The 113,660-nt window shown below is 71.2% G+C and carries 101 protein-coding genes, 3 tRNA genes and 1 pseudogene (2 of these 105 cut by a window edge); 53 read left to right on the top strand and 52 right to left on the bottom strand.

All coding sequences use genetic code 11. The features are described from left to right. Positions 1-1,243: the 3' portion of a methionine--tRNA ligase gene (metG, locus tag ACZ6B8_RS14115; protein WP_471088715.1), read on the top strand. The gene continues 386 nt to the left of window position 1, outside the view; only the last 1,243 of its 1,629 coding nucleotides appear in the window; its start codon lies off the left edge, out of view; the stop codon is at positions 1,241-1,243. A gap of 36 nt (positions 1,244-1,279) precedes the next feature. Here the strand turns inward: metG and ACZ6B8_RS14110 are convergent, their stop codons facing one another. Both ACZ6B8_RS14110 and ACZ6B8_RS14105 read right to left on the bottom strand, forming a co-directional pair. Beyond that, positions 1,280-2,170, bottom strand: a complete 891-nt coding sequence (locus tag ACZ6B8_RS14110; RefSeq protein ID WP_471607373.1) for a hypothetical protein — start codon at positions 2,168-2,170, stop codon at positions 1,280-1,282. Between the two features lie 33 nt (positions 2,171-2,203). After that, entirely contained in the window at positions 2,204-2,602 is a 399-nt protein-coding gene (locus ACZ6B8_RS14105) for an ATP-binding protein (RefSeq protein ID WP_471088711.1), read from the bottom strand. Between the two features lie 236 nt (positions 2,603-2,838). Here ACZ6B8_RS14105 and ACZ6B8_RS14100 point away from each other — a divergent pair, with 236 nt between their 5' ends. From ACZ6B8_RS14100 to ACZ6B8_RS14075, 6 genes are all read left to right on the top strand, one after another. Beyond that, on the top strand, positions 2,839-3,690 hold the full coding sequence (locus ACZ6B8_RS14100; RefSeq protein ID WP_471607372.1) for a helix-turn-helix domain-containing protein: 852 nt from the start codon (positions 2,839-2,841) through the stop codon (positions 3,688-3,690). A 5-nt stretch (positions 3,691-3,695) separates the two neighbouring features. After that, the gene (locus tag ACZ6B8_RS14095; RefSeq protein WP_471607371.1) at positions 3,696-3,884 is read left to right on the top strand and encodes a DUF397 domain-containing protein; all 189 of its coding nucleotides are present in this window, start codon (positions 3,696-3,698) and stop codon (positions 3,882-3,884) included. Between the two features lie 209 nt (positions 3,885-4,093). Further along, positions 4,094-4,330 (top strand): acyl carrier protein, encoded by a 237-nt coding sequence (locus tag ACZ6B8_RS14090; protein WP_471088705.1) that lies wholly within the window; start codon positions 4,094-4,096, stop codon positions 4,328-4,330. After that, entirely contained in the window at positions 4,330-5,607 is a 1,278-nt protein-coding gene (locus tag ACZ6B8_RS14085) for a beta-ketoacyl-[acyl-carrier-protein] synthase family protein (RefSeq protein ID WP_471607370.1), read from the top strand. Before ACZ6B8_RS14090 ends, ACZ6B8_RS14085 begins: the two co-directional genes overlap by 1 nt. A 13-nt stretch (positions 5,608-5,620) precedes the next feature. Further along, positions 5,621-6,472 (top strand): alpha/beta fold hydrolase, encoded by an 852-nt coding sequence (locus ACZ6B8_RS14080; RefSeq protein WP_471088701.1) that lies wholly within the window; start codon positions 5,621-5,623, stop codon positions 6,470-6,472. 471 nt (positions 6,473-6,943) lie between these two features. Further along, positions 6,944-7,123, top strand: coding sequence for a hypothetical protein (locus ACZ6B8_RS14075; RefSeq protein WP_471607369.1), 180 nt, complete (start codon positions 6,944-6,946; stop codon positions 7,121-7,123). A gap of 147 nt (positions 7,124-7,270) precedes the next feature. Here the strand turns inward: ACZ6B8_RS14075 and aspS are convergent, their stop codons facing one another. Further along, positions 7,271-9,034, bottom strand: coding sequence for an aspartate--tRNA ligase (aspS, locus tag ACZ6B8_RS14070; RefSeq protein ID WP_471607368.1), 1,764 nt, complete (start codon positions 9,032-9,034; stop codon positions 7,271-7,273). Between the two features lie 219 nt (positions 9,035-9,253). Here aspS and ACZ6B8_RS14065 point away from each other — a divergent pair, with 219 nt between their 5' ends. Further along, positions 9,254-11,482, top strand: a complete 2,229-nt coding sequence (locus ACZ6B8_RS14065; protein WP_471607367.1) for an ATP-binding SpoIIE family protein phosphatase — start codon at positions 9,254-9,256, stop codon at positions 11,480-11,482. 109 nt (positions 11,483-11,591) lie between these two features. Here ACZ6B8_RS14065 and ACZ6B8_RS14060 read toward each other — a convergent pair whose 3' ends face one another. Continuing rightward, the gene (locus ACZ6B8_RS14060; protein ID WP_471607366.1) at positions 11,592-12,635 is read right to left on the bottom strand and encodes an AI-2E family transporter; all 1,044 of its coding nucleotides are present in this window, start codon (positions 12,633-12,635) and stop codon (positions 11,592-11,594) included. Between the two features lie 193 nt (positions 12,636-12,828). On the opposite strand from ACZ6B8_RS14060, the gene ACZ6B8_RS14055 reads away from it, so the two are divergent. The 5 genes from ACZ6B8_RS14055 to ACZ6B8_RS14035 all read left to right on the top strand — a co-directional run bounded on the left by ACZ6B8_RS14055 (position 12,829) and on the right by ACZ6B8_RS14035 (position 19,698). Next, complete coding sequence (locus ACZ6B8_RS14055) at positions 12,829-13,473, top strand: hypothetical protein (protein WP_471607365.1); 645 nt, start codon at positions 12,829-12,831, stop codon at positions 13,471-13,473. A gap of 2 nt (positions 13,474-13,475) precedes the next feature. Next, positions 13,476-14,567: a hypothetical protein gene (locus tag ACZ6B8_RS14050; RefSeq protein WP_471607364.1), complete on the top strand. Its 1,092-nt coding sequence runs from the start codon at positions 13,476-13,478 to the stop codon at positions 14,565-14,567. 67 nt (positions 14,568-14,634) lie between these two features. Next, positions 14,635-14,946 carry a hypothetical protein gene (locus ACZ6B8_RS14045; protein ID WP_471607363.1) on the top strand — a complete coding sequence of 104 codons (312 nt, stop codon included), beginning with the start codon at positions 14,635-14,637 and terminating at the stop codon, positions 14,944-14,946. Positions 14,947-14,953: 7 nt separating this feature from the next. After that, complete coding sequence (locus ACZ6B8_RS14040) at positions 14,954-19,405, top strand: DUF6531 domain-containing protein (RefSeq protein WP_471607362.1); 4,452 nt, start codon at positions 14,954-14,956, stop codon at positions 19,403-19,405. Then, a complete protein-coding gene (locus tag ACZ6B8_RS14035; RefSeq protein WP_471607361.1) occupies positions 19,405-19,698 on the top strand; it encodes a hypothetical protein in 294 nt (97 codons plus the stop codon). Before ACZ6B8_RS14040 ends, ACZ6B8_RS14035 begins: the two co-directional genes overlap by 1 nt. 108 nt (positions 19,699-19,806) lie before the next feature. Here the strand turns inward: ACZ6B8_RS14035 and ACZ6B8_RS14030 are convergent, their stop codons facing one another. The 3 genes from ACZ6B8_RS14030 to ACZ6B8_RS14020 form a co-directional block, all read right to left on the bottom strand. Then, a complete protein-coding gene (locus ACZ6B8_RS14030; RefSeq protein ID WP_471088689.1) occupies positions 19,807-20,763 on the bottom strand; it encodes a pirin family protein in 957 nt (318 codons plus the stop codon). 139 nt (positions 20,764-20,902) lie between these two features. Next, positions 20,903-22,564: a glycerophosphodiester phosphodiesterase family protein gene (locus tag ACZ6B8_RS14025; RefSeq protein ID WP_471607360.1), complete on the bottom strand. Its 1,662-nt coding sequence runs from the start codon at positions 22,562-22,564 to the stop codon at positions 20,903-20,905. 119 nt (positions 22,565-22,683) lie between these two features. Next, entirely contained in the window at positions 22,684-23,175 is a 492-nt protein-coding gene (locus ACZ6B8_RS14020) for an SseB family protein (RefSeq protein ID WP_055563227.1), read from the bottom strand. Between the two features lie 133 nt (positions 23,176-23,308). Here ACZ6B8_RS14020 and ACZ6B8_RS14015 point away from each other — a divergent pair, with 133 nt between their 5' ends. The 4 genes from ACZ6B8_RS14015 to ACZ6B8_RS14000 all read left to right on the top strand — a co-directional run bounded on the left by ACZ6B8_RS14015 (position 23,309) and on the right by ACZ6B8_RS14000 (position 27,535). Further along, positions 23,309-25,135 (top strand): acyl-CoA dehydrogenase, encoded by a 1,827-nt coding sequence (locus tag ACZ6B8_RS14015; protein ID WP_471088685.1) that lies wholly within the window; start codon positions 23,309-23,311, stop codon positions 25,133-25,135. Positions 25,136-25,358: 223 nt separating this feature from the next. After that, positions 25,359-26,654, top strand: coding sequence for a M18 family aminopeptidase (locus ACZ6B8_RS14010; RefSeq protein WP_471607359.1), 1,296 nt, complete (start codon positions 25,359-25,361; stop codon positions 26,652-26,654). A gap of 78 nt (positions 26,655-26,732) precedes the next feature. Beyond that, entirely contained in the window at positions 26,733-26,957 is a 225-nt protein-coding gene (locus ACZ6B8_RS14005) for a DUF6458 family protein (RefSeq protein WP_471088681.1), read from the top strand. A gap of 74 nt (positions 26,958-27,031) precedes the next feature. Further along, positions 27,032-27,535 carry an LURP-one-related/scramblase family protein gene (locus ACZ6B8_RS14000; RefSeq protein ID WP_471088679.1) on the top strand — a complete coding sequence of 168 codons (504 nt, stop codon included), beginning with the start codon at positions 27,032-27,034 and terminating at the stop codon, positions 27,533-27,535. A gap of 166 nt (positions 27,536-27,701) precedes the next feature. On the opposite strand, the gene ACZ6B8_RS13995 is transcribed toward ACZ6B8_RS14000, so the two are convergent. Next, positions 27,702-28,508, bottom strand: a complete 807-nt coding sequence (locus ACZ6B8_RS13995; RefSeq protein WP_471607358.1) for a carbon-nitrogen family hydrolase — start codon at positions 28,506-28,508, stop codon at positions 27,702-27,704. Positions 28,509-28,652: 144 nt separating this feature from the next. Between ACZ6B8_RS13995 and ACZ6B8_RS13990 the strand changes: the two genes are divergently transcribed. Then, positions 28,653-29,477, top strand: coding sequence for a maleylpyruvate isomerase family mycothiol-dependent enzyme (locus ACZ6B8_RS13990; RefSeq protein ID WP_471088675.1), 825 nt, complete (start codon positions 28,653-28,655; stop codon positions 29,475-29,477). Between the two features lie 27 nt (positions 29,478-29,504). Here ACZ6B8_RS13990 and ACZ6B8_RS13985 read toward each other — a convergent pair whose 3' ends face one another. Both ACZ6B8_RS13985 and ACZ6B8_RS13980 read right to left on the bottom strand, forming a co-directional pair. Beyond that, positions 29,505-30,815 carry an MFS transporter gene (locus tag ACZ6B8_RS13985; RefSeq protein WP_471088673.1) on the bottom strand — a complete coding sequence of 437 codons (1,311 nt, stop codon included), beginning with the start codon at positions 30,813-30,815 and terminating at the stop codon, positions 29,505-29,507. Further along, positions 30,812-31,474, bottom strand: coding sequence for a GntR family transcriptional regulator (locus ACZ6B8_RS13980; RefSeq protein ID WP_471088671.1), 663 nt, complete (start codon positions 31,472-31,474; stop codon positions 30,812-30,814). The genes ACZ6B8_RS13985 and ACZ6B8_RS13980 overlap by 4 nt, the downstream gene beginning before the upstream one ends. A gap of 227 nt (positions 31,475-31,701) precedes the next feature. Between ACZ6B8_RS13980 and ACZ6B8_RS13975 the strand changes: the two genes are divergently transcribed. Next, positions 31,702-32,535, top strand: coding sequence for a D-alanyl-D-alanine carboxypeptidase family protein (locus ACZ6B8_RS13975; RefSeq protein ID WP_471088794.1), 834 nt, complete (start codon positions 31,702-31,704; stop codon positions 32,533-32,535). Between the two features lie 62 nt (positions 32,536-32,597). On the opposite strand, the gene ACZ6B8_RS13970 is transcribed toward ACZ6B8_RS13975, so the two are convergent. The 3 genes from ACZ6B8_RS13970 to pdhA (ACZ6B8_RS13960) are packed head-to-tail and all read right to left on the bottom strand — an operon-like array spanning position 32,598 to position 36,329. Further along, on the bottom strand, positions 32,598-34,121 hold the full coding sequence (locus ACZ6B8_RS13970) for a dihydrolipoamide acetyltransferase family protein (RefSeq protein WP_471607357.1): 1,524 nt from the start codon (positions 34,119-34,121) through the stop codon (positions 32,598-32,600). A 10-nt stretch (positions 34,122-34,131) separates the two neighbouring features. Further along, a complete protein-coding gene (locus ACZ6B8_RS13965; protein WP_471607356.1) occupies positions 34,132-35,127 on the bottom strand; it encodes an alpha-ketoacid dehydrogenase subunit beta in 996 nt (331 codons plus the stop codon). Between the two features lie 2 nt (positions 35,128-35,129). Beyond that, a complete protein-coding gene (gene pdhA / locus ACZ6B8_RS13960) occupies positions 35,130-36,329 on the bottom strand; it encodes a pyruvate dehydrogenase (acetyl-transferring) E1 component subunit alpha (protein WP_471607355.1) in 1,200 nt (399 codons plus the stop codon). 421 nt (positions 36,330-36,750) lie between these two features. Here pdhA (ACZ6B8_RS13960) and ACZ6B8_RS13955 point away from each other — a divergent pair, with 421 nt between their 5' ends. Both ACZ6B8_RS13955 and ACZ6B8_RS13950 read left to right on the top strand, forming a co-directional pair. Next, a complete protein-coding gene (locus tag ACZ6B8_RS13955; protein ID WP_471607354.1) occupies positions 36,751-37,410 on the top strand; it encodes a response regulator in 660 nt (219 codons plus the stop codon). A gap of 96 nt (positions 37,411-37,506) precedes the next feature. Continuing rightward, a complete protein-coding gene (locus ACZ6B8_RS13950) occupies positions 37,507-37,938 on the top strand; it encodes a pyridoxamine 5'-phosphate oxidase family protein (protein WP_471607353.1) in 432 nt (143 codons plus the stop codon). 30 nt (positions 37,939-37,968) lie between these two features. Here ACZ6B8_RS13950 and ACZ6B8_RS13945 read toward each other — a convergent pair whose 3' ends face one another. Next, entirely contained in the window at positions 37,969-39,534 is a 1,566-nt protein-coding gene (locus ACZ6B8_RS13945) for a protein kinase domain-containing protein (RefSeq protein ID WP_471607352.1), read from the bottom strand. A gap of 308 nt (positions 39,535-39,842) precedes the next feature. Here ACZ6B8_RS13945 and ACZ6B8_RS13940 point away from each other — a divergent pair, with 308 nt between their 5' ends. Next, a complete protein-coding gene (locus ACZ6B8_RS13940) occupies positions 39,843-41,492 on the top strand; it encodes a protein kinase domain-containing protein (protein WP_471607351.1) in 1,650 nt (549 codons plus the stop codon). Between the two features lie 145 nt (positions 41,493-41,637). Here the strand turns inward: ACZ6B8_RS13940 and ACZ6B8_RS13935 are convergent, their stop codons facing one another. The 9 genes and pseudogenes from ACZ6B8_RS13935 to pdhA (ACZ6B8_RS13895) all read right to left on the bottom strand — a co-directional run bounded on the left by ACZ6B8_RS13935 (position 41,638) and on the right by pdhA (ACZ6B8_RS13895) (position 51,766). After that, positions 41,638-42,186 carry a bacterial proteasome activator family protein gene (locus tag ACZ6B8_RS13935; RefSeq protein ID WP_471088659.1) on the bottom strand — a complete coding sequence of 183 codons (549 nt, stop codon included), beginning with the start codon at positions 42,184-42,186 and terminating at the stop codon, positions 41,638-41,640. 65 nt (positions 42,187-42,251) lie between these two features. Continuing rightward, on the bottom strand, positions 42,252-42,641 hold the full coding sequence (locus ACZ6B8_RS13930; RefSeq protein ID WP_471088657.1) for a hypothetical protein: 390 nt from the start codon (positions 42,639-42,641) through the stop codon (positions 42,252-42,254). 367 nt (positions 42,642-43,008) lie between these two features. Beyond that, the gene (locus tag ACZ6B8_RS13925) at positions 43,009-43,986 is read right to left on the bottom strand and encodes an NAD(P)H-quinone oxidoreductase (RefSeq protein WP_471088655.1); all 978 of its coding nucleotides are present in this window, start codon (positions 43,984-43,986) and stop codon (positions 43,009-43,011) included. Between the two features lie 91 nt (positions 43,987-44,077). Next, entirely contained in the window at positions 44,078-45,175 is a 1,098-nt protein-coding gene (locus tag ACZ6B8_RS13920; RefSeq protein WP_471088654.1) for a potassium channel family protein, read from the bottom strand. 149 nt (positions 45,176-45,324) lie between these two features. Next, positions 45,325-46,791: pseudogene (locus ACZ6B8_RS13915) on the bottom strand (molybdopterin molybdotransferase MoeA); the annotation flags it as partial. Next, positions 46,788-47,915 carry an NTP transferase domain-containing protein gene (locus ACZ6B8_RS13910; RefSeq protein WP_471607350.1) on the bottom strand — a complete coding sequence of 376 codons (1,128 nt, stop codon included), beginning with the start codon at positions 47,913-47,915 and terminating at the stop codon, positions 46,788-46,790. The gene ACZ6B8_RS13910 and the pseudogene ACZ6B8_RS13915, both read right to left, overlap by 4 nt. Before the next feature lie 154 nt (positions 47,916-48,069). Next, positions 48,070-49,608: a dihydrolipoamide acetyltransferase family protein gene (locus tag ACZ6B8_RS13905; protein ID WP_471607349.1), complete on the bottom strand. Its 1,539-nt coding sequence runs from the start codon at positions 49,606-49,608 to the stop codon at positions 48,070-48,072. Next, a complete protein-coding gene (locus ACZ6B8_RS13900) occupies positions 49,608-50,624 on the bottom strand; it encodes an alpha-ketoacid dehydrogenase subunit beta (RefSeq protein ID WP_471088648.1) in 1,017 nt (338 codons plus the stop codon). Before ACZ6B8_RS13900 ends, ACZ6B8_RS13905 begins: the two co-directional genes overlap by 1 nt. Beyond that, positions 50,621-51,766: a pyruvate dehydrogenase (acetyl-transferring) E1 component subunit alpha gene (gene pdhA, locus ACZ6B8_RS13895; RefSeq protein WP_471088646.1), complete on the bottom strand. Its 1,146-nt coding sequence runs from the start codon at positions 51,764-51,766 to the stop codon at positions 50,621-50,623. The genes ACZ6B8_RS13900 and pdhA (ACZ6B8_RS13895) overlap by 4 nt, the downstream gene beginning before the upstream one ends. Positions 51,767-51,957: 191 nt before the next feature. Here pdhA (ACZ6B8_RS13895) and ACZ6B8_RS13890 point away from each other — a divergent pair, with 191 nt between their 5' ends. Continuing rightward, positions 51,958-52,545 carry an Lrp/AsnC family transcriptional regulator gene (locus ACZ6B8_RS13890; protein WP_471088645.1) on the top strand — a complete coding sequence of 196 codons (588 nt, stop codon included), beginning with the start codon at positions 51,958-51,960 and terminating at the stop codon, positions 52,543-52,545. Positions 52,546-52,560: 15 nt separating this feature from the next. Here the strand turns inward: ACZ6B8_RS13890 and ACZ6B8_RS13885 are convergent, their stop codons facing one another. After that, entirely contained in the window at positions 52,561-53,154 is a 594-nt protein-coding gene (locus ACZ6B8_RS13885) for a TetR/AcrR family transcriptional regulator (protein ID WP_471088643.1), read from the bottom strand. Beyond that, complete coding sequence (locus tag ACZ6B8_RS13880; protein WP_471607348.1) at positions 53,151-54,662, bottom strand: 3-hydroxyacyl-CoA dehydrogenase; 1,512 nt, start codon at positions 54,660-54,662, stop codon at positions 53,151-53,153. The genes ACZ6B8_RS13885 and ACZ6B8_RS13880 overlap by 4 nt, the downstream gene beginning before the upstream one ends. Positions 54,663-54,859: 197 nt before the next feature. Between ACZ6B8_RS13880 and paaN the strand changes: the two genes are divergently transcribed. Next, on the top strand, positions 54,860-56,551 hold the full coding sequence (gene paaN / locus ACZ6B8_RS13875; protein WP_471607347.1) for a phenylacetic acid degradation protein PaaN: 1,692 nt from the start codon (positions 54,860-54,862) through the stop codon (positions 56,549-56,551). A 12-nt stretch (positions 56,552-56,563) separates the two neighbouring features. Here the strand turns inward: paaN and ACZ6B8_RS13870 are convergent, their stop codons facing one another. From ACZ6B8_RS13870 to ACZ6B8_RS13860, 3 genes are read right to left on the bottom strand one after another with little or no spacing between them, the layout of a single operon-like run. Further along, a complete protein-coding gene (locus ACZ6B8_RS13870; protein WP_471088637.1) occupies positions 56,564-57,433 on the bottom strand; it encodes a TrmH family RNA methyltransferase in 870 nt (289 codons plus the stop codon). Beyond that, positions 57,430-58,755, bottom strand: a complete 1,326-nt coding sequence (locus tag ACZ6B8_RS13865; RefSeq protein WP_471607346.1) for an HTTM domain-containing protein — start codon at positions 58,753-58,755, stop codon at positions 57,430-57,432. The genes ACZ6B8_RS13870 and ACZ6B8_RS13865 overlap by 4 nt, the downstream gene beginning before the upstream one ends. Further along, entirely contained in the window at positions 58,752-59,417 is a 666-nt protein-coding gene (locus ACZ6B8_RS13860; protein ID WP_471607345.1) for a DUF5819 family protein, read from the bottom strand. The genes ACZ6B8_RS13865 and ACZ6B8_RS13860 overlap by 4 nt, the downstream gene beginning before the upstream one ends. Between ACZ6B8_RS13860 and ACZ6B8_RS13855 the strand changes: the two genes are divergently transcribed. From ACZ6B8_RS13855 to ACZ6B8_RS13825, 7 genes are all read left to right on the top strand, one after another. Next, positions 59,403-59,870, top strand: coding sequence for a hypothetical protein (locus tag ACZ6B8_RS13855; RefSeq protein ID WP_471607344.1), 468 nt, complete (start codon positions 59,403-59,405; stop codon positions 59,868-59,870). The two genes, ACZ6B8_RS13860 and ACZ6B8_RS13855, sit on opposite strands and share 15 nt — an antisense overlap. Before the next feature lie 103 nt (positions 59,871-59,973). Continuing rightward, the gene (gene paaA, locus ACZ6B8_RS13850; protein ID WP_471607343.1) at positions 59,974-61,071 is read left to right on the top strand and encodes a 1,2-phenylacetyl-CoA epoxidase subunit PaaA; all 1,098 of its coding nucleotides are present in this window, start codon (positions 59,974-59,976) and stop codon (positions 61,069-61,071) included. Next, positions 61,068-61,358 carry a 1,2-phenylacetyl-CoA epoxidase subunit PaaB gene (gene paaB / locus ACZ6B8_RS13845; RefSeq protein WP_471088627.1) on the top strand — a complete coding sequence of 97 codons (291 nt, stop codon included), beginning with the start codon at positions 61,068-61,070 and terminating at the stop codon, positions 61,356-61,358. Before paaA (ACZ6B8_RS13850) ends, paaB (ACZ6B8_RS13845) begins: the two co-directional genes overlap by 4 nt. Then, a complete protein-coding gene (gene paaC / locus ACZ6B8_RS13840; RefSeq protein WP_471607342.1) occupies positions 61,355-62,125 on the top strand; it encodes a 1,2-phenylacetyl-CoA epoxidase subunit PaaC in 771 nt (256 codons plus the stop codon). The genes paaB (ACZ6B8_RS13845) and paaC (ACZ6B8_RS13840) overlap by 4 nt, the downstream gene beginning before the upstream one ends. Beyond that, positions 62,119-62,619, top strand: coding sequence for a 1,2-phenylacetyl-CoA epoxidase subunit PaaD (gene paaD, locus ACZ6B8_RS13835; protein ID WP_471088624.1), 501 nt, complete (start codon positions 62,119-62,121; stop codon positions 62,617-62,619). Before paaC (ACZ6B8_RS13840) ends, paaD (ACZ6B8_RS13835) begins: the two co-directional genes overlap by 7 nt. Further along, positions 62,619-63,701, top strand: a complete 1,083-nt coding sequence (locus tag ACZ6B8_RS13830) for a 2Fe-2S iron-sulfur cluster-binding protein (RefSeq protein WP_471088622.1) — start codon at positions 62,619-62,621, stop codon at positions 63,699-63,701. The genes paaD (ACZ6B8_RS13835) and ACZ6B8_RS13830 overlap by 1 nt, the downstream gene beginning before the upstream one ends. A gap of 142 nt (positions 63,702-63,843) precedes the next feature. Continuing rightward, entirely contained in the window at positions 63,844-64,977 is a 1,134-nt protein-coding gene (locus ACZ6B8_RS13825; protein WP_471607341.1) for an acyl-CoA dehydrogenase family protein, read from the top strand. Between the two features lie 85 nt (positions 64,978-65,062). Here ACZ6B8_RS13825 and ACZ6B8_RS13820 read toward each other — a convergent pair whose 3' ends face one another. The 4 genes from ACZ6B8_RS13820 to ACZ6B8_RS13805 all read right to left on the bottom strand — a co-directional run bounded on the left by ACZ6B8_RS13820 (position 65,063) and on the right by ACZ6B8_RS13805 (position 68,226). Continuing rightward, on the bottom strand, positions 65,063-65,410 hold the full coding sequence (locus ACZ6B8_RS13820) for a rhodanese-like domain-containing protein (protein ID WP_362376480.1): 348 nt from the start codon (positions 65,408-65,410) through the stop codon (positions 65,063-65,065). Between the two features lie 51 nt (positions 65,411-65,461). Beyond that, positions 65,462-66,400, bottom strand: coding sequence for a hypothetical protein (locus tag ACZ6B8_RS13815; protein WP_471607340.1), 939 nt, complete (start codon positions 66,398-66,400; stop codon positions 65,462-65,464). A 101-nt stretch (positions 66,401-66,501) separates the two neighbouring features. Then, positions 66,502-67,953, bottom strand: a complete 1,452-nt coding sequence (locus ACZ6B8_RS13810) for a DUF2252 domain-containing protein (RefSeq protein ID WP_471088616.1) — start codon at positions 67,951-67,953, stop codon at positions 66,502-66,504. 186 nt (positions 67,954-68,139) lie between these two features. Further along, positions 68,140-68,226, bottom strand: a tRNA-Leu gene (locus ACZ6B8_RS13805). A gap of 494 nt (positions 68,227-68,720) precedes the next feature. Here ACZ6B8_RS13805 and ACZ6B8_RS13800 point away from each other — a divergent pair. The 6 genes from ACZ6B8_RS13800 to pknB all read left to right on the top strand — a co-directional run bounded on the left by ACZ6B8_RS13800 (position 68,721) and on the right by pknB (position 76,938). Continuing rightward, positions 68,721-69,620 (top strand): FhaA domain-containing protein, encoded by a 900-nt coding sequence (locus ACZ6B8_RS13800; protein WP_471607339.1) that lies wholly within the window; start codon positions 68,721-68,723, stop codon positions 69,618-69,620. 10 nt (positions 69,621-69,630) lie between these two features. Then, positions 69,631-70,146, top strand: a complete 516-nt coding sequence (locus ACZ6B8_RS13795) for an FHA domain-containing protein FhaB/FipA (RefSeq protein WP_355812284.1) — start codon at positions 69,631-69,633, stop codon at positions 70,144-70,146. Positions 70,147-70,277: 131 nt separating this feature from the next. After that, positions 70,278-71,834: a Stp1/IreP family PP2C-type Ser/Thr phosphatase gene (locus tag ACZ6B8_RS13790; protein ID WP_471088612.1), complete on the top strand. Its 1,557-nt coding sequence runs from the start codon at positions 70,278-70,280 to the stop codon at positions 71,832-71,834. A gap of 26 nt (positions 71,835-71,860) precedes the next feature. Continuing rightward, the gene (locus ACZ6B8_RS13785; protein WP_471088610.1) at positions 71,861-73,291 is read left to right on the top strand and encodes an FtsW/RodA/SpoVE family cell cycle protein; all 1,431 of its coding nucleotides are present in this window, start codon (positions 71,861-71,863) and stop codon (positions 73,289-73,291) included. Beyond that, positions 73,288-74,751, top strand: coding sequence for a peptidoglycan D,D-transpeptidase FtsI family protein (locus tag ACZ6B8_RS13780; RefSeq protein ID WP_471088608.1), 1,464 nt, complete (start codon positions 73,288-73,290; stop codon positions 74,749-74,751). The genes ACZ6B8_RS13785 and ACZ6B8_RS13780 overlap by 4 nt, the downstream gene beginning before the upstream one ends. A 168-nt stretch (positions 74,752-74,919) precedes the next feature. Continuing rightward, positions 74,920-76,938, top strand: coding sequence for a Stk1 family PASTA domain-containing Ser/Thr kinase (gene pknB / locus ACZ6B8_RS13775; RefSeq protein WP_471088606.1), 2,019 nt, complete (start codon positions 74,920-74,922; stop codon positions 76,936-76,938). A 101-nt stretch (positions 76,939-77,039) separates the two neighbouring features. Here pknB and ACZ6B8_RS13770 read toward each other — a convergent pair whose 3' ends face one another. Genes ACZ6B8_RS13770 through ACZ6B8_RS13745 form a run of 6 tightly spaced genes read right to left on the bottom strand, consistent with a single transcriptional unit; the run spans position 77,040 to position 81,593 of the window. Next, entirely contained in the window at positions 77,040-77,774 is a 735-nt protein-coding gene (locus tag ACZ6B8_RS13770) for a class E sortase (RefSeq protein ID WP_471607338.1), read from the bottom strand. Positions 77,775-77,798: 24 nt separating this feature from the next. Then, on the bottom strand, positions 77,799-79,211 hold the full coding sequence (locus ACZ6B8_RS13765; protein WP_471607337.1) for a class E sortase: 1,413 nt from the start codon (positions 79,209-79,211) through the stop codon (positions 77,799-77,801). Beyond that, positions 79,208-79,867 carry an aminodeoxychorismate/anthranilate synthase component II gene (locus ACZ6B8_RS13760; protein ID WP_471088600.1) on the bottom strand — a complete coding sequence of 220 codons (660 nt, stop codon included), beginning with the start codon at positions 79,865-79,867 and terminating at the stop codon, positions 79,208-79,210. Before ACZ6B8_RS13760 ends, ACZ6B8_RS13765 begins: the two co-directional genes overlap by 4 nt. Next, the gene (locus tag ACZ6B8_RS13755; protein ID WP_471088598.1) at positions 79,864-80,025 is read right to left on the bottom strand and encodes a hypothetical protein; all 162 of its coding nucleotides are present in this window, start codon (positions 80,023-80,025) and stop codon (positions 79,864-79,866) included. The genes ACZ6B8_RS13760 and ACZ6B8_RS13755 overlap by 4 nt, the downstream gene beginning before the upstream one ends. A 52-nt stretch (positions 80,026-80,077) precedes the next feature. Continuing rightward, a complete protein-coding gene (locus ACZ6B8_RS13750; protein WP_471607336.1) occupies positions 80,078-80,806 on the bottom strand; it encodes a class E sortase in 729 nt (242 codons plus the stop codon). 16 nt (positions 80,807-80,822) lie between these two features. Continuing rightward, positions 80,823-81,593, bottom strand: coding sequence for a DUF881 domain-containing protein (locus ACZ6B8_RS13745; RefSeq protein ID WP_471088594.1), 771 nt, complete (start codon positions 81,591-81,593; stop codon positions 80,823-80,825). A gap of 142 nt (positions 81,594-81,735) precedes the next feature. Here ACZ6B8_RS13745 and crgA point away from each other — a divergent pair, with 142 nt between their 5' ends. Further along, the gene (gene crgA / locus ACZ6B8_RS13740; RefSeq protein ID WP_055563960.1) at positions 81,736-81,993 is read left to right on the top strand and encodes a cell division protein CrgA; all 258 of its coding nucleotides are present in this window, start codon (positions 81,736-81,738) and stop codon (positions 81,991-81,993) included. A 304-nt stretch (positions 81,994-82,297) separates the two neighbouring features. On the opposite strand, the gene ACZ6B8_RS13735 is transcribed toward crgA, so the two are convergent. Together ACZ6B8_RS13735 and ACZ6B8_RS13730 are read right to left on the bottom strand one after the other, a co-directional pair. Beyond that, on the bottom strand, positions 82,298-83,194 hold the full coding sequence (locus ACZ6B8_RS13735; protein WP_471607335.1) for a rhomboid family intramembrane serine protease: 897 nt from the start codon (positions 83,192-83,194) through the stop codon (positions 82,298-82,300). Positions 83,195-83,306: 112 nt separating this feature from the next. Further along, on the bottom strand, positions 83,307-83,840 hold the full coding sequence (locus ACZ6B8_RS13730; protein WP_471088590.1) for a peptidylprolyl isomerase: 534 nt from the start codon (positions 83,838-83,840) through the stop codon (positions 83,307-83,309). Positions 83,841-84,166: 326 nt separating this feature from the next. Between ACZ6B8_RS13730 and ACZ6B8_RS13725 the strand changes: the two genes are divergently transcribed. From ACZ6B8_RS13725 to ACZ6B8_RS13715, 3 genes are all read left to right on the top strand, one after another. Beyond that, positions 84,167-84,874 (top strand): DUF5324 family protein, encoded by a 708-nt coding sequence (locus ACZ6B8_RS13725; protein WP_471088588.1) that lies wholly within the window; start codon positions 84,167-84,169, stop codon positions 84,872-84,874. Between the two features lie 213 nt (positions 84,875-85,087). Then, the gene (locus ACZ6B8_RS13720; protein ID WP_471607334.1) at positions 85,088-85,663 is read left to right on the top strand and encodes a flavin reductase family protein; all 576 of its coding nucleotides are present in this window, start codon (positions 85,088-85,090) and stop codon (positions 85,661-85,663) included. Positions 85,664-85,891: 228 nt separating this feature from the next. After that, positions 85,892-88,189 (top strand): (Fe-S)-binding protein, encoded by a 2,298-nt coding sequence (locus ACZ6B8_RS13715; protein WP_471607333.1) that lies wholly within the window; start codon positions 85,892-85,894, stop codon positions 88,187-88,189. A 78-nt stretch (positions 88,190-88,267) separates the two neighbouring features. Here the strand turns inward: ACZ6B8_RS13715 and ACZ6B8_RS13710 are convergent, their stop codons facing one another. Genes ACZ6B8_RS13710 through ACZ6B8_RS13685 form a run of 6 tightly spaced genes read right to left on the bottom strand, consistent with a single transcriptional unit; the run spans position 88,268 to position 94,374 of the window. Then, positions 88,268-89,503 carry a 2Fe-2S iron-sulfur cluster-binding protein gene (locus ACZ6B8_RS13710; RefSeq protein ID WP_471607332.1) on the bottom strand — a complete coding sequence of 412 codons (1,236 nt, stop codon included), beginning with the start codon at positions 89,501-89,503 and terminating at the stop codon, positions 88,268-88,270. Continuing rightward, a complete protein-coding gene (gene paaD / locus ACZ6B8_RS13705) occupies positions 89,500-90,027 on the bottom strand; it encodes a 1,2-phenylacetyl-CoA epoxidase subunit PaaD (protein ID WP_471607331.1) in 528 nt (175 codons plus the stop codon). Before paaD (ACZ6B8_RS13705) ends, ACZ6B8_RS13710 begins: the two co-directional genes overlap by 4 nt. After that, the gene (paaC, locus tag ACZ6B8_RS13700; RefSeq protein WP_471088578.1) at positions 90,024-90,854 is read right to left on the bottom strand and encodes a 1,2-phenylacetyl-CoA epoxidase subunit PaaC; all 831 of its coding nucleotides are present in this window, start codon (positions 90,852-90,854) and stop codon (positions 90,024-90,026) included. Before paaC (ACZ6B8_RS13700) ends, paaD (ACZ6B8_RS13705) begins: the two co-directional genes overlap by 4 nt. Further along, positions 90,844-91,149 (bottom strand): 1,2-phenylacetyl-CoA epoxidase subunit PaaB, encoded by a 306-nt coding sequence (gene paaB / locus ACZ6B8_RS13695; protein WP_355812227.1) that lies wholly within the window; start codon positions 91,147-91,149, stop codon positions 90,844-90,846. Before paaB (ACZ6B8_RS13695) ends, paaC (ACZ6B8_RS13700) begins: the two co-directional genes overlap by 11 nt. After that, positions 91,146-92,150: a 1,2-phenylacetyl-CoA epoxidase subunit PaaA gene (paaA, locus tag ACZ6B8_RS13690; RefSeq protein ID WP_471088576.1), complete on the bottom strand. Its 1,005-nt coding sequence runs from the start codon at positions 92,148-92,150 to the stop codon at positions 91,146-91,148. The genes paaB (ACZ6B8_RS13695) and paaA (ACZ6B8_RS13690) overlap by 4 nt, the downstream gene beginning before the upstream one ends. A 1-nt stretch (position 92,151) precedes the next feature. After that, positions 92,152-94,374: an MMPL family transporter gene (locus tag ACZ6B8_RS13685; RefSeq protein ID WP_471607330.1), complete on the bottom strand. Its 2,223-nt coding sequence runs from the start codon at positions 94,372-94,374 to the stop codon at positions 92,152-92,154. Positions 94,375-94,728: 354 nt separating this feature from the next. On the opposite strand from ACZ6B8_RS13685, the gene ACZ6B8_RS13680 reads away from it, so the two are divergent. The 8 genes from ACZ6B8_RS13680 to ACZ6B8_RS13645 all read left to right on the top strand — a co-directional run bounded on the left by ACZ6B8_RS13680 (position 94,729) and on the right by ACZ6B8_RS13645 (position 105,430). Continuing rightward, positions 94,729-95,793, top strand: coding sequence for a hypothetical protein (locus ACZ6B8_RS13680; RefSeq protein WP_471607329.1), 1,065 nt, complete (start codon positions 94,729-94,731; stop codon positions 95,791-95,793). Further along, complete coding sequence (locus ACZ6B8_RS13675) at positions 95,790-96,032, top strand: acyl carrier protein (protein WP_471088570.1); 243 nt, start codon at positions 95,790-95,792, stop codon at positions 96,030-96,032. Before ACZ6B8_RS13680 ends, ACZ6B8_RS13675 begins: the two co-directional genes overlap by 4 nt. Continuing rightward, positions 96,032-97,606: a class I adenylate-forming enzyme family protein gene (locus ACZ6B8_RS13670; protein WP_471607328.1), complete on the top strand. Its 1,575-nt coding sequence runs from the start codon at positions 96,032-96,034 to the stop codon at positions 97,604-97,606. The genes ACZ6B8_RS13675 and ACZ6B8_RS13670 overlap by 1 nt, the downstream gene beginning before the upstream one ends. A gap of 16 nt (positions 97,607-97,622) precedes the next feature. Continuing rightward, positions 97,623-98,864, top strand: coding sequence for an alpha/beta fold hydrolase (locus tag ACZ6B8_RS13665; RefSeq protein ID WP_471607327.1), 1,242 nt, complete (start codon positions 97,623-97,625; stop codon positions 98,862-98,864). Beyond that, complete coding sequence (locus ACZ6B8_RS13660) at positions 98,861-100,063, top strand: SDR family oxidoreductase (RefSeq protein ID WP_471088564.1); 1,203 nt, start codon at positions 98,861-98,863, stop codon at positions 100,061-100,063. Before ACZ6B8_RS13665 ends, ACZ6B8_RS13660 begins: the two co-directional genes overlap by 4 nt. Before the next feature lie 149 nt (positions 100,064-100,212). Then, on the top strand, positions 100,213-101,805 hold the full coding sequence (locus ACZ6B8_RS13655; RefSeq protein WP_471088562.1) for an AMP-binding protein: 1,593 nt from the start codon (positions 100,213-100,215) through the stop codon (positions 101,803-101,805). Position 101,806: 1 nt separating this feature from the next. Further along, the gene (locus ACZ6B8_RS13650; RefSeq protein WP_471607326.1) at positions 101,807-104,173 is read left to right on the top strand and encodes an anthranilate synthase component I; all 2,367 of its coding nucleotides are present in this window, start codon (positions 101,807-101,809) and stop codon (positions 104,171-104,173) included. Positions 104,174-104,218: 45 nt separating this feature from the next. Next, complete coding sequence (locus ACZ6B8_RS13645; RefSeq protein ID WP_471088558.1) at positions 104,219-105,430, top strand: class-II aminoacyl-tRNA synthetase family protein; 1,212 nt, start codon at positions 104,219-104,221, stop codon at positions 105,428-105,430. Positions 105,431-105,530: 100 nt separating this feature from the next. Here ACZ6B8_RS13645 and ACZ6B8_RS13640 read toward each other — a convergent pair whose 3' ends face one another. Then, positions 105,531-106,040: an RNA polymerase sigma factor gene (locus ACZ6B8_RS13640; protein WP_471088557.1), complete on the bottom strand. Its 510-nt coding sequence runs from the start codon at positions 106,038-106,040 to the stop codon at positions 105,531-105,533. A 447-nt stretch (positions 106,041-106,487) separates the two neighbouring features. On the opposite strand from ACZ6B8_RS13640, the gene ACZ6B8_RS13635 reads away from it, so the two are divergent. Beyond that, positions 106,488-107,540 carry a LuxR C-terminal-related transcriptional regulator gene (locus ACZ6B8_RS13635; RefSeq protein ID WP_471088555.1) on the top strand — a complete coding sequence of 351 codons (1,053 nt, stop codon included), beginning with the start codon at positions 106,488-106,490 and terminating at the stop codon, positions 107,538-107,540. Positions 107,541-107,617: 77 nt separating this feature from the next. Here the strand turns inward: ACZ6B8_RS13635 and ACZ6B8_RS13630 are convergent. After that, a tRNA-Ala gene (locus ACZ6B8_RS13630) sits at positions 107,618-107,690 on the bottom strand. A 180-nt stretch (positions 107,691-107,870) separates the two neighbouring features. Here ACZ6B8_RS13630 and ACZ6B8_RS13625 point away from each other — a divergent pair. Then, entirely contained in the window at positions 107,871-108,419 is a 549-nt protein-coding gene (locus ACZ6B8_RS13625) for a helix-turn-helix domain-containing protein (protein ID WP_268772332.1), read from the top strand. Positions 108,420-108,468: 49 nt separating this feature from the next. After that, positions 108,469-110,109 carry a serine/threonine-protein kinase gene (locus tag ACZ6B8_RS13620; RefSeq protein ID WP_471607325.1) on the top strand — a complete coding sequence of 547 codons (1,641 nt, stop codon included), beginning with the start codon at positions 108,469-108,471 and terminating at the stop codon, positions 110,107-110,109. A gap of 81 nt (positions 110,110-110,190) precedes the next feature. Here the strand turns inward: ACZ6B8_RS13620 and ACZ6B8_RS13615 are convergent, their stop codons facing one another. Both ACZ6B8_RS13615 and ACZ6B8_RS13610 read right to left on the bottom strand, forming a co-directional pair. Further along, positions 110,191-111,594 carry a hypothetical protein gene (locus ACZ6B8_RS13615; RefSeq protein WP_471607324.1) on the bottom strand — a complete coding sequence of 468 codons (1,404 nt, stop codon included), beginning with the start codon at positions 111,592-111,594 and terminating at the stop codon, positions 110,191-110,193. 484 nt (positions 111,595-112,078) lie between these two features. After that, entirely contained in the window at positions 112,079-112,207 is a 129-nt protein-coding gene (locus ACZ6B8_RS13610; RefSeq protein ID WP_003999697.1) for a DLW-39 family protein, read from the bottom strand. Between the two features lie 315 nt (positions 112,208-112,522). On the opposite strand from ACZ6B8_RS13610, the gene ACZ6B8_RS13605 reads away from it, so the two are divergent. After that, entirely contained in the window at positions 112,523-112,855 is a 333-nt protein-coding gene (locus tag ACZ6B8_RS13605) for a DUF6344 domain-containing protein (RefSeq protein WP_471088548.1), read from the top strand. Positions 112,856-113,163: 308 nt separating this feature from the next. Here ACZ6B8_RS13605 and ACZ6B8_RS13600 read toward each other — a convergent pair. Both ACZ6B8_RS13600 and ACZ6B8_RS13595 read right to left on the bottom strand, forming a co-directional pair. Next, positions 113,164-113,240 (bottom strand) — tRNA-Ile (locus ACZ6B8_RS13600). A 95-nt stretch (positions 113,241-113,335) separates the two neighbouring features. Beyond that, positions 113,336-113,660 carry the final stretch of a DUF3566 domain-containing protein gene (locus ACZ6B8_RS13595; RefSeq protein ID WP_471088524.1) on the bottom strand. 383 nt of this gene lie beyond the right edge of the window, so the window shows 325 of its 708 coding nt (coding positions 384-708); the start codon falls outside the window, past its right edge; its stop codon occupies positions 113,336-113,338.

The raw sequence follows: 113,660 nt of genomic DNA, 5'->3' as shown, positions 1-113,660 counted from the left end.
CGAGATCTACAAGGGCGGCTACGAGGGCCCGTACTGCGTGGGCTGCGAGGAGTACAAGCTCCCCGGCGACCTGATCGACGGCGAGGGCGAGTTCGACGGGCAGAAGCTCTGCCCCATCCACAAGAAGCCGGTGGAACTCCTCAAGGAGGAGAACTACTTCTTCAAGCTGAGCGAGTACGGCGACAAGCTCCTCGCCCTCTACGAGGCGAACCCGGGCTTCATCCAGCCCGAGTCGGCGCGCAACGAGGTAGTGAACTTCGTCCGCCAAGGCCTCCAGGACCTCTCCATCTCTCGGTCGACGTTCGACTGGGGCGTGAAGGTCCCCTGGGACGACAAGCACGTGATCTATGTGTGGGTCGACGCCCTCCTGAACTACGCGACGGCCGTCGGCTACGGCGCGAACCAGGAGAAGTTCGACGCGACCTTCCCCGCGAACGTGCACCTCGTCGGCAAGGACATCCTCCGCTTCCACGCGGTGATCTGGCCCGCGATGCTGCTGGCGCAGGGCCTGCCCGTGCCCGGCAGGATCGCGGCCAACGGCTGGCTGATGGTCGGCGGCGAGAAGATGTCGAAGTCGAACCTGACGGGTATCAAGCCGCAGGACCTGACGTCGCACTTCGGCGTGGACGCGTACCGCTGGTACTTCCTGCGCGCCATCGCGTTCGGCAGCGACGGCTCGTTCTCGTGGGAGGACTTCACCGCCCGCTACACGAGCGAGCTGGCGAACGACTACGGCAACCTCGCCTCGCGCCTCGCGGCCATGGTCGGCAAGTACTTCGGCGGCGCGCTGCCCGAGGCGACGGCGTCCGGCGACGCGGAGAAGGCGGTCCAGGACGGCCTGGCGAAGGCGGTCGCCGAGGCCGACCGGAAGATCGGCGAGGAGCTGGACTTCCAGGGCGGCATCCTGGCGATCTTCGACTTCGTGAAGCAGGTCAACGGCTACATCACGGAGCAGGAGCCGTGGAAGGTGGCCAAGGACGACTCCCCGGAGGGCAAGGCCCGCCTGGCGACGATCCTCTACACGGCGGCGGAGTCGCTGCGCGCGGTGGCGGTCCTGCTCAACCCAGTCATGCCGGAGACCTCCCAGAAGCTGTGGGAGTCCCTCGGCGCGGAGCCGGCGCTCGGCGCGCTCGCGGACCAGAAGCTCACGACCGCGGCCACGTGGGGCACGCTCCCCGCGGGCGCGACGGTGACGAAGGGCGCGGTGCTGTTCCCCCGCCTGGAGGAGAAGCCGACGGCGTAGCGGTACGCGCCGCACACCGGGACTTTTCGCGACCGGTCAGCCTTCGTCCCCGTCGAACAACTCATCCGCCGCAGCCGCGTGAACGGCCCGCTCCGCCCAGACCGCCAGCTGGTCCAGGTCGGTGCACGCGGTGACCCGCGCGCGGACGGCGGGAGGCACGTCGATGCCCCGCCAGGAGAGAATGTTCAGGACCATCTCGGCACGATCCTGGGCCCGGCCCTCCTCCCGGCCCTCCTCCCGCTCCTTCACCGCGAACGGGTGGTCGAAGAAGTACTTGGTCGCCGTCATCAGTTCCTCCCAGATCTCCTTCGCCCGGGGGTCCACCAGACCGGACCGGGTGAGCTGTGCGAACATTCCCGCGGCTTCGCGGTCGATGGTCTCCAGGGCCGAGGCCAGTGCCCCCAGTATGGCGGCGGCACCCGGGCCTCTTCCATGTGTAATCGCCGAGAACACCGCAAGGGGGACATCCTGCGCGGCCTGGACCTCGTCCGTGATCACCGGTACGTTGTCCGGCCCCAGGACCATCGGACGCACGGTGAGCGAGGACCAGCCCGGCAGCCCGAACTGGATGGGCTTGGCAGCCCAACGGGCCGTCGCCGCGCTCTGCGTCACGACGATCAGCACGGGCTCGCAGTGGTACTTCTCGTAGAGGTACGAGAGGTAGTACGGCCAACTGCCCCGCTTGGCCTCGTCCTTCTTGCCCTGCGACTCGATGACGAACAGGTAGTTGCCGTCGTCGGTGTCCACCCGTAACAGGGTGTCGCAGCGGCGCTCGACGGGTTCGATCTCCGTGAGATCCACGTCGAGCGTCATGATGTCCCGGGGTTCCGGAAACGGGACGTGGAGCAGACGCTGGAGGGAGCGGATCAGCAGGGCCGTGTCCTTCTGGAAGATCCGGTGCATCGCCTCATGTGACGAGCTGACCATCGGGTCTCCTTTCTGTACGACGTGATCAACGAGCTATGCGGCCATTAGTTCGCACCACACGTGTTTGCCGGGAGCGGGCGCGTCCGGATGCCAGCCCCAGCCGTCGGCGCAGGCCCGCACGAGGTCGAGGCCCCGGCCGCGTTCGGCGCCGGGGGCGGCCACGCGTGGGGGCGGCGCCGGGGGCGTCGGGTCCGCGTCCCACGCGCCGATCCGCAGGACCCCGTCGGCGTACCGGACGCGGAGGGCGGCCGGCCCCTTGGTGTGGCGCACAGCATTGGACACGAGCTCCGTGGCCAACAGCTCGGCCATGTCGGTGACTTGCGGCAGACAGTGCAGGGTGAGCATGAGCCGCAGGGCGTGCCGGCAGAGCGTGACGGCACGGAGGTCGTGGGGGATGTACAGGGTGTACTCCCAGGGTTCGCTTCCAGGCATGCGTGAACTCCTTGTGTGGTGAGGGGAGTTGCCGGGTGCGGCGAATCCTGGGCGGTGGCAGTGTCACGTCCGCCATGGCATGACGGGGTGGTGCGCTTCCGGGTCCCCGGGGGTTTCGCAGCGTGTGCGACGCGTCACCGACGGTAGACCTCAATATTTAGGTGCCGCAAGCCGTTGCCGTACTCTGGCACCCGAACGAGGCACTCCAGCAAGTCAGTTGCCCAGAGGAGCTGCGCATGGCGTTGCGGTCCCACCCCACGGCTCGGCAGGTGCGTCTGGGCGTCGAGCTACGCAAAATGCGCGAGGCGGCAGGCTTGACCGCGCGGGACACCGCGGCGCTGCTCGGCGTTAATCCGGCGCAGATGACGCACATCGAGTCCGGTCTGTCGGGTGTCAGCACCGTTCGGCTCCGCCGCCTGGCATCTCATTACGCCTGCACCGACGAGGCGTTGGTGGACGCGCTGGTCGCGATGGCCACGGACCGGAGCAGCGGGTGGTGGGCAGCGTACCGAGGAGTCCTGCCCCAAGCCTTCTGGGACCTGGCCGAGCTGGAACATCACGCTACGTTTCTGCGCGAGGTCGTCATGACCCACGTCCCGGGCCTCTTTCAGACGCCCGAGTACGCCCGTGCGGTGTTCTCGTACGTCAATCCCGGCATGCCGGCCAGCGAACTGGAGCCACGGGTAGAGCACCGCATGCGGCGACGCTGCGTCATCGAGGGCGCCGACCCCACCCCGTACGAAGTCATCGTTCACGAATTCGCGCTGCGTATCCGCGTCTGCGACCGTCAGGTGGCCCGCGCCCAGTTGCGCAACATCTTGGATCTGACGGGGCAGAACCGCGTATCTGTGCGAGTCATCCCCGTCGACCAGGATGACTTCGCGGGTGCGGGGGTCTCCATGATGTACGTCGGTGGTCCGGTCCCCCGGCTGGACACCGGTCTCCGGGACGCCCCGGTCAACAAGGGCCCCATCCACAACGAGGCGCAGCTGCAACGGCTTCGGGCATTGCTCACCCAGGTGGAGAAGGCAGCGCTCAGCCCCGCACGATCGCACAACTTCATCCACCGCTTGTCGAAGGAACTGTGATCCCCATGACCGAGAAGTCGAGTTGGCAGAAGTCCACCTTCTCCGACGGCAGTGATGGCGACACCTGCATAGAAGTCGCAGCCACCGGCCCCCACCTCCATCTCCGCGAAGGCGACACCCCCGCCGAGGAACTGCACCCCACCCCCACCGCCCTCACCCACCTCCTACGGGCGCTCAAGCGCGGGGGCCGCTGACCCCGTACCGTCCCCGCGCACACCCGAGCGCACGCCCCCGTAGGGGCGGCGCGGAGGGGGCTCCCGGGCACGACCGAGGGCACCCCCACCGCCCCCGCGCCGCCGCAACACCCGCGCCGCCGCAACCTGCGTGACCTCGCGGCCCCCAACGCCGTTGGGCAGGGCTCCGGGCGTCAGGCCGGGTCGTCGGGTCGAGCGAGGAGCAGTTGGTGGATGCCGCAGAACACGTAACCGCCCTGGTGTCACGGATGTTCAGGCTTCCGCCGGAGTCCCTGGACCCCGACGTCCCGCTGCACCGGATGCACATCGACTCCCTCGCCCTGGAGGAGCTGCGGCTCGTCCTGGAGGACGAGTTGCGGGTGGATCTGGACGACGTGAACCTGACGTCCCGGGACACCTTCAGCCGTCTCCTGACGGTCGTGTGCGAGAAGGCGGCGACGGTCTGATGGCGGGGCTGCCGTCACCGCGGCCGGCACCCGCGACGGCCCCGGCACCCGCCGCCCAGGGGCCCGTCGCCGTGACCGGAATCGGTCTCGTCACCGCCGCCGGCGTCGGCGCCAAGCGGGCCTGGAGCGAGATCACCACCGCCACCGCCCCCCGCTCCCTGCGCCGCCCGGACACCCTGCAGGGACTGCCCTGCGACTTCATGTACACGGTCGAGGGCATCGACTTCGAGGCGGAACTCGGCCGCGACACCCTGCTGATGGACCGTTTCGCCCGGTTCGCCGTGATCGCCGCCCGCGAGGCCGTGGCGAACGCGGGCCTGGACCCGGCGCGTTGGGACGGCACCCGCGTCGCCGTCGTCATCGGTTCGGCGCACGGCGGGCTCACGTTCTACGACGAGCAGCAGGCCGTCCTCACCGACCGCGGCCCCCGCAGGGTCACCCCGAAGGTCGCCCCCCTGAGCGTGCCGAACGGCGCCGCAAGCAGCGTCTGCCGGGACCTCGGGGCGCGCGGGCCGAGCCTCGCGGTCAGCACCGCCTGCGCGTCCGGCACCGACGCGATCGGCACCGCCCTCGGCTGGCTGCGGGCAGGCCGCTGCGACATCGCCGTCGCCGGCGGGGCGGAGTCCCTGAGCTCACGGCTGGTCTTCGCCAGCACCTGCCAGATGCGGGCGCTCTCCACCCGCGTGGACGCCCCGGCCGCCGCCTGCCGCCCCTTCGACGCCGACCGCGACGGCTTCGTCGTGGGCGAGGGCGCCGGGCTGCTCGTCCTGGAGCGCCCCGAGCACGCGCGGGCCCGCGGCGCCGCGGTCCGCGCCCACGTCGCCGGGTACGGGGCCTCCAACGACGCCTTCTCGCCGGTCGCCCCGGACGAGAGCGGGGCCGGCATCGAGGCGGCCCTGCGCTCCGCCCTCGCCGACGCCGACGTCGCCCCGGCCGACGTCGGCCACGTCAACGCGCACGGCACCTCGACCGTCATCAACGACCTCGTCGAGAGCGCCGCCCTGCACCGCGTCCTCGGCGACCACCCGCTGATCACCTCCACCAAGGCCATGACGGGGCACGCCCTGGGCGCCGCGGGCGGCATCGAGGCCGTCCTGACCGTCCTCGCCCTCGAAGAGCAGCTGATCCCGCCAACGGTGAACCTCGACCGGCAGGACCCCGCCGTCCCCCTCGAAGTGGTGGCCGGGGCCGCCCGCCCCGCCCGGCTGCGCTGCGCGGCGTCGACCTCACTCGGCTTCGGCGGCCACAACGCCGCCCTCGTCCTCACCCGTGACTGAACCGAGGAGTTCCATGCCCCAGGAGACCGTCCGCACCCTGACGGTGGAGGGTCTGTCCTTCCCGTACCGCATGCTGCGGCAGAACGCGTCGCGCACCGAGCCCCTGGTCGCGCTGGGCGGGGTGTTCCAGGGGATGTACGACTGGCCGCAGATGGAGGACGCGCTGAACGGCGTGACGAGCCTGGTCACCGCCAATCTGCCCGACTCCGGCCAGGCCGACCCGCTGCCCGCCGGGCGCGGCATCGACACCCTGTGCGCGGCCCTCGAAGCCGTCATCGACGGCCTCCGGACGCCCCAGGTCAACCTCTACGGCTACTCCTACGGCGCGTCCATCGCCTTCCGGTACGCCCAGCGGCACCCCGAGCGCTGCGCCCGCCTCCTGCTCGGCGGGGTCCCCTCGCACATCACGGACGCGCAGTTCGCCCGGAGCCGCGCGTCGCACCGGCTGCTCAGCGCCGGCGACGTGGACGGCTTCGTGCACACGATGGCCGCGGAGTTCTTCTGCCTCGACGAGAACCGGTACGTGCACCGCAGGGAGCTGGCCCTCAGCTACTTCCGGCGCACCCTGCTGCGGGCCACCGACCGGCGCGACATCGACGACGCCCTGACCCGCGCCTTCGGCACCCGCACCGAACTCACGGGCGGGCTCACCGGCGTACCGACCCTGGTCTTCTGCGGCGAACACGACACCGTCACCACGCCGGAACAGCAGCGCGTCTTCGCCTCGACCATCGAGGGAAGCCGGTTCGTCACGATCCCCGACGCCGACCACATGCTGCTCATGGAGCGGCCGGAAACCGTCACCTCGCTGGTCACCTCGTTCATCACGGACAGCCGGCTGGAGGCCGCGGCGCCCTGCGGCTGAGCCCGGCGGCGCGTCACCGCACGCGGTGCCCGCCGCCCGCGAACGGCGATTCTGCGCCACCCCTGGTCCGCGTGCCGCGCCCGGCCGGTACCGGGCCGCCGGATGCGGCACGGAGGCAACCCAACTGGCCCGCAACACCGTCCTCTTCCGTGTCACCCGTGTCGCCCGTGTCACGGGGACGGCGACGAGTGCGTCCGCGCGCCTCGGTGCGCGCGTCCGAAGTCGCTGGTCGGGGCGGGAGTTGGCGGGGGCCGCCGAGAAGGGGACGAGCGGGGCGCGGGGGCGCGATCCGGCGCGGGAGCGCGGAGAGACCTTCGGCCGCGGGCTCCGGCGCGGGCCCGGCGCACCGCGGCTCCGGCTCGGTCACGCTGCCCACCGGGCCGAGTGGCACACCTCACGGTGAGCTAAGTCATGCGGAGAGAAGGCTTGAATTGACGCCGCCTTCACACCTGCCTACGTAAGCTTCACGACATGGCCACGACTCCCTCCCCCGCCCGGCGACGCACCGCCGACGAGGTCAACGAGGAAATCCGTGCGCTGTGGCTGCGCGCGGGCGGACGTCTCCGTCCCGACGAGCGCCTCGTCTACGAACGGCTCGTGACGGAGTGGGCAGAAGCAGAAGCCAACTCCTCCCCGACGCACGCCGCCTGAGAGGGGGCGGAGCCCTCCTCTCAGGGGCGCGGGGAACTGCGCGACCAGCCACAACGCGCCCGCAGCAGGACGGCGAACCCGAAAGGCCCCGGAACCAAAGGTTCCGGGGCCTTCATAGCGACGTCACCCTGTCGCCGGGGGAAACCGCTACTGCGCCGCAGGCTTACGCAGCGAGATGTTCAGCTCACGCAGCCGCGACTCGTCCAGCTCGGTCGGCGCACCCATCATCAGGTCCTGCGCGTTGCCGTTCAGCGGGAACGAGATCGTCTCGCGGATGTTCGGCTCGTCGGCGAGGAGCATCACCATGCGGTCCACGCCCGGGGCGATGCCGCCGTGCGGCGGGGCGCCGAGGCGGAACGCGCGCAGCATGCCCGCGAACTCGTGCTCGACGGTCTCCGCGTCGTACCCGGCGATCTCGAAGGCCTTCAGCATGACCTCGGGCTCGTGGTTCCGGATGGCGCCGGAGGAGAGCTCGATGCCGTTGCAGACGATGTCGTACTGCCAGGCGAGGATGTCCAGCGGGTCCTTCTCCTCCAGGTCCTTCATGCCGCCCTGCGGCATCGAGAAGGGGTTGTGGGAGAAGTCGACCTTGCCGGTGTCCTCGTCCTTCTCGTACATCGGGAAGTCGACGATCCAGCAGAAGCGGAAGACGCCCTCCTCGAAGTGCCCGGCGCGCTTGGCGGCCTCGACCCGCACCGCGCTCATGATCTTCGAGACCTCGTCGAACTCGCCCGCGCCGAAGAAGACGGCGTGGCCGGCCTCCAGGCCGAGACGCTTGGTCAGCTCCGCCACGTTCTCCTCGGTGAGGAACTTGGCGATCGGGCCGGTCAGCGAGCCGTCCTCGGCGACGCGCACCCAAGCGAGGCCCTTCGCGCCCTGCTCGACGGCGTAGTCACCGAGGCCGTCGAAGAACTTGCGGGACTGCGACGCGGTGTCCGGCACGGGCAGCGCGCGCACGTGCTTGCCCGCGAAGGCCTTGAACTCGGAGCCCTCGAACACGTCGGTGATGTCGTGCAGTTCGAGCTTGGCGCGCAGGTCCGGCTTGTCGTTGCCGTACTTCAGCATCGACTCGCGGAACGGGATGCGCGGGAACGGCGAGGTGACCTCGCGGCCGTTGCCGAACTCCGTGAAGATCTCCGTCATGAGCTTCTCGATGGGGCGGAAGACGTCTTCCTGCTCCACGAAGCTCATCTCGACGTCGAGCTGGTAGAACTCGCCCGGCGAACGGTCCGCGCGGGCGTCCTCGTCGCGGAAGCACGGCGCGATCTGGAAGTACCGGTCGAAGCCCGAGATCATCAGCAGCTGCTTGAACTGCTGCGGGGCCTGCGGCAGCGCGTAGAACTTGCCGGGGTTCAGACGGGAGGGGACGACGAAGTCACGGGCGCCCTCGGGGGAGGTCGCGGTGAGGATCGGCGTCGCCATCTCGTTGAAGCCGAGGGCCACCATCTTCGAGCGGATCGAGGCGATCACGGCGCTGCGCAGCATGATGTTGCGGTGCATGCGCTCACGGCGCAGGTCGAGGAAGCGGTACTCCAGGCGGCGCTCCTCGTTCACCCCGTCCTCGGCGTTGATCGTGAAGGGCAGCGGGCCGGCCTCGCCGAGCACCTCGACCTCGGAGGCCTCGATCTCGATCTCGCCGGTGGGCAGCTCCGGGTTGACGTTGTCCGTGCCGCGCGAGACGACCTTGCCGTCCACCCGGACGACGGTCTCCTTGGACAGCTTGTCCAGGACCTCGGCGGCCGCTGTGCCCGGGCGGGCCACCAGCTGTGTGATGCCGTAGTGATCGCGGAGATCGATGAAGAGAATGCCGCCCAGGTCTCGGCGATTGTGCAGCCAGCCGCTCAGCCGGACGTCGGTGCCGACGTCAGAGGCGCGGAGCTCGCCGCAGGTGTGGGACCTGTACCGATGCATCGTCGTTCATCCAGTCTTCGCGAATAGGGGAGAGAGCAGACCCCCCAAGGCTACCGTCCGGGCGAAGATCGCTTTCCGGATATCCGGCGCCACCACCCTCCGGGTGCCGTCCCGCCCCGCCCTCCCGGCGTCGCGGGCGCCGTCCCGCCCCTCCGCCCGGACCCCGGAACCGGTCGCGCACGGTGGCGGTGTCCCTGTACATCTTCCTAAAGTGGGTCAATGCGCACCGACGATCCCGTACCGCAGGTGGGGGACGACCCCCTGCCTCCCGTACGGGACGTCCTGACGGCCATCGCGACCGGGCTGTGGCGCTGGGACAACGCCTCGGGCACCGTCACGCTGGACGCGGAGGCGGCCCGGCTCCTCGGCCTGCCCGCGCGCCCCCAGACGCTCTCCGAGGCCGGTGTGCGCTCCCGTTTCCACCCGGTGGACTGGAACGAGATCTACGGCACCGTCCAGCTCGCCGTCGCCGAGGGCACCCTCGCCGAGGCCCGGCTGCGGATCATGGACGAGACGGGGCGGCGCGTCCTGCGGATCGTGCGCAGCCGCTCCAAGCCGGTGCTGCACGGCGCCACCGAGGCGTACGAGCTGATCGGCACCCTCCAGGAGGTCACCGAGCCCGCGCCGGGCTCGGCCGCCCGCACCCCGGTCACCGGCGACTGGCGCCGCTCCCGCGAGGCGTTCCTGCTCGACGCGGGCCGGGCGCTCGCCGAGGCGCGCTCCACGGAGGAGGTACTGCGGGTCGCCGCCGGGCTCTCCATGCCGGGGTTCTCGCCGGACGGCCTCGCGGTGTTCGGGGTGGAGGGCGAGCGGCTGACGATCATCGGGCACCACGGGCACCAGCCGGGCGACGACGGGCCCTTCTCGGCGATGCCCCTGGACACGGACTACCCGGCCGCCGAGGTGGTGCGCACGGGCCGCGCCGTCTACCTCTCCACGCCCGAGGACTACCGCAGGCGCTATCCCGCCGCCTGGCCGCTGGCCAGCCGCTTCGAGCGGCAGTCGTGGGCGTTCCTGCCGCTGACGGTCGCGGGCCGCACCATGGGCACGTGGATGGCCGCCTTCACGTATCCGGTCTCCTTCACGCCCGACGAGCGCTCCGTCCTGACGACGGTGGCGCGGATGCTGGCGCAGGCCCTCTCCCGGGCCGGGGTCGCGGAGTCCGAGCGGGAGCTCACCGAGGGGCTCCAGCGCTCGATGCTGCCGATGCTCGGGCCGCGGATCCCCGGGATGTCGGTGGCCGCCCGGTACGTGCCCACCGGGGGCGGCCTCCAGGTCGGCGGCGACTGGTACGACATGATCCCGCTGCCCAGCGGCCGGATCGCCTTCGTCATCGGCGACGTGCAGGGGCACGACGTGCGGGCGGCGGGCCTGATGGGGCAGCTGCGGATCGCGCTGCGCGCGTACGCCTCCGAGGGGCACCGCCCGGACGCGGTCCTCTCCCGCGCCACCCGCTTCCTGTCCGGGATCACGGAGTCCATCTCCTACGGGTCGACCGGATCAGGGGCGTCCGGTTCGGGCGCCGACGAGGCCACCGAGTACGACCCGCGCTTCGCGACCTGCCTGTACGTGGAGGCGGACCCGGCGACCGGCGTCCTGGAGATCGCCCGCGCGGGCCACCCCGAGCCGGCGATACGGATGGCTGACGGAACGGTTCTGCAGCGGCCCACCGCGGGCGGTCTGCCGCTCGGCATCGACCCGGACGCGGACTACCCCACCACCCGGCTCGTCCTGGAGGCCGGCGAGACCATGCTGATCTGCACCGACGGCCTCATCGAGACCGGCGGCCACGACCTGGAGAGCGGCTGGTCGCGGATCAGGGCGACGCTGGAGGACTACACGGGCGAGGAGGAAGAGGGCGGCCTGGAGGACGGCCTGGAACTGCTCGCCGACCGCCTCGTCCAGGCGGTCCACGGGCCCTCCTCGCACCACACCACGGGCCCGCTGGCGGACCGCCGCGAGGACGACATAGCGGTGCTGCTGCTGAGCCGGACGGGCCGCCCCGAGCACCGCACGGACGCCCGCCGCACCGTCCTGACGGTCGCCCAGGCCGAGCCGGAGCGGGTCGCGGGGGCACGCCGCCACCTGCGGGACCTGCTGCACGACTGGGCCGACGACGACCAGGTCGACTCGGCGGTCCTGATGGTCTCCGAGATGCTCACCAACGTGCTGGTGCACACGGACGGCGACGCGATGCTGGTCGCCGAGGTCACCGGCGTACCCGGCGCGCGCCGGCTGCGGGCCGAGGTGGCGGACGGCAGCGACGACCTGCCGCACCGCCGCCATCCCGGAGAGCTGGCGTCGTCGGGCCGCGGCCTGGTCCTGATGGAGCTGCTGGCGGGGGCGTGGGGCGTGGATCCGCGGGGGGACGGGAAGAGCATCTGGTTCGAGCTGTACGAGGACGCGGGGGGCTCCGGCGGGGAGGCGGGGGTGGACGCGCCGGGGTAGGGGATTGCGGGTAGGCGCGTCGCCGGGTGCGGGTCGTTGGCGGCTGGTCGCGCAGTTCCCCGCGCCCCTGATGGTTGCCCGGCGTACCCCGCGCCCACATCGGGTCCCCCTACGAGGTCGTCGATACGGCGTACCGGTCCCGCAGCTCCGAGACGATGCCGAACGCCGCCGCCGTCAGCGGCACCGCGAGGAGCATTCCGAGGATCCCGGCGACGGAGGCGCCCGCCGTGATCGCGAGCATCACCACCGCGGGGTGCATCTGCACGGTGCGGCTCTGGATCATCGGCTGGAGGATGTGGCCTTCGAGGACCTGCACGGCGAGGACGACCCCGAGCGTCCACAGCGCGATGGCGAACCCGCGGTCGGCGAGGGCGACGAGGACGGCGACCGCACCGGACAGGAACGCGCCGAGATACGGAATGTAGGCCCCGACGAAGACCAGCGCGCCGAGGCCCCAGGCGCCGGGGACACCCAGGATCAGCAGCCCCACGGTGATGCACAGGGCGTCGATGAACGCGATGATCGTGGTGCCGCGCATGAACCCCTCGATGGCCTCGAAGGCGCGGCGGGCCATGGCCTCGATGGAGTCGGCGTTGTCGCCGGGCGCGAGCGAGCGGAGCGTGCCCATCGCCCGCTCCGAGTCGCGCAGGAAGAAGAAGACGAGGAGCAGGGCGAGGACGGCCATGGCCATCATCTCGCCGACGGTGCTGAGGCCGCTGATGACCCCGGACGCGGCGGTCCCGCCGAACTTCCCGAAGAGCTCCTTGGCGTTGGAGGCCATGTCGTCGAGCGAGGTCCCGGCGGCCCCGAAGTACTTCGACAGATCGGTCGCGGCCTGCTTGAGCGAGGAGATGATCTGGTCGCCGCTGTCGATGAGCGCCTTGACCACGATGTACGTGGCACCGCCGACGACGGCGACGACCGCGGCACAGGTCAGCCCGGCGGCGAGCGAACGCTGCACCTTCATCTTGAGCAGCCGCCGGTAGAGCGGCCCGAGAAGCGCGGTCCCGAGGAGCGCGAGCAGGACGGGCGTGACGGCGGTCTTGAACGTGACACAGAGCCAGACGCCGACGGCGGCCACGCCGGTGACGAGAAGAAGGACGACACACCAGGCGGCGAGGCGGCGCGCGGCTTCGGGCAGAAGGGTACTCACCTCTCCCACCCGACCATGGGGCGCCGGGGGGCGCACGTTTTGTACGGCTGCGTGCCGTGTCGGGCGGGGGCGGACACGGCACCGAGCGGCCCACACCCGGCTCGGCTGGATTCCTACCCTCCGTCATGGTCACGGTGCGCTCACGGATAGCTTTGCTTCGCTGGCGCTAACCCTCACCTCACCGGAGACAACTGTGAACCGCTCGACCCGGCGCGTGGCGGCCGCGCTCACGACTTCTGCCGCCCTGCTGTTGACCGCCTGCGGCGGCAGCTCGGACGGCGGCAAGGACAACGAGAAGATCGCCGGGGCGGACACACGGTCAAGTGCCGACCCGTCGGCCTCCGCCAAACCCTCCGACACGGCAGCAGACCGTCCAAAGGTCACACTCCCCAAGAGCTTCCGGGCCGACTTCCGGGGCTGGACGAACTCGGACCCCAAGAAGCAGGCCATCTTGGATGACGGCAGGCAGGAATTGCTGGCCGAATACGCCGCGGTCATCGAGGGAAACCCGGAGTCCAAGGCGCTGGACTTCTACACCGACGAAGCCGCCGGCCAGTCGGCCCGCAAATGGATCAAGGGTTTCGTCGACGACGACCAGGTCCTGATCGGCCGCGCCACCGTGTCGAAGCCGCAGGTGAGCATCGCCGATGACGGCAGTGGCGTGTTGTTCTACTGCGTCGACGAGAGCAAGGGCTCCACCAAGAACACCAAGACCGGCAAGGTCGAGCACACGCCCCAGGACTCCAAGGCCCGCGTCCAGTACCGCAACCGGCTCGACAAGACGCCGGAGGGAGTATGGAAGACGCGCTACTCGGAGACCGAACGGGGAGGCTGCTGACCATGTCGCACCACTGCAGGGCGGCGGTCCTGCTGATGACCTCAGCGCTCGTCGTCGCCGCACTGCCCGGCATGGCCCACGCCTTCGGAGAGGACGACGAGTCCAAACAGCCCAGTAGGCCATCGGGCCCGACCGGTGACGCCTCGGGCAAGGACCTGATGGCATCGGTCTCCAACTCGAAGATCCAGCTCACATACCCCGGCGGCCGGACGGCGAAGGCGTCGGTGGGCGAGCTGAAGTCCATCGATCCGACCTGGGAGCCGCCGGCCTGCTGGTACGAGCCCGTCTTCTCCCCGAAGCAGCTCAAGGACGCGGTTGCCACCGGGGAGGGCGGGCTGGTCAACGCGCACGTGTGGTGGAGCAACGGCCTCTGGGTGGACCACTACGAGAAGGGGAAGGCCGACAGCAACTTCGACCTCACGCTTCCCGAGGACACCAGCGCCGACGGCTACAAGAACTACAACCTCGGCAAGAAGGGCATGTTCTGGCGCAGCACCGTCCGCAAGGGCATGTACCAGGACTCCAAGGCATGGGACTGCGGCCGCATCATGTTCTGGCAGGACGCCGGGACGATCCCCAAGGACAAGCACGCCCCTACGCCGGAAACCTTGGCCGCGTTTGCGTACGACAAGATCCGCGTCCCGGACACCGAGGTCGAGCTGAAGCCGAACGCCAAGTCGACGGTGAATCTGCCCACTTGGACGTGGCTGGACAAGGCCACCTTCAAGGACGTCACCGTCCGCGCCGAGCTGCCCGGCACCGGCCTGTGGGCGGTGACCACGGCCAAGCCCGTCGCCCTCCACCTGGAGCCGGGCACCCCTGATGCGAAGACCTTCCCCGCTTCCGGCGACTGCCCGGTCAACGAGGACGGCTCCATCGGAGCCCCGTACAAAAGGGGCGACGCCGGACAGGAGCCGCCGTGCGGGATCCAGTACCTCCGCGCCACAAACGGTGAGCCCTACGAGCTGAAGGCGTCGGTCACCTGGGAGATCTCCTGGGAAGGCACCGGCGGCGCGAAGGGCGAGCTGCCGAACGGCACCTTCGAGACGACCCAGGACATGGACGTCCAGGAAGTTCAGTCCGTCAACCGCTGACCCGGACCGCCGATGCTGTCGGCCGCACCACGCGCACATCCATCTCGACCCACGGGGGCAAGAAAGCATGTCGGACCTGAAGAAGGATGCGGAGTCGCTGCACAAGGCGGCCTCCGCACTGGGCAAGGTCGATGACCACACCCGCAAGCCGCTGCACGACTTCAAGGCGGCTTCGCACGACCTGTCCGCCTTCGGGGTGCTGGGCTCGCTGATGAGTGCCAAGGACGACATTCAGGAGGGCATGGACACCATCGCCAAGCTCACGGAGAGCCTGCACAAGGAGTGGGGGGCCGAGGCCAGGTTCATGGGCCATGTCTCCGACACCTTCGACCTGTTGGACGTCTTGCTGGGTGCCGCGGCTCGGGCGAAGAAGGGCTGAGCCGGACATGGGCTTCGACATCCCGGGCATAGACGCCGACGATCTCAACCCGCTGAAATGGATCAACAAGGCCAACCACGCCTTCGGTGACACTCTCGCCAGTGGTCTGGAGTTCCTCGGCATCACCGACCCCGCCGTCGACCCCGACGGCATCCGCGCGATAGCCAAGCAGTGGCGGGCCCTGGCCAAGGGCCTGGACGCCGCTGCTCACGACGCCGAGACGGCGCTGAAGGATCTGGAGTGGGAGGGTGAGGCGGCCAAGGCCCTCCACAGGCGGGCGAAGACCACCCGCACACAGGCCACCGACATGGCCGACTCGCTGCGCAAGGGCGCCAAGGCGCTGGACGACTTCGCCGACGAGGCCCACGAGCTCTTGTCGGAGATCGGCATCATCCTCGCCGAGATCGCCGAGTTCGAGATCGCGAGCCTGGGTCTGTCGGTGCTCACCGGCGGTCTGTCCGTGATCGCGGGGAACCTCGCGGCGGGCGCGCGGGCCGCGAAGGTCGTGGCGCTGATCGCCCGGATCGAGAAGTCCGGCAGTCGCATGGCCAAGGTCATCCGCACCGTGATGGAGGCCATCCGCGGCCTGGAGCGTGCGCTGAAGGCGCTCGGTGAGATCAAGACGATCGCGAAGGCCGGCAGGCTCGCGGCCGAGGGCATGGAATTCACCGCCTTCGACGCCCTGTTGCGGGACCCGGCCACGTTCAAGGACCCCGACAAGCTGGCGGAGACCCTGGCGGCCGGCGCCGCGTTCGGGGTGGGCCTCGGCGCTCTGGGCAAGGTCCTCGGCAAGGGGCTGGGCAAGCTCAAGCCCAGCGAACTCGCCAAGCTCGGAAAGACATTGAAGCTGGACGGCTCGGGCCTGTCCCGGCTGAAACTCCGCCCCTCGGAGTGGGAGAAGCTGCCCGCCTCGATCCGGTCCATGTTCAAGAAGTGCGACCTGGACCCGATCGACGTGGCCACCGGCGACATGCTGCTGCCGCAGGTCGACGTGCAGCTGCCGGGCACCCTGCCCCTGGTGCTGGAGCGGACACACCTGTCGTCCTATCGGTGGGGCGGCTGGTTCGGCCCGTCCTGGGCATCCACCCTCGACCAACGTCTCCAAGCTGATGACGAGGGTTTCGTCTACGCGGCCTCCGATGGCGCCCGTATCGTCTTCCCTCCTCTCGCATTCGACTCCAGCGGCTCGGTCTGTCCGGAGAATGGCTCACGACTTTCACTCACGTGGGACACCGAGATCGACGGGGCACTGCGCATCACCGATCCGGACACCGGGCTTGTCCATGTCTTTCACAGCCCGCGCCCCACCGAGGACGAGGGGGTGGTGGACCTCCCGCTACAAGCCGTCGTGGACCGCAATGACGAGCGCATTGACATCCACTACGCCGATAACGGGACGCCCGTTGAGGTCAGCCACAGCGGCGGGTATCGCATCGCACTCGTCAGCCACCGCGTCCTGCCCCGTATCACGGCCCTGCGGCTCCTCGACGACGAACATCCCGGTGCCTGCACGACGCTCGCCTCCTACGGCTACAGCGACGAAGGGCATCTCACCGAAGTCACGGGCTCATCTGGTCAAGCCACGCAGTTCACCTACGACGAGGCCGGCCGGATCACCTCCTGGGCCGACCGAAACGGCACCACGTACGCGTACGACTACGATGAAAAAGGCAGGGTCGTCCGCACTGAGGGCAGTGACGGCTTTCTTTCCGGCGGACTGGTCTATGACGAAGAGTCACGCATAACCGAGGTCACCAACTCCCTTGGTCACACCACTCGTTACGTACACAACGAATTCTGGCGCCTGGTAGCGAAGACCGACGCGCTCGGGAACACCACCCGTCAGGAATGGGACCTGGCCAACCAACTTACCGCGAGCACCGACGAGCTCGGCCATATCACCCGCTATCGGTATGACGAACACGGGCGAATGACCGAGGCCATACGCCCAGATGGCAGTGGGAACCGTGTCGAATACAACAGCCAGGGCCTTGCGGCGACAGTACATGGCCCGTCCGGGGTCATCTGGCGTTACACGTACGACGACTGCGGAAACCGGACCGGTGTCACCGACGCCGCCGATGAGACGACACGCTTCGCTTACGACCACTCCGGCCACCTGACATCCATCACCGACCCGCTCGGACACCGCACGAAGGTCCGCTGCAACCGCGCGGGGCTACCTTTGTCAATCACTGACCCACTCGGCAAGGAGACTCGCTACGAGCGCGACGCCTTCGGGCGCCTTGTCACCGTTACTGACCCTCTGGGTAACGTGACCCGCTTCGACTGGACGGCGAATGGCAAACCTGCCCGTCGTACTGCCCCTGACGGCAGCAGCGAATCCTGGACCTATGACGCCGAGGGCAACTGCACGAGCCACACCGACGCGATGGGCGTGACCGAACGGTTCGAGTACACGCACTTCGACCTCTTGAGCGCACGCATCGAGCCGGACGGCACACGTCACACGTTCACGCACGACACTGAGCTGCGTTTGGCCGAGGTAACCAACGCACAGGGCCTTTCCTGGAGTTATGAGTACGACGCGGCCGGCCGTCTCATCGTTGAGTCCGACTTCGACGATCGCGTCCAGCAGTATGCGTATGACCAGGCCGGACAGCTCACAGCTCGCACCAACGCCATGGGCCAAACCATTCGATTCGAGCGGGATGCTCTCGGGCGGGTCCTCCGCCAGAGCCACGACGGCAGAGCCACCTCCTTTGCGTATACGGCTGACGGGGAACTTGCCTCCGCCACCACCCCTGACGCCACGCTGTCCCGGGAGTACGACTCCGCCGGCCGCCTCCAGGCCGAGACCGTCAATGGGCACGTGATCACCTATGCCTATGACCCCATGGGGCGTCGTACAGAGCGCACGACCCCCTCCGGTGTGACCAGCACCTGGCGTTACGACGCGACCGGCAACTGCGTCGAGCGAACCAGCGCCGACCACGTGATCAGCTATGAGTACGACTCCGTCGACCGGGAGGTGAAGCGGCACATCGACTCCAGTCTCACTTTCTCAAACACCTTCGACACTCTCGGTCGACTCACGCTTCAGTCACTGACGGATCTCTCGACCGATCGCAGCCTCATCCAACGCGGCTTCACCTACCGTGCCGACGGCAAACTCACCACCACAGGACACGGGGACGGCATGGCGCGCCGGTACGGCTTTGATGCCGCGGGCCGCGTGACCGAGGTAGCCGCGGCTGACTGGACCGAGCAGTACGCCTACGACGACGCGGGCAACCAGACATACGCCGCCTGGCCTGCCGAAAACCTCGGTGTCGACGCCGCCGGCTCCCGCGCCTACACCGGTACCGATCTCGTCCGAGCAGGCAATGTCCGCTTCGAGTACGACGCGGCCGGCCGCGTCGTACTCCGGCAGAGGATTCGTTTGTCGCGCAAGCCTGACACGTGGCGATACACGTGGGACGCGGAAGACCGCCTCACTACGGTGGTGACACCCGACGGCACCCGCTGGGTCTACCTCTACGACGCCCTCGGCCGCCGCATCGCCAAGCAGCGTGTGGGCGACACCGGAACGGTCGCCGAACAAACCTCGTTCACCTGGGATGGAAGCACACTCTGCGAACAGATCACCGCCCCCTCCGGGGAGTCGAACGCCACCGTAATCACCTGGGACCATGATGGTTTGCGTCCGATCGCCCAGACCGAGCGCCGCTTGGCGACAGAGGCCCTCAAGGTGTCTCAGGAGGAGATCGATTCACGGTTCTTCGCGATCGTCACCGACCTGGTCGGCACGCCCTCGGAACTCGTCGACGAATCCGGGAACATAGCCTGGCAAGCGCGGCCAACACTCTGGGGCATCACTGCGCAAGAGGCCATCGACTCGGTACGCACCCCCCTTCGCTTCCCGGGCCAGTATTACGACCCCGAAACCGAGCTTCACTACAACTACTTCCGGCATTACGACCCCACAACAGGTCGCTACCTCACGCAAGATCCCCTCGGTCTCGCACCAGCGCCCAACCCAGTCACTTACGTGACGGACCCCCGTTCCTGGGCCGACCCTCTAGGCCTGGCCCCGTGCGAGCCCAGCACACCGGATCCATACGCCGGCACGAAGGAAGCCTCGCAGCTGCTCCGTGACGCCGGCGTTCCACGCCCATTTCGGGTGCAGGTTATGCAATCCTTCGAAAACGGAACGCATTCAGTTCGGCGGGCCGGCAACAACGACTACGGAATGCGTTTCTATGACAACGAGAACGCATGGGCACGCGGCCGCTACCTGACAACTCAATGGCCGGCCACCCGTGAAGAAATCGCAGTCAAGGCAGCGTGGAACCAGTTCACTTACCTCAAGCAGTGGCAGATTCGCCCTGGGGCCCCCATCATCGAGGGCAGAGTCGGGCCACAAGGCGTCGGATACGCTGGTGGCGGAAAACAGACCTACGTACTCAATCCCGACAAGGACTTGCTGGAGCCATAGTGTCCGAGTCAGCCACCCAAAAGGCGCTCGCCGCGACCGAGCGGGCCCTCTCCGGAATCGACCAGGAGCTGGAGCACCACGCCGCGGGCCGAGGGGGCGTCGGTGACCCTCGCCAACTGTCCCGTTTTCGCGGACAGTTGGCGGAGATGGCACGAGAGCTCTCCGCGCCCCCGCTCCCACCCAGGGAGCAGCGCACACGCGGCATCGGCCGCGTCATCGCCGACTCCTGGCCGTACGACAGCCCGCTCGGCGGCGTGATCATGGAGGCCGAGCGGCTCTACCTCAAGGCGTGATCAGGGGCACGCGTCCCTGGTGAATCCGTGCGGCACCGCGGAGGGCGGAGGTTCCGCCTCCACGGTGCCGCGAGCCTCACCGCGTTCCGCGCCCCGCGAGGGACCCGCTCACATGCCGTGCACCGCCGGCACCGTGCCCAGCAAACCCTTCTGGAAGTCCTCGAAGGCCTGCTGGAGTTCGGCGCGGCTGTTCATCACGAACGGGCCGTAGTGCGCCATCGGCTCGCGGATCGGCCGGCCGCCGAGGAGGACGACCTCCAGGTCGGGCGCGTGGGCGTCCTGGCGTTCGTCCGCGCGGACCGTCAGGGACGAACCCGTGCCGAAGACCGCCGTCTGGCCCATCTGGACCGGGCGGCGCTCGGCGCCCACCGTGCCGCGGCCCGCGAGCACGTACGCCAGGCCGTTGAAGTCCGCCCGCCAGGGCAGCGTCACCTCCGCGCCGGGCCGTACCGTCGCGTGGATCATCGTGATCGGCGTGTGCGTGATGCCGGGGCCCTCGTGGCCGTCCAGCTCGCCGGCGATGACGCGGAGCAGCGCGCCGCCGTCGGGGGTGGACAGGAGCTGGACCTGGCCGCCGCGGATGTCCTGGTAGCGGGGGTCCATCATCTTGTCCTTGGCGGGCAGGTTCACCCACAGCTGGAGGCCGTGGAAGAGGCCGCCGGACTGGACGAGGGACTCCGGCGGCGCCTCGATGTGCAGCAGGCCCGAGCCCGCCGTCATCCACTGGGTGTCGCCGTTGCGGATCGTGCCGCCGCCCCCGTTGGAGTCCTGGTGGACGAAGGTTCCGTCGATCAGGTACGTGACCGTCTCGAAGCCCCGGTGCGGGTGCCACGGGGTGCCCTTCGGCTCGCCCGCCTCGTACTCCACCTCGCCCATCTGGTCCATCATGATGAACGGGTCGAGGTACTTGTAGTTGATCCCCGCGAAGGCCCGGCGCACCGGGAAGCCCTCGCCCTCGAAGCCGCTCGGCGCCGTGGTCACGGCGAGCACGGGGCGCGGCTCGGCGTCGGCCGGCGTCACCACCCGGGGCAGGGTCAGCGGGTTCTCGACAGTCACTGCAGGCATGGTCGGTACCTCCTCGTGCGTCCACTTTAGTTGAACGTAGAACTTTCTGCCACTTGAACGAACGAGGCCCGGCGGGCATTCCCGCCGGGCCGCACGAGGAGGACGAGGTGGCTGGATCTTGCGCGTGGGGTGCCGCCGGTCAACCGCGCACCGGCTCCAGCTGCAGGTAGTCCAGGTTCCAGTTCTGCGGGACTCCGGTGTCCAGGGACAGCCGTACGGTGTGGCGGCCACGGGTCAGCTGCCGCGGATCACGGCTGTCCTGAAGCGCGTACGCGTGGTGGCTCGTCGTGGTGGCCACCCGCACCGCCCTGCCGGGCCCGCCGCGGTCGTAGGCGACGCGGTAGGTCCCGGCGGGCGCGTACGGGGAGGACGCCCGGATCCTGAGGGTGTAGCGCCCGGCCTTCGGCACGTCCACGCCGTAGGTCAGCCACTCCCCGCCGCGCATCCAGCACACCACCACCGCGCCGTCGTGGTCGCAGACGTCCACGTTGTCGCCCCGCCGCCCGGGGCCGTCGCCCCGGTTGCCCTTGTCCAGGTCGTGGTAGGCCCTGCCCTCGCCGCCGGGCGCGTAGTTCTCGCCCTGCACGCGCATCGCGCCCGGCGGCACCGGGTCCCCGGCGCCCCTGGTCAGGTACGACCGCAGCGTCTCGACGTTGTCCGTCAGGAGCACGGTCGCCTTGGAGTCGGCGAGCAGCTTGCCCCAGCCGCGCGCCGGGGAGATCAGCGAGGCCTCGTCGGTGTACCGGGCGGCCAGGCCGTCCCACATCGTGTCGAACCACACCCGGCCGGTCGTCCGCAGCCCCCGTACGAAGGCCGGCGCGGCCACCTTGTCGCGGACGTCGTCGAAGACCACCTCGAAGGCGGGCGGCCTGCCCTTGCCGAACTCCGCCACGGAGGCGGCGTTGGCGTCGTCCACCAGGTGCATGTACAGCGCGCCCGGGTGCCGCGCGAGGAACGCCCGGACCTCGGGGACCGGGGCGCGGGACTTGAAGAGGCCGGTGCGCACGGTGCCGGTCTGTTCGAGGACGCGCCAGACGGCCTCGCGGTCCCGCCAGGCCTGGTCGAGATTGACCAGGCCGAGGGTGCGGGCGGCCGTCATGGCCTCGGCGAGGGTGGGCACGCGCTCGGCGGTGAGCGGGGCCTGGCGGCCGCCGAGGCCCGCCCGGAGCCGCAGGCCGCGCAGCTGGGCCAGGGTGAGGTCGGCGACGCGGCCCCTGCCGTCGGTGGTGCGGTCCACGGTCGCGTCGTGCATCAGGACCGGCACCTTGTCCTTGGTCAGCCGGACGTCCGCCTCGACGATCTGCGCACCGTCCGCGAACCCCGCCCGGATCCCGGCGACGCTGTTCTCGGGCGCCTTGCGCCACTGGCCGCGGTGGGCCGCGATCATCACCCCGGCCTTGGGGCCGTGGTCGAGGAAGGCGCGGCGGGCCTGCTCGGCGGGGGTTTCGGTGGGGGCTTCGGTGGGGGGTGCCCCGGCGGACCCTTCAGCGGCGAGGCCCGGCGGGGGGCCCGGCTGGGGCGGCTCGGCCGGTCGCGCGGGCTGGACGGAAGGCGGAGGCCCCGGCTCCACGGGAGCCGCCAGTTCGGGAAACCCCGGCCCACCCAACGGCCCGGGAGCCGGCGGGCCGGGAGCCTGCGGCTCCGGTTCCTGGCCCGCCGGGCGCGCCCACGGCACCGGCATCGCCCGCGTAGGCGGAGCGGCGCCGAGCAGCGACGCGCAGACGAGCGCGGCCACGGTCGACGACACGTACACGGATACGGACAGGGCGGGACGGCGACGCGCGATCACGGACGACGGCATAGGTCAGAGCATCGGCGCCGGGCCCCCGCCCGTCCACGACCACTCACGGCCCAAGGGGCCCGGTCACCCGTTCACCTGACGGGACGCCACCTACGGGCCCCGCAGCCGCCCGAGGCACCTCACCCGTACATGCGCCGCATCGCGAAGTCGACCATCTGCTCGACCGCCTTCGCGTCGAAGACCATGCGGTGCTCGCCCTCCATGTCGAGGACGAAGCCGTACCCCGTCGGGAGCAGGTCGATGACCTCCGCCCCCGTGATCACGAAGTACTTGGAGTCCTTGCCCGCGTACCGGCGCAGCTCCTTGAGGGAGGTGAACATCGGGATCACGGGCTGCTGGGTGTTGTGCAGGGCGAGGAAGCCGGGGTTGTCGCCGCGCGGGCAGTAGACCTTCGAGGTGGCGAAGGCCTGCTGGAAGTCCTCGGCGGACATCGACCCCGTGGTGAAGGCGCGCACCGCGTCCGCGAGGGAGGGCGGCGAGGGCTCGGGGTAGAGCGGAGGCTGCTGGCCGTAGCCACCGCCGGGCATGCCCTGCATCTGCTGCGGTGGCGGCTGCGCGCCCGGCGGGGCGTACTGCTGCTGGGCCCCGGGGTTCTGGTCGTAGCCGTACATGCGCGCAAGCGTACTGAGTCACAGATGGAGGCTCGGGGGTTGCGTCTTATTACCGACGGGTAGCATCATCGTAGCTACTTGCTGGTATGCACGTGCTGGTATTCATCCCTTTCCTGCTTACGGAGCCTTCGCCATGGGCCACTACAAGTCGAATCTCCGCGACATCGAGTTCAACCTCTTCGAGGTGCTCGGCCGCGACAAGCTGTACGGCACCGGCCCGTTCGCGGAGATGGACGTCGACACCGCCAAGAGCATCCTCGACGAGCTGCGCCGCCTCGCGGAGAACGAGCTGGCCGAGTCCTTCGAGGACGCCGACCGCAACCCGCCGGTCTTCGACCCCAAGACCAACACCGCCCCGGTCCCCGCGTCCTTCAAGAAGAGCTACCAGGCCTTCATGGACTCCGAGTACTGGCGCCTCGGCCTGCCCGAGGAGATCGGCGGCACCACCGCGCCCCGCTCCCTGATCTGGGGCTACGCGGAGCTGCTGCTCGGCGCCAACCCGGCCGTGTGGATGTACTCCTCGGGCCCCGCGTTCGCCGGCATCCTCTTCGAGGAGGGCAACGAGGCGCAGAAGAAGGTCGCCGAGATCGCCGTCGAGAAGCAGTGGGGCTCGACGATGGTGCTGACCGAGCCGGACGCCGGTTCGGACGTGGGCGCGGGCCGCACGAAGGCCGTGGAGCAGGCGGACGGCACCTGGCACATCGAGGGCGTGAAGCGCTTCATCACGTCCGGCGAGCACGACATGTCGGAGAACATCCTCCACTACGTCCTCGCCCGCCCCGAGGGCCACGGCCCCGGCACCAAGGGCCTCTCGCTCTTCCTCGTGCCGAAGTACGAGTTCGACTGGGAGACCGGCGAGCTGGGCGAGCGCAACGGCGTGTACGCGACGAACGTCGAGCACAAGATGGGCCTGAAGGCGTCCAACACCTGCGAGATGACCTTCGGCGACCAGCACCCCGCCAAGGGCTGGCTGATCGGCGACAAGCACGACGGCATCCGCCAGATGTTCCGCATCATCGAGTTCGCCCGCATGATGGTCGGCACGAAGGCCATCGCGACGCTCTCCACGGGCTACCTCAACGCCCTGGAGTACGCCAAGGAGCGCGTGCAGGGCCCGGACCTCGCCCAGTTCATGGACAAGACCGCGCCCAAGGTGACGATCACCCACCACCCGGACGTGCGCCGCGCCCTGATGACGCAGAAGGCGTACGCGGAGGGCATGCGCGCGCTCGTGCTGCACACCGCGGCCGTCCAGGACGACATCCAGGTCAAGGAGGCGGCGGGCGAGGACGCGTCCCAGCTGCACGCCCTGAACGACCTGCTGCTGCCCATCGTGAAGGGCTACGGCTCGGAGAAGTCCTACGAGCAGCTGGCGCAGTCGCTCCAGACGTTCGGCGGCTCGGGATACCTCCAGGAGTACCCGATCGAGCAGTACATCCGGGACGCCAAGATCGACACCCTCTACGAGGGCACCACGGCGATCCAGGGCCAGGACTACTTCTTCCGGAAGATCGTCCGCAACCAGGGCGCCGCGCTGAACGGCCTCGCCGAGGAGATCAAGAAGTTCCTCGCGGTCGGCACGGGCGGCGAGGCGCTGGCCGGCGCCCGCGAGCAGCTGGCCAAGGCCGCGGTCGACCTGGAGGCCATCGTCGGCGTCATGCTGACCGACCTCGCGGCGACCGAGCAGGACGTGAAGTCCATCTACAAGGTGGGCCTGAACACGACCCGTCTGCTGATGGCCTCGGGCGACGTCGTCGTCGGCTACCTGCTGCTGCGCGGTGCCGCGGTCGCCGCCGAGAAGCTGGAGACGGCCTCGGCCAAGGACAAGGCCTTCTACGAGGGCAAGATCGCGGCGGCCAAGTTCTTCGCCACGACCATCCTGCCGGGCGTCACGGCCGAGCGGAAGCTCGCCGAGGGCGTGGAGCTGGACCTCATGGAGCTGGACGAGTCGGCGTTCTAGTCCGTCGGCCCGCACGGGTTTCCTTCGCACGTCAGCGCGATGCCGCCACCTGCTTCTCTCGGGTGGCGGCATCGTCGTATGCCCTGGGAACGCCTGAGTGAACGGCCGGGAATCCCGTCCCTGGACGGCCTCACGGCAGACGACTTCGTCACCCTCGACCTCCCGCGGCACGCACGGCTGATCGCCGAGTCGCCCGGCCGACGCCCCCATTAGGCTGGCAGCCATGAGCACCCCGTCCCGCTTCGACCGCGGCCACACCGAAGACCTCATGGCGTTCCTGGAGGCCAGCCCCACGCCCTACCACGCCGTCGCGAACGCCGCCGAGCGGCTGGAGAAGGCCGGGTTCCGGCAGCTCGACGAGACCGAGTCCTGGGACGGCACGGCCGGCGGGAAGTACGTGCTGCGGGGCGGCGCCATCGTCGCCTGGTACGTGCCGGAGAACGCCTCCGCGCACACCCCCTTCCGCATCGTCGGCGCCCACACCGACTCCCCCAACCTGCGCGTGAAGCCGCAGCCCGACGCGGGCGGCCACGGCTGGCGCCAGGTGGCCGTCGAGATCTACGGCGGCCCGCTGCTCAACTCCTGGCTCGACCGGGACCTCGGCCTCGCCGGGCGGCTCTCGCTGCGCGACGGCACCTCGCGGCTCGTGGACATCGACCGGCCGCTGCTGCGCGTGCCCCAACTGGCCATCCACATGGACCGGTCCGTGCACACCGAGGGGCTCAAGCTCGACAAGCAGAAGCACATGCAGCCCATCTGGGGGCTCGGCGACGACGTGCACGAGGGCGACCTCATCCGGTTCCTGGAGGAGGAGAGCGGCCTCGGCGAGGGCGACGTCACCGGGTGGGACCTGATGACGTACGCGATCGAGGCCCCGGCCTACCTCGGCCGCGACCGCGAACTGGTCGCCGGGCCCCGCATGGACAACCTCCTGTCCGTGCACTCCGCGACGGCCGCCCTCGCCTCCGTCGCCGCCCAGGAGAACATCCCGTACATCCCCGTGCTCGCCGCCTTCGACCACGAGGAGAACGGGTCGCAGTCCGACACCGGTGCCGACGGCCCGCTGCTCGGCTCGGTGCTCGAACGTTCCGTCTTCGCGCGCGGCGGCGGCTACGAGGACCGGGCGCGGGCCTTCGCCGGCACCGTCTGCCTCTCCTCCGACACCGGCCACGCCGTGCACCCCAACTACGCCGAGCGGCACGACCCGACGCACCACCCGCGCGCCAACGGCGGCCCGATCCTCAAGGTCAACGTCAACAACCGCTACGCCACGGACGGTTCGGGCCGCGCGGTGTTCGCCGCCGCGTGCGAGCGGGCGGGCGTGCCGTTCCAGTCGTTCGTCTCCCACAACGCGATGCCGTGCGGCACCACGATCGGGCCGATCACCGCGGCCCGGCACGGCATCAAGACGGTCGACATCGGCGTCGCGATCCTCTCCATGCACAGCGTGCGCGAGCTGTGCGGCGCGGACGACCCGCACATGCTGGCCAACGCGCTGGTGGCGTTCCTGGAAGGCTGACGTCCGAATGTCTGTGTGGCCTCAACGGACCCGGGTACTCGGGGACTTCGTAGCCACTACAGCAGGGAGGCGGTCCACATGGGCCTCGGCGGATGCATTCTTCTCATCGCCGCGGGTGCCATCCTCGCGTTCGCGACGGACTGGGACATGGAGGGCGTCAACCTCACGGTCGCCGGGGTCATCATGATGGCCGTGGGCCTGATCGGGGTCGCCGTCTTCACCAGCATCGGACGGCGCAGGCGGGCGGTCCAGCCGGTCGCGCAGACGACCGTCGTCGAGCCGGAGCAGCGCCGCGGCATCTGAGAGCCTGTCCTCGAGCGGTGGCCGACGCCGGAGCTTGCCACGGTTCGTGACGGATTCGGGGTAGTCATGACGTCATGAGACTTCTCGTACGCGACCGCATGCTCGGCATCGGCGACGACTACTGGATCGAGGACGACCAGGGCCGCAAGGTCTTCCTCGTGGACGGCAAGGCGATGCGCCTGCGCGAGACCTTCGAGCTGAAGGACATGCAGGGGCGGGTCCTCGTCGACATCCACGCCAAGATGCTCTCCCTGCGCGACACGATGATCATCGAGCGGGAGGGCGAGCCGCTCGCCAAGGTGCGGCGCAAGCGGCTCTCGCTGCTGCGCAACCACTACCGCGTCGAGCTGGTCGACGGCACCGAACTGGACGTCAGCGGCAAGATCCTCGACCGCGAGTTCGCCATCGAGTACGACGGCGAACTGCTCGCCGACATCTCGCGCCGCTGGTTCAGCGTGCGCGAGACGTACGGCCTGCAGATCGTGCGGGACGACGCCGACCCCGCGCTGCTGCTCGCCGTCGCGGTCTGCGTGATCCGGCTCGCGGAGAAGGAGCGCGAGGGGGACGGGGACGACTGAGAGCCGCGGCGCAGCCGCGCTCGAGAGGGGGAGGCGCAGCCGCGCTCGAGGGGCGCGGGGAACCGCGCGACCAGCCACACCCGACCCGCACCCGCGCACCGGAAGACGCGGCACCCCGCTGGGCGCCGACCGCCCCAGCCCGGCGCAGCCCGCCGCACCCGTCCGCTCAGGGACGAGGCGGCACCGCCGTGCCCAGCCGGCGGTCCTTGAGCGCCGGGAACTGCTCCCGCGTCGTCGCGACCCGCCCGGGATCGAGGTCGACCGTGAGGACCTCCTCGCCGTCGCCCGCCTCCGCGAGCACCTCGCCCCACGGGTCCACGACGACGCTGTGCCCGGCCTGCGGGACCCCCGCGTGCGTCCCGCCGGTGCCGCAGGCCAGCACGTACACCTGGTCCTCGACCGCCCGCGCCCGCGCGAACAGCAGCCAGTGCTCCCGGCGCCGCGCGGGCCACCCGGCGGGCACCACGAACATCTCCGCGCCCGCGTCGACGAGCCCGCGGAAGAGCTCGGGGAAGCGCAGGTCGTAACAGGTCGCGAGGCCGAGCGTGGCGTCCGGGGTGCGCACCGTGGCCAGCTCGGAGCCCGCCGCCATCAGCACCGCCTCGCCCTTGTCGAAGCCGAAACGGTGGATCTTGCGGTAGGAGACCGCGAGTTCACCGGCGGGGGAGAAGACCAGCGAGGTGTTGTAGAGGCCGCCGTCGGCGCCCCGCTCGGGGATCGACCCGGCGTGCAGCCAGACGCCCGCGTCGCTCGCGGCCTTGGCCATCGCCTCGTACGTGGGACCCTGGAGCGGCTCCGCCTCGGCGGCGAACGCCTCGTAGGCGAAGGCGCCCGTCGTCCACAGCTCGGGCAGGACGACCAGATCCGATCCGTCCCGCGCGCTCACCTCGCGTACGAGCGAAGCGACCCGCCGCCGACGGGAATTGACCGGTTCGTCCTCGTCTACGGCGATCTGGATCAGAGAGCCGCGCACACTATCACCGTCCTGGCATTCGATCCGTCGACACCATCAAGTACAGCCTACGATCGTCACACGAAAGCACTGCCGGGGTGCCTGCGGGCAGCGTAACTTAACGTCTCAGACACCCACCGCCCGCGTACAACCGCAAGGGGTCCCGTGAGTCTCCATCCCAGCCTGCAAACCTACGCCGATGCCTGGACGCATTCCGTGGAAGCGATATCCGAGCTGGTGTCGCCGCTCGCCGAGGGGGAGTGGAACTGGGCCACCCCCTGCCCCGGCTGGTCGGTGCGCGACATCGTCTCCCATGTCATAGGCCTCGACTGCGAGATGCTGGGCGACCCCCGGCCGATCCACACCCTGCCCCGCGACCTGTACCACGTGCAGACCGAGGGCCAGCGGTACATGGAGATGCAGGTCGACGTGCGCCGCCACCACACCGCGCCGGAGATGACCTCCGAGCTGGAGTACACGATCATCCGCCGCACCCGTCAGCTGCGGAACGAGTCGCGCGACCCCGACACGAAGATCCGCGGCCCGCTGGGCAGCGAGCAGACCCTCGAACTGGCCATGCGGCTGCGGGCGTTCGACGTGTGGGCGCACGAACAGGACCTCCGTACGACGCTGCGCAAGCCCGGCAACCTCGACTCCCCCGGGGCCTACGTCGCCCGGGACCTGCTGCTTCAGGGGCTCGCCAAGGTCGTCGCGGTGAACGCGGGCGCCCCCGCGAACTCGGCGGTCGTCGTCGACGTCAGCGGGCCCGTCGAGTTCCTGCGCACGGTCCGCGTGGACGCCGACGGCAAGGGCACCGTCGACAACGCCCCCTCCCTCGGCCCGCTCGCCACCATCGGCCTCGACTGGGAGACCTACTTCAGGCTCGCCTGCGGCCGGGTGACGTACGCGGCCGTCGCCGACCGGATCAAGGTCGAGGGCGACCACGACCTCGCGGAGGCGATCCTGCGGGACTTCGCGGTCACCCCGTGAACCGGGAGCGCCCCGCGCGGCGGAGTCTCACGCCGGGACGTGCACGGCCTCGACCCGGCTGGCGACCAGCTGCTCCCGCTCCCTGCGCACCGCCCGCGACTTGAGCCGCAGGATCTGGCAGACCCCGAGCGCCTCCAGGACGAAGACGGCGGAGAACGCCACCCGGTAGTTGTCGCCGGTCGCGTCGAGCAGCACGCCGATCGCGAGCAGCGTCGTCATGGAGGCGACGAAGCCGCCCATGTTGGTGATGCCGGACGCCGTGCCCTGCCGCTCCGGCGGGTTGGCGGGCCGCGCGAAGTCGAAGCCGATCATGGAGGCGGGCCCGCAGGCGCCGAGCACCGCGCAGAGCACGATCAGCAGCCACAGCGGGGCGTGGTCGCCGGGGTGCGCGAGCGTGGCCGCCCAGGCCGTCGCCGTCGCCCCGATGGTGCCGAGCGCCAGCGGGAGGCGGGCGGCGTGGTGCCGGGCCACGATCTGCCCGTAGACGAGGCCGATCACCATGTTGGACAGCACGACGAGCGTGAGCAGTTCGCCGGCCGCCGCGCGGGTCAGGCCCTGCGCCTCGACGAGGAACGGCAGGCCCCACAGGAGCAGGAAGACCATCGCGGGGAACTGCGTGGTGAAGTGCACCCACAGGCCGAGCCGGGTGCCGGGCTCCCGCCAGGACAGGGCGATCTGCTTGCGGACGTAGGCGGCGCCGCTGTGCGCGGCCGGCTCGGGCTCGTGGCCCTCGGGGTGGTCCTTCAGGAAGAGCGTCATCAGGACGAGGACGACGACGCCGCACAGCGCGCTGCCCGCGAACGCCGCGGTCCAGCCGACGGAGTGCAGCAGCCGGGCCAGGACGAGGGTCGAGACGAGGTTGCCCGCCATGCCGACGAGACCGGCGAGCTGGGCGACCATCGGGCCGCGCCGGGCCGGGAACCAGCGGGTGCCGAGCCGCAGCACGCTGATGAAGGTCAGCGCGTCGCCGCAGCCGAGCAGGGCGCGGGAGAGCAGCGCCATCGCGTACGTGGGCGAGAAGGCGAAGCCGAGCTGGCCGACGGTGAAGAGGACGACACCGATGGTCAGCACCTTCTTGGTGCCGAGCCGGTCGACCATCAGGCCGACGGGTATCTGCATGCCCGCGTAGACGAGCAGCTGGAGGATGGAGAAGGTCGACAGGGCGGAGGCGTTGACGTGGAAGCGGTCGGCGGCGTCCAGCCCCGCGACGCCGAGGGACGTGCGGAAGATGACGGCGACGAAGTAGACGGCGACGCCGATGGACCAGACGAGGACGGCCTTCCTGCCGCCGGGCGGGTCTCCGGGCAGGGAGACGGGGGCGGTGCCGGCGGAGCTCATCGGACGTCACCCCGGGCCAGGTTCTGGAACCAGCCGACGTGCCGGGTGACCACGGCGACGGCCGCCTCCGCGTCGCCGAGCCGCAGCGCGTCGAGAATCTCCTCGTGCTCGCTGAGCGTCTTGGCGATCCGGTCGGGGTGGGAGTGCATCACGGCCACGCCCATCCGCAGCTGCCGGTCGCGCAGCTGGTCGTAGAGGCGGGAGAGGATCTCGTTGCCGCCGCTGCGGACGATCTCCGCGTGGAAGCAGCGGTCGGTGACGGCGGCCGCGGCGAGGTCCCCGGCGGCGGCCTGTTCGCGCTGCCGGCCGAGGAGTTCGGCGAGCCGGGCGAGCAGCGCCGCGGGCGCCGGGACCGCCTTGCGCACCGCGTGCGTCTCGACGAGCAGCCGGGTCTCGACGACGTCCGCGATCTCCTGGGCGGAGACGGGCAGGACGAGGGCGCCCTTCTTCGGGTAGAGCCGCAGCAGCCCCTCGACCTCCAGCTTGAGCAGCGCCTCGCGCACCGGGGTGCGGGAGACCCCCACGGCCTCGGCGAGCTCGCCCTCGGTGAGGAGCGTGCCGCCCTCGTAGCGGCGCTCCAGGACGGCCTGCTTGACGTGGGCGTAGACGCGCTCGGCGGCGGGGGGCCGCTTGGCGGCGGCAAGGGCGGTGGCTGGCATGCGCACAGCATAGATACAACACGTATACGCCGGAATCCCTGTCCACATGGCGGGCACCCCGCAGAATTCATGGGCTTTCCGGCACATCCATCGCCCCCTCTCACTCGTCTACTGAGTGAGCGGCATCCTCATGCAGCCGCAGCCCAGGGGCATTTGGAGTATTGAACTTGATTACCGGCATTCAGGGCGTACGACGCACATCAGCCGTTCTCGTCACCGCGAGCGCGATGCTGGCCGGCGGCGCCCTCACCACTACGGCCCACGCGGCCGCCCCGCCGAAGCCGTCCATCGTCGCCAAGGGCGGCTACGCGATGAACAACGCGACGGGAAAGAGCCTGTACACCAAGGCTGCCGACACCCGTCGCTCCACCGGCTCCACGACGAAGATAATGACGGCGCGCGTCGTGCTCGGCCAGCGGAACCTGAACCTGAACTCCAAGGTCACGGTCCAGAAGGCCTACAGCGACTACATCGTCAGGAACAGCGCCTCCTCGGCGCGGCTGATCGTCGGTGACAAGGTCACCGTCCGCCAGCTCCTCTACGGTCTGATGCTGCCGTCCGGCTGCGACGCCGCGTACGCGCTCGCGGACAAGTTCGGCAAGGGCTCGACCCGCGCCAAGCGCGTGAAGAGCTTCATCGGCCAGATGAACTCGACGGCGAAGAACCTGAACCTGAAGAACACCCACTTCGACTCGTTCGACGGCATCGGGAACGGCAGCAACTACTCGACGCCGCGCGACCTGACGAAGCTCGCGAGCAACGCGCTGAAGTACTCCACGTTCCGCTCCGTCGTGAAGACCAAGTCGACGAAGCAGAAGGTCACGACGAAGAGCGGCGGCTACCGCTACATGTCGTGGTCCAACACGAACAACCTGCTCAGCTCCTACCGCGGCGCCATCGGCGTGAAGACGGGCTCCGGCCCGGAGGCGAAGTACTGCCTCGTCTTCGCGGCGACCCGCAGCGGCAAGACCGTCGTCGGTACGGTGCTCACCTCGTCGTCCGTGAACAACCGCACGGCGGACGCGAAGAAGCTGCTCGACTACGGCTTCAAGGTCGCCTGACGAACGGACCGTTGCACGCAGAAGGGGCCCGCCGCGATCGTCGCGGCGGGCCCCTTCGGGTACTACGCCCAGGTCAGCAGCCGCTTGGGCCGCTCCAGGATCGCCGCCACGTCGGCCAGCACCTTCGAGCCGAGCTCCCCGTCCACCAGGCGGTGGTCGAAGGAGAGCGCAAGGGTGGTCACCTGACGGGGCTTCACCTTGCCCTTGTGCACCCACGGCTGGAGCTTGATCGCGCCGACCGCGAGGATCGCGGACTCACCGGGGTTGAGGATCGGGGTGCCCGTGTCGACGCCGAAGACGCCGACGTTCGTGATCGTCACCGTGCCGCCCTGCATGTCGCCGGGCGAGGTCTTGCCCGCCCGCGCGGTCGACACCAACTCGCCCAGGGACGCGGCCAGTTCCGGCAGGGTCTTGGCGTGCGCGTCCTTGATGTTCGGCACGATCAGACCGCGCGGGGTGGCCGCGGCGATGCCCAGGTTCACGTAGTGCTTCTGGACGATCTCCTGGTTCGGCTCGTCCCAGGCGGCGTTGACGTCGGGGTTCCGCTTGATCGCCACGAGCAGGGCCTTGGAGATCAGCAGCAGCGGGTTGACCCGCAGCCCCTCGAACGCCTTGTCCTGCTTGAGCTCCTCGACCAGCTTCATCGTGCGCGTCACGTCGATCGTCACGAACTCCGTGACGTGCGGCGCCGTGAACGCCGAGCCGACCATCGCCTGCGCGGTGGCCTTGCGGACGCCCTTGACCGGGATGCGGGTCTCGCGGGCGTCCGTGCCCGCCGCGGGGGCGGGGGCGGCCGTCGCCGGGACGGGTGCCTGCGCGGTCCGCGCGGGCTGCGGGGCGGATACGGGCTCGGCGGCCGGGGCCACCGCCGCGTGCACGTCCTCGCGGGTGATGATCCCGTCGGGGCCGGACGGGACGACCGTCGCCAGGTCGACCCCGAGGTCCTTGGCGAGCTTGCGGACGGGCGGCTTGGCCAGCGGGCGCGCGCCGTTGGTGCCGGTGCCGCCGGTGCCGGTGCCGGTGCCGGTGCCGTTCACGGTCGCGGGCGGGGCCTGCGGAACCTGCGGTTCCACCACCACGGGGGCGCCGGCCGGAGTGACGGCGGCCGGGGCCGCCCCCGCCGCGGGCTTGCGCGCCCGGCGCTTGGTGGAGGACGCGGCCACGCCGTAGCCGACGAGGACCGGCTGGCGGCCCTCCGGAGCGACGTCCTCGGCCGCAGCCGGAGCGGTCGCCTCCGCCGGGGCCGCCGACGCGGGCGCCTCGACCGGAGCCTGCGCCTGGGCCGGGGCCTCGGCGGCCTCCGGAGCCGCGCCACCCGACGCACCGCCGGACACGTCGACCGCGATGATCACCTGGCCGACGTCGACCGTGGTGCCCTCGGGGAAGCGCAGCTCCCGTACGACGCCGTTGAACGGGATCGGCAGCTCGACCGCGGCCTTGGCCGTCTCGACCTCGCACACGACCTGGCCGTCGGTGACCTCGTCACCGGGCTGCACGTACCACTTGAGGATCTCGGCCTCGGTGAGTCCCTCGCCCACGTCGGGCATCTTGAACTCGGCAAGAGCGGTCTCAGTCATCGTCGTCACGCCCCTCTCCTCAGTACGCAAGCGAGCGGTCGACGGTGTCGAGCACCCGGTCAAGGCCCGGCAGGTACTCCTCCTCCAGGCGCGCCGGCGGGTACGGCGCGTGATAGCCGCCGACCCGCAGCACGGGCGCCTCCAGGTGGTAGAAGCACCGCTCGGTGATGCGGGCGGCGATCTCCGCGCCCGTACCGAGGAAGACCGGCGCCTCGTGGACCACGACCAGGCGGCGGGTCTTCTCGACCGAGGACTGCACGGTGTCGAAGTCGACCGGCGACATCGAGCGCAGGTCCACGACCTCCAGGGACTTGCCCTCCTCTGCGGCGGCCGCGGCCGCCTCCAGGCAGACCTTCACCATCGGGCCGTACGCGACGAGCGTGAGGTCACTGCCCTCGCGGGCGACGACGGCCTTGTGCAGCGGCCCGGGGATGGCGTCCTTGTCGACCTCGCCCTTGTCCCAGTAGCGCCGCTTCGGCTCGAAGAAGATCACCGGGTCGTCGCTCTGGATCGCCTGCTGCATCATCCAGTAGGCGTCCGCGGCGTTCGAGGGCGAGACCACCTTGAGGCCCGCGACGTGCGCGAACAGCGTCTCGGGGGACTCGCTGTGGTGCTCGACGGCGCCGATGCCGCCGCCGTACGGAATGCGGATGACGACCGGCATCTTGATCTTGCCGAGCGCCCGCGCGTGCATCTTCGCGAGCTGCGTGACGATCTGGTCGTACGCGGGGAAGACGAAGCCGTCGAACTGGATCTCCACCACCGGGCGGTAGCCCCGCAGGGCGAGGCCGATGGCGGTGCCGACGATGCCCGACTCGGCGAGCGGGGTGTCGATGATCCGCTCTTCGCCGAAGTCCTTCTGCAGCCCGTCCGTCACGCGGAAGACGCCGCCGAGCTTGCCGACGTCCTCACCCATGACGAGGACCTTGGGGTCGTTCTCCAGCGCGGTGCGCAGCGACTCGTTGATCGCCTTGGCGATGGGCATGCTTTTGGGTGTCGCGGTCTGGGCAGCCATGGTCACTTGCCCTCCCCGCCCGCGGGGGCGTCCGCGAACGACGCCTGGTAGGCGACGAACTGGGCGCGCTCCTCGTCGACCAGCGCGTGGCCGTCGGCGTAGACGTTCTCGAAAATGGCCATCAGGTCCGGATCCGGCATCGCCCGCACCACCTCTCGCACTCGCTTGCCCAACGCTTCGCTCTCGTCGTCGAGTTCCGCGAAGAATCCCTCATCCGCGTGACCTTCGGACTCCAGGTACGCCCGCAGCCGCAGGATCGGGTCCTTGGCCTCCCAGGCCTCCCGCTCCTCGTCCCTGCGGTACTTGGTCGGGTCGTCGGAGGTGGTGTGCGCGCCCATGCGGTAGGTGAACGCCTCGATCAGCGCGGGGCCCTCGCCGGAGCGGGCCCGCTCCAGGGCCCACTTGGTGACGGCGAGCATGGCGAGCACGTCGTTGCCGTCGACCCGCACACCGGGGAAGCCGAAGCCCTGAGCGCGCTGGTAGAGCGGCACCCGGGTCTGCTTCTCGGTGGGCTCGGAGATCGCCCACTGGTTGTTCTGGCAGATGAACACGACCGGGGAGTTGTAGACCGCGGAGAACGTGAACGCCTCCGCCACGTCGCCCTGGCTGGACGCGCCGTCACCGAAGTACGCGAGCACGGCCGAGTCGGCACCGTCCTTGGCGACGCCCATGGCGTAACCGGTGGCGTGCAGCGTCTGCGAGCCGATGACGATCGTGTACAGGTGGAAGTTGTTGGTGTTCGGGTCCCAGCCGCCGTGGTTCACGCCCCGGAACATGCCGAGCAGGTTGGTCGGGTCGACCCCGCGGCACCAGGCCACGCCGTGCTCGCGATAGGTCGGGAAGACGTAGTCGTCCTCGCGGGTGGCGCGGCCCGAACCGATCTGGGCGGCCTCCTGGCCGAGCAGCGACGCCCACAGTCCCAGCTCGCCCTGGCGCTGCAGGGAGGTGGCCTCGGCGTCGAAGCGGCGGGTGAGGACCATGTCGCGGTACAGGCCGCGCAGCTCCTCGGCGGTGATGTCGGCGACGTACGCGTCGTACACCGCGTTCTGCGGGCTCTTGACCCGCTTGCCCTCGGGGGTCAGCAGCTGAACGAGTGCGGGCTCCGTGCTCTTCTGCGGCGCGGCCTTCTTCGTCCCGGCGCGCTTGCCGCCGCCCGTACTGCTGCGGCGCGGTTTGCGCGCGGCGGTGCTCTCCACGGTCACGTGTGCTCCTCCGTCGGTCCGGCCCCCGGGGTTACCGGGTGACTGGGGTTCCCCGTGCTCGTTGGGAGCTCGGGGAAGCGGCTCACCTGTCCGTGCCCGCGCACGGGGTGGGTGCGACTCGGCCGGGAACAGGCGTGACAGGTGCCCCGGCGAACGCCCTGCACAAAACACGTTACCCAGTGCTTCCCATTTCTGTGAAACCCCATCTGACCTGCGAATTTGCTTGGATTTCCAAGTAAACGGCCACGGGCGTGACTGCTCGGATTTCCGAGTAAATCGAGAAAATCGGGAACACTTCCTGGTCACAGCACTGATCACAGCCTGGCAGGGGGCCGGAACACCGGCACGTTATCCCGGCCACCCCGGCGACGGGAAGGGTTCCGCTCAGGCACGGAAAGAGATCGTGTGTGAGACTGGCTCCGTGCGCGAAGACGGAAAAATTACGGTATTTCTCCTCGACGATCATGAAGTGGTCCGACGGGGAGTCCATGAGCTGCTGTCCGTGGAGTCCGACATCGAGGTCGTCGGCGAAGCCGGCACCGCGGCGGACGCCCTGGTCAGGATCCCCGCGACCCGGCCCGACGTGGCCGTGCTCGACGTGCGCCTGCCGGACGGCAGCGGTGTCGAGGTGTGCCGCGAGATCCGCTCGCAGAACGAGGACATCAAATGCCTGATGCTCACCTCGTTCGCCGACGACGAGGCGCTCTTCGACGCGATCATGGCCGGTGCCTCCGGTTATGTCCTCAAGGCCATCCGCGGCAACGAGCTGCTGACCGCCGTGCGGGACGTGGCGGCCGGCAAGTCCCTGCTCGACCCCGTGGCCACCGCCCGGGTCCTGGAGCGGCTGCGCGACGGGAACAACGCCAAGGGCGACGACCGCCTGACCAATCTCACCGAGCAGGAGCGGAAGATCCTCGACCTGATCGGCGAGGGTCTGACCAACCGCGTCATCGGCGAGCGGCTGCACCTCGCGGAGAAGACCATCAAGAACTACGTCTCCAGCCTGCTCTCCAAGCTGGGCATGGAGCGGCGCTCGCAGGCGGCGGCGTACGTGGCACGGATGCAGGCGGAGAAGCACTGACGCCCCGGTCCTGCTGACGGTTGCGGGACTTACGTCCTCCGCCGACGGGGCGGGATCCCCTTTCCCGACACCCCGTCCATCGACCAGGGTGGGGGCATGCCCACCACGCCCACCGACGAACAGCTCGCCTTCGACCTGCTCAGCCGCACCGACTACGGCAGGGTCGCGACCAGCATGCGCGCGCTGCCCTTCCTCGCGGCGGCCCGGCACGTCGTGGTGGGCGGCACGATCCTGCTGCGCATGCACAAGGGGTACGGCTACCACCGGGCCTGCGTCGGCAGCGTCGTCGCGTACGGCGCGGACAACCTCGACGCGGCGGACGCCCCCGAGGGCCGGTGGACCGTGCAGTGCGTCGGCTACTGCGAGCGCGTCGAGCCGACCAACGCGGAGCTCGAACTCTTCGGCCCGGGGCCGCACTTCGTGGACGGCGTCCTCTTCGACCCCGTCTACCTGCGGATAGAGCCGCAGTTCAGCACGGTGCACTCGGTGCGGGCCGGCCGGGACCGGCTGCTGCAGCGCACGCGGTAGCGGCCCGGCGACACGAGTGCGGACAGGCCCTCAGGCCCCGTCGCCGCCCCCGTCGCCCACCGGGTCCCCGTCACCGCCGTCGCCCGTCGGCTCGGTGGGGTCCGGGGGGTCGTCCGTCGGGTCGCTCGTGGGGTCGCTCGTCGGCTCCTGCGTGCTCGGCTGCGAGGTCGGCGTGCTCGGGTCGCCGGACGGCGTCGTCGGGCGTGTGGACGGGTTCGTCGGGTTGGTCGGGTCGGTCGCCGGCGGGTCGTAGTCCGTCTCGCCGCCGGTCTCCGTGCCCGGGTCCGTGGCGTCGTCCGTCGGGTCCTCGGACGCGCTCTTGCTCGGCTCCTTCGACTGCGAGTGCTTCGTCGCGGGAGTCTTCGGCCCCGGGTCCTTGTGGTCCTTGTCGTCGGTCGCGCTCAGCGCGAACGCGACGCCCACCGCGATCGCGATGATCGCGAGCACGGCGAAGAGCCACATCTTGCCGCGGCCGCCCTGGCCGCCGCGCGGCCCGCCGTCGAAGCCGCCGTCGTCGCCCGGCGGACGCAGCATCGGGCTCGGGATCTGCGCGGTCCCGGAGTCCGGGTGCGCCATCGCCGCGGTGCCGGACACGCCCATGGCCGGGGTGCTGCCGCCCTCGTGCATGGCGACGGGGCCGGTGTTCCAGGTCCCCGTGTGGCTGCCCTGCTCGTGCAGCATCTGCAGCCCGTACTGGACGAGTCCGCGCATCTCCTCGGCCGTCTGGAACCGGTCGTCCGGGTCCTTGGCGAGGGAGCGCATGACGAGTCCGTCCAGCTCCGGCGGCGACGCGTCGGAGACCTCGGACGGCGGCACGGCCTGGTCCTGGACGTGCTGGTAGACCACGGAGAGCGGGGTCTCACCGGTGAACGGGGGCCGCAGCGCGAGGAGTTCGTAGAGCAGACAGCCGGTCGCGTACAGGTCGGAGCGGTGGTCGACGGCCTTGCCGAGCGCCTGCTCGGGCGAGAGGTACTGCGGGGTGCCCATGACCATGCCGGTCTGGGTCATCGTCGACTGCGCGCCGTGCAGGGCGCGCGCGATGCCGAAGTCCATCACCTTCACCGCGCCGGTGTCGGTGATGATCACGTTGGCGGGCTTGATGTCGCGGTGCACGATGCCGTGCTGGTGCGAATAGGCCAGCGCCTCCAGGACGCCGGAGACGATGATGAGCGCCTGCTCGGGGCCCGGGGCCTCCGCGTTGATCAGCAGATCGCGGATCGTCCGGCCCTCGACGATCTCCATGACGATGTACGGGACGACGTTCGGTCCGACGACGTCTTCACCGGAGTCGTACACCGCGACCACAGCGTGATGGTTCAGACCCGCGACGGACTGTGCCTCACGCGTGAAACGGGCCTTGGAGACCGGGTCCTCGGCGAGGTCGGAGCGGAGCAGCTTGACCGCGACGGTGCGCCCGAGACGTACGTCCTCGGCCGCGAACACCTCGGCCATGCCGCCCCGGCCGAGTCTGCGGGTCAGCCGGTATCGGCCATCGCCGACGAGCCCGCCGTTCCCCCACAATTCGGGCGCGTCTGACATACCGCCGCCAGTCGCCTCGGGGTCGGACGGGCCCTGAGCGCGCTGCGTCTGTGCCATCAGTCCTCGCCGTCGTTTCTGGTCGTGGTACTTGGTACTGAGTACGTCGCGGTACGGGGTACTCCGTCGGGCCACGCTACAGCCTTCGGGGCACCCCCCGGTTCGAGGTGGACCGGACATCAAAGCCGCCGCACGGTCCCGTGCGCAAACTTGTAACGCTTCCGAGACGCTTCTTGCGCGTACGGTCACGGAACGGGCACCGAGCTTGACGCGTCATCGTCCTCGGGCAGACTTGGCCTGGAATAGGCGGTAAATCGATCACCAGCCGCGGAGCCGTCCGGCAGCCGCGCCGATGGGGGACGCACGAGATGAGCAGCCAGGACGGCGCACAGGGGCGGTACGCGGGGCGTTCGCTGGCCGGTGGCCGCTACCAACTGCGTGATCTGCTCGGCGAGGGCGGCATGGCATCGGTCCATCTCGCCTACGACACCGTGCTCGACCGCCAGGTCGCCGTCAAGACGCTCCACACCGAGCTGGGCCGCGAACAGTCCTTCCGCGAGCGCTTCCGCCGCGAGGCGCAGTCGGTGGCGAAGCTCACGCACACCAACATCGTGTCGGTCTTCGACACCGGCGAGGACGAACTGGACGGCGCGACGATGCCGTACATCGTCATGGAGTACGTGGAGGGCAAGCCGCTCGGCTCCGTGCTCGACGCGTCCGTCACGCAGTTCGGCGCGATGTCGACCGACCAGGCGCTGAAGATCACCGCGGATGTGCTGGCCGCGCTGGAGATCAGCCACGAGATGGGCCTGGTCCACCGCGACATCAAGCCCGGCAACGTCATGATGACCAAGCGCAACGTCGTGAAGGTCATGGACTTCGGCATCGCCCGCGCCATGCAGTCCGGGGTCACCTCCATGACCCAGACCGGCATGGTCGTCGGCACCCCGCAGTACCTCTCGCCCGAGCAGGCCCTGGGCCGCGGCGTCGACGCCCGCTCGGACCTCTACTCGGTCGGCATCATGCTCTTCCAGCTGGTGACGGGCCGGCTGCCGTTCGAGGCGGACTCGCCGCTGGCCATCGCGTACGCGCACGTCCAGGAGGAGCCGGTCGCCCCCTCCTCGATCAACCGTTCGCTGCCGCCCGCGGTCGACGCGATCGTCGCCCGCGCGCTCAAGAAGAACCCGAACGAGCGCTTCCCCACCGCGGAGGCCATGCGCGACGAGTGCCTGCGCGTCGCGCAGTCCTTCCAGGCGGCGGCCCCCAGCATCGTGCCGGGCGCGCAGACCGCGAGCGGCGCGGGCGTGGGCGCGGCGGTCTTCCCGCCGGTCGACACGTCGCTGCCGCAGAGCGGCCAGGTCCAGACCCCGTACCAGACGGGCCCCGGCCAGTACGGCCCGTCCACCCCGGCCCCCGCGCCGACACCCGGCTACGGCTACCCGCAGCAGCACGGCTACCAGACCCCGCCGCCGGTCAACGCGTACGCGCCGCAGCAGGGGGCACCGCAGGGGCTGCACACCCCGCCGCCGTACAACCTCTCGCCGCAGCCCACGACGACGTCGCCCGCGAACGGCTCGGGCGGCGGCAAGCGGAACATGCCGGTGATCGTCGGCTCGATCGTCGTGGCCCTGCTCGCCATCGGCGGCCTGATCGCCGCGGTCTCCCTCAGCGGTGACGACGACGGCGACAAGGAGGCCGGCGGCGACAAGTCGAAGCAGCCGGTCGCGGGGCACAAGGGGCCCGATCACAACGCGACGATCGAGACCGAGAAGTGCACGGACCCCGAAAAGGGCTACAACGACGAGAACAAGATCAAGGTCCCTGACTTCACGTTCAAGGACTGGCGGTCGGTCCTCTCCTGCCTGCAGGCGGCGGGCTGGAGCTACGACAAGCGCAAGGTCGACGAGAACGCCTACGGGCAGGACACCATCATGCGGCAGTCCCCCAAGGAGGGCACGGAGGTCGACCCGAAGGACCTCGACATCCAGTTCGACATCTCCACGGGCAATCCGGCCTGACGGGCACGGCTCCCGCTGTCGCCGTACGGAGTCGGCAGGCTTTCGCCGTACGTAGTCGGCAGTAGGGCAGTAGGGCAGTGTGGAGTGGGGCTCGGTACGCATTACGCGTACCGAGCCCCTCTCCGTGCGAAGTGTCCCGTCAGTCCTAGAGGTACGGGCCCCCCGAGCGGCCGGCGAGGCCGCCGCCCGGCTCGTCCTCCTCGTCGCCGCCGCCCACGCCGGGCGGCAGGGCCCGCCGCATCGACTCCAGCTGCGCCCGCGCCGCCATCTGCTGCGCGAACAGCGTCGTCTGGATCCCGTGGAAGAGGCCTTCGAGCCAGCCGACCAACTGGGCCTGCGCGATACGCAGTTCCGCGTCGCTGGGCGTCGACTCGTCCGTGAAGGGCAGGGAGAGCCGCTCCAGCTCCTCGACGAGCTCGGGGGCGAGGCCGTCCTCCAGCTCCTTGACCGAGCTGGCGTGGATCTCCTTGAGCCGCACCCGGCTCGCCTCGTCGAGAGGAGCCGCCCGCACTTCTTCCAGCAGCTGCTTGATCATGCTGCCGATGCGCATGACCTTGGCCGGCTGTTCGACCATCTCCGTCACCGGAACCTCGCGGGATTCGTCGTCTCCGCCGCCACCGAGAGCCATTCCGTCCTGGCCCACGACCAGGACCTGGGGGCTCTCCGGCGACCGTTCGTTCCTCGGCATCTCCATGCCGCCATTCTCTCGTACCCGTCCATCACACATCGGTGGTGCCCCCATACGCGACTGATCCACCCTCAGCCACGCCGCAGCCGCAGTCCGAGGAAGCCGAGGCCGAGGCCGATGAGGAGCAGGCCGCCGCCGAGGGGCAGGACACGCAGGTTGGGCAGCACGGGCCCCACGGGCGGCCGCTCGGCCGGCTGGGAGGCGGTGTCCCGGAGCGTGACGGGGACCGGCTCGGGCCGCGCGGGGCGCGGCGGCGTGTAGGGCACCCGCGGCACCTGGGGCAGGTCCGTGAGCGGTGGCCTGGCCCGGCCGGGCCGCTCGCGTCCTTCGCCCGGTCTGCTGCCCGCACGGGAGGTCTCGTCGACGGTGGTGACCGGACGCCTCGGCGGGGGGTGTGCCGCCGCGTACGAGACGAGACCGGGCACGACCGCCGTGAGGACGGCGAGCAACACGCCCACCACCGGGACCGCGCACCGTCCAGCCCATGAAGCCTTCACCGCGGGACCCCCTCCCGTCACCGGGCCGCCAGAACCAACAGCGTGCGCCACACTGTGCGCGGGTCCGCTGCGCTGTGCGCGGGTCCGCTGCGCTGTGCGCGGGTCCGCTGCGCTGTGCGCTATGCGCTGCACGCTGGTGACAAGCCTCACATGTCGCCGCATATCCGGCATCTCGGCCAGGTCAGCTTTCTGGGTGACGGTGGGAGGACCACCCAGGGGCGCGGGGAACCGCGCGACCAGCCCCCACACCCCCGCAGCCGAAAGACCACCTCGAAGGGCAAGCCCCCTCGTCACCGCGCGCAAAGGACCACCCCCAAGGGCAGCCCTCACGTCACCGGGTCAACAGCACCTTGCCGATGTGTCCGCTCTCCTCCAGGACCCGGTGCGCCGCACCGGCGTCACTCATCGGCACCGTCCGGTCCACGACGGGCCGCACATGCCCGCCGCCGATCAACGGCCACACATGCTCCCGTACGGCCGCGACGATGGCCGCCTTCTCCGCCGCCGGGCGCCCCCGCAGCGACGTCGCGGTGACGGCGCCCCGCTTGGTGAGCAGCGCGCCGATGTTGAGCTCGCCCTTGGCGCCGCCCTGCATGCCGATGATGGCGAGGCGCCCGTTGACCGCGAGCGCCTTGATGTTCCGGTCCAGGTACTTCGCGCCCATGTTGTCGAGGATGACGTCCGCGCCCGCCCCGTCCGTGGCCCGCTCGATCTCCTCGACGAAGTCCTGCTCGCGGTAGTTGATGAGGACGTCCGCCCCCAACTCCCCGCAGAACGCCAGCTTCTCCTTGCTGCCCGCCGTGACGGCGACCTTCGCGCCGACGGCCTTGGCGAGCTGGATCGCCATGGTGCCGATGCCGCTGGAGCCGCCGTGCGCGAGGAGCGTCTCGCCGGGCCGCAGGTGGGAAATCATGAACACGTTGGACCACACCGTCGAGGTGACCTCGGGCAGCGCGGCCGCCGTGACGAGGTCGACGCCGTCCGGCACGGGCAGCAGCTGACCGGCCGGCACGGCGACCTGCTCGGCGTATCCGCCGCCGGAGAGCAGCGCGCACACCTCGTCGCCGACCGCCCAGCCGGAGACCCCGGGGCCGAGGGCGGTGATCCGGCCCGAGCACTCCAGGCCGGGGTAGGGGGAGGCGCCGGGCGGCGGGTTGTAGAAGCCCTGCCGCTGCAGCAGGTCGGCACGGTTCACGGCGCTTGCCGCCACCTCGACGAGCACCTCGCCCTCGCCGGGCACGGGATCGGGGACCTCGGCCCATACGAGCGCTTCGGGGCCGCCGGGTTCGGGGATCGTGATCGCATACATGCTGGCGAGGCTACTCGCGTCCCCCGCTCCCCACAGGGCGGCGGCCCGCGGCGCCCCGCGCGCTCCCGCTCCGGTCGGCCGGACCTCCGGCTCAGCTCGGCGGCATCGGCTTCAGGTCCGGTGCGACCACCGTCCCCGGCGAGGCCCGCACGATCGTGATCAGGCGGTCCGTCAACTCCAGCTTGCCCACGGCCGGATCGTCGTAGCCGAGCACCCGGTGCCCCCGTACGACACTCACCACCAGGTCGTCCGTCTCCCGCACGTTCAGCCCCACCTCGGCCTTTATCACCGGGCGTTCGACCAGGTCGAGACCGCTGCCCTGCTGGATCAGGTCCTCCATGACCATGCCCGCGCTCGGGCTCAGCACGGAGAGACCGAGCAGCCGGCCTGCGGCGCTGGCGCTGGTGATGACGGCGTCGGCGCCGGACTGCCGGAGCAGCGGCGCGTTCTCCTCCTCGCGCACCGCCGCCACGATCTTCGCCCCGCGGTTCAACTGCCGTGCGGTGAGGGCGACCAGGACCGCCGTGTCGTCCCGCTGCGTCGCGATGATGATCTGGCGGGCCCGCTGCACCTCGGCGCGGAGCAGCACGTCGCTGCGCGTCGCGTCGCCGATGACGCCCGCGAACCCCTCCGCCGTGGCCGCGTCGATGACCTTCGCGCTGGGGTCGACCACCACGATCTGCTCCGGCTTCAGGCCGGTCGCGCAGACGGTCTGGATCGCCGACCGGCCCTTCGTGCCGAAGCCGACGACGACAGTGTGTTCACGCAAGTTGGACCTCCAGCGGGACAGACGCCATTCCTCGCGGGTCCGTTCCGTGAGCACTTCGAGTGTGGTGCCGACCAGGATGATCAGAAAGAGCACGCGCAACGGCGTGATCAGCAGAATGTTGGTGAGCCGGGCGCTGTCGCTGTACGGGACGATGTCGCCGTACCCCGTGGTGGAGAGCGTGACGGTCGCGTAGTACGCGGCGTCGAGGAAGTCGACGCGGCTGTCCGAGTTGTCGTGATAGCCGACACGGTCGACCCAGACTATGAACGTCGTCAGAGCGAGCACCAGCAGCGCCATCGCGAGACGGCGGGTGACCTGGCGCAGTGGACGCTCGACCCGGCGCCGGGGAAGTTTGATCCGGTACGTGGTGTGCTGCTCTTCGGGGTGACGCGCGATCGCGTCATGCCCGGGAAGTTTCACGTGAAACGCTCCTCGCCGTCTGCGGCTGCGTGTGCGTGTGCGGCTTCGCCGGTTCCAACTCCGGGGGTTCCGGGGGCTCCGGCTCCGGGTGCTCCGGCTCGCGCTTGTGCCGGGCCCGGGCCCGGCACACCGTACGTGCCCGTCCCGGTCCCCACATCCGGCACCGCCCACGGCAGGTCGAGGATCTCCAGTTCCTGCCCCTCCCGCGCCCCGCCGGGCGGCACGACCGCCAGCCCGTCGGCCGCCGCGATGCCGCGCAGCATCGCCGGACCGTTGAAGTGCAGCGGCACGGCCTGCTCGCCGCGCAGGGTGACCGGGACGAGACGGGTGTCGTGCGGGTGTCCGTGGACCGCGTCGCGCAGGGGAGCGGTGTACGTCGAGGGCCCGCCGCAGCCGGGCGCGCGCCCCGAGAGCATCCGCAGCAGGGGCTCGGCCAGCGTCAGCAGCCCGGAGACCGCGGCGAGCGGGTTGCCGGGCAGCCCGACGAGGTGCTGTCCGGGCCGCACCCGGGCCAGCAGCATGGGGTGCCCGGGACGCACCGCGACCCCGTCGACGAGCAGGTCGGCGCCGACCCGGGACAGGATCGGGTGGACGTGGTCGACGGGCCCGGACGCGGTGCCACCCGTCGTGACGATCAGGTCGGCGGTGGACGAGGCGATCGCCTCGCGGAGCGCCTCGGCGTCGTCCCCGAGCCGCCGTACCCCGGTCACGTCGGCGCCCAGCGCGTGCAGCCACGGCGGCAGCATCGGGCCGAGCGCGTCCCGGATGAGGCCCTCGTGGGGGAGGCCGGACGCCAGCAACTCATCGCCCAGGACGAGGACTTCGGCGCGGGGCCTGCGGACCACCGCCAGTGTGTCGTACCCGGCGGCCGCGGCCAGACCGAGCACGGCGGGGGTGACCAGCGCACCGGCGGGCAGCAGATGGTCGCCGGACCGGCATTCCTGACCGCGCGGGCGGATGTCCTGCCCGGTGACCACCTCGCGCCGGGCGTGCAGGCGCCCCTTGTCGTCGAGGGTGCCGTGTTCGCTGCGCAGGACCGCGGTGGCGTCCGGCGGGATGCGGGCGCCCGTCGCGATGCGCACCGCCTGCCCGCAGCCGAGCGCGTCCGGGCGGCCGTGCCCGGCGAGGATGCCGTCGGCCCGTACGTCCCAGGGGCCGGGGCCCGCGAGGACCCAGCCGTCCATCGCGGACGTGTCGAAGGACGGCAGATCGGTGAGGGCGCTGAGCGGCGCGGCCAGGATCAGGCCGAGGGCACGGTCCAGGGGGACGGGGGCGGGCTCGGCCACCGGGCGCGGCGCGGCTCGCTCCGCCCGGGCGCGGGCGGCGGGCCAGGGGGTGATGTCACGGTGCTCACCGGTTGCGGGGCCCGGGGACGGGCGCGGGGCGGTGGGGGTCGCGGTGGGGGTGGCGGGTGAGGGGGAGGCGGGTGAGGTGGCTGGGGTGGTTCCTGGTGCGCCTGGTGTTGTCGGAGAGGCTGATGGGGCCGAGGGGGCTGATGGGGGCGGCGGGGTCGGGGCCGACCGGGGTGCGGCGCCCTGGGCGTCACGGTCACGATCACCGTTCACCAGGGCGAGGGCCTCGTCGAGTTCGGCGTCCGGCACCGGTTGCCCGGTCATCGGGCGTCCGGTCGTGCACCGGGGGCGGCGTCGGGGTCGGTGCCGGGGGCGGCGTCGGGGTCGGTGCCGGGGTTGGCGCCGCCGGACGAGGACTCGGGGCCCGCGCCGGACTTCTCGTCCTGCTGGTCCTCGTCCACCCAGCGGGCCGCCAGCGCGACGGCCTTGCGCGTCGCCTCGGCCACCGCCTCGGCGCCGTCGGCCGCTCCGCCCCGCGCGGCGGCCTGCGCCGCCGCGTATCCGACGAGGAACGTGGTCAGCGGTGCCGCCGGCCTGGCCACGCCGTGCGCGGCGTCGCGGGCGAGGTCGAGGAGGGCGCCGGTGTCCACATCGAGATCGATGCCCAGCTCGTCCTTGACTGCGGAAATCCATTCATCCAACACGTTGCCATGCTCCCTGATGCGGGCCCGCGCGGTGGCGATGTCGTCCCAGGTGTCGCAGTCGAAAGCGGCGAGAGAGTCAGCGACCCTGACCAACCGAAGCCGCCCGGTAAGCCGCCGCAGGGGCAGTCCGGTGAGGGCGGCGGGGGCCGTGGGGGCGGCGGGGGCCGTGGGGGCGACGGCGGGGGCCGTGGCAGGGGTCGCGGTGGGGGCGGACCTGGTGGGCCCACCGGCCCCGGCGCGAGCGCCGCCCCCGTCGACCCCCGCGCCGGCAGCGATCGCGTCCATCTCGCGGCGCAGCGCCTCCCGCCGGTACGCGGCGACCAGCGGCTGGTCGCGCCCGTCGGGATCCGTCAGGACCGCGCCATCCGCACCGCTCTCCCGCAGCGCGGTCAGCAGCCGGCGCACGGTCCGCTCCTCCAGGAACGGCAGGTCGGCCGAGAGCACCACCACCCACTCCGCCGAGGTGTGCCGCAGGCCCGCGTCCAGTGCGGCCAGCGGCCCGCCGCCCGCGGGCTCCTCGCGGGCCCACACCACAGGGCGCGCGGTCGGTCGCGGCGCCGCCACGACGACGGTGGTGCCGGCGTCGGAACAGGCCGCCAGCACCCGGTCGATCAGCGCCCGCCCGCCGACCCGCACCCCCGGCTTGTCCGCGCCGCCGAGCCGCGCGGCACCGCCCCCGGCGAGCACGACGGCGTCGTACGGCGTGGCGGGCCCGAGCGGCGGACCGCCCTCGTTCGTGGTCACCCACTGAGTATGGCCGTACGAAGGATCAATGCCACCCCCGCGAAAGGCCCGACGGGCAGGGGACTTACGTCACGCTCCCCCTCGCCCCGCACATCCCGGGCACGCGCGCCCCAAGGCCCGCCACCCTCCTGCTCCCCCTATCCCCCTGCCTCCCTCACAGCGACCGCAACAGCACCGAAGGCTGCTCGACGCAGTCGGCCACATGGCGCAGGAAACCGCCCGCCGTGCCGCCGTCGCACACCCGGTGGTCGAAGGTGAGCGAGAGCTGGACCACGTGCCGCACCGCCAACTCCCCTTCGTGTACCCACGGCTTGGGCACGATCCGGCCCACTCCGAGCATCGCCGCCTCGGGGTGGTTGATGATCGGCGTGGAGCCGTCGACCCCGAACACCCCGTAGTTGTTGAGGGTGAAGGTCCCTCCGGTGAGCTCCGCAGGGGTGAGCGTGCCCGCACGGGCGGACTCGGTGAGGCGGATCAGCTCCGCGTTGATCGAGTCGGTCGAGCGGGTCTGGCAGTGCCGCACCACCGGGACGACTAGGCCGCGGTCGGTCTGCGCAGCGAAGCCCACGTGGATGTCGGCGTACTGCCGCACCTCGCGCGCGTCCATGTCGACGGAGGAGTTGAGCAGCGGGTAGCGGGTCAGCGCGGCCACGCTGATGCGGGCCAGCAGCGCGAGCAGCGACACCTTCTGCGCGCCCGGCTCGCCGTCGCGCCCGGTCACCGCCGCGTTCATGGCCTTGCGGGCCGCGAGCAGTTCGGTCGCGTCGGCGTCCACCCAGCAGGTGGCCTCCGGTATCTCGCGCCGGCTGCGGGACATCTTGTCGGCGACCAGGCCGCGGATGCCGGTCAGCGCGTGCCGGGTCACGGGCCCCGCGTGGTGGGACTCCTGCGCCGCGCTCACCTGCCGGCGCACCTCGGCGGCGGCCGCGCGACCGCGGGTCTCGGGGTCGGCCGACGGTGCGGTCGACGAGCCGCCCGGCGCGTACGGCGCCTCGCGCGCGACCGTGCCGGCGCCCGCCCCCACGGCGGACTCCACAGCGGACTCGACGTCGGCCCGCGTGATCAGCCCCTCCGGACCGGAACCCACCAGGGCCCGCAGATCCACGCCGTTCTCCCGGGCCAGCTTCCGTACGAGCGGAGAGATGACCGGAATCGGCCCGTCCGCGCGCGTGGCCGGAGCGGCCGGAGCAGATGAAATGACTGAGGCGGCTGAGGCAGCTGAAGCGACTGGCGAGGCCGACGGTGGCGCAGTCGTGGGCCGCGCGGGCCGGACCCTGCGCCGGCGCGCGGGGGCCGCCCCCGTGCCGTATCCGACGAGGACGTTGCCGGAGGACTCCTCGGCCGCCGTCTGCAGCGCGCGCTCGGCGGGCTCCTCCGGCACTCGGGACGGGAGCGTCCCCGGTCCGTCCCCGGCGTCCGCCCCCGGCATCGCGCCCGCCCCGGCCGCCGCCCCCACGGCGACCGTCAACAGCGGTGCTCCGACGGGCAGTTCCGTGCCCTCCTCACCGAAGCGGGCCGTCACCACGCCCCCGTAGGGACACGGCACCTCGACCATCGCCTTGGCCGTCTCGACCTCGACGACCGGCTGGTCGACGGCCACGACGTCGCCCACCTCGACCAGCCAGCGGACGACCTCCGCCTCGGTCAGCCCCTCTCCGAGGTCGGGCAGCTTGAACTCAAGGACCTGGGCCATCAGCTCTCCGCCTCCCACTGCAGCCGCGCGACCGCGTCCAGGATCCGGTCCACGCCCGGAAGGTGGTGCTTCTCCAGCATGGGCGGCGGATACGGGATGTCGAAGCCCGCGACGCGCAGCACCGGCGCCTCCAGGTGGTGGAAACACCGCTCGGTGACCCGCGCGGCGATCTCTCCGCCGGGCCCGCCGAAGCCGTTCGACTCGTGCACGACCACCGCGCGGCCGGTGCGCCGCACCGACGCGGCGACCGTCTCGTCGTCGAAGGGCACCAGCGAGCGCAGGTCGACCACTTCCAGGTCCCAGCCCTCCGCGCGCGCGGCCTCGGCCGCCTCCAGGCAGACGGGCACGGACGGCCCGTACGTGATGAGCGTGGCGCTGCGTCCGGTGCGCCGCACGACCGCGCGGCCTATCGGCTCCACGGGGCGCGGGGCGTCCGGGTTCCAGTCGGCCTTCGACCAGTACAGGCGCTTCGGCTCCAGGAAGACCACCGGGTCGTCGGAGGCGATGGCGGCGCGCAACAGCCCGTAGGCGTCGTCCACCGTGGCGGGCGTGACCACGTGCAGCCCGGGCGTCGCCATGTAGTACGCCTCGGAGGAGTCGCTGTGGTGCTCGACGCCGCCGATGCCGCCGCCGTAGGGCACGCGCACCGTGATGGGCAGCGGCATGGCGCCCCGCGTGCGGTTGCGCATCCGCGCCACGTGCGAGATCAGCTGCTCGAAGGCGGGATAGGCGAACGCGTCGAACTGCATCTCGACGACGGGCCGCAGCCCGTACATCGCCATGCCGACGGCCGTCCCGAGGATGCCCGCCTCGGCCAGCGGCGTGTCCGTGCAGCGGTCCTCGCCGAACTCCTCGGCCAGGCCGTCGGTGACCCGGAAGACCCCGCCGAGCGCCCCGACGTCCTCACCGAGGACGTGCACCGAGGAATCCTCGGCCATGGAGTCCCGCAGCGCGCGTCCGAGCGCCTGCGCCATGGTGGCCGGTTTGGTGGCGGGCTGCGCCGCGACCGTGGTCATCGCGTTTCCTCCTCGGCCGCTTCCGAGGCCGCTTCCAGCTCCGCGCGCAACTGGTCCGCCTGCTCCCGGAGTTGGGAGGTCTGCTCGGCGTACACGTGCGTGAAGAGGTCCATCGGGTCGAGGACGGCTTCCTGGTTCATGCGCTCGCGCAGGCCGGCCGCCATGGCCTCCGCGTCGTCGGCCGTCCGCCGCTTGATGTCGTCGTCCAGGAGTCCGCGCTCCGTGAGCTCCCGCTCCAGGAGCAGGATCGGGTCGTGGTCACGCCAGGCCTCGACATCGGCGTCCTCGCGGTACCGCGTGGCGTCGTCGGCGTTGGTGTGCGCCTCCATGCGGTACGTGACGGCCTCGACGAGCGTCGGCCCGCCGCCCGCCCGCGCGCGGGAGACCGCTTCGCTCAGCACGTCGTGCATCGCCACCGCGTCGTTGCCGTCCACCAGGCGCCCCGGCATGCCGTACCCGACGGCCTTGTGGGCGAGGGAGGGGGCCGCGGTCTGCTTGGCGAGCGGCACGGAGATCGCGAAGCCGTTGTTCTGCACGAGGAAGACCACGGGGGCCCGCCACACCGCGGCGAAGTTCAGCGCCTCGTGGAAGTCGCCCTCGCTGGTGCCGCCGTCACCGACCATGGCGAGCGCGACCACGTCGTCGCCCTTGAGCCGGGCGGCGTGCGCGAGACCCACCGCGTGCGGCAGCTGGGTCGCGAGCGGGGTGCTCAGGGGCGCCGTGCGGTGCTCGCGCGGGTCGTATCCGGTGTGCCAGTCGCCGCGCAGCAGCGTCAGCGCGCGCGCCGGGTCGAGGCCGCGGGCGACCACGGCGAGCGTGTCCCGGTAGCTGGGAAAGAGCCAGTCCCGCTCCTCCAGGGCCAGCGCGGCCGCTATCTCGCACGCCTCCTGCCCGGTGCTCGACGGGTAGACCGCGAGCCTGCCCTGCTTCGTGAGAGCCGTCGCCTGCGTGTTGTAACGGCGCCCGCGCACCAGCTCCGCGTACAGCCGGCGCAGCAGCCCCGGATCGGCCTTCTCGGCGGCCGGCGTACCGAGGACGCGGTACGGCTCCGCGTCCGGCAGCAGCGGCGCGGGGTCGGTCCTGGGCTGCCAAGCGGGGGGCGGGGTGGGCCGGTGGGCGCCCCGCTTCTCCATGACCGTCATGACGGCACCTCCTGGGGAAGGCGGTCTCCTCGTGGGAGCGGTAAAAGAGGCGCGGTCGGTGTGATGCGCCTCACCTACCGATTGTTCGGTCGTCGGCACATTTTGGCTACAGGCACCGCCAGGCTGTGGACAAACGGTTCTGCACAGCCTGGGATGGATGCAGTACGTCCATGGTAGGGAGGCGGGGGGACATGGCATCTGAACGAATGGCCGACGGGCAGGACGGCGACCGTCCGGAGCTCAGGACCTCCGCGCCCCGCCCCCCGGACGCCCGGCTCCCCGAGCCCCGGCTGCCCGAACCGCGCACGACGTCGGAGCAGCCGGTTCCCGAGCCCCGACCGCTGGACGACATCGACCGCGCCATCCTGCAGATCCTCCACACGGACGGTCGCGCGTCGATACGCTCCGTGGCCGAGCGCGTCCATGTCTCGCGCGCCAACGCCTACGCCCGCATCAACCGCCTCATCGACGACGGCGTCATCCGGGGGTTCGGGGCGCGGATCAATCACGAGCGCGCCGGGCAGGGCGCGTCCGCGTACATCACGCTCAAGATCGTCCAGAACACCTGGCGTACGGTGCGCGAGCATCTGCGCGCACTCCCCGGTGCGTCCCACATCGCGTTGGTCAGTGGTGACTTCGACGTACTGCTCCTGGTGCACACGCCGGACAACCGCGCCCTGCGGGAGCTGGTGCTCACCCGGCTCCAGTCCATCCCCGAAGTGCTCAGCACGCGGACGCTGCTGGTCTTCGAGGAGGACGACATGGAGCCGGAGCGCTGACCCCGCCGGCGGACGTCAGCGGTCGGTGCGCAGCCCCGCGAAGGCCAACTGCACGACCGCGTCGGCGATCTGCTCGCCGTTGGCGGCACCCCGGCTCTCCGGCCGGTACCACTCCACGATGGAGTTGATCATTCCGAAGAGCAGCCGGGTGGCCAGGCGCAGGTCGACGTCGGACCGGAGATCGCCGTCGGCGACGGCTTCCTTGAAGAGCTCGGCCACCTGCTGGTCGAACTCCCTGCGCCGCTCCAGGGCCCAGCGCTCGGTGTCCGTGTTGCCGCGCACACGCAACAGCAGGGTCACGTACGGAACTTCGGCGACCAGGACCTCGACGGTGCGCCGCGTCACGTACTCCAGACGCTCCACCGCACGCCCCACGCGCGCGTGCTCCTCGTCGAGGATCCCGAAGAGTCCGTCCAGGGCCCGGCTCACCGCCCGCCGGAGCAGCTCCTCCTTGCCCGCCACGTGGTGGTAGATCGAGGACTTGGAGATGCCGGCCGCCTTGGAGAGGTGCTCCATGGAGGTGCCGTCGTAGCCCCGCTCGTTGAAGACCCGGACGGCCACGCTCAGCAGCGTCTCCGGGGTGTAGGTGTCCCGCCGGGCGGTGGTCATGAGTACTCCTCTCGCACGGCCTGGCGCCGCAGTGCCTGGGAGGGCGCGTAACGCCCGGTGGGGTACTCGTCGTGCAGCACGTCGAGCGCCTCGGCCACCCGGTACGCGGTGAGCCCGCGGCCCCATTCCAGCGGCCCGAGCGGGTAGTTGACGCCGAGCCGCATGGCGGTGTCGACGTCCTCGGCGACGGCCGCCTCGCGACCCACGGCGTCGAGGGCGAAGTCGACCAGCATCCACACCGTGCGGGCCACGATCATCCCTGGAGCGTGCCCGATGACGCTGACCTTCTTGCCGAGCGCCTGGAAGAGGCCGATCGCCTCCTTCAGGGCCTGCTCGCTCACCCTGCCGGACGGCGAGAGCGCGATCCGGGTGGCGGCGCGATAGTCCAGCGCGAGGTCGAAGTGGATCGTGGGCTCCGCGGCGGCGTCGGGGGCCGTGCCGTCGGCCAGGGCCAGGTGGGAGCCGTCGGACAGCTCGAGGTGGCCGGGGCCGCTGGGGACGCCCTTGCCGCGGCCGACCCGGATCCCCGCCTCGGCGATCAGGCCGGGGAGCGCGTCGGCCGGGAAGAGGTCGCCGTGGACGGTGACGGAGGCCGGGGCCTTCTCGGCGGGCGCGGTGTGCGGCTCCGCGCGCGGGACGTCGTCCCCGTACGCGTACCAGCCCTGCCCCGACTTCCGGCCCAGGCGGCGGGACTCCACGAGGCGGCGCTGCGCCAGCGACGGCGTGAACTTGGGGTCCTGGAAGAAGGACTCCCACACGGAGCGCGTGACGGCCTCGTTGACGTCCTGCCCGATCAGGTCGGTGAGCTCGAAGGGGCCCATCTTGAAGCCGCCGCACTCGCGCAGCACGGCGTCGATCGTGGCGGGGTCGGCGACCCGCTCCTCGTACAGGCGCAGCGCCTCGGCGTAGAAGGGCCGGGCGACGCGGTTGACGATGAAGCCGGGGGTGTCCGCGCAGCGCACCGAGGTCTTGCCCCAGGCCTTCGCCGTCTCGTACGCGCGCGTGGCAGCCGCCGTATCCGTCGCGAAGCCGCTGACGACCTCGACGAGGGGGAGCAGCGGCGCCGGGTTGAAGAAGTGCAGGCCCACGAAGCGGCCGGGCACGCGCAGCGGGCCGGCGATGGCGGTCACCGAGAGGGACGAGGTGTTGGTGGCGAGCAGACAGTCCTCGGCGACGACGTCCTCGAGGTCCTGGAACAGGCCCTGCTTGACGTCCAATTGTTCCAGGATCGCCTCGACGACGAGGCCGCAGCCGGCGAGCTCCGCGAGGCTCTGGGCGGGGGTCAGCCGAGCGCCCGCAGCGGCGCGGTCATCGGCCGTGAGGCGCCCTTTCTCGACGAGCCGGTCCAGGCGCGCACCGATCGCGTCGGCGGCCGCCTTCGCGCGGCCGGGCGCGGCGTCGTACAGCAGCACGGGGTGGCCCGCGACCAGGGCGACCTGGGCGATGCCCTGCCCCATGGTCCCGGTACCGACCACGGCAACGGCGCTGCTGAGCTCGAGTGCTGTCATGTTCGCGATCCTCCCGCACGGCCCGTCGGCCGCGGGGTCCGGGGGTGGCCGTGAAGAAGTTGTCCACAGGTTCGGCAGACCCTCTTGTCCCGACCGATCGTTCGGTTACTCTAGCCCTGTCAGAGCGTTCCTGCCCACCGTCCCTGCCCAGCTCGCCGGCTCGAGGTAGAGCCGCCCGAGGAGGAGTTGGTCCCGTCATGGCCGCCGAACCCACCGCGCACCAGCTGATCGCCAAGCACCGGCCCACCCTCGACCAGGCGCTGGAGACCATCCGCTCGCGCGCGTACTGGTCCCCCCACCCCGAGCACCCCAAGGCCTACGGGGAGAACGGCAGCCTGAGCCTGCCCGAGGGCAAGGCCGCCTTCGACACCCTCCAGGGCACCCGCTTCGACCTCGACCAGCCCGGCACGGACGACTGGGTGGGCGGCGAAGTCTCGCCGTACGGCCCCGAGTTGGGTATCACGTACCCGCACCCGGACATCGACACCCTCCTGCCTGCGATGCGTGCCGGGATGCGCGCCTGGCGCGAGGCGGGCGCGGAGACGCGCGCGATCGTCTGTCTGGAGATCCTGTCCCGGATCAGCGCCCGGACGCACGAGTTCGCGCACGCGGTCATGCACACCAGCGGCCAGGCCTTCATGATGGCCTTCCAGGCCGGCGGGCCGCACGCCCAGGACCGCGGCCTGGAAGCCGTCGCGTACGCGTACGAGGAGCAGTCCCGCACGCCCGACGCCGCGGAGTGGACCAAGCCCCAGGGCAAGCGCGACCCGCTGGCGCTCACCAAGCGCTTCACGCCCGTCGCGCGCGGCATCTCGCTCCTGATCGGCTGCAACACCTTCCCGACGTGGAACGGCTACCCGGGCCTGTTCGCCTCCCTGGCGACCGGCAACCCCGTCCTGGTCAAGCCCCACCCGCGCGCGGTCCTGCCGCTGGCGCTGACAGTGCGCGTCGCCCGTGAGGTCCTCGCGGAGAACGGCTTCGACCCGAACCTGGTGTGCCTCGCCGCCGAGCGGCCGGGCGAGGGCATCGCCAAGGCCCTCGCCGTCCGCCCCGAGATCAAGATCATCGACTACACGGGATCGACGGCGTTCGGCGACTGGCTGGAGGCCAACGCCCGCCAGGCGCAGGTCTACACCGAGAAGGCCGGCGTCAACACCGTCGTCGTGGAGTCGACGGACGACTACAAGGGGATGCTGGCCAACCTCGCCTTCTCCCTGTCGCTGTACAGCGGCCAGATGTGCACCACGCCGCAGAACCTGCTGATCCCCCGCGACGGCATCGAGACGGACGCGGGCACCAAGTCCTACGACGACGTGGTGGCCGATCTCGCCGCCTCGGTGAGCGGCCTGCTCGGCGACGACGCGCGGGCGAACGGCATCCTCGGCGCCCTGGTCAACCCAGACGTGAAGTCCCGCCTGGAAGCGGCCGCAGGGCTCGGCGAAGTCGCCCTGCCCTCCCGGGAGATCGCCAACCCGGAGTTCCCGGACGCCGTGGTCCGCACCCCCGTGATCGTCAAGCTGGACGGCGCCAAGCCGGACGCCGAGGCGGCCTACCTCAGCGAGTGCTTCGGCCCGGTCTCCTTCGCGGTCGCCGTCGACTCGGCGGCCGACGCCGTGGAGCTGCTGCGCCGCACGGTGCGCGACAAGGGAGCGATGACCGTCGGGGCCTACACGACGTCGCAAGAGCTCTCCGCCGCCGTGGAGGAGACCTGCCTCGAGGAGTGCGCCCAGCTGTCCCTCAACCTCACGGGCGGGGTCTATGTGAACCAGACGGCGGCGTTCTCCGACTTCCACGGCTCGGGCGGCAACCCCGCGGCGAACGCCGCGCTGTGCGACGGCGCGTTCGTGGCCAACCGCTTCCGCGTGGTGGAGATCCGCAAGGACGCGTGACCGGCGGCGGGCTCAAGCCTCCGGACCCGGGGGCCTGCCCGCCGACCAGTGGAAGAGCGTCATGCCGACGCTCGTCGCGAGGTTGTAGCTGGAGACCTGCGGGCGCATCGGCAGGGACACCAAGTGGTCCGCGCGGCGCCGCAGTTCGGCCGAGAGCCCGCTGCGCTCGGAGCCGAAGGCGAGGACGGCGTCGTCCGGGAGCTTCAGCCCTCGGATGTCCTCGCCCTCCGCGTCCAGCGCGAACACCGGGCCCGGCGGCAGCGCGGTCACGTCCATGCGCTCCACGGCCGTCGCGAAGTGCAGGCCGGCGCCGCCGCGTACGACCGTGGGATGCCAGGGATCGAGCGTGCCGGTCGTGACCACCCCGGTCGCGCCGAACCCCGCCGCGAGCCGGATCACCGCCCCCGCGTTGCCGAGATTGCGGGGGTCGTCGAGCACGACGACAGGGGCCGGCCTGGGCATCCGCCCCAGCGCCCGGAGGTTGTCCGCGCGGGAGGGGCGCTCCGCGAGCGCGGCCACCGCCGTGGGGTGCAGCCGCGGCACCAAGGCACGCAGCCGCTCGTCCGGTACGTCGATGAGGAGCGCGCCGAGGGCGTCCCGCACATCCGGCGCGAGGTCGTCCGCGAGGGCGAGGACACCGGGCCGGTCACTGGTCAGCGCGACCGGCACCCGAGCGCCGAAGCGCAGGGCGTGCTTGATCGCGTGGAATCCGTCGAGCAGCACGGAGGCGTCGGCGAGACCGCGCCAGAGGCGTACGGCGTCCTCGGGGCGCGCGGCGCCCGCGCCGGTCGCGCTGCCGTTACGGTCCGTACCGCCCGCGACTCCCGTACCGCCCGTATCGCCCTCGCCGTGCGCACCCCCCGCGGCATCCGTGCTGTTCATGGGGAGAAGCCTACGTGCGCGCTTTCGGTGGGCTCCTCGTCCGGCTTTCCGCCGGAACCCCCGGCCGGCACTCCGGGCAAGTGCCCTTCCGACCGCCCGCCCAGGACGCGTTGCCCCGGCATGCCGCCGGTGCCACCCTCACCGTCGGCACCCTCCGGGCGACGGAGCCGAGAAAGCGGAAGCCGAGCAACAGCCCCCTCACGCGCGCGTGCCGCCCATCCGCCCACCCGGAGCAGGAACGCCGTCGGCAGGAACACCGAGTCCGCCGCGATCATCGCGAGGGAGAAGAACGGCAGCCCCAGGACGACCGCGATCACCGAATGCTCGACGATCATCGCCGCCAGCAGCACGTTCTTGACCCGGCGATTGAAGAGCGTGAACGGGAAGGCCACCTGCACGGCGACCGTTCCGTACGTCACCAGCAGCACCATGATGCCGTGGGACGAGAGCAGTTCTGAGAGCGCGGGCCACGGGGAGAAGTAGTCGAGGTTCAGCGGGTAGTAGACGGCCGTGCCGTCCTGCCAGCGACTCCCCTGGATCTTGTACCAGCCGGCCGTCGCATAGATCAGACAGGCCTCGACCATGATCACCAGGAGGCCCGCGTTGTGGGCGATGTCGGCCACGACGTCGAGCAGCTTGCGGAACTCGCCGAGCGAGGCGCTCCGGCGCGCACGCCACCCCACGGCCCACCACAGGCCGTGCACCAGCAGCAGGCCCCAGAGGAACAGCAGCCAGCCGTGGCTGAGCTCGCCCATGAACGTCACGGCGGAGAGCCCGAGCCCGCACACCCACCACAGGGCGGGCCCCACCCGGTCGGCCCGGTCGGCGTCCACGCCCCCGGCACGCGCGCGTGCCGCCCGCCGCGCGTCCAGCGACCAGACCTGGCCACACCGGATGAAGACCAGGTAGGTGGCCATCAGATGGATGACGTTGTCGCCGCCGTCCCCCATGAAGATGCTGCGGTTCTGCAGTGACAACACGCCGATCATGAAGAGCACCGACATCACGCGGGTGTGCCAGCCGAGCAGCAGCAACGCGCTGCTGAGGATCGCGAGCGCGTACACGACCTCGAACCAGAGGTTGCCGTCCGACCACATGAGGGCGGTGAAGGCGCCGTTGTTCGCGATGAGCTGCTGCGCCATGTCCCAGTTCCAGGGGCCGTCGGGCCCGTACATCTCCTGGCGGTGGGGGAGCTCGCGCAGCAGGAAGAACAGCCACGTGCCGGCGAAACCGATCCGGATCATCGCGGTTTGGTACGGACCGAGGGCGTACCCGGTGGCCTTGGTGATGGCCCCTGCAAACGGCCGTTCGAACCGGGTCACCGAGCATTCCCCTTCGTCTGTGCGACCGTCCCGACCGGGCCCTGCGAACCGTTCTTGCCCTCCGACCCCTTCGCCTCCGCCCCCTTGGCCTCCGGCCCCTTCCTCGCCCGGCCGTTGCCGAGCGGCAGGTCCTCGGGCTGCACCGGCCACCAGGGGAGCTGCCGGTACGACGGCTTGGTGGAGACCTTCTCCTCGCTCCACTTCGGCGGGCGCACGTTCGTGGTCTCCGAGCGCAGCTGCACGTTCGCGATCTCGTCGCCCTTGCCGCCGGGCGCCTCGCGGTCGAGCCGCAGGTACGCGATCCGGCGGATGTACTGCTCGGAGAGCTGGCCGCGCAGGCCGACGGGACGATTCTTCGCGTCGTGCGAGCCCACGTAGAAGTCCCAGGCCCGGCGGAGTTCGTTCTGCTGAGTGTGGCTGGGCAGCAGGCTGCCGTCGATGGCGGCGCCGTCCTCGGCGGAGAGCTCGTACCAGTCCGTGGTCCGCATCTCCCCACCAGAGGTACGGAGCTCCGCCCGGGCCTGCACGGCGACGTTCTGCTGGAGCGGGTTGGGCGCGAAGAGCTTCCAGTTCTGCTCGAACTCGGGGTAGATCCAGTCGTCGATCACGTCACCGTGCTGCTTGGTCAGCGTGTTCGACGGTGCGACATGGAGGAAGAGCATCGCTATATGGGCGCAGGCGGCCACGCTGACGACGGCCAGGGCACACGCGGCGACTACCTGGTACCTGAGCTTCAGCCCGGCGATCCCGACGCGGGCGGGCGCCTCATCGACCGCATCGGAAACATGCGCCTCATGGACGCCATCAGAGACACGGTCCTGATCGGTCACCTCAGAAGTACGGGCCTCATCAGCCCCGCCAGAGGCACCGGCTTCATCAGCCCTGCCAGAGGCACCGGCCTCATCAGCCCCACCAGCCTCATTCACCCGTTCGGCCCCATCGTCGAGGCGGTCGGCGCCCTCGCCCCCCTCCACCGGCCCGGGCTCGTCAGGCACCGCGGACCCACCACCCGAGCCCTTGTCGTACCCGTCCATTCCGCCCCGTTCGCCGATCGCGCACCGCACCCTGCCGCCGGAACGGTACTCAGGCCCGCCCGTCACGCACAGCGTCCGTGAAGTTATCCACAGGGTTGACACCTTATGGCGGAGGGCCGCACCATTGAATCCAACGAACCGAACGATCGGTCGGGCGGTTTGCATCAGGGTCGAGGGGGCCGAGATGGCGACAGCAGCCGCACACCAGGCGGCAAGGACGGAGCCGGACCAGACCGCGTCCGGCGCCGCGAGCACGGCGGAACACCAGGCCGCCTTCGACGCGGCGGTCGCCGCCGACGAGCGCATCGAGCCGCGCGACTGGATGCCGGACGCCTATCGCGCGTCCCTGGTCCGCCAGATCGCGCAGCACGCGCACTCCGAGATCATCGGCATGCAGCCGGAAGCCAACTGGATCACCCGCGCCCCCTCCCTGCGGCGCAAGGCGATCCTCATGGCCAAGGTGCAGGACGAGGCCGGTCACGGTCTGTATCTGTACAGCGCCGCCGAGACCCTCGGCACCAGCCGTGACGAGCTGCTCGACAAGCTCCATTCCGGCCGCCAGAAGTACTCCTCGATCTTCAATTACCCCACCCTGACATGGGCGGACGTCGGGGCGATCGGCTGGCTGGTGGACGGCGCCGCGATCACCAACCAGGTCCCCCTGTGCCGCTGTTCGTACGGCCCGTATGCGCGCGCGATGGTCCGCGTCTGCAAGGAGGAGTCGTTCCACCAGCGCCAGGGTTACGAGTCGTTGCTCGCCCTCAGCCGGGGCACCGAGGCCCAGCACGCCATGGCACAGGACGCGGTGAACCGCTGGTGGTGGCCGTCCCTGATGATGTTCGGCCCGCCGGACGACGAGTCCTCGCACTCCGAGCAGTCGATGACGTGGAAGATCAAGCGCCACTCGAACGACGAGCTGCGGCAGCGCTTCGTGGACATCTGCGTCCCCCAGGCCGAGTCGCTCGGCCTGACGCTCCCCGACCCGGACCTGCTGTGGAACGAAACCCGGGGGCACTACGACTTCGGGGCCATCGACTGGACCGAGTTCTGGGACGTCCTGAAGGGCAACGGCCCCTGCAACGACCAGCGGATCACCCAGCGCCGCCGCGCCCACGAGGACGGCGCCTGGGTCAGGGAAGCCGCGACCGCGTACGCCGACAAGCAGGCGACCGCGAGCCAGACCACCCTGAGCGGCACACACGGCACACACGGCGCCCAGGGCGCGCACAGCGACAGTGGCGCGCACCGCGTCGCCGCACGGCACGGAGAGGCGACAGCATGAGCAGCTCGACCGACTGGCCGCTGTGGGAGGTGTTCGTCCGCTCCCGCCGCGGGCTCTCCCACACCCACGCCGGCAGCCTGCACGCCCCGGACGCGGACATGGCCCTGCGCAACGCCCGCGACCTGTACACCCGCCGGAGCGAAGGCGTCTCGCTCTGGGTCGTGCCGTCCGCCGAGATCACCGCCTCCTCGCCGGACGAGAAGGACTCCTTCTTCGAGCCGGCCGGTGACAAGCCCTACCGCCACCCGACGTTCTACGACATCCCCGAGGGGGTGAAGCACCTGTGACCGCCTCGTCCCCCGCCACGGCCGGCGTCCCCGCCGCGGCCGGCCCCCGTGCCCCCCAGACCCCGGCCCCGCCCGCCCTGGCCCTCGGCGACGACGCCCTGGTGCTCTCCCACCGCCTGGGGGAGTGGGCCGGACACGCACCCGTCCTGGAAGAGGAGGTCGCGCTGGCGAACATCGCCCTCGACCTGCTCGGCCAGGCCCGCGTGCTGCTCTCCCTGGTCGGCGACGAGGACGAGCTGGCCTACCTCCGCGGGGAGCGCGCCTTCCGCAACCTCCAGCTGGTCGAGCAGCCGAACGGCGACTTCGCCCACACCATCGCCCGCCAGCTCTACTTCTCCACCTACCAGACGCTGCTGTACGGCCAGTTGGCCTCCGGCGACGGCGAGTTCGCCCCGCTGGCCGCCAAAGCCGTCAAGGAAGTGGCCTACCACCAGGACCACGCCGAGCAGTGGACCCTGCGCCTCGGTGACGGCACGGACGAGAGCCACGACCGGATGCAGCGCGGCCTCGACGCTCTGTGGCGGTTCACCGGTGAGATGTTCCAGCCGGTGGCCGGCCTGGACGTCGACTGGCAGAGGCTGCGGGACGACTGGACCGCATCGGTGGCCGCCGTCGTCGGGTCGGCCACCCTGACCGTGCCCGAGAGCCCGCAGTCCGGCGCGTGGGCAGCGGGCGCGGGACGCGAGGGACTGCACACCGAGTCGTTCGGCAGGATGCTCGCCGAGATGCAGCACCTGCACCGCAGCCACCCGGGGGCGTCATGGTGACGGCCGCGCCCACCGCGCTGGAGGCGGAGCTCCTGGCCCTCGCGGGCTCGGTGCCCGACCCCGAGTTGCCCGTGCTCACCCTGGCGGAGCTCGGCGTGGTGCGCGGCGTGCGGGTCCTCGCCCCCGGCAAGGTCGACGTCGAGCTGACCCCGACCTACACGGGCTGCCCGGCGATCGAGGCCATGTCCGCCGACATCGAGCAGGTGCTGCACGACCGCGGCATGGCCGAGGTATCGGTGCGCACCGTGCTCTCCCCCGCCTGGTCCACGGACGACATCAGCGCCGAAGGGCGCCGCAAGCTGGCCGAGTTCGGCATAGCTCCCCCGCGCTCCCACGCGGCGGACGGGCCCGTCCCGCTGAGCCTGTCGATCCGCTGCCCCCACTGCGGCTCGACCGACACGGAGCTGCTCAGCCGCTTCTCCTCCACGGCCTGCAAGGCGCTGCGCCGCTGCGCCTCCTGCCGTGAACCCTTCGACCATTTCAAGGAGTTGTGATGGCCCGCTTCCACCCGCTCCGGGTTGCGGCGGTCGACCGGCTCACCGACGACTCCGTGACGCTGACGTTCGACGTGCCGCCCGCGCTGCGCGAGGAGTTCCGCTTCACCCCGGGGCAGCACCTCGCCATCCGGCGCTTCGCCGACGGCGCCCAGATCCGGCGCACGTACTCGATCTGCTCCCCGGCTCCCTCTCTGGACGCCCCGGACGAGCCCCGGTCCCTGCGGGTCGGGGTGCGTCTGGTCGAGTCCGGCGCCTTCTCCACGTACGCCTTCAAGGAGCTCGCGGTCGGTGACGAGCTGGACGTGATGACCCCGGCCGGGCGCTTCACGCTCGACCCGGCGCCGGGCCGTTATGCGGCGATCGTCGGCGGCAGCGGCATCACGCCGGTGCTCTCCATCGTCGCGACCCTCCTGGAGCGCGAGCCGAAGGCGGACTTCTGCCTCATACGCAGCGACCGCACCGCCGCCTCGACGATGTTCCTGGAAGAGGTCGCCGACCTGAAGGACCGCTGGCCCGACCGGTTCCAGCTGGTGACCGTGCTCTCCCGCGAGGAGCAGCAGTCGGGGCTCGACTCCGGGCGGCTCGACGAGGAGCGGCTCACCCGGCTGCTGCCCGCGCTGTTGCCGGTGTCGGACATCGAGGGCTGGTTCCTGTGCGGGCCGTTCGGCCTGGTCCAGGGCGCAGAGCGGACGCTGCGGGCGCTCGGTGTGCCCCGGCGCCGGGTTCACGAGGAGATCTTCCACGTGGACGACAGCCTCCCGGCCGTCTCCCCGGCCCCCGCCGCCGCTTCCACCGCCCCCTCGCACAGCACGGTGACGGCGACCCTCGACGGCCGCTCGGGCACCTGGCCCGTCCAGGAGGGCGAGACGCTGCTCGAAACGGTGCTGCGCAACCGCGCCGACGCGCCGTACGCCTGCAAGGGCGGCGTGTGCGGCACCTGCCGTGCGTTCTGTGTCTCGGGCGAGGTGCGGATGGACCGCAACTACGCGCTGGAGCCGGAGGAGACGGAGGCCGGGTATGTCCTTGCGTGCCAGTCCCGTCCGGCCACGGACACGGTGGAGCTGGACTTCGACCGCTGAGGAGCCCTGAGGACCGCCGGCAGAACCTGTTCCCTTCCCATAGAACCTGTTCTATCTTGACGCCCCGTCAGGTACGTGGAGTACGCAGAGGCGGAAGTGGCGACGGGACGCGTCAGCCGGCCGGTGCACGGGAGGACAGACAGTGGACTTCACCTTCACCGAGGAACAGCAGGCCGTGGTCGAAACGGCGAAGGCACTCTTCGCCGACGTCGCACCGGACGGAGTGCCGAGCCCCGCGCTCACGCCCGGCGCCGTCGCCGAGGACTTCGACCGCGCCCTGTGGTCCCGGCTGGCCGGCGCCGACCTGCTGGGCGTCCTGATCGACACCGAGCACGGCGGCGTGGGGCTGGACCCCGTCGCGCTGTGCCTGGTCCTGCGCGAGTCCGCGAAGGTTCTCGCCCGGGTCCCGCTCCTGGAGAGCAGCGCCGCCGCGAGCGCCGTACAGGCGTACGGGAGCGACGAGATGAAACGGCGGATCCTCCCCGAGGCCGCCCGGGGCGAGCTGGTCCTGACCGTCACCGCCCACGGGCGCACCGGCCACGACCCGGCCGAACTGGCCGTCACCGCACAGCGCGACGGCGACGACTGGACCCTCGACGGCGTGCAGACGGGCGTGCCGTGGGCGCACCAAGCCGACCTCGTCGTCGTCCCCGCGCACACGCCCGGAGGCCACCCGGTCCTCGCGCTCGTCCCCCGCGACCACGCGGGTCTCACCCGCGCCGAACAGTTCTCCACCAGCGGCGAGCTCTTGGGCGAACTCCGCCTGGAGGGCGTGCGCGTCGCCGCGTCCGACGTCATCGAGGCCGACGGAGCCTGGGACAAGCTGCGCGACCTGCTCACCACCGGGACCTGCGCGCTGGCGCTCGGCCTCGGCGAGGCCGTCCTGCGGATGACGAGCGCATACACCGCAAAGCGCGAGCAGTTCGGGCATCCGGTGGCGACGTTCCAGGCCGTGGCCGTGCAGGCCGCCGACCGCTACATCGACCTGCGCGCGATGGAGGTCACCCTCTGGCAGGCCGCCTGGCGCATCAGCTCCGGAGCGGGCGGCGCGCTGCCCACGGCGGGCGACGTGGCCGTGGCCAAGATCTGGGCCTCGGACGGCGTACGAAGGGTCGTACAGACCGCCCAGCACCTGCACGGCGGCTTCGGCGCGGACACCGACTACCCCCTGCACCGCTATCACGCCTGGGCCAAACAGCTGGAGCTCTCGCTCGGCCCGGCAGCCGCCCACGAGGAGGCGCTGGGCGACCTGTTGGCCGCCCACCCACTCGGCTGACCCGGCTGAGGGTCTCAGCGATTGACCGGCCGACCGGCCGAACCGGCGCCGGAACGACCGGCGGGCCCGTCCGCCCGCCCGTCCGTCAGACGACGGCGCCCGGCTGTCCCTTGTCGTCGACCACGGGGCGGCCCGCGGCCTCCCAGGCCTCCATGCCACCGGCGACGTTCACCGCGTCGATGCCCTGCTGCGCGAGGTACATGGTGACCTGGGCGGAGCGCCCGCCGGACCGGCAGATCACGTTGACCCGGCCGTCCTGCGGGGCGGCCTCGGTCAACTCGCCGTACCGGGAGACGAACTCACTCATCGGGATGTGCAGCGCGTCCGCGGCGTGACCGGCCTGCCATTCCTCGTCCTCGCGGACGTCCAGCAGAAAGTCGCCGCTCGAAAGGTCGTCGATGCCGACCGTGGGCACCTGAGATCCGAAAGCCATGCCCCCGACGCTACCCGACCCCCGCCGGCACCGAGCCGCCAGCCGCCCGCGCTACGCGGTGAGGCGCCGCAGCTCCGCCTCGCGCTCGGCGACCTGGGCGAGCAGCTGCTCGGCGATCTCGTCGAGGAGCGTGTCCGGGTCGTCGGGCGCCAGCCGCAGCATCCCGCCGATCGCGCTCTCCTCCAGCTCCTTGGCGAGCACGGAGAGCAGCTCCTTGCGCTGGGAGAGCCACTCCAGGCGCGCGTACAGCTCCTCGCTGCGGGTGAGCCGCTCCTCCTCGGGCGCCGGGCCCGCGGCCCACTCCTCGGAGAGCTCCCGCAGGAGCGCCTCGTCGCCACGGGCGTAGGCGGCGTTGACGCGCGTGATGAACTCCTCGCGCCGCTGCCGCTCGCCCTCCTCCTGCGCCAGGTCCGGGTGCGCCTTGCGGACGAGGTCGCGGTAGAGCTTGCGGGCCTCCTCGCCGGGCCGCACCCGCTGCGGCGGCCGCACCGACTGGTCGGTGAGCATCGCGGCGGCCTCGGGGTAGAGCCCCTCGCCGTCCATCCAGCCGTGGAACAGCTCCTCGACGCCCGGCATCGGCATCACCCGCGCCCGCGCCTCGTCCGCCTTGCGCCGGTCCTCGGGGTCGCCGGTGCGGGCCGCGGTGGCCTCGGCGATCTGCGCGTCGAGCTCGTCGAGGCGTGCGTACATCGGGCCGAGCTTCTGGTGGTGCAGGCGGGAGAAGTTCTCGACCTCCACGCGGAAGGTCTCCAACGCGATCTCGTACTCGATCAGCGCCTGCTCGGCCGCGCGGACAGCCCTTTCGAGCCGCTCCTCGGGACGCTCCTCCCGCTGCTCCCGCGGGGCGTCCGCGGCCCGCTCGGCGGACCGCTCCCTGAGGCGTGCCTTCAGCTGCTCCTTGAGCCGCCCTTCGGTACCCGTCTGCCGGGCCTCCGCTTCGGGAGTCTCAGGCGTCTCGGGCTGCGTCGGCTCGGCTTCCGGGGTCGTCACCCGACCAGCCTAGGCCACCGGGCGCCCCGCCCCGGAAAACCGCACCGCCCCCGGCACACGCCCGCCCCGGCCCGACCGCCGTACGCCCCGGAGTCCGCCCCTCACACACCGGCCTCCGCCGCCACCCGCCCCTCCTTGACCGCAGCCACCAGCAGCGCGTGATCCGCCTCGGTCCGGTCCGCGTACGCCGTGGCGAAACGGGCCATCGCGTCGTCCAGCTGGTCGTTCTTGCCGCAGTACCCCGCTATGAGGCGCGGGTCCGCGCTGTGCGCGTGCGCACGGGCCAGCAGGGCGCCGGTCATGCGGCCGTAGTCGTCCAGCTGCTCGGCGGCCAGCGCCGCCGGGTCGACGCTGCCCTTGCGGTTCCTGAACTGGCGTACCTGGAACGGCCGTCCACCCACCGTCGTCCACCCGAGCAGGAAGTCGCTGACCACCTGCATCCGCTTCTGGCCGAGCACCACCCTGTGCCCCTCGTGCGCCGTCTTCGGCGCCTTGAACCCGGCCACCGGCAGATGCGGCAGCAGCGCGGAGGGCCGGGCCTCCTTGACCTGGAGCACCAGCGGCTCGCCCCGGTGGTCGAGCAGCAGCACCACGTACGACCGCAGTCCCACGCTGCCCGTGCCGACGACGCGGAACGCCACGTCCTGGATCGCGTACCGCGCGAGCAGCGGCAGCCGGTCCTCGGTCAGCGTCTCCAGATACTCCCCGAGCGCCCCGGCCACCGCGGCGGCCTCGCCGTCCGGCACCCGGCGCAGCACGGGCGGGGAGTCCACGAAGCGCCGCCCCGCGGCGGCGGCGCCCTCGTCACCGTCCCCCTCGACGCGCTCGGTCGACTTGGCGGCGAACCGGGCGCTCGTGTTCTTCCGCGCCTTCTCGGAGACCCGCTCCAGGGTGCCGAGGAGGTCGCGGGCGTCCGCGTGCGAGACCAGCTCCTCGTCCGCGATGGCGTTCCACGCGTCGAGGACCGGGAGCTTCGCGAGCAGCCGCATGGTGCGGCGGTAGGCGCCCACGGCGTCCCGCGCGGCCTCCTGGCAGGTGTCCTCGGCCGCGCCCGCCTCGCGCCCCGCGAGCACCAGGGACGCGGCGAGCCGCTTGAGGTCCCACTCCCAGGGGCCGTGCACCGTCTCGTCGAAGTCGTTCAGGTCGATGACGAGGCCGCCGCGCGCGTCCCCGTACAACCCGAAGTTCGCCGCGTGCGCGTCCCCGCAGATCTGTGCGCCGATGCCCGTCATCGGGGTGCGCGCGAGGTCGTACCCCATCAGGCCCGCGGAGCCGCGCAGGAACGCGAAGGGGGAGGCGGCCATCCTGCCGACGCGGATCGGCGCGAGCTCCTCCAACCGGCTGCGGTTGGACTCCCGCACCGCGGCCACCGGGTCGGGGCGCCCGCCGTCCACCACGAACTCCGCGTGCGAGGTCCGCGGCACCCGCTCCCGCAGCGCCTTGCCCTCTTTCTTCGGCGACCCCTGCGCGGGCCACTCGGCGAACCCCGCGACCCGCGGCACCCGCTCGCCCCGCTGCCCGGGAATCCTCCCGCCGGACTTCACCATGATCATCGCCCCCGCCGGCGCTCCGCCCCACCCCGAATCCGGCCTCGACCGTACCGCCGCACGTCGACCGGCGTCAGAGCCTGTGGATAACTTCGGTGACATACATCACGGCGCCCAGGCGGGCACAACGAAAGGGCACAAAAAGAAGCGGCCCTCCTCCGGACTTTCGTCCGGAGGAGGACCGCTTCCTCATGGTGCGCGAGGGGGGAGTTGAACCCCCACGCCCTTTCGGGCACTGGAACCTGAATCCAGCGCGTCTGCCTATTCCGCCACCCGCGCATTGGGTGTTGTCTTTGGGGCCTGCCTTGGGGGGCGAGCGCCTGCCGACATCCAGAAGATTAGCACGCTGCAGACGGTGGATTCACATCCGTTCGGCCGGGCACCTGGCCAGGTGCGGGCCCGGACCGGGCTCCGCCCCGCCCGGCCCGGCGCCCGGACGCGAACCCGTCCCGCCCGACACCGCGGCCCCCGTCCCGGCCGAGCTCGGCGAGGTCCACAGCCAGGTGCGGGACACTGGCTTTGGGCCCCCTCTACGATCCCTCGTGAAGGGAGACTCGAACCGGAGTCCCGAGCCACCGCCCGTACGGGGTGCCGGGGCAACGAATCAGGGCTTCCTCAGGGGTCCTGGGAGGATCCTCTGGACCCTGGTGCGGGCATGTCTTGTGAGAGGCGACACTCGTCGACTGGGCGGACAGGGGGAACCAGCCGATTTCCCGGCGCGTGGATACGATCAGTAAGCAGTACCAGGATGACTACGACGGAGGAGGTGCCCCATGGGAGTCCTGAAGAAGTTCGAGCAGCGTCTCGAAGGTCTGGTCAACGGCACCTTCGCCAAGGTGTTCAAGTCCGAGGTCCAGCCCGTCGAGATCGCCGGCGCCCTCCAGCGCGAGTGCGACAACAACGCGACGATCTGGAACCGCGAGCGGACGGTCGTCCCCAACGACTTCATCGTGGAGCTCAGCGCCCCCGACTTCGACCGGCTGAGTCCGTACTCGGGCCAGCTCGGCGACGAGCTCTCCGGCATGGTGCGCGACTACGCGAAGCAGCAGCGCTACAGCTTCATGGGTCCCATCAAGGTCCACCTGGAGAAGGCCGAGGACCTCGACACCGGGCTGTACCGGGTCCGTAGCCGCACGCTTGCCTCCAGCAGCTCCCAGGCGCCCGAGCGCGCCCCCGCGGCCCCCGGCGGCCCCGCCGCCGCTCCCGGCCGCGGTGCGGGCGGCCCAGGCGCCGCGGGCGGGGGCTACGGATATCCCCAGCCGCCGTCCGGCGCTCCCGGCGGTCCGCCTCCCATGCCCGCCGCGCCGCCGCCCGGCGCGGGCCGCCCCGGCGGGCAGCCCCCGGCACCGAGCAGGCCCCAGGGCCCCGGCGCCGGTCCACTACCGGGCGCCCAGGTGCGGCGCTGGATCGAGATCAACGGCAATCGCCATCAGATCTCCCGCCCGACGCTGGTGCTGGGTCGCAGCACCGACGCCGATGTGCGGATCGACGACCCCGGCGTATCGCGCCGGCACTGTGAGATCCGGACCGGAACGCCCTCGACGATCCAGGATCTCGGGTCCACCAACGGCATCGTGGTGGACGGGCAGCACACCACCCGCGCTACGCTCCGCGACGGCTCGCGGATCGTCGTGGGTCAAACCACCATCGTTTACCGGCAAGCCGAAGGGTGAAGCGGGGGCAATGTCAGAGCTGACCCTGACGGTCATGCGGCTAGGTTTCCTAGCCGTCCTGTGGCTGTTCGTGATCGTGGCCGTCCAGGTCATCCGCAGCGACCTGTTCGGAACGCGCGTCACCCAGCGCGGTTCGCGCCGGGAGCGTCCCCAGCAGGCCGCCCGCCAGCAGCAGGCCGCCGCGCCTCCGCCGCAGCGGCAGCAGGGCGGCGGTGGCCGTCAGCGGCGCGGCGCCCCCAGCAAGCTGGTCGTCTCCGAGGGCATCCTCGCCGGGACGACCGTCGCGCTGCAGGGCCAGACCATCACGCTGGGCCGGGCGCACGACTCCACGATCGTGCTGGACGACGACTACGCCTCCAGCAGGCATGCCAGGATCTACCCGGACCGTGACGGCCAGTGGATCGTCGAGGATCTCGGGTCCACCAACGGCACGTATCTCGACCGGACCCGACTCACCACCCCGACGCCCGTTCCGCTGGGCGCGCCGATCCGCATCGGCAAGACCGTCATCGAGCTGCGGAAGTAGTACTACGTCATGACAGAGCGCGAGCGGAGCGAGCGAGCCGAAACGGCTGTCCAGGCACTGGACGCCGGCGCGCTCCCGACCGGAGGGTGGGCACCGTGCGGATGTACCCGGAGCCGACGGGCGAGGTGCGCATGAGTCTGTCTTTGCGCTTCGCCGCCGGATCGCACAAAGGCATGATCCGGGAGGGGAACGAGGACTCCGGTTACGCCGGCCCACGCCTCCTCGCGATCGCCGACGGCATGGGGGGCCAGGCCGCGGGCGAGGTGGCGAGCTCCGAGGTGATCTCGACTCTCGTCACGCTCGACGACGACGTCCCGGGCTCGGACATCCTCACCTCGCTCGGCACCGCCGTGCAGCGGGCCAACGACCAGCTGCGCGTGATGGTCGAGGAGGACCCCCAGCTCGAGGGCATGGGGACGACCCTGACCGCCCTCCTGTGGACGGGCCAGCGCCTCGGCCTCGTCCACGTCGGCGACTCGCGCGCGTACCTCCTGCGGGACGGCGTGCTCACGCAGATCACCCAGGACCACACCTGGGTGCAGCGCCTCGTCGACGAGGGCCGGATCACCGAGGAAGAGGCCACCACCCACCCGCAGAGGTCGCTCCTCATGCGCGCGCTGGGCAGCGGCGACCACGTGGAGCCGGATCTGTCGATCCGCGAGGTCCGCGCCGGCGACCGCTACCTGATCTGCTCGGACGGCCTCTCCGGAGTCGTCTCGCACCAGACCATGGAGGACACCCTCGCCTCCTACCAGGGCCCCCAGGAGACCGTGCAGGAGCTGATCCAGCTCGCCCTGCGCGGTGGTGGCCCCGACAACATCACCGTGATCGTCGCCGACGTCCTGGACATCGACAGCGGCGACACCCTCGCGGGACAGCTGTCCGACACCCCCGTGGTGGTCGGCGCGGTCGCCGAGAACCAGCTCCAGTCGCAGGACGACGGCGCCATGCAGACGCCCGCGGGGCGCGCCTCCGGGCTCGGCCGTCCGGTCCCGCCGCAGCCCTCCTCGGGCGGCGGTGGCTTCGGCCCGCCCGGCAGCGGCGCCACCACGGGGTACGCACCCGAGGACAGCTTCGGGTCCTACGACGACGAGGACTTCGTCAAGCCCGGCGGCGGCCGCAAGTGGCTCAAGAGATCCCTCTACGGGGCGCTCGCCCTCGCCGTCATCGCCGGTGGCCTCTACGGCGGCTACCGCTGGACCCAGACCCAGTACTACGTGGGCACGAAGGACGAGCACATCGCCCTGTACCGGGGCATCGACCAGGACCTGGCCTGGGTCAGCCTGTCGAAGGTCGAGAAGGACCACCCCGAGATCGAACTCAAGTACCTGCCGCCGTACCAGCGCAAGCAGGTCGAGGGGACCATCCCCGAGGACAACCTCGACGACGCCAAGGGCAAGGTCGACGAGTTGGGCCTGCAGGCCTCCGCGTGCCGGAAGGAAGCCGAGCGCCGCGAGGTCGAGCGCGAGAACAACGCCAAGCCCGGCGAGGGCGAAGCCGGTGGCACCGAGGGCCGGCGCAAGCCGACGGGCCCCGACTCCACGACCGCCCCGCCCGTCGGGGACGACAAGAACGACAAGAACAGCTCGACCGACAAGAACAAGTCCAAGACCGCACCGACTCCCACACCCGGCCCCAGCCTCTCCGACGATGAGCAGAAGCTGGTCCCGCTGTGCGGTAAGCAGTAAGCAGCCGTTGGGGGCCTTTGCACGCCATGAGCAGTACTACACACACGTCGACGATCGGCGCGATCGGTGCGCCGAGCCGGCGCAACACCGAGCTCGCGCTGCTTGTGTTCGCAGTCGTCATTCCGCTGTTCGCCTACATGAACGTGGGCCTGGCCATCGACGGCGAGGTGCCGTCCGGCATGCTCGGCTACGGCGCGGGCCTCGGCCTGCTCGCCGCGGTGGGCCACCTCGTCGTCCGCAAGTTCGCGGCCTACGCCGACCCGCTCCTGCTGCCGCTCGCCACCCTGCTGAACGGCCTGGGTCTGGTGCTGATCTGGCGGCTCGACCAGTCCGAGCGCCTGCAGCAGCTGCCGAACTTCAGCCCCGCGGCGCCGAACCAGCTCAAGTACTCCGCGATCGGCATCGCCCTGTTCGTCGGCGTGCTGCTGCTGCTCAAGGACCACCGCGTCCTGCAGCGCTACACCTACATCTCCATGGTCGCGTCCCTGGTGCTGCTGCTCCTGCCACTCGTGCCGGGGCTCGGCATGAACGTCTTCGGCGCGAAGATCTGGATTCACGTCGGCGGATTCTCGATCCAGCCCGGGGAGTTCGCGAAGATCGTCATCGCGATCTTCTTCGCCGGGTACCTGATGGTGAAGCGCGACGCCCTCGCCCTGGCCAGCCGCCGTTTCATGGGCCTGTACCTGCCGCGTGGCCGTGACCTCGGGCCGATCATCGTCGTCTGGGCCATGTCGATCCTCATCCTCGTCTTCGAGACCGACCTCGGTACGTCGCTGCTGTTCTTCGGCATGTTCGTCGTCATGCTGTACGTCGCCACGGAGCGCACCAGCTGGATCGTCTTCGGTCTGCTGATGTCCGCCGTCGGCGCCGTCGCCGTGGCGAGCTTCGAGCCGCACATCCAGACGCGTGTGCAGGCCTGGCTCAACCCGTTGCGCGAGTACAAGCTCAGCCAGGCCGGCGTCCAGGACGGTGTCCTCCACTCCGAACAGGCGATGCAGGCCCTGTGGGCCTTCGGCTCCGGCGGCACCCTCGGCTCCGGTCTCGGCCAGGGCCACTCGGACCTGATCAAGTTCGCCGCCAACTCCGACTTCATCCTCGCCACCTTCGGCGAGGAGCTCGGGCTCGCCGGCATCATGGCGATCCTGCTCATCTACGGGCTGATCGTCGAGCGCGGCGTCCGCACGGCGCTCGCCGCCCGCGACCCGTTCGGCAAGCTCCTCGCGATCGGTCTCTCCGGCGCCTTCGCCATCCAGGTCTTCGTCGTCGCCGGCGGCGTCATGGGTCTCATCCCGCTGACCGGTATGACCATGCCCTTCCTGGCGTACGGCGGTTCCTCCGTCATCGCCAACTGGGCGCTGATCGGCATCCTGATCAGGATCAGCGACACCGCGCGCCGCCCGGCCCCGTCCCCCGCCCCGAACCCAGACGCCGAGATGACGCAGGTGGTCCGACCGTGAACAAGCCCCTGCGCCGGATCGCGATCTTCTGCGGGCTGCTCATCCTCGCCCTGCTCGCCCGGGACAACTGGCTCCAGTACGTCCAGGCCGACACCCTGGCCAAGGACGACAAGAACCGCCGCGTCACCATCGAGCGCTACTCCCAGCCGCGCGGCGACATCATCGTCGACGGCAAGCCGATCACCGGCTCCAAGGCGACGCCGGGCAACGACCTCAAGTACAAGCGCACCTGGAAGGACGGGCCCATGTGGGCCCCCGTCACCGGCTACTCCTCGCAGCGCATGGGCGCCACCCAGCTGGAGAGCATCGACGACGGCATCCTGACGGGCAACGACGACCGGCTCTTCTTCCGCCGCACCCTGGACATGCTGACCGGCGAGAAGAAGGAGGGCGGCAATGTCGTCACGACCCTCAACTCCGCCGCGCAGAAGGCCGCGTACGAGGGCCTGAAGGGCCGCGGCAAGGGCGCCGTCGCCGCGATCGACCCCTCCACGGGCGCGATCCTGGCCCTGGCCTCCACCCCGTCGTACGACCCCGGCGACTTCGCCGGCAACACGAACGAGGAAGCGGAGAAGTACCTCCACCTGGACAAGGACAAGGACAAGCCGATGGTCAACCGCGCGCTGCGCGAGACCTATCCGCCCGGCTCCACCTTCAAGGTGGTCACGGCGGCGGCCGCCCTTGAGCACGGCCTGTACGACGGCATCGACAGCAAGACGGACTCGCCGGACCCCTGGACGATGCCGAACACGACGCAGCCGCTGCCGAACGAGGGGAACATCCCCTGCAAGAACGCCACGCTGCGTGAGGCGCTGCGCTGGTCCTGCAACACCGTCTTCGGCAAGATCGGCTCCGATCTCGGCAAGGACAAGATGCTGGAGACGGCGAAGAAGTTCGGCTTCAACGAGCAGCAGTTCGTGCCGGTCCGCTCCAACGCCTCCAACTTCCCCGAGGACATGGACAAGCCGCAGACCGCGCTGTCCTCCATCGGCCAGTTCGAGACGGCCGCGACGCCGCTGCAGATGGCCATGGTCGCCTCCGCGGTCGCCAACGACGGCACGCTCATGGAGCCGTACATGGTCAGCGAGCTGCAGGCGCGCAACCTGGACACCATCGAGAAGCACTCGCCCAAGGAGATGAGCGAGCCGCTCTCGAAGGAGAACGCGCAGAAGCTCCAGGAAATGATGGAGACGGTGGTCGAGAAGGGCACCGGAACCATGGCGAAGATCCCGGGCGTCACCGTGGGCGGAAAGACGGGTACGGCGCAGCACGGCGTGGCGAACAGCAAGAACCCCTACGCCTGGTTCATCTCGTACGCGAAGACGGACTCCGGGTCGCCGGTCGCCGTGGCCGTGGTGGTCGAGGACAGCGACGCCAGCCGCCAGGACATCTCCGGTGGCGGTCTCGCGGCGCCGATCGCCAAGGACGTGATGAAGGCAGTCATCGACAGCAAGAAGTGACCCCCGTCACGGCCCCTCCACATCGGTGCACGTTGCGGTACCGGTCCGGTATCGGGTGACGGTCGCGGCCGGGTCACGTAAGTGGAGCCGGGTACCGTATGCCCGGACAGCACACCGCCGGACCGCACAACGGTGCGGTCGGGACCGACGGAGAGGGCTGGATTAGCTATGGAAGAGCCGCGTCGCCTCGGCGGCCGGTACGAGCTGGGCCAGGTGCTCGGCCGTGGTGGCATGGCCGAGGTGTACCTCGCGCACGACACCCGGCTCGGCCGCACCGTGGCGGTGAAGACGCTGCGGGTGGACCTCGCTCGTGACCCGTCCTTCCAGGCCCGGTTCCGCCGGGAGGCCCAGTCGGCCGCCTCGCTCAACCACCCGGCGATCGTCGCGGTCTACGACACCGGCGAGGACTACGTCGACGGTGTCTCCATCCCGTACATCGTGATGGAGTACGTCGACGGCTCCACGCTGCGCGAGCTCCTGCACTCCGGTCGCAAGCTGCTGCCCGAGCGGGCCATGGAGATGACGATCGGCATCCTCCAGGCCCTGGAGTACTCGCACCGCAGCGGCATCGTGCACCGCGACATCAAGCCCGCGAACGTCATGCTGACGCGCAACGGCCAGGTCAAGGTGATGGACTTCGGCATCGCCCGCGCCATGGGCGACTCCGGCATGACCATGACGCAGACCGCCGCGGTGATCGGCACGGCGCAGTACCTCTCGCCCGAGCAGGCCAAGGGCGAGCAGGTCGACGCCCGCTCCGACCTCTACTCCACCGGCTGTCTCCTCTACGAGCTGCTCACGGTCCGGCCGCCCTTCGTGGGCGACTCCCCGGTCGCGGTGGCCTACCAGCACGTACGCGAGGAGCCGCAGGCGCCGAGCGTCTTCGACGGCGAGATCACGCCGGAGATGGACGCCATCGTCCTGAAGGCCCTCACCAAGGACCCGGACTACCGCTACCAGTCGGCCGACGAGATGCGCGCCGACATCGAGGCCTGCCTGGACGGCCAGCCGGTCGCCGCGACCGCCGCCATGGGCGCGGTGGGCTACGGCGGGGCCGACGGCTACGGCGCCGACCAGCAGACCGCGATGCTGCGTCCGCAGCACGGCCAGGGCCAGACGTCGATGATGCCGCCGGTCACCCCGGACGACGGGGGTTACGACGACGGCCGCGGACGCCGCCAGAAGAAGAACAACACCTCGACGTGGCTGCTCGTTCTCGCGGGCGTCCTGGTCCTGGTGGGGGCGATCCTCATCGGGAAGTTCGCGTTCAGCGGTGACGGCGGGGACAAGGACACCAAGGCGCCGAACTTCGTGGGCGAGACGCTCAAGGACGCCGAGGAGTCGGCCGAGAACGTCGGTCTGAAGCTTGAGGTCGGCGAGCGCAAGCCGTGTGAGAAGTTCCCCAAGGGCCAGATCTGCGATCAGGATCCCGGGGCGGACGCCACGGTCGAGAAGGGCGACACCGTCACGGTGACGGTGTCGACCGGCGCACCCAAGGTCGCGGTGCCGAGCGTCATCTCCTTGGACCAGGAGTCCGCCACCAAGAAGCTCACAAGCGACAAGTACCAGTTCGACGTCACCACAAAGTCCCGTGAGTCCACCGAGGACCCGGGCACGGTCCTGGAGCAGGACCCGACCTCCGGCACCGAGGTCCAGAAGGGCAGCAAGATCACGCTGGTCGTGGCCAAGAAGAAGGCGCAGTCCACGGTGCCCAGCGTGGCGGGCAAGACCTGGGAAGAGGCCAAGAAGCAGATCGAGGCCAACGACCTGGTGGCGCAGCGCGAGGACGTCGCCAGCGAGGAGGTCGAGGCGGGCAAGGTCATCCAGACCACGCCGTCCGCCGGATCGTCGGTCGACCCCGGTTCCACGGTCACCGTCCAGGTCGCCAAGGAGGCCGAGGAGACCACCGTCCCGCCCCTCACCGGCCAGAAGCTGAAGGACGCCCGCAAGGCCATCGAGGACGCGGGACTGAGCGTCGGCTCCATCACCGGCCCGCAGGACGACGACGCGCTGGTGGTCCTGTCGCAGCCCAACGCGGGTGAGAAGGCGAAGCCGGGCACCGCGGTCAACCTGTCGACCATGGGCGGGAACGGCAACGGGAACGGCGGCAACGGTGGCGGAGACCAGGGCGGCGGCAACGGCCTCGTCGGTGGTCTCGGCGACTGGGGCCGTCACGGCGACGACTGACAGCGCCTCTCGATGAAGAAGCCCCGGTACCGCTCAGCGGTACCGGGGCTTCTTCGTGTATCCGTTGCGTGTGGCCGGGCGGCTACCGGGTGCCGGGCGCGCTACTTCAGTTCCGCCGGCGGCGTCCGCTTCGCGTCGACCTTCTCGGTGCGCTCCAACTCGCCCCAGACCACGTAGCGGTAGCGCGAGGTGTAGACCGGGGTGCAGGTCGTCAGCGTGATGTAGCGGCCCGGCTTCTTGACGCCCGACTCCTTCGGGACGTCGTCGAGGACCTTCACGTTGAACTTCGAGGTCTCGGGCAGGGTCGCGTACACCTTGTACACGTACCAGGTGTCCCGTGACTCGAAGACGATCGCGTCGCCCTTCCCGATCTTGTCGATCTTGTGGAACTTCGCGCCGTGGCCGTCGCGGTGCGCGGCCAGCGCGAAGTTGCCCTTCTTGTCCTCGGGCAGCGCGGACTTGACCGGGGCCTTGTAGTAGCCGGCGACGCCGTCGTTGAGGACCTTGCTGCTGGTGCCCGCCTTGACGAGCACCTCGCCGTTGCCCATCGCCGGCACGTGCAGGAAGCCGATGCCGTCCTTGGTGTCGATCCTGCCGGGGCCGCTCGCCCAGTGGTCGCGCACCCGGTCGCCCTGCTTGTGCGCCTCGCGGTCCGCCACGACGTTCGTCCACCACAGCGAGTAGACGACGAACAGACCGAGCACGAGCCCCGCGGTGATGAGGAGTTCACCGAAGACGCTGACCGCGGTGGCGATGCGGCCGCGGCCCCGGCCGCGCGGTGCGGGGGACGGTGCGGGCGCCTCCGCCTGCTTCTCGTCGTCGGTCGTGGCTGCCACTCGATGTGCCCCGTTCTCACCGTTCTAGTTCACGAGCGCGCTGGGTTTTCCCTTGCTGCGCGGCCGTTCCTCGACCATCTTGCCCCAGACGATCATTCGATACTTACTCGTGAATTCCGGGGTGCAGGTGGTCAGTGTGATGTACCGGCCCGGTTTGGTGAACCCCGAACCCGGCGGAACGGGCCCGATCACGCTCGTGTTGCCGGGGGACGTCTGCGGCAGGATGCTCGCCATCTTGTAGACGAAGTACTTGTCCTGCGTCTCCACCACGATCGGGTCGCCCGGCTTCAGGTGGTTGATGTAGCGGAACGGTTCACCATGGGTGTTGCGGTGCCCCGCGACCGCGAAGTTGCCCGGCTCGGCGTCGGGCATCGGCGTCTTGGTGCGGCCCTCGCTGTAGTGGCCGACCATGCCGCGGTCGAGCACCTGGTGTTTGTCGATGCCCTCGGCGACCGGCACGACGACGTCCAGGCGCGGGATGTGCAGCAGCGCGAAGCCCTGCCCCGGCTCGAAGGCCCCCGGCTTGCCCTTGCCCTTGGCCCAGCTCTCCTGGAGGTCGTGGGCGGCGCCGTCCGCCTGCTGGTGGGCCCGGATGTTGGTCCACCACAGCTGGTACGTGACGAACAGCAGCATCAGGACGCCGACGGTGATGAAGACCTCGCCGAGCCCCCGGCTGATCACGGCGCCCGGCGACGGCCTGCGGGCGCGCTCCGCGCGTCGGGCCTCGAGGCGGGAGAGGGGGGCGGCGCCCGGCCCGGTCCGGGGGGCGTCGGCACGGTCGGCGGGCGAGCGGGTTCCGCCCTTCTTCGCGGCCTTGCGGCGGGCTGCCCGGCCGCCCTCCGCGGGGTGGTCGGCGCCGGTCTCCTGCCCGGCTATTCGACGGGTGTCCGCCGTCCGCAGTCCCACCGTCTCGTCGTCCCGCACCGGCTGTGCGGGCTGGGCGGGCTGGGCGGGCTGGGCGGGCTGGGCGGGCTGGGCGGGCTGGGCCAGCTGCGCGGGCTCGGGGGCGTAGGCGCCGTACAGCTGCTCGTACGTGGGTTCCTGCGAGGGCCCGGACCGGGGCCCGGGGTCCGTCGGCGACCGCACGCCGTACCAGTCGCGGGCGTACCCCTCGGGGTCGTACCACTCCTGCTCCGGCGGCTCGGCGGGCCGGCGCGGCTGCTCCGGTTGCTCCGGCTGCTGCGGTTGCTCCGGCTCCGGCTCGGCCGCGGGACCGCTGCGGAACCACGGCGAGGGGTGCTGCCCCGCGGGCGGGTCCTGCTCCGCTGAGGGGCGCTGACCCGGCAAAGGGTCCGTCAGCGGGTCGTCCAGATCGTCGACCGCCGCCTCGAACGCGCCTTCGTCCCCGTACGCACCCGCGTCCCCGTACGCGCCGTTCGCGTCGTTCGCGTCGTACGGGTCTCCGGAGGAGTCGCGCTCGGGGCGCAAGGCGGTCACGCCGTGGCCCGGCCCACCACCGGGGCCAGCCCACTCGATCGCCCGACGGCCTCCGTGTCGCCGCACTCCACCAGCCAGTTGGCGAGCATGAGATGGCCGTGCTCGGTCAGCACCGACTCGGGGTGGAACTGCACGCCCTCGACCGGAAGTTCACGGTGGCGCAGGCCCATGATGATGCCGTCCTCCGTCCGCGCGGTGACCTCCAGGTCGGCCGGGACGGTGGCCGGCTCGGCGGCCAGCGAGTGGTAGCGCGTCGCGGTGAACGGCGACGGCAGCCCCGCGAAGACGCCCTTGCCCTCGTGCCGGACGAGCGAGGTCTTGCCGTGCAGCAGCTCCGGGGCGCGGTCCACCACACCGCCGTACGCCACCGCCATGGACTGCATGCCGAGGCAGACGCCGAAGACGGGCACGCCGGTGGCGGCGCAGTGCCGCACCATCTCCACGCAGACGCCCGCCTGTTCCGGGGTGCCGGGGCCCGGCGAGAGCAGCACGCCGTCGAAGCCGTCCTGCGCGTGCCGGAGCTCGACCTCGTCGTTGCGCACGACCTCGCACTCGGCGCCCAGCTGGTACAGGTACTGGACGAGGTTGAAGACGAAGCTGTCGTAGTTGTCCACGACGAGGACACGGCTGCGGCGCGCGCCGCTCGGAGTACTCACTGTCCGTCCACGGTGACGTCGTTGAAGGGCAGCAGCGGCTCCGCCCACGGGAAGACGTACTGGAACAGCACATAGACGACCGCGAGGACGAGCACCAGCGAAATCAGTGCCCTGACCCATACGTTTCCCGGCAGATGCCGCCAGATCCAGCCGTACATGCCGTCCCTTCCGTCGCGTACGGCATGGCCTCCCTCGCCGTACGGCACCAGACTAACGGCGCAGTGCCTCCGGTTTCCCAGCCTCCACGGGCTGGGTGGCATCCAGATGGGCCCAGGCGATCAGCCGGTGGCTGTGGCCCCACTCCGGTTCGCAGGTCGTCAGCGTGAGGTAACGCCCGGGGCCGTCATAGCCCGATCTGCGCGGCACGGGATCGATGACACCGATGTCGCCGGGACGCGTGCGGTAGGGCTTCTTGTCGATGCGGTACGTGAACCAGGTCGTGCCGTCGGTCAGCACGACGGGATCGCCGGGGCGCAGCTCCGGGAAGTCCTTGAAGGGGTCGCCGTAGGTGCGGCGGTGGCCGGCCACGGAGAAGTTGCCCTTCTGTCCGAGCCGGGCGGTGGAGGCGTAGTGGCCGAGGCCCTTCTTGAGGACTTCGGTGCCGGTGCCCTGGAGCACGGGCTTGTTCCACGTGAAACCGAACCGCGGGATGTACATGACGGCGAAGGCCTTGCCGTCCTTGTAGGGGCCCGGCTTCTCCGGCGAGGTGTCGACCGGATCCTCCCCGGTCGCCTTGCCGTCCGCACCGCTGGAGCCGTCCGTACCGGTGGAGACCGCGCCCCGCGCCCACCGGTCCTGCAGCTCGTCGATCTGGCCGTCCATGGCGTGGTCGGCCTTCACGCCGGTCCAGAACAGGACGTACGCCACGAAGAGGACGATCAACGTGCCGACCGTGATGCACAGTTCGCTGAACGTCCTGACGATCACTCGCACCGACATAGGCTCCCCCAGCGGCTTACTCCACGGGCTTCGCGTAGTGGAGATCCACTGTGCCCGAGTAGCCGGGAAGAGTCACCGCCCCGTCGTCGTCCACTTTCCAGCCGAGGCCGTACGCGTTGACGTACAGCATGTAGTTCTGGATCTCCGGGGAGGCGGCGAGGGCGTTCCTGAGCTTGTCGGGGTCGCCGACCGCGGTCACCTTGTACGGCGGGGAGTAGACGCGGCCCTGGAGGATCAGGGTGTTGCCGACGCAGCGCACGGCGCTCGTGGAGATCAGCCGCTGGTCCATGACCTTGATGCCCTTGGCGCCGCCCTGCCAGAGGGCGTTGACCACGGCCTGCAGGTCCTGCTGGTGGATGACCAGGTCGTTGGGCTGGGGCTCGGGGTAGCCGGGGAGCTTGGCCGTGGCGTCGGGCGGGGCGTCGGCGAGAGTGACCGAGACCGCGGAGCCGCTGAGCTTCTTCGTGCCGGCGTTCTCCTCGAGGGCCTTGAGCCGGGCCTCGTCGGCCTTGGTGCCGCCGCTGTCGCGCTGGGCGAGCGATTCGACGTCGTCGCGCAGGGAGCCGTTGGACTCGTCGAGTTCGCCGTTCTTGTGGCTGCGCTCCTGAATGAGGTCGGAGAGTTTCAGGAGCGAGGCGTCGGTACGGATGTTGGTGCCCTTGGCCGTGTTGAAACTGGTGAAGAAGATCAGCCCGGCCAGGGCGAAGACAGCACCCGTAAGCACCCGAACCGGACGCCATCGGGGGCGACGACCGGGACCTTTGTGGGAGTCGGCAGAATTGCTCAACGTACCCTTATCTCCTTCAGCGCCGCGGAAGCACTACGCTAACGGACGCCCGGGGGAGGGTTCAGCTCCGTGTAGTGCCCCGCCCGGCGCCTGCCCACAGTTACCTGCGCGGCCACGCAGCGCATCGACAGGAGAGACCCTCGTGCCGAAGTCACGTATCCGCAAGAAGGCCGACGACTACACGCCGCCGCCCGCCAAGAAGGCGACGAACATCAAGCTGACCAATCGCAGCTGGGTGGCTCCGGTGATGCTGGCGATGTTCCTCATCGGCCTCGCCTGGATCGTCGTCTTCTACGTCACGGACGGCAAGCTCCCGATCGACCCCCTGGGCAACTGGAACATCGTGGTCGGCTTCGGCTTCATCGCGGCGGGCTTCGGCGTCTCCACGCAGTGGAAGTAGCCCCTCGCCCGTAGGTGAGGGAAGCGCCGCGCGCAAGCCTTGCCCTGAGTTATCCACAGCGCTATCCCCACCTGGGGATAAGACTGAAGATCTGTGGATAACCCTCGGCCGGTTGACGCCGGTGTGACTGACCCACCGGATCTCTGTTCGCCGCGTGCCCCTTGTCCTTCCTGGGGAAACCCAGGTCAGCGACGAGGGGCACGCGTGTTCCCCGCATCATGCACAAGATCCGGCACACGCTGTGGACAACCTGGGTACCGCCGGTGATACGGGCGCTCTGTCAAGTGCGGTTGTGCGCAATCCGTCAGGTGAGCTGTGCGGTCCGTACGAGGACCACGACCACCGTCGCGACCAGCACCAGCGCACAGCTGCCGTACTGGATGAGGCTCCGTCGCTCGCGCGGCGCGTGCACCATCGCGTAGCCGACGATGAGGCCGCCGACCAGACCGCCGACGTGGGCCTGCCAGGCGATGTCGGGCCACCCGAAGGTGATCACCAAGTTGATCGCCAGCAGCGCGATCACCGGCCGCATGTCGTAGTTCAGCCGCCGCATCAGGATCGCCGTCGCGCCGAACAGCCCGAAGATGGCGCCGGACGCGCCGAGCGAGGGCTGGTTCGGCTCCGCCAGGAGATACGTCAGGGCGCTGCCCGCGAGGCCGGACGCGGCGTAGAGCGCGAGGTAGCGGACGCGGCCGAGGGCGGCTTCGAGCGGGCCGCCGATCCACCACAGGCTGAGCATGTTGAAGGCGATGTGCAGATAGCCGCTGTGCAGGAACATCGCCGTCACCAGGCGGTACCACTGCCCCTCGGCGATGCCCTCCACCGAGCCGGACCCCGGGACGAAGGCGAGGCCCAGCAGCTCGAAGCGCTCGGTGAAGCGCTCCCCGACCCCCAGCTGCACGAGGAACAGCGCGAGGTTGACCCCCACGAGGATCTTGGTGACCAGCCGGGGGTCGGCCGCGACGGTGCCGCCCGCGACCGTGCGCGGCTGGGTGGCCGCGCGGGTGTGCCCGGTGCCCGAGCCGCCGCGGACGCAGTCGGGGCACTGGAAGCCGACCGAGGCGCTGATCATGCACTCGGGGCAGATGGGGCGCTCGCAACGGGTGCAGGTGATACCGGTCTCACGGTCCGGGTGCCGGTAGCACCGGGGCAGACCCGACGCCCCCTGCGGCTCCTGCGGGCTGCCTGGCGCCTGCTCCATGGGTTCCCTCATTCTCCGTACGGACGCACTGTGGCGGCACACCTGACAACGCGCCGCCCCGCCCTTCCTTACGGACGGGCGGGGCGGATTGGTTCCCTCGCGGATACGCGGGTCAGGCGTCCCGGGTCTCGACGACCACGGACTCGATGACCACGTCGTTCACGGGGCGGTCGGTGCGCGGGTTGGTCTGGGCGGCCGCGATGGCGTCCACCACCTTCTGGCTGGCCGCGTCGGTGACCTCGCCGAAGATCGTGTGCTTGCGCGTCAGCCACGCGGTCGGCGACACGGTCACGAAGAACTGCGAGCCGTTGGTGCCCGGGCCCGCGTTGGCCATCGCCAGCAGATACGGCTTGTCGAAGGCCAGGTCGGGGTGGAACTCGTCCGCGAACTCGTAGCCGGGGCCGCCCGTGCCGTTGCCCAGCGGGTCGCCGCCCTGGATCATGAAGCCACTGATCACCCGGTGGAAGACCGTGCCGTCGTAGAGCCGGTCCGAGGTCTTCTTACCGGTCGCGGGGTGGACCCACTCGCGCTCGCCCCGGGCGAGCTCGACGAAGTTCTTGACCGTCTTGGGCGCGTGATTCGGCAGAAGCCGGATCTCGATGTCGCCCTGGTTGGTCTTCAGGGTGGCGTAAAGCTGCTCAGCCACGATCTGCCTTCCGTTGTCTTCTGTGACTCCCCGATCCTCGCACGGACCGGATTGCGACGAGTAGCCACCGACTGGGCGCGCGTCGCAGGGATCCGTGGCATTGTCGGCCAAGAGCTCTTCTGCACCGATTCGATCGGATTGATCGGAACAGAGCCTCGGAATCGACGTGTTCAAGTCCGGCGCGAACGGATACAAGAAAGACCGGCGTCAGTGTTTCCGTGACCCGGATGCCCGCCCTCGCATGTCTTTCGGAGCGATCCGGAAGGCATGATCCCTGAAAGGGTGGAAAGGTGACATACCTATACGCCACCGAGGAGGAGGATCCCGTGACCCGCATCGACAGCGTGCGCGCCGCGACCGGCTCGGCCAAGGACAGCGTGCGTCACGCCGCGGACGCGGTGGCGCCCTACGCCGACACGGCCAAGGACCGGGCCAGCCACTACGCCCAGGAGGCGCGCGTGCGGCTCGCACCCAAGGTGTCGCAGGCCGCTGAGCAGGCCCGTGTCCAGTACGGCGCCCACGTCGCCCCCCGCGTCGAGCAGGCCCGCACCCATGTGCCGCCGAAGGTCGACCACGCCGCGCACGAAGCCGCGGTCCGCACGCGCAAGGCCGCCCGCCAGGCCGCCGAGTACTCCAAGCCCCGTATCGAGCAGGCGGTCGCCGCCGCGCAGCCGGTCCGCGAGGAGGCCGCGTCCCGTGGCACGGCGGCCCTCGCCGCGCTGCGCGGTCAGGTCTCGGCCAAGGAGATCCAGCGGTTGGCCCGCAAGCACGAGCGCCGGGCCCGGGTGGGCCGCCTCGCCAAGGGCCTCGCCGTTCTCGGCATCCTCACCGGTGGTGCGGTCGCCGCCTGGAAGTGGTGGGACAAGCAGGCCAACCCCGACTGGCTCGTCGAGCCGCCGGCCGCCACGGAGGTCCCGGACAGCGCGCCGCTGACCTCCGTCGACGGCAGCGGCCAGGCCGCGCTCGACCCCGAGGTCCAGGCCAAGCAGGCCGAGGCGGAGGCCGAGGGCAAGGACCGGGACAAGAAGAGCTGACCCGGCGGCCCGGTTCTGGAACGGACGACGCCGTATGACGCCGTGGGGCGGGAGGCCCGGGAGGGCTCCCGCCCCACGGCGTTTCGAGCGCGGGCCCGCGGTGTCCCATGGACCCGGCCCGCGATGTTTCACGTGAAACGAGCCACTTGGGTACAACAGTGACCGGGCGGCCGGTTAAGGGAGGGCGACAACTCTCCGCGGGAGGGCGAGGGCATGGCGGACGACGCGCACCGGGACGACGACGTGGACCGGGATGAAGGGGCGGTCCGGGGCGGAGACGTGGACCGGGGCGGTGCTGCGGTCGATGAGGACATCGCGGTCTTCACCGGGCTCCCCGACCCCGGCGTGTACGTGGTCACCGCCGCGGCGGACGGAGAGCGCGCGGGCTGTCTGGTCGGCTTCGCGAGCCAGTGCTCCGTACAGCCCTCGCGGTTCGCCGTCTGGCTCTCCACGGCCAACCACACGTATCGCCTCGCGCTGAAGACGCGCACCCTCGTGGTCCACCTGCTGCCCCGCGACCGCCACGACCTCGCCGCCCGCTTCGGCTCGCTGTGCAGCGCGGAGACGGACAAGTTCGACGGTCTCGACTGGCACGAGGGGCCGGACGGGACGCCCGTGCTCGACGACGCTCTCGCCTGGTTCGCCGGGCGTGTCCAGGGCCGTTTCGACGGAGGGGACCATGTCGCCTTCGTGCTCGACCCGGTCGCCGCGTACGTCGCCGAGACCGAGGACCGCACCCCGCTCTCGCTCCACGACGTGAGCGACATCAGCGCCGGGCACCCCGTCTGACCGCACCGGTTCACCGCGCGTCGACCGCCGGGTCCGGCTCATCAGCGACGCAGATCACTGCGTATGCGGGTGCACTGCCGAGGAGTGGGGCGGTACGCTCATACGAGCTCAATAAGTTACCGCTTAGTAATAGTCGGGCCGGGGCCCCGCCAGTCCGGGTGGGCGCCCGCTCGGAGATATACGCATCTACGTCCATCAGCCCCACCGGGACCGGTTCGAGGAGCCCCCATGCAACTCGCCGCGATCGTCGTTTCGCTGACACTCAGCGCGGTCGGCATTGCATTGTTCGTGCGCGCCTTCGTGCACTTCTTCCGTTTCTTCCGGCTGGGTGCGCCGCTGCCGGAGAACGCGAATCGTCTGGACAACCCCTGGCAGCGGAGCGTGACGCTGGTCAAGGAGTTCCTGGGCCACACGCGCATGGCCCAGTGGGGTCTGGTGGGCTTCGCCCACTGGTTCGTCGCGCTGGGCTTCTACACCCTGATCCTGACGATCGTGAACGCGTACGGGCAGCTGTTCGACCCGGAGTGGACCCTGCCGGTCATCGGTGGCTGGCTGCCGTACGAGATGTACATCGAGTTCATCGGCACCGGCACCACGCTCGGCATCGTGATCATGTTCGTGATCCGGCAGCTGAGCCTGCCGACCCGGCCGGGCCGCAAGTCCCGCTTCGCCGGCTCGAACCGCGCCCACGCCTACTTCGTCGACACCGTCATCTTCCTCATCGGCCTCTCGGTGATGGCGCTGCGCGGTCTGGAAGGCGTGCTGCACCACGCGGACTACGGCCCGGACAACTACGTCTCGTACGGCGTGACGCTCCTCTTCGACGGCGTCAGCCACTCCGGTGTCGAGACCTGGGTCTACTTCTTCGCCATGCTCAAGCTGGGCGCGTCGTTCATCTGGATGATCACGGTCAGCCTGAACCTCGACATGAGCATCGCCTGGCACCGCATGCTCGCCTTCCCGAACATCTGGTTCAAGCGGGAGTCCTCCGGCCGCACCGCCCTGGGCGGGCTGCAGCCGATGGCCTCGGGCGGCAAGCCGATCGACTTCGAGGATCCGGGCGACGACGACGTGTACGGCGTCTCGCAGGTGGAGCAGTTCTCCTGGAAGGGCCTGCTGGACTTCTCCACATGCACGGAGTGCGGGCGGTGCCAGTCGCAGTGCCCGGCCTGGAACACCGGCAAGCCGCTCTCGCCGAAGCTGCTCATCATGTCGCTTCGGGACCACTCCCACGCCAAGGCCCCCTACCTCCTCGCCGGTGGCGGCAAGACGATGGAGGGCGAGGAGAAGGCAAGCGCCGAGCAGCTCGCCGACGTGCCCGCCGCAGCACTCGCCGAGGCCGAACGCCCGCTGATCGGGACGGTCGAGGAGAACGGGGTCATCGACCCCGACGTCCTGTGGTCCTGCACCACCTGCGGCGCCTGCGTGGAGCAGTGCCCCGTCGACATCGAGCACGTCGACCACATCGTCGACATGCGCCGCTACCAGGTCATGATCGAGAGCGCGTTCCCCTCCGAGGCCGGGACGATGCTCAAGAACCTGGAGAAGAAGGGCAACCCCTGGGGCCTGGCCAAGAAGCAGCGTCTGGAGTGGACGAAGGAAGTCGACTTCGAGGTGCCGGTCGTCGGCAAGGACGTCGAGGACCTCACCGAGGTCGAGTACCTGTACTGGGTCGGCTGCGCCGGCGCCCTGGAGGACCGCGCGAAGAAGACCACCAAGGCCTTCGCCGAACTCCTGCACATCGCCGGCGTGAAGTTCGCCATCATGGGCGGCGACGAGAAGTGCACCGGTGACTCCGCCCGCCGCCTGGGCAACGAGCCGCTCTTCCAGCAGCTCGGCCAGGAGAACGTCATGGCCCTCAACATGGCCTTCGGCGAGGAGCTCGACGACGACGGCAACGTCACCGCCGAGTCCCGCAAGCCCAAGACGGCCAAGAAGATCGTCGCGACCTGCCCGCACTGCCTCAACACCATCGGCAACGAGTACCCGCAGCTCGGCGGCGACTACGAGGTCATCCACCACACGCAGTTGCTCCAGCACCTGGTGGACGAGCGCAAGCTCATACCCGTGACCCCGGTCGAGGGTTTGATCACGTATCACGACCCCTGCTACCTCGGCCGTCACAACAAGATCTACACGCCGCCGCGCGAGATCATCGCCAGCGTCCCCGGCCTGCGCAACGAGGAGATGCACCGTCACAAGGAGCGCGGCTTCTGCTGCGGCGCCGGCGGTGCCCGCATGTGGATGGAAGAGCGCATCGGCAAGCGCATCAACAACGAACGCGTCGACGAGGCACTCAGCCTCAACCCGGACATCGTGTCCACGGCCTGCCCCTTCTGCCTCGTCATGCTCACCGACTCCGTCAACGGCAAGAAGAACGACGGCCAGGCCAAGGAGAGCATCAACGTCGTCGACGTCGCCCAGCTCCTCCTGGACTCCGTGAAGACACCGGCCGAGGCGTCGGACGGTGAAGCGGACGGCGAAACCGAGACCGTCGGCGAACCGGAGTCCGAACCGGTCAAGTAACCGGCCCTCGGGCGCCCCGTTCCACGAGACAGGGCCGGAACCGCACTGCGCGGTTCCGGCCCTGTCCTGCCGCTGTCGTCACGCGTCGAAGTCCAGCCCCACATGCCCGGACGCCGGACGGGCCTGGCACGGCAGGGTGTAGCCGGCGTCCTGTTCCTCCTGGGTGAGCGCGTAGCGCCTAGCGAGCACCACCTCGCCGTCGACGACCCGGGCCCGGCACGAACCGCACAGGCCGTCGCGGCACGAGTACGGGGTCTCCGGCCGGTGCCGCAGGACCGCCGCGAGGAGCGAGGGGTCCTGCGGGGTCATCTCGGCCTCGGTGCTGCGGCCGTGCAGCCTCGCCGTGATCCGGGCCCCGCCGCCGTCACCGCCACCGTCACCCGCACCGCCTACCGCCGCCCCCGCACCGGCGCCCGGCCCCGGGCCCTGACGGCCCGTCAGGTCCCGCGCCGCCGGATCCGCCGAGAACAGTTCCCTGCGGACGCGCGAGGGCGGGGCGCCCAGCTCCCGCAGCACCTGGTCCGCCGACTCCACCAGGCCCCACGGGCCACAGAGGTAGAAGTACGTGCGGTCGTCACCCGGCGCGGCACCGAGTCCGGCCAGCAGGCGCGGCAGCTTCGCGGCGTCGATCCGGCCGGACAGCACCTCCGACTCGCGCTCCTCCCCGGACAGCACGTGCAGGACGAAGAACCGGCCCGTGTGGCGGTCCTTGAGATCCGCCACCTCCTCGGCGAGGAGGGTCGAGCGCGCCGTGCGGTTGGCGTAGAGGAGCGAGACCCTGCACCCCGGGTCGTCGCGCAGCGCCGCGGCCGCCATGCTCAGCAGCGGGGTGATCCCGCTGCCGCCGCCGATGAGCACGTGGTGGGCGCCGGTCCGGTCCGCGAGCGTGAAGCTGCCCTTGGGCGGGCCGACGTCGAGGGTGTCGCCCACGGCGAGCCGGGTGACGGCGTGCTCGCCGAAGCCGCCGGGGCCCAGTTGCTTGACGACGATGCGCAGGGTGCCCGGCGGGGCGGAGACCGGGGGGCGGCAGATCGAGTAACTGCGCCGGATCTCCTCGCCGGTGCCGGTGTCGGTGCCGGCACCCGTGACGGTGCCCGTACCGATGCCCGTACTCGTACTCGTCCCGACGAGCCGGTGGCGTACCGCGACGTGCTGTCCGGGGCGGTGGGCGAAGGTGGGCGCCAAGGCGTCGGGGACGCCGAGGGTGACGGCCACGGCGGACTCGGTGAGCCGCTCGACGCGGCGCACCGGCAGCGCGTGGAAACCGGGCGTGCGCTCCGTGCGGGCGGGAGCGGCTCCGTCTCGTGGTGTCATATCGCCTTCATGTGGCCGAAGGTCTCCCGGCAGCCGAGGCAGACCAGCACCGACTGGCAGCGCGTCGCCCCGAAGGGGCTCTGCGGCCGGGTGGCCGTCGAGCCGCAGTGCGGGCAGGCCGCGCCGGTGCCGAGCCGCAGCGGAAGCGGCGCGGTCCGGCTGCCCGGGGGCGAGATGCCGTGCTCGGCGAGCTTGCGCCGCCCGTCGGCGGTGATCCAGTCGGTGGTCCAGGCGGGCGCGAGGGCGGTCCGCACCCGCCCGTCCGGGTGCCCGCAGCGGGCGAGTTCGGCCCGGATGTCCGCCACGATGGTGTCCATGGCGGGGCATCCGGTGTAGGTGGGCGTCACGGTGACCTCCACGGCCCCGTCGGGCCCCGCCGTCACCTGCCGCACCACCCCCAGCTCGCCGAGGGTGATCAGGGGCAGCTCCGGGTCGGCGACGGCGGCGACCCGCTCCCGTACCCGTTCGGGAGCCAGCCGCTCCCGCGGCGGTTCCGGCGCCGGCCGCGCGCGTACCGCCGTCACCAGGTGCCCCCGGGATACTGCCGGTGCACCGCCTGGAGTTCGGCGATCAGCGGTCCGAACCCCTCGGTGTGCAGACCGTCCCGGCCGCCCCGGGAGTGCCAGGTCGCCCTGGGCAGGGTCAGTCCGGCCCGGGCGAGGACGCCGCCGACGGCCGCGTCCCACTCCGCGCGCAGGCCCGCCGGGTCCACGGCGACACCGTCCGCCACGAGCCGCGCGGTCACCTCGTCCGCCGTGAACAGCTCGGCGGTGTACGGCCAGACCTGCTCCAGGCCCGCCTGCATCCGGCGGTGGCTCTCCTCGGTCCCGGTGCCGAGGCGGACCGTCCACTGCTCGGCGTGCGTGCAGTGGTAGGCGGACTCCTGGACGGCCTTGCCGGCGAACGCGGCGAGGGCCGGGTCCGCGGAGCCGGTGAGCGCGGCGTACAGCAGCCGGGTGTGGTGCGCGAGGCAGAGCTGGCGGGCGAGGGTGAGCCCGTAGTCCCCGTTGGGGATCTCCGCGAGCAGCACGTTGCGGAACTCCCGCTCGGTGCGGGTGAACGCGAGGGTGTCCTCGTCGCCGTGGCCGGTCAGCTCGGCGGAGTACGCGAGCAGGGTGCGGGCGTGGCCGAGGAGGTCGAGGGCGATGTTCGACAGCGCCAGGTCCTCCTCGATGGAGGGCGCCCTGGTCACCCAGGCGGAGAGCCGCTGGCAGAGGATCAGGGCGTCGTCGCCGAGAGCGAGCGCGTACTGGGCGGTGTCGCTCTCCAGCGCGGCGGTGTCCCGCGGCGCGGCCGGGGCGGGCGGGGCCGTCGCGGTCCGGTTCGTCGCGGTCAGGGTCTCAGTGGCCATGGTCGCTTCCGCCCGCCGGGGCCGCGTACTGCTCGGAGAGCCGGTACGGCTTGCCCGTGCCGTTGCTGAACAGCGGCTCCTTCTCGTCCGGCGCGGTGGCCCGGATGTCCGAGGAACGGACCACCCAGATCGACGACGGCTCGCCGCGCCGCGTGTACAGGTCGCGCGCGTTGGCCATCGCCAGGTCGGCGTCGGCGCCCAGCACCGAGCCGACGTGCTGGTGCCCGAGGCCGCGGCGGGTCCTGACGAAGACCTCCCACGGCGTCTCGGCTCTCGTGGTCGTGTACGTGCTCATCCCGTCTCCTGTTCCGCTTCGTGCCGGGCTGCCGCGACCGCGGCCTCCCGTACCCAGGCGCCGTCCTCGTGCGCGGCGACCCGGTGGGCCAGGCGCTGGCGCGCGCACTGGGAGTCGTCCGAGAGCACCTCGCGGTACTGGTCCCAGCTGACCGGCGTGAAGTCGTGGTGCCCGCGCTCGGGGTTCCAGGCGATGGCCGGGTCGGGCAGGCTCAGGCCCAGCTCCTCGGCCTGCGGCACGCAGATGTCGACGAAACGCTGGCGCAGCTCGTCGTTGGGGTGCCGCTTGATGCCCCAGGCGATGGCCCGCTTGGTGTGCGCCGCGCCGAACGCGGCGGCGCGGTCCTTGCTCGCCGGGGTGTCCGGCGGCCCGAACATCAGCGCCACGGCCGGCAGCCACCAGCGGTTCACCGCGTCCTGGGCCATCCGCCGCTGCGCGGGCGTGCCCTGGCACAGCGCGCGCAGCGAGTCGAAGCCCTGGCGTACGTGGAAGGTCTCCTCCTGGCAGATGCGGAGCATGGCGCGGCCGTAGGGGCCGTACGACGTGCGGCACAGCGGCACCTGGTTGATGACGGCGGCGCCGTCCGTCAGCCAGGCGATGGCGCCGGTGTCCGCCCAGGTCAGCGCCGGGTGGTTGAACGTGCCCGCGTAGCGCTGGCTGCCGTTGTGCAGGGCGTCGAGCAGTTCGGCGCGGCTGACGCCGAGGGTCTGCGCCGCCGCGTAGAGGTAGAGCCCGTGGCCCGCCTCGTCCTGCACCTTGGCGAGCAGGACGGCCTTGCGGCGCAGCGAGGGCGCGCGGGCGATCCAGGCGCCCTCCGGCTGCATGCCGATGATCTCCGAGTGGGCGTGCTGGCCGATCTGCCGTACGAGCATCCGCCGGTAGCCGTCCGGCATCCAGTCGTGCGGCTCGACCCGCTCGTCGTTGCGGAGCAGGTCCTCGAAGCGTTCCCGCAGCCGCTCGGCCGGCGCGGGGGCGGCCGTACCGGTCGTGCCGGCGGTCACCTCAGCCCTCCCGTCCGGTGGAGACGGGCTCGCGTCCGGCGCCCGGCGCCGCGGGCGCGGCCGGCTCGTCCCGCTCCCGCAGTCCGCTCAGGAAGCGGGTGTGGAAGCGGCGCAGCGGCCCCGGCGCCCACCAGTTGGCCTTGCCGAACAGCGCCATCAGCGAGGGCACCAGGAGCGCCCGGACGAGGGTGGCGTCGATGATGACCGAGACGGCCGTGCCGTATCCGAGCTGCTTGATGAAGATCAGCCGGGAGAGCACCAGGGCGCCCATCGGAATGCAGAAGAGCACCGCGGCGAGCGTGACCGTGCGGCCGACCTTCTCCAGGCCGAGCGCGATGGCCTCGCGGTCCGGAAGCCCGTGGTCCACGCCCTCCTTGATGCGGGAGAACAGGAAGACGGTGTAGTCGGTGGACATCGCGAGGGCCACCGCCAGCAGGATGATGAGCATCGTCGGCTGGAGCGCGTCCTGCCCGGTGAAGTCGAAGAGCCCCTCCAGGTGGCCGTCCTGGAAGGCGAGGATGAGCAGGCCGAGGGTGCTGCCGAGGGTGAGCAGGTTGGTGATGACGGCCTTCAGCGGGAGCACCACCGAGCCGGTCATCGCGAAGAGGATGAGCAGCGTGGTGAGCGACATCAGGCCGATGCTCAGCGGCAGGTGGTCGCCGAGGCTGCTCATCATCGCGTCGTAGAGCGCGGTGTTGCCGGTGGGCACGGTCGGGTACGGGGCGTCCACGGCCTGCACCGCGTCGAGGGTGTCCTGGGCGTCGAGCGACAACGGCGCGTCCTCCAGCGCCAGTTGGGTGTCCCACATGCCGTCGCCGATCGGGCGGGGCGGCGTCACGTCGGCGACGCCGTCGAGCTCCGCGAGCCGCTCGCCATACTTGGTGAGCTCGGCGCCCGCGTCCTTCGGCGCCTCGGAGACGAGGTGCACCGGCGACTGGAGCGAGCCGGGGAAGTCCTTCTCCAGCGAGGCGTAGACCCGGCCCGCGTCGGAGTCGGCGGGCATCGAGGCGGAGTCGATGCCGGTGAACTTGATGCCGAAGGCGGGCAGCGCGAGGACCACGAGGACCGCGCTCGCGGCGACCGCGGCACTCACCGGGCGGCGCATCACACCGTGCGAGAAGCGGTACCAGCGCCCGCCGGACGCGTTCTCCGCGCCGAGCTCCTGGGTGCGCTGCCAGCTCTTGGGCGCCCACTTGTTGATGCGGCCGCCCAGCGCGGCGAGCAGCGCCGGCAGGCCGAACAGCGCGAAGAGCAGCGCGCCGAGCGAGGTGGCGATGCCGGCGATGCCCATCGTGTAGAGGAACCGCTGCGGGAAGACGAGCAGCGAGGCCAGCGCCACGGCGACGGTGAGCCCGCTGAACAGGACGGTGCGGCCGGCCGTGCGCATGGTCCGGCCGACGGCGTCGAGGGTGGCGTGACCGGCCCGCAGCTCCTCCCGGAAGCGGGAGATGATCAGCAGGCTGAAGTCGATGGACAGGCCGATGCCGAGCGCCATCACCAGGTTGAGGGCGAAGATCGACAGGTCGAGCACGGTCATCACCGCGCCGAGCACGCCCAGCGCCACGGCGATGGAGACGAGAGCGCCGCCGAGCGGGATCAGCGCCGCGATGACCCCGCGGAAGATGAAGAGCAGCAGGATCAGCAGGATCGGGAAGGCGAGCGCCTCGGCCTTGCCGAGGTCCTCGCTGGAGATGGTGCTGGCCTCGACGTTCGACGCGGTCGGGCCGCCGAGGGTGACGCTGTCGCGCAGGTGGCCGTCCGCCTCCAGGCGGTCCTGGGTCGCGGTGACGGCCTTGGTGACGGCGTCGCCGGGCGCGAAGCCCTTGACGGAGGCGACGAAGTAGGTGCTCCGGCCGTCCTTGCGCACCATCGCGGGGTTCTTGGCGGAGACGTAGTCCGCGACGCCCGTGACCTCGGGCCGCTTCTTGATCAGGTCGACCGCGCGGCGCAGCCGCTCGGGCCGCTCGCCGGAGCGGGCGTCGACGGGCTCGTCCAGCTCGACGAGGACGACGTAGCCCTGTTCGAGGCTGGCGCCGGTGGCCTTCTCGACGTCGTCGAGGACCTTGACGGCGGCCGACTCCGAGTCGTCGTAGTCGTCCACGCCCATGGTCATGGACTTCATCTGGGATCCGCCGCCCGCCAGACAGACGAGCGCGAGCAGTCCGACCGTCCAGAGCAGACGCCTCGGTCCCCTCTCCAGCAGGTGCAACAGCCTTCCGAACACTTCGCAGACTCCCTTTCGCGGAGGGGGCGTTACCGGGCCGAGGGCGTGACACCCCCGTGGGTGAATGAGGCCGCGGAACGGCCCCGCAATCCACGGCGGGCCTATGGGGTACGCCACACGGACTTTTCCGGGGGTCGAGGGATTGCCGGGGCGGTCCGCCGGACTCTTCTGTGGTGCGTGCCCGTCCGGCGCGCAGGCCCGGTGCCGCGTTTCCGCACCGCCTCCGTACTGCTTCGTCCTGCTTCCGCACCGCCTCAGCACCGCCTCAGCACTGCTTCCGCACCGCCCGAGCGCCCCGTCGCGCGCTCGCGGCGGCCTTCGCCCACCCCTTTCGTCCGGAAGGACCGCGCCACCATGTCTTCTGACGTCCGCTCACGCGCCGCAGCGCCGCCCCCCGAGGGGGACGCGGCCGCGGATCCCGCGCTGCGGCCCTGGCTGTCGGCGCTGCGCGCGCTGGTGCCGATGCCGGAGCGCTACCGCGAGCTGCGGGTGGGCCGGGACGAGGCGCGCGCCCTGCTCGGCTGCCGGGACGAGCTCCTGGACCAGCTCGCGGCGGCCGGCCTCGCCCACACGGGCTCCGGCCCGGACCTTCGCTTCGACTACCACGACCTGGCCAACACGGCCCTCTACTCCGGCGCCACCACGAGCGTCCCGCTGGCCGGGCAGCGGATGATGCTCCGGTTCGCCGCGGGCGCCCCGGACACCTGGACCCCGCCGCGCCACTGGACGCTGGACTGGCGGCTGCGCTGCCGCGATGCCCGGTGCCCCGGCGGCGCCTGGCGGATCGCGCTGCCCACACCCGAGGTCTTCGGCGGCCATCTGGAGGCGCTGGAGTGCGAGCAGCCGGCGGTACGCGAGGACGGCACGCTCGTCGTCGGGCACGCCGCGTCGGTGCGGCTGACCGGCCGGGTCACCACTTCCGGGTGGCGCGCCCCGCTGCTCTCGGCGGCCGCGCGGCGCCACTTCGACGCGCTGGTCGGCGAGTTGCGCGACGGCCCCTACCGCTTCCAGTGGATGCATCCGCGGCTGCGCACCGACCCGGCCGAGACCGAACGGCTGGGGATCATGGACTGCACCGTCTGCTCCCTGGAGCTCCGGCGCAGGGCGGAGGCGGACGGCCTCACCGCCCGGACCCGCCGCGGGCGCTACCTGGGGGTGCTCGACGCCGAGCACGCCTGGTGCGAAGTCCTGGACGAGGACGGCGTGTTCAAGCCCGTCGACCCGGTCTTCGCGGTCCTCTCCGAGCGGCACAGGCCGCCCCACGAGGAGTTCTCGGACTTCTGTGCCGGCTCCGTCCCGAGCCGGTTCCTGCCCTGGTCGGTGCCGGCCGGCGAACCGCTGGCCGTGCACGACTGCCCCGTATCCGACGGGACCTGGGACAACACCTTCAGCGGCACCACAGCGAAAGGCAACGCATGAGCACCGTACGGGAGATGCTCGTCGAACTGACCGGCCTGACGGAGTTCGGCGGCGAGATCGCGGACGACGCCGACCTCAGCGCCAGCGGCGTCGACTCGGGCGACCTGGTCCGCCTGGTCCTGCTCATCGAGGAGCGGACCGGTGTGGAGGTCACCGCGGAGGACATGGACGACCTGTCCTCCATCGCCGACTACGAGCGGCTGATCGCCGCGCGCGGCGTGGCCGAGGGAGCCGCCTGATGTGGCTCGGCCAGGTCCTGCACCGGGGCCGGCAGTGCTTCGGGGACCGCACGGCGCTGATCGACGCCGAACGCTCGGTGACCTGGACCGAGTTGGACGAGCGCACGACCCGGCTGGCCCGCGGTCTCGCGGCGCGCGGCGTCGGCCGGGGCGACCGGGTGGCCGTCCTGTCCCTGGACCGCATCGAGGTCATCGAGTCCTACTTCGCGCTGGCCAAGCTCGGCGCGCTCTTCGTGCCGCTGAACCACAGCCTCACGGCGCCCGAGGTGACGGGCATGGTGCGGCGCACCGGGGTGAGCGTGATCCTCGGTGAGGCCGCGCTCCTCGACCGCCACCCCGAGCTGCCGGTGCGGCTGCGCGTCGCGGTGGACGGCCCGGAGTACGCGGAGCTGACCGGGCCGGCGACGACGCCTGCCGGCGAGGAGGACGACGACGGCGGCGATGCCGAGAGTTTCCGGCTTCCCGACGTGGCCGACAGCGACCTCGCCGCGATCCTGCACACCTCGGCCACCACGGGGCGGGCCAAGGGCGTCACCGTCGACCACGGCTCGTTCCGCGGCATCTCGCTCGGCTGGCTCGCCACGGCGGCGCCGACCGACGACATGGTCCTCGTCAACTGCTGCCCGCTCTACCACGGCAGCATGACGGTCATCCTCACGTACCTGGCGGCGGGCGCCACCGTCGTCCTGCTGCCGGGGTTCACACCGCAGCGGGCGCTCGCGGCGCTGGAGCGCCACCGGGCCACGCACGTCTGGCTCGTCCCGCAGATGCTCCGCTTCCTGCTGCAGAGCAAGGGCATGGCGGGCGCCGACCTCGGCGCGCTGCGCGAGGTGCTGTACGGGGCGGCGCCGATGCCGGTCGAGCTGCACGCCGAGGCCGCCGAGCGGCTCGACTGCGGCTTCCGGCAGGTGTACGGCATGACCGAGGTGGGCGGGCCGTTCGCCACCCTCACCCCGGACGACCACCGCACCCTCGCCACCGGCGCGCCGCTGCCCGCGGGACGCGTCATCCCCGGCATGTCGGTACGGGTCCTCGACGACGCGGGCACGGAGCTGCCGCTCGGCGCGGTCGGCGAGATCACCGTGCGCGGCCCCGGGCTGATGCGCGGCTACTGGAACAACCCGGCCGCCACCGAGGAGATCACCGTCGACGGCTGGATCCGCACCGGCGACCTCGGCCTCATCGACGAGAGCGGTCTCATCCACCTCGTCGACCGGCGCAAGGACCTGATCCTGCGCGCCGGGCAGAACGTCTACCCCGCCGAGATCGAACGCGCGCTGCTCACCCACCCGCTGGTGCGCGACGCGGCCGTGGTCGGCGTCCCGGACCCCGACTACGGCGAGGTACCGACGGCGTACGTCGTCACCGGACCCGCGGGACCGGCGGACACCCCGGCCGACGGCACACCGCCGGACACCGCCGCCGACGGCGCGCCGGCCGTCACCCGGGCCGAGCTGATGGCCCACCTCGCCGAGCGCCTCGCACCGTACAAACGCCCCCGGCATCTGGAGTTCATCGACCAGGTGCCCCGTAGCCCCGCCGGAAAGATCCTCAAGCGGCTGCTGCGCACCTGAGCCGGAAGGAAGGCCCATGACCAGCGCACCCACGCTCGACCTGCGCTACACCGCGGAGCGCACGCTCCGCGTCTCGGACGACACCGAGCTCTACTACGAGATCCAGGGGGACGAGGGCCCGCACCTCACCCTGGTGAACAACTTCTTCATCATCGCGCCGATGTGGCGCAACTTCACCGCCGAACTGGCCAAGCGGAACCGGGTCCTCACCTACGATCTGCGCAACCAGGGCGCCTCGTCGGTCTCCCCGGACATGACCTGGAACGACCACGTCGAGGACCTGCGGGTGCTGCTCGACGGTCTCGGCATCGAGCGCACCCACCTGCTCGGCACCTCCGCCTCCGGGTTCATCTGCCGTGACTTCGCGGCCCGTTACCCCGAGCGCGTCGACGGCCTGATCCTCACCGGGCCCTCCTGCACGCCCGGGGACGGCGTGCGGCGCCGGGCCACCGAGCGCGCCTGCATCAACTCCCTGGAACTGGGCGGCACCCAGGCCCTCTGGGACCACCTGTACTCGGTCGTCTTCAGCGAGGCGGCGATGCGCGAGATGGGCGCCACCGGCTACCTCGGGCTGCGCTCGGCGTTCACCGCCATCCACCCGCCGGACCCGATGCTCACCAACCTCAAGTGCGCCCAGCAGGTCACCGACGGTCCCGAACTCCTCGCCGCCATCAAGCAGCCGACGCTGCTGCTCCTCGGCGACAAGGACGACATGTGGAACGAGACGCTCGGAGCGGAGGCCGGGCGGCTCATCGAGGACTCCGAGGTCGAGTGGATGCACGACGTCGGCCACCTCCCGTACATGGAGGACGGCGACGGATTCCAGGCCCGGGTCCAGCGCTTCCTCGACGCGCTGGCGGCCCGCGAGTCGGCCGTGGCCCCGCAGACCGGCGACGACCCGGCTCCGGCGCCCTCGGCCGCCGCCGGGGCCCCGGCAGGGACCGGCACCGCCGCACCGGCCGCCGCCCCCGAGACCGGCGACGCGCTTCTCGGCGCCCTCTGCGCGCTGCTGCGCGAGGTCGTCGCCGACCGGGCCGACCTGCCCGCGACGGGGCTCGCCGAGACACCGCTGAACAGCATCGGCCTGGAGTCCTGGGCGTTCACCCTGCTGCTCGGCCGGATCGAGGAGCAGCTGTCCGTGGAGTGGGACATGGACGTCCCGCCGGAGGTCTTCGAGAGCCTCGCCTCCATCGCGGACCATCTGCGCGCCCACCACAGCCCCACCCTGCCCGCCACCTCCCAGGAGTCCGCACAGTGACCGCCACCACCCCTCCCGCCGTCCACGTCATCACCGGGGCGACCGGCTTCGTCGGCGGGGCCGTCGCACTCGAACTGCTCCAGGAGACCCCCGACCACCTGGTGTGCCTGGTGCGCGGCGACGACGACGCGGCCGCCACCCGCCGCCTGCACGACGCCCTCGGCCACGCGGCCGAGATGTACGACGTGCCCGGCCTGCTGCCCGCGATCCTGGAGCGCACCCGGGCCGTCGCCGGCGACATCACCGACGAAGCGCTGCCCGCGTCCGCCGACCGGTTCCGCGCCGCCGACGGCACCGCGCCCGGCACGTTCTGGCATGTCGCGGCCTCCCTCAAGTACGAGGACCGGCACGCCGACGAGATCAACCTGATGAACGTGACCGGCACGCACCACGTCCTGGCGCTCGCCAAGGCCCTCGGCGAGCCGGTGTTCAACCACGTCAGCACCGCCTACGTGGCGGGCAGGCGGACCGGCCTGATGCACGAGGAGTTCCCCGGCGACACCGCGTCGGCCAACAACGTCTACGAGGCCACCAAGACCATCGGCGAGCAGAAGGTCGCCGCCTCCGGTCTGCCGTGGCGCGTGCTGCGCCCCTCGATCGTCATCGGGCACTCCGGCACCGGCGCCGCCACCAGCTTCACCGGCATGTACGGCTTCGTCTCGTCCGCGCTGCGCTTCCGCCGCGCCGTGGAGAAGGAGTTCGGCAATCTGCTCCAGCACCGGCAGGTGCCGATCATCGCCGACCCGGACATCGAGTGCGACCTCGTCCCCGTCGACCTGGTGGCCAGGAGCGCCGTCGCCATCGGCCGTACGGGCGCGCTGAGCACCGTCTACCACCTCAACAACGGCGGTTCGCCGACGGTCGGCGAGGTCATCGAGGAGGTCTTCGATCTCGCCGGACTGCGCAAGCCCCGCTTCGTCTCCAACCGGGGGCTGCTCACCTCGATCGACCTGAAGCTCGACGAGGGCATCCAGTTCTACGCCTCGTACATGATCAACGGAAAGCGCTTCGACCAGACGAACACCGAGTCCGTCTGCGGCGCGGGCGCCCAGCGCTTCGACCTGGACCGCGCCGAGGTCCGCCGCTTCGTGCAGTGGTACCTGGACCGCATCGAGTCCGACGGCCGCAGCTCGGCGCCGGCCCGCGCCTCCTTCGCCTTCAAGGGCACGCGCCGGGTGGCCGCCACCGCCGGCGGCTGACCGTCCGCGCCGCGCCGACGGCGTCCCCCACCGCCGTCGGCGCCCCCCTTCTCCGCTTCTCCGTACGCCGCCGTACGCCGCCGTACGCCGACCACTCACGCCCGAGACGCCGCACCGTCTCCCGTCCCCTCCAGGAGAGGAGACCGCGCATGCCCACGACCGACGATCTGCCGAAGCCCGGGAAGCTGTTCACGCTGGGTCTGATCACCCAGCAGGCCGCACAAAAGCACCCCGACGCGCTGTTCTACCTGGACCGCGCCTTCGACCTCGCGCCCGGCCTCGGCCTGCGCCCGACCTACGCCCAGGCCGCCGAGCTCGTCGAGGACACGGCCGCCCGGCTGTACGCCGCCGGGGTGCGCCCCGGTGACACCGTGGCCGTGTTCAAGAGCCACAACGCCGACATCCTCTTCCTCGCCTGCGCCATCGGCCGGGTGGGCGCGGTCCCCGCGATGCTCGCGCCCTTCCTGGAGTGGCCGACCGTGGTGACGATGATGAGCCGGCTCCGGCCGGACCACTTCCTCACCGACCCGGACATCCTGGCGCGCGCCGGGGAGCACGTCGACGCGCTGCGCGAGCACGCCCCGTCCGTGCTGCTCACGCACGGCGAGGCGGCCGGACTGCCCTCGCTCGCCACCACCACGCCGGGCGAGGCCCCGCCGTACCCGGACATCCCGCACGACGCGCCCGCGCTGATCACCCACACCTCCGGCACCACCGGGGTGCCCAAGCTGGTCGCCGCCGCGCGCCGCGGCACCCAGCTGCCCATCAACACCCAGGCCAGGATGGCGAAGCTGCTGCGCTACCGCGAGACGTTCGCGATGTGCATCTCCTTCGTGCACGCCCGCACCTACGCGGCGCTCGCCACCGCGCTCCAGCTCGGCATCGGCATCGCACCGCTCGCCGACCCGGACCCGGACAGCGTGCGCGAGGTGCTCTCCGAGTGCCGCCCCGGCTGTGTGGAGGCGCACCCCAACATGTATCTGCACTGGGAGGAGCTGGCCGGCCTCCCGGACGGCCCCTTCGAGCGGGTGCGCATCTTCATGAGCACCTTCGACGCCATCCACCCGCGCAGCATCCGCACCCTGCTCGGCGCGAGCAAGCGGCGCTCCCCGCTGTTCATCCAGACGTACGGGCAGACCGAGACCGGCCCCGTCACCATGCGGATCTACACCCGCCGCAACATCGAGAAGGCGGACGGCCGGTGCGTCGGCTTCGTCTTCCCCGGCATGACCAAGGCCCGCATCCGGCCCCGCCCGCAGGACGCGGGCACCCGCAACGGCTACATCCAGGCCAGGTCCTCCGGCGTCGCCCTCACCTACGTCGGCCAGCAGGACCTGTACGACGAGCGGTCCGCGGACGGCTGGTGGAACCTCCAGGACATCGGCCACAAGACCCGCTGGGGCTGTGTGCACCTGATGGACCGTGAGTTCGACCAGACGGACGGCCTGGAGAGCCTGCTGGCCGCCGAGGACCTGCTCATCGAGGCGCTCCCGGAGCTGACCGAGGCCGTCTTCGTCCGCGTCGGCGACACCGTACGGCCCGTGGTGAGCACCCGCAGGGACCTCCCGCTGGACCGTGCCGCCTGGCGGGCCGCCGTCGCGGACCTGCCCGCGGTGCCGGAGCCGGTGCACGTCGCGTGGGAGCACATGCCGCACACCGCCACCTGGAAGGTGAAGCGGAACGTCCTCGCCGCCGGCCTGACCGACGGTTCGATCCCGGCTCTGGACGGGGTGCTGAGCTGAGATGACCACCCACCCCCTGACCGTTCCGCTGCCGCGGGAGTGGACCACCGGCGCCGGGGTGCGCGTCGAGCGCTCCCGTACCGCCGTCGACGGCGAAGCGGCCCTGCGGGAGCTGGAGGACGCGCTGGACACCCGCAGGGGCGCCGTCCTCCGCTCCGACTACGAGTCCCCCGGCCGCTACCGGCGGCACGCCGTCGGCTACACCGACCCACCCGTCGAGATCGTGCTGCGCGCGCTGCGCACGGTGGAGGTGCGCGCGCTCAACGCCCGCGGCGAGGTGCTGCTTCCGGTGCTGCGCGCGGCGGCCCGGCGCACCCTGCGCGAGGTCCGCGACCTCACCGCCGCCGAAGGGCCGGGCTTCACCGGCCCGGTGCGCGGCTCGCCCGGCCGGGACACGTTCAGCGAGGAGGACCGGTCGCGGCGGCCCGGCGTCTTCGACTTCGTCCGGGCGGTGCGCGACGCACTGTCCGGCCCCGCGGGCGACTTCCTCGGCCTGTACGGCGCCTTCGGCTACGACCTCGTGCTCGCCTTCGACCCCGTGCCGCTGCGGCAGCACGGACGCGCGGCCCACGACCGCGACCTGGTCCTCCACCTGCCGGACGAGGTGACCGTCACCGACCCGGTGGCGGGCACCGCCTGGCGCCACCGGTACGAGTTCACGGCCCACGGCCGCAGCACGCACGGGCTGCCCCGGACCACGCCCGCGCAGCCGTACCGCGCCGGGGACCCCGCCGGCGGTCCGGCCGGCGACCACGCGCCGGGCGAGTACGCCGCGCTGGTGGACGTCGCACGGGAACGGTTCCGGGCCGGCGACCTGTTCGAGGTGGTGGCGAGCCGCACCTTCGACCGGCCGCTGCCCTGCCCGCCGTCGGAGCTGTTCCGGGCGCTGCGCGACCGCAACCCCTCGCCGTACCAGATGCTGGTGAACCTCGGCGAGGGCGAACACCTGGTGGGCACCTCGCCGGAGATGTTCGTACGGGTGCACGCGCGGCACACCTCCGACGGCACCGGCTGGCGCGTGGAGTCGGCGCCCATCAGCGGCACCGCGGCGCGCGGCCGGGACGCCCTGGAGGACGCCGAACAGGTCAAGGCGCTGCTCGCCTCCGAGAAGGAGGAGGCCGAGCTGACCATGTGCACCGACGTGGACCGCAACGACAAGTCCCGGGTGTGCGAGCCCGGCACGGTCCGCGTCATCGGCCGCCGCCAGCTGGAGATGTACGCGACGCTGATCCACACCGTCGACCACGTCGAGGGCGTGCTGCGGCCGGAGCGGGACGCGCTGGACGCCTTCCTCAGCCATATGTGGGCGGTGACGGTCACCGGCGCGCCCAAGCACGCGGCCGTCGCCTTCCTGGAGAAGCACGAGCGCTCCCCGCGCCGCTGGTACGGCGGCGCCGTGGGCCGCGTCGGCTTCGACGGCACGCTGGACACCGGCCTCACCCTGCGCACCGTGCACGTGAGCGACGGGCGGGCCCGGGTCCGGACGGGAGCGACGCTGCTCTACGACTCGGTGCCCGAGGCCGAGGAGCGGGAGACCGAACTGAAGGCGAAGGCGCTGCTCGACGTGCTGGACGGGTGGTCCGGGGCGTCGTCCGGGGGCTCCGGGCTCGGTGGAGTCCCTGGGGTCTCCGGGGTCTCCGGGGTCTCCGGGGTCTCCGGGGTCTCCGGGGTGTCGGGGGCGCCGGGGGTGGGCCGTGTCTCCGGGACGGCCTCCGACCCGGGCGCGGACGACTCCGCGTACCGTCCGCGGGTGCTGCTCGTCGACCACCAGGACTCCTTCGTCCACACGCTGGCCGGGTACCTCCGGCAGGCGGGCGCCCGCGTCTCCACGTACCGCGGCGGCTTCGACAAGTCCCTCGTGACGGACCTCGACCCCGACCTGCTGGTCCTCTCGCCGGGTCCGGGCCGCCCCGCGGACCACGACACGGCGGGCACCCTGCGCGTCGCCGAGGACCACGGCATCCCGGTGTTCGGCGTCTGCCTGGGCATGCAGGCCGTCGTGGAGTACCTGGGCGGGCGCCTCGCCGTGCTCGACCGGCCCTTCCACGGCAAACCGTCGACGGTCTCGGTGGTGGACGGCGGCGGGGAGCTGCTGCGCGGTCTGCCGCCGCGCTTCACCGCGGGCCGCTACCACTCCCTGTACGCCGACGCCGCCGCCCTGCCGCCCGGCCTGCGGGTCACCGCCCGCTGCCCGGACGGGGTGGTGATGGCCGTCGAGCACGAGACCCGGCCGCTGGCGGGCGTGCAGTTCCACCCCGAGTCCCTGATGACGCAGTTCGACGACCACGGACAGCGGCTGATCGGCAACGTCCTCGCGCACCTCGCGCGGCGGCCGCGGCCCGTCGCCGCCGGCGTGCGCCGTGTGTGAGTGCCCCTGTGTGTGATGTGTGTGATGGAGAGAGGTTCCACGAGCATGACTGACACCACCGTCGCCCCGGCCACGGATGCCCCGGCTCCCGGTGCCGGCGTCCGGCGGACCTGGCAGGCCCCCGGCGAGCTGCACCCCGACGACCGCCGCGAGTTCGGCGCGATGCTGCGCTACTGCCTCGACGGCACCGACGAGGGCCGCATCGACCTGACGTCCGTGCCCCGGATCGAGTTCGGCGCCGCCGACGACGCCCACGCCGACCGGGTCGAACGGCTCCTGGGCGAGGCGTTCAAGCGGTTCGCGGGCGCCCCGCAGCGCACCCCCCGCACCCGCCTCGACCGCTGGGACCTGGCCGTCGCGCCCGCCCCCGCCGCCGTCCCGGGGCCGCTCGGCACCACCCCCGCCGACGGCCGCATCGGCCCGGGCCTGTTCGTCAGCGGGCCCCGCAACGCCCTGCTGATCCGCGCCCTGGAGCGGCTCCTCGGGCAGACCGCCGCGCGGCTCGGCGCCGCCGAGTACACGGTGCCCGCGCTGCTGCCCTGGACCACGCTGGAGAAGGCCGGCTACACCGGCAACTTCCCGCAGCACATCACCGCCGCCGGCGTCGTCCGCCCCGACCTGGACGCGCTCGACCGCTTCGGCGCCGCCGCCGACCAGGCCGCCCGCGCGGCCGAACTGGAGTTCACCCCGGTCGCCCTCGCGCCCGCCACCTGCCTGGGGCTCTTCGAGCGCTTCCAGGGCGCGCGCCTCGACGAGCCGCTGACCGTCACGGCCACCGGCCAGTGCAGCCGTTACGAGGGCGGGGCCACCGCCGACACCTCGCCGACCCGCCGCTGGTCGTTCAGCATGCGCGAGATCGTGTACGTCGGTGACCGGCCCGGCGCCCGCGCCTTCCACGCCCGGGTCCTGGAGGAGCTCCTCACCCTCGCCGAGAGCCTCGGCCTGCCGTGCAAGGTGCAGCCCGCGTCGGACCCGTTCTTCACCAGCGCCCGCCCGCAGATGGCCCAGTACCAGGCGGCGATGGACGTCAAGTACGAGCTGGTGGGGCGGATGGCGCACGACGGCTCGGAGGTCGCGGTCTCCTCGCTCAACTACCACAACCAGCACTTCGGCAAGGGCTTCGACATCGCCTTCGCCGGGCAGCCGGGCTTCTCCGTCTGCTGGGCCTTCGGCCTCGAACGCTGGGCGGAGTGGCTCGGCGGCTACCTCGGCGACGACCCGACGGGATGGCCGGCGGGGCTGCGCGAGCAGTGCTGATCCGGTGAGGCCGGCCGCTGACCGGCCCGGGCACGCCCGAGCCGGTCAGCGCTCCGAGGGGCCGACGACGGTCCGGCGGACCGGACCGCGGCCGTACCGGTCAGCGCCAGGCTTCCTCGAAGTTGCGCCGGGCGCGGTGCAGACGCGACCGCACCGTGCCGACCGGCAGCGAGAGCACGCGCGCCGTCTCCCGCTCCTCCAGGCCGTAGACCGCGCGCAGCGTGAGGATGTCCCGCTGGTGCGAGGGCAACCGCTCCAGTACGTCGGCGATGGCGACGCCCAGCGAGGGGTCGGCCGGGGACGGCTGGTCGACCAGTTCGGCCGTCGCGGTGCGCCCCGCCCGCCGCGCGGTCCGCGCGGCCTCCCGCACCGTCACCGCGCGCACCCACCCGTAGAACGCCGCGGGCTCCTTGAGCGTCCGCAGCCCCCGGTACACGGCGAGCAGCGACTCCTGGACCGCCTCGGGCCGGTGGCCCGCGTCCACCGAGGAGCACAGCCGCCGCACGAACGGCGTGATGTGGAGCAGCAGGTCGTTCACCGCGCGGTGGTTTCCCGCCTGCGCGTTCCGGATCAGATCGTCGACCGGCTGGACCGTGACCTTCTCGTTCATTCCCCCGCCTTGCCTACGTGTCGCAATGACCGATGAATTCACGGGGGAGTGCACACGCCGACAAGACAGCGCGTTCCTGCCGAACCCGGCAGGAGCGCGCCGACGGCAGCCGGAATGCCCGGCTCCGCAATGTCCAACCCCCGTGCCGTCGAGGCTAGTGACGGAGGTTCACGGAACAAGCAATTCACACTGGCTGGATCCCGCCATGGCAAAAATTCGCCATCTCACCCGCTGCCCTTTCGTCCCACCCGTGTCCCAAAAGCAGCGAGCCCGACCCGATGGTCACAACTCCGTTGCACAGCGCGTGATCTGACTCTCACTTACCGCTCCCTTTCCGCGCCGCCGCCCTAGAGTGATCGCCTACGTGTCGGTAATCGCTGGACAGCGCACAGTCATTCACCGGAGGGCCGCTCTGTGAGAAACCGTGCAGCCGGCACGGACGCCCAGGTGTCCGAAGCCTCACGGCTCGCCGTCTATATGGAGCTCCGTGAGCGCGGCGGTTCCGATCCCGACGAGCTGAGCGACAGTTTCGGACTGTCCCGTTCCGAGGCGCGTGCCACCTGGGCCTCGCTGCGCCGCCTCGGCCTGGTGAGCTGGCCCGCGGAGCCGGGCGCCCGCGTCGTACCGGTGGATCCCGAATTCGCGCTGATGCGCATGCTCCGACAGCAGCAGGACATGGCGCAGCGCAGCCTGGAGGAGTCCCTGCGGATGCACGAGGCGATGGAGTCGCTCCTGGAGGTCTACCTCCCGGCGACCGGCTCCTCCCACTCGCGCGTCGAGGTCACCGCCGCCGGCACGATCGACGAGATGGTGCAGGCCCTGCACGACGTCACGGACTCGGCCCGCGCCACCCTGCGCACCGCCTACGCGGAGAGCAGCCTGCCGGCCCGGCTGCGCCGCAGGATCGGTCCGCTCCGGCAGCAGATGTTCGACCGGGGCATCCAGGTCCGCTCGGTCCGGCTCCGCCGCGACTCGATGTCGCCGGGCACCTACGACTCCTTCGGCCGCCTGGTCGCCGCGGGCGTGAACCTGCGGCTCGCCTCGGTCATCCCGCTCAACATGGTGATCATCGACTCCGACTACGCCGTGCTGCCCGCCGCCGACGACGCCTCCCACTGCCCCCAGCTCACGGTCCGCGGAGCACCGCTGGTCAGTGCGTTCTCCGCGGTGTTCGAGCACACCTGGCGCGAGGCCACCCCCTTCGCCCCGGAGGGCGAACGCTCCCCCACCCACCTCTCCACCGAGCAGCGCACCCTGGTGCAGCTCCTGGCCGACGGCATGAAGGACGAGGCCATCGCCCGCACCCTCGGGGTCTCGCCGCGCACCGCGAGCCGTCTGATCGCCGACCTGATGCAGCGGCTCGGCGTCACCAGCCGCTTCGCCGCCGGCGCCCGCGCCGCCCAGTACGGCCTGCTGACCCCGGCCCACCCCGAGTACGCCGCCTCGCCCCCGGACACGATCCCGGCACCGGACGCGGTCCCGGCCCCCAGCGCTCCGTAGCCGGAACACCGGCCAAGACGCACCGAAAAAAGCCCCTCCGAACCACGTTTCCGCAGTTCAGAGAGGCTTTCCAGGTGTGGAGCCTAGGGGAGTCGAACCCCTGACATCTGCCATGCAAAGACAGCGCTCTACCAACTGAGCTAAGGCCCCGAGAAGAACACCCGACCGGAAGAATCACCTCCCGTCGTGCGTCGCAGACCAGAGTACCGGGTCACCCCCCGGATCCCGCAAAAGGATTGGGGCTCCCGGTCGACGACCACGCTCCGTAAGATGCACGACGTGGTTCGCGGCAGCGAACCGCGGTCTTAGGGGAAGCGATGGGGAGACGCAATGGACGCCGCACAGCAGGACACCACCGCGAGAGCACGAGAGCTCCAGCGGAATTGGTACGGAGAGCCGCTGGGGGCGCTCTTCCGTCGACTCATCGATGACCTCGGTCTGAACCAGGCCCGCCTCGCCGGAGTCCTCGGCCTCTCCGCGCCCATGCTCTCCCAGCTGATGAGCGGCCAGCGCGCCAAGATCGGCAACCCCGCCGTGGTCCAGCGCGTCCAGCTCCTGCAGGAACTGGCCGGCCAGGTCGCGGACGGCAGCGTCAGCGCCGGCGAGGCCACCGACCGCATGGACGAGATCAAGAAGTCCCAGGGCGGGTCCGTCCTCACCAACACCGCGCAGACGGCGACCAGTTCGGGCGCCCCCACGGTCAAGCGCGTGGTGCGCGAGATCCAGTCACTGCTGCGCTCCGTAGCGGCGGCGGGCGACATCATCGATGCCGCGGACTCCCTCGCCCCGACCCACCCGGAGCTGGCAGAGTTCCTCCGGGTGTACGGCGCCGGGCGCACCGCGGACGCGGTCGCCCATTACGAGGCGCACCAGAGCTGAGCCGTCGACCGGGCCGTCCCGCGGCCCGGAAGGGGAGCGGAGCGCGACCATGGGTGAGGTCTTCGCCGGCCGGTACGAACTGGTCGACCCGATCGGACACGGGGGAGTCGGAGCGGTCTGGCGTGCCTGGGACCACCGGCGCCGCAGGTACGTCGCCGCCAAGGTGCTGCAACAGAGCGACGCCCATTCCCTGTTGAGGTTCGTACGGGAACAGGCCCTGCGGATCGACCACCCCCATGTGCTCGCGCCCGCCAGCTGGGCCGCCGACGACGACAAGGTCCTCTTCACCATGGACCTCGTCGGCGGCGGCTCGCTGGCCCACGTCATCGGGGACTACGGCCCGCTGCCGCCCCACTTCGTCTGCACCCTCCTCGACCAGCTCCTCTCCGGCCTCGCCGCCGTCCACGCCGAGGGTGTCGTGCACCGTGACATCAAACCGGCCAACATCCTGCTGGACGCCACCGGCGCCGGGCGCCCGCATCTGCGGCTGTCCGACTTCGGCATCTCGATGCGCAAGGGCGAGCCCCGGCTCACGGAGACCGACTATGTGGTCGGCACCCCCGGCTACTTCGCCCCCGAGCAAATGATGGGCGCGGAACCGCACTTCACCGCCGACCTCTTCGCCGTCGGCCTGGTCGCCCTGTACCTCCTGGAGGGCACCAAGCCGGACGCCAAGGCGCTCATCGAGTACTTCGCCGACCACGGCACCCCCGGGGCGCCGCAGGGCGTGCCCGAGCCTCTCTGGCAGGTCATCGCCACCCTTCTCCAGCCTGATCCCCAGGCCCGTTTCCGTACCGCGACGGGGGCGCGGAAGGCGCTGGCCTCGGCCGCGGAGATGCTGCCCGAGCCCGGCCCCGACGACGAGCTCATCGAAATCTTCGACCAACTCCCGCCGCTTCCGGCCGGCTTCGCCCCCGAGGGGCCACGCCCCTCGGCGCCCCACGCGGGCGGTCCACATTCCCGTGCTCGGCATGCGCGGCCTGGGCCCGGGGCTGAGGCTGGGCCCGGGGGTGGTCCAGGTGCTGGGCCCGGGCCCGGGGGTGGCGCGCTCTCAGGGCCGGGGTCTGGGGCCGTACCCCGTGCCGGGTCCGGATTCTTCGCGCACGGGACACCCGGCCCGTCTTCGGCGGTGCCCCCGCCGCCCGACCGAGCTCCGGACCCCACCCCGGGGTTCGTGCGTCCCGCGCCGGGCCCCGTGGGACCCGGGCAGAGTCTCGTGGGCCCCGCGCCCGGTTTCGCGGGCCCCGCGCCGGATCTCGTGGCAGGTCCCGTACCGACCCTGCCCCCGCAACCGTCCACTCCCCCTACTCCGATGCCCTTGCAGGCACCCGGTCCGATACCCGTCCCCGGCCCCATCACCGCACCCGCCCCCGCACCAGTGCCCGCGCCGGCACCCCCGCTCACACCCGACCCCACGCACGTGTCCCCCGCCCCCCACATCCCGCCTCCTCCTGCACCTGCACCTGCACCTGCACCTGCACCCCATGCGTACGCCCACGCTCACGGCCCCGCCCCCGCCGTGACCTCCGCGGCGCACCACGCTCACGCTCACGCTCCTACTCATCCCAACAGCGCTCGCGCCGCTCAGGTTCCCCCTCGCCCGGGACCTCCCTCGAAAGTGGCGGTGCCGATGCTGCTCGTCGCCCTGACCTGCCTCACCGTGGGTTTCTGGGCCCTCACGCAGCTCTGACGCCCCGCCCCGCCCGACACCGGCCGGCCGCCCGAAGCCGGTCAGCCGGTCACACACGAGCCCCGGACACCCGATCAGCCGTCAGCCCGTGGGCCGCCCCGTCACGGCGACGCCACCGGCCGCACGCTCCCTCTCCGCCGCCCGCGCCGCCTCGGCCGCCCTCGCCGACCTCGCCGCCCGGCGCCGTGCGATCAGGACCCACAGACCGAGCACACCCAGCAGCGTCACCCCCGTGCCGATCCCCGTGGCGGCGACCACCGCCATCAGCTCATTCACCCCGTCGTCGCCGGTTCCGGCACCACCCCCGGCCGCCGTCTCCCCGCGCTCCGCGGCCTCCGCGTCCCGCTCCGTGACCCCGAAGTCGTCCGCAGGCACCGGTGACCCCGCGTACGCGGGCCCGGGCCGCGGCGCACCCTCGACGTCCACCCGCAGCGTCAGGTCCAGCGGGGCATCGCCGAACTTCTCCGCGACCTGCGGGCTGAGGTGCACCGACAGGTAGTACCAGCCGGCGAACCGCAGCGCCGAGACCTCGTCGGTAAGGGAGAACCGGTTCTCGTACGCGACCGGCGGCAACGGATCCAGCACGGCGGACTTCTGCTTGCCGTCGTACGCCACGTCGACGTCGTCGACCTCGGCGCGCACCGGGTTGGACAGTGACATGACCAAGGCGGACGAGACGTATCCCGTACCGGAGGGCCCCCGACCGATGCCGCCCGTGCCACCCGCACTGCCGAGCTCAGCCGTGACCGACAGTTGCTGCCCCCAGTCGACCGGTACGCGGTAGAAGAGGGTTCCTCCCGGCTTGATCCCGGCTCCCCAGACGCCCTTGCCCAGGCCCCGCGCCCCGCTGAAGCCCGCGCCGCCCTCCCGCGTCCTGCGCACCCCTGACGGCGGCACGGGGGTCGCCGAGTCCCAGGTCTCCGGCGGCACCGTCGCACCGCCCGCCCGCGGCACGGGTTCTGACGCCACATGAAGTTCCAGGTCCCAGTCGCCCTGCGCGGCTCCGGAGGACGCTCTGGTCCGCTCGACGAGCACGTAATACGTACCGGCCCCTGTACAGCTCTTCTCGTCGGGCCCCACCCTGCGGACCGCGGAGGCCGTGATCGGGCGCGGGCTCTCCGCGGAGCCGAACCTCGCCTTCTCCGCCTCCACAGGACTGCAGTTGTTGCCGTCGGCGTCCTGCAGGGAGACCTGGACCCCGTCGGCGTAGGTCACCCGGGCCCCGGGCTTCGGAACGGCGGTCACCGCGACGTACGCGTTCTGTTGTGCCGTCAGTTCCAGGCGGTAGAAACGCTGCCCCACGCGCGGAAGGTAGCTCTTGTACGTCTTGCCGGGCCGGAGCCGATGCCCCTCGAGGTTGCTCGTGGCGCCCTCGACCGTCTCGGCGCCCGGGGCGAAGGCGTACGCCCCGGGATCTCCCGCCTCACCCACCGCACGCCCGGCGCCCCCGGATGTCCCGACGGCCATGGCCTGTGCGGGAAGCACCGCGACAGCGCACAACGCGGTGACCGCGGCGGCGGCCACGCCGGCTCGGCCGCGGCCCCGAACCATGCCCAGAACCCGGCCCCGGCCACGGCCCCGCTCCGCCACCCCACGGCACTCACCCAGCCGCCGCCCCATCACGCGCCACCCCTCGTGAACTCAGCCGACCCACCCGCCCCGTCCCGACCGTCCTGCCCTCCCGGGGCCGCCCGGACACCACCGCGAACCCGCCATCGGCGCCACCGCCCCGCACCCGCCCCACACGCACCGTGGCGCTTGAAGAATCAACTGATTTCGGAAGCGAAAGAGGGTGAATCCGCTGTTGTCACAGCCGCGGCGGCCATCCGGGTCCCCCACCCCGAACCGCGGCCCCGACCGGCCCCACTCGCGCGCGCTCCGCGACCGTCCGCTCCCCGCCCGATCCGGAACAGCACAAAGCCCCGGCCGCACATGCGACCGGGGCCTGTGAAGTGACTGTCGTCGATACTCACGAACCCGTGGGCACGGAGTCAGTCGCCTCCGTCCACAGATCCTGCTCGGCGCGATCCGCCTGGATCTGGCGGTACACGAGGAGCCCGCCGATGGCGGCCAGTGCGACCAGGAGAAGCTTCTTCACCGCGCGACCTCGTCTTTCCTTGACGTAGGGGACTTCTGGCGCCCGACTATACACACCGAGCGATATCGATCGGTGACCTGGATCCGCCTCAACTCCCGCCCCGCACACAGCAGTCGAACCCGGACCTGGCAACTCCGTGGGGGGACCGCTCCCACTGTGATTTTCGCCGCTTTGCCCCCTCCTCGACGCCCTTGAGGCCAAACGGGTGGTGTTCATCTGAACATCGACGCCACGCGAGCGTCGGTCCACCACTCCCGGCCTCACATACACATCATGAGGAAAGTACGCAAATCGCCCAACCCGAATTGAGGGGCCATGACCGGCAACAAGGCCATGAAACTGTGGACCACGATCGTCACCGCACTCCTCGCGCTCTTCGCCGCGATGGGTCTCACCACGACGGCCACCGCGGCCACGGCCACGCAGGAGACCACGAACGCACGCAACGCCACGGTGTGCGAGCCGACGCCGATGATGGCGGCCCTGTGGTCGGCGGCGTACGAACGGTCCCTGCCGCCGACGATGAAGCAACGCATCCGCGCCGAGGCCCATGGCTCGTCCCCCAGCTGCCGGCACCTGCCCCCGTCGGACACGGAAGCCGAGGCTGAGGCCACCGCCAACGAACCAGGGCTCGCCGCGGAGCCGTAACCCCGGCCCGGCACCCAGGGCGCACGCCCTCCCCAAGCCTCAGAAGACCCCCGGCCTCACCGGCCGGGGGTCTTCTGTCGTGCACAGGGAACCCGAGGGAGCGGGTGGAGGCATACGCCTACCTGCCTCTACCTGCCTCTACCGGCACCGCACCATCGACCACGTGCTGGGTGGCAGCCGTTCCGGCGTGAAGGTGGTCCGGGGAGGGCGGCGGCCCGGTGAAGCGGTCACAGCCTCCGCCGCCCGGGCCGGTGCTCGGCCCTGGACGCCAAAAACCCCCAACCGTGACCGGTTGGGGGTCTTCGTGCTGGTGGGGCTAACAGGATTTGAACCTGTGGCCTCATCCTTATCAGGGATGCGCTCTAACCAACTGAGCTATAGCCCCGCCGCGCTGCGGTGTGTCCCGCGCGCTGACCTCTGAAGATTAGCGCACCTGGGCGCCAGTCCCAAAATCGATACCCGCGCGCGGGGGAGCGGCCGCTACTCGTCCTCGGCGAGGGTCAGCTCGACGCCGCCCACGAAGCCCGCGGAGAGGTTGTAGATGAACGCGCCCAGGGTCGCCAGCGCGGTCGCCAGGACGACGTCGATGACCGCGATGATCGACGTGAACAGCAGGACGCGCGGCAGCGAGAGGAACGACTGCAGGTCGAATCCGTTGGATTCGTTCGAGCCCGTCGCCTCGGAGATCGTGCCGCCCACCGTGGAGAAGACGCCCATGGCGTCCATGACCATCCACAGGACGGCCGCCGCGACGATCGTGCAGATGCCGAGCGCGATGGAGAGCAGGAAGCTGACCTTCATCACC

This window comes from Streptomyces sp. NPDC041122 (genome assembly GCF_055592445.1).
The sequence above is the reverse complement of the archived record's forward strand: the minus strand, read 5'-3'. Positions and strand labels throughout refer to the sequence as shown.

Bases quoted from the DNA above. Each gene is read 5' to 3' on its own strand.
- ACZ6B8_RS14110 (WP_471607373.1), bottom strand. From the start codon at position 2,170: ATGGTCAGCTCGTCACATGAGGCGATGCACCGGATCTTCCAGAAGGAC.
- ACZ6B8_RS13625 (WP_268772332.1), top strand. From the start codon at position 107,871: ATGGACGCCGCACAGCAGGACACCACCGCGAGAGCACGAGAGCTCCAG.
- ACZ6B8_RS13680 (WP_471607329.1), top strand. From the start codon at position 94,729: ATGTCTTCTGACGTCCGCTCACGCGCCGCAGCGCCGCCCCCCGAGGGG.
- ACZ6B8_RS13890 (WP_471088645.1), top strand. From the start codon at position 51,958: ATGGCATCTGAACGAATGGCCGACGGGCAGGACGGCGACCGTCCGGAG.
- ACZ6B8_RS13940 (WP_471607351.1), top strand. From the start codon at position 39,843: ATGAGCAGCCAGGACGGCGCACAGGGGCGGTACGCGGGGCGTTCGCTG.
- ACZ6B8_RS13665 (WP_471607327.1), top strand. From the start codon at position 97,623: ATGACCAGCGCACCCACGCTCGACCTGCGCTACACCGCGGAGCGCACG.
- paaA (WP_471607343.1), top strand. From the start codon at position 59,974: ATGGCGACAGCAGCCGCACACCAGGCGGCAAGGACGGAGCCGGACCAG.
- ACZ6B8_RS14100 (WP_471607372.1), top strand. From the start codon at position 2,839: ATGGCGTTGCGGTCCCACCCCACGGCTCGGCAGGTGCGTCTGGGCGTC.
- ACZ6B8_RS13925 (WP_471088655.1), bottom strand. From the start codon at position 43,986: ATGTATGCGATCACGATCCCCGAACCCGGCGGCCCCGAAGCGCTCGTA.
- ACZ6B8_RS13985 (WP_471088673.1), bottom strand. From the start codon at position 30,815: ATGAGCTCCGCCGGCACCGCCCCCGTCTCCCTGCCCGGAGACCCGCCC.
- ACZ6B8_RS13720 (WP_471607334.1), top strand. From the start codon at position 85,088: ATGGCGGACGACGCGCACCGGGACGACGACGTGGACCGGGATGAAGGG.
- ACZ6B8_RS13715 (WP_471607333.1), top strand. From the start codon at position 85,892: ATGCAACTCGCCGCGATCGTCGTTTCGCTGACACTCAGCGCGGTCGGC.
- ACZ6B8_RS13905 (WP_471607349.1), bottom strand. From the start codon at position 49,608: ATGGCCCAGGTCCTTGAGTTCAAGCTGCCCGACCTCGGAGAGGGGCTG.
- ACZ6B8_RS14030 (WP_471088689.1), bottom strand. From the start codon at position 20,763: ATGCCTGCAGTGACTGTCGAGAACCCGCTGACCCTGCCCCGGGTGGTG.
- paaB (WP_471088627.1), top strand. From the start codon at position 61,068: ATGAGCAGCTCGACCGACTGGCCGCTGTGGGAGGTGTTCGTCCGCTCC.
- ACZ6B8_RS13655 (WP_471088562.1), top strand. From the start codon at position 100,213: ATGCCCACGACCGACGATCTGCCGAAGCCCGGGAAGCTGTTCACGCTG.
- ACZ6B8_RS13830 (WP_471088622.1), top strand. From the start codon at position 62,619: ATGGCCCGCTTCCACCCGCTCCGGGTTGCGGCGGTCGACCGGCTCACC.
- ACZ6B8_RS13620 (WP_471607325.1), top strand. From the start codon at position 108,469: ATGGGTGAGGTCTTCGCCGGCCGGTACGAACTGGTCGACCCGATCGGA.
- ACZ6B8_RS14065 (WP_471607367.1), top strand. From the start codon at position 9,254: ATGCGCACCGACGATCCCGTACCGCAGGTGGGGGACGACCCCCTGCCT.
- ACZ6B8_RS14015 (WP_471088685.1), top strand. From the start codon at position 23,309: ATGGGCCACTACAAGTCGAATCTCCGCGACATCGAGTTCAACCTCTTC.
- ACZ6B8_RS13675 (WP_471088570.1), top strand. From the start codon at position 95,790: ATGAGCACCGTACGGGAGATGCTCGTCGAACTGACCGGCCTGACGGAG.
- pdhA (WP_471088646.1), bottom strand. From the start codon at position 51,766: ATGACGGTCATGGAGAAGCGGGGCGCCCACCGGCCCACCCCGCCCCCC.
- ACZ6B8_RS13640 (WP_471088557.1), bottom strand. From the start codon at position 106,040: ATGAACGAGAAGGTCACGGTCCAGCCGGTCGACGATCTGATCCGGAAC.
- paaN (WP_471607347.1), top strand. From the start codon at position 54,860: ATGGCCGCCGAACCCACCGCGCACCAGCTGATCGCCAAGCACCGGCCC.
- ACZ6B8_RS13790 (WP_471088612.1), top strand. From the start codon at position 70,278: ATGAGTCTGTCTTTGCGCTTCGCCGCCGGATCGCACAAAGGCATGATC.
- ACZ6B8_RS13755 (WP_471088598.1), bottom strand. From the start codon at position 80,025: ATGTACGGCTGGATCTGGCGGCATCTGCCGGGAAACGTATGGGTCAGG.
- ACZ6B8_RS14085 (WP_471607370.1), top strand. From the start codon at position 4,330: ATGGCGGGGCTGCCGTCACCGCGGCCGGCACCCGCGACGGCCCCGGCA.
- ACZ6B8_RS14010 (WP_471607359.1), top strand. From the start codon at position 25,359: ATGAGCACCCCGTCCCGCTTCGACCGCGGCCACACCGAAGACCTCATG.
- ACZ6B8_RS13650 (WP_471607326.1), top strand. From the start codon at position 101,807: ATGACCACCCACCCCCTGACCGTTCCGCTGCCGCGGGAGTGGACCACC.
- ACZ6B8_RS14045 (WP_471607363.1), top strand. From the start codon at position 14,635: ATGTCGGACCTGAAGAAGGATGCGGAGTCGCTGCACAAGGCGGCCTCC.
- ACZ6B8_RS13880 (WP_471607348.1), bottom strand. From the start codon at position 54,662: ATGACAGCACTCGAGCTCAGCAGCGCCGTTGCCGTGGTCGGTACCGGG.
- ACZ6B8_RS13950 (WP_471607353.1), top strand. From the start codon at position 37,507: ATGCCCACCACGCCCACCGACGAACAGCTCGCCTTCGACCTGCTCAGC.
- ACZ6B8_RS14025 (WP_471607360.1), bottom strand. From the start codon at position 22,564: ATGCCGTCGTCCGTGATCGCGCGTCGCCGTCCCGCCCTGTCCGTATCC.
- ACZ6B8_RS14000 (WP_471088679.1), top strand. From the start codon at position 27,032: ATGAGACTTCTCGTACGCGACCGCATGCTCGGCATCGGCGACGACTAC.
- ACZ6B8_RS13975 (WP_471088794.1), top strand. From the start codon at position 31,702: ATGCTGGCCGGCGGCGCCCTCACCACTACGGCCCACGCGGCCGCCCCG.
- ACZ6B8_RS13965 (WP_471607356.1), bottom strand. From the start codon at position 35,127: ATGGCTGCCCAGACCGCGACACCCAAAAGCATGCCCATCGCCAAGGCG.
- ACZ6B8_RS13605 (WP_471088548.1), top strand. From the start codon at position 112,523: ATGACCGGCAACAAGGCCATGAAACTGTGGACCACGATCGTCACCGCA.
- ACZ6B8_RS13750 (WP_471607336.1), bottom strand. From the start codon at position 80,806: ATGTCGGTGCGAGTGATCGTCAGGACGTTCAGCGAACTGTGCATCACG.
- ACZ6B8_RS13860 (WP_471607345.1), bottom strand. From the start codon at position 59,417: ATGCTCTTCCTCCATGTCGCACCGTCGAACACGCTGACCAAGCAGCAC.
- pknB (WP_471088606.1), top strand. From the start codon at position 74,920: ATGGAAGAGCCGCGTCGCCTCGGCGGCCGGTACGAGCTGGGCCAGGTG.
- ACZ6B8_RS13795 (WP_355812284.1), top strand. From the start codon at position 69,631: ATGTCAGAGCTGACCCTGACGGTCATGCGGCTAGGTTTCCTAGCCGTC.
- ACZ6B8_RS13785 (WP_471088610.1), top strand. From the start codon at position 71,861: ATGAGCAGTACTACACACACGTCGACGATCGGCGCGATCGGTGCGCCG.
- ACZ6B8_RS13945 (WP_471607352.1), bottom strand. From the start codon at position 39,534: ATGGCACAGACGCAGCGCGCTCAGGGCCCGTCCGACCCCGAGGCGACT.
- ACZ6B8_RS13710 (WP_471607332.1), bottom strand. From the start codon at position 89,503: ATGACACCACGAGACGGAGCCGCTCCCGCCCGCACGGAGCGCACGCCC.
- aspS (WP_471607368.1), bottom strand. From the start codon at position 9,034: ATGCATCGGTACAGGTCCCACACCTGCGGCGAGCTCCGCGCCTCTGAC.
- ACZ6B8_RS13645 (WP_471088558.1), top strand. From the start codon at position 104,219: ATGACTGACACCACCGTCGCCCCGGCCACGGATGCCCCGGCTCCCGGT.
- paaC (WP_471088578.1), bottom strand. From the start codon at position 90,854: ATGGCCACTGAGACCCTGACCGCGACGAACCGGACCGCGACGGCCCCG.
- ACZ6B8_RS14040 (WP_471607362.1), top strand. From the start codon at position 14,954: ATGGGCTTCGACATCCCGGGCATAGACGCCGACGATCTCAACCCGCTG.
- ACZ6B8_RS13800 (WP_471607339.1), top strand. From the start codon at position 68,721: ATGGGAGTCCTGAAGAAGTTCGAGCAGCGTCTCGAAGGTCTGGTCAAC.
- ACZ6B8_RS14080 (WP_471088701.1), top strand. From the start codon at position 5,621: ATGCCCCAGGAGACCGTCCGCACCCTGACGGTGGAGGGTCTGTCCTTC.
- ACZ6B8_RS13980 (WP_471088671.1), bottom strand. From the start codon at position 31,474: ATGCCAGCCACCGCCCTTGCCGCCGCCAAGCGGCCCCCCGCCGCCGAG.
- ACZ6B8_RS14095 (WP_471607371.1), top strand. From the start codon at position 3,696: ATGACCGAGAAGTCGAGTTGGCAGAAGTCCACCTTCTCCGACGGCAGT.
- ACZ6B8_RS14105 (WP_471088711.1), bottom strand. From the start codon at position 2,602: ATGCCTGGAAGCGAACCCTGGGAGTACACCCTGTACATCCCCCACGAC.
- ACZ6B8_RS14075 (WP_471607369.1), top strand. From the start codon at position 6,944: ATGGCCACGACTCCCTCCCCCGCCCGGCGACGCACCGCCGACGAGGTC.
- ACZ6B8_RS13885 (WP_471088643.1), bottom strand. From the start codon at position 53,154: ATGACCACCGCCCGGCGGGACACCTACACCCCGGAGACGCTGCTGAGC.
- ACZ6B8_RS13855 (WP_471607344.1), top strand. From the start codon at position 59,403: ATGGAGGAAGAGCATCGCTATATGGGCGCAGGCGGCCACGCTGACGAC.
- paaB (WP_355812227.1), bottom strand. From the start codon at position 91,149: ATGAGCACGTACACGACCACGAGAGCCGAGACGCCGTGGGAGGTCTTC.
- ACZ6B8_RS13870 (WP_471088637.1), bottom strand. From the start codon at position 57,433: ATGAACAGCACGGATGCCGCGGGGGGTGCGCACGGCGAGGGCGATACG.
- ACZ6B8_RS14050 (WP_471607364.1), top strand. From the start codon at position 13,476: ATGTCGCACCACTGCAGGGCGGCGGTCCTGCTGATGACCTCAGCGCTC.
- ACZ6B8_RS13820 (WP_362376480.1), bottom strand. From the start codon at position 65,410: ATGGCTTTCGGATCTCAGGTGCCCACGGTCGGCATCGACGACCTTTCG.
- ACZ6B8_RS13810 (WP_471088616.1), bottom strand. From the start codon at position 67,953: ATGATCATGGTGAAGTCCGGCGGGAGGATTCCCGGGCAGCGGGGCGAG.
- ACZ6B8_RS13900 (WP_471088648.1), bottom strand. From the start codon at position 50,624: ATGACCACGGTCGCGGCGCAGCCCGCCACCAAACCGGCCACCATGGCG.
- ACZ6B8_RS14005 (WP_471088681.1), top strand. From the start codon at position 26,733: ATGGGCCTCGGCGGATGCATTCTTCTCATCGCCGCGGGTGCCATCCTC.
- ACZ6B8_RS13735 (WP_471607335.1), bottom strand. From the start codon at position 83,194: ATGGAGCAGGCGCCAGGCAGCCCGCAGGAGCCGCAGGGGGCGTCGGGT.
- ACZ6B8_RS13670 (WP_471607328.1), top strand. From the start codon at position 96,032: ATGTGGCTCGGCCAGGTCCTGCACCGGGGCCGGCAGTGCTTCGGGGAC.
- ACZ6B8_RS14020 (WP_055563227.1), bottom strand. From the start codon at position 23,175: ATGTACGGCTACGACCAGAACCCCGGGGCCCAGCAGCAGTACGCCCCG.
- ACZ6B8_RS13935 (WP_471088659.1), bottom strand. From the start codon at position 42,186: ATGGAGATGCCGAGGAACGAACGGTCGCCGGAGAGCCCCCAGGTCCTG.
- paaD (WP_471088624.1), top strand. From the start codon at position 62,119: ATGGTGACGGCCGCGCCCACCGCGCTGGAGGCGGAGCTCCTGGCCCTC.